Origin of the sequence: Streptomyces sp. CS113 (assembly GCF_002188365.1) — a bacterium.
In the GTDB taxonomy this organism is placed as follows: Bacteria; Actinomycetota; Actinomycetes; order Streptomycetales; family Streptomycetaceae; genus Streptomyces; species Streptomyces tendae.
Genome location: NZ_KZ195574.1, coordinates 3,368,257 through 3,483,599, shown reverse-complemented (window position 1 = coordinate 3,483,599; position 115,343 = coordinate 3,368,257). Strand labels below are relative to the sequence as shown.

The following is a 115,343-nucleotide window of genomic DNA, read 5'->3' as shown; positions in this document are numbered from 1 at the left end:
GAAGTGCAGGTGCGGGCCGGTGGAGTTGCCCGAGTCGCCGGAGTACGCGATCGCGTCGCCGGCCTTCACGGTGGTGCCGGAGGGAACCTGGTAGCTGGAGAGGTGGCAGTACCACGTCTCCGTGCCGTCCTTCGCGGTCACGATCATCATGTTGCCGTACGCGCTGTTGAACTGCGTCCGCACGGTACCGTCGGTCGCCGCCATCACCGTCGTTCCCTGGAGCACGGGGAAGTCGATACCGGTGTGCGAGGACATCCAGTTGATGCCGGCCTGCCCGTAGTACGCGCTGAGGCCGTGCTGCTTCACCGGGAGCGCGAACTTGGGGCGCAGCCGCTCCTTGCGGGCCGCTTCCTGCGCCGCCCGCTTCTTCTCGGCGGCCTGCTCGGCCTTGAGGTCGATGCGCTCCTGCGTCCGGCTGGCCCGGTCGGCGAAGTCGTCCGCTCCGGCGGCCAGGCTGGTGAGCTGGGTGTCCAGCTTGTTGTTGGCGGCGGACGGCTTCACCGGCGCGGCCTTCGCGTTGCCGGGGTCCGGCGCGGATGCCGCGGTGTCCGCACCCTCGTCGCCGGTCAGGCTGCCGACGGACGCGGCCGCGATACCGGCGACGCTCATCACGCAGGCCGACGGCACGGCGATGGTCAGCAGCGCGGAGCGCTTGGCGGGCTGGCGGCGACGGGAACGCGCTCCGGCGCGCGAGCCGGTGCGGGCAGCCGGGACCCGGGCGGCCGGCGTGACCTCCTCCTGGTCGTCCAGCAGGGCGGTCACGGTGGGGAGTTCGCCGGTGGCGGCCAACTCGCCGTCGTACGGGCCGGGCTCGGTGCCGTGGTCGACGGGCGCGGCGTCGTCCGGTGCGGGGTGCTCGGCCGGGCGGGCCGAATCCTCGAGCGCGTCGGTGGCCGCGGGGCCCGCGTTCCACTGCGTGGCGTCGTAGGCGCCGGTGTCCACGGGGCCGCCCGCGAACGCGCCGGTGTGGAAGGTGCCAGTCGCGAAGGTGCTCGTCTCGTGGGCGCCGGTGTCGAAGGTCTGCGTGTCCCAGGTCCACTGCTGGGTCGCGTCGGCTGGAGCGCCGGACAGGTCCGGGTGGCTCCAGGCGCCGGTGTCCCACTGCCCGGTGGCCTCGGTGCCCGCGCCGTGCGGCGGTGCGGCCTCGTGCTGCTGGTACCCGGACGTCCACGTCGTCGTGTCGTAGGCGCCGGTGTCGTAGGCGGCGTGGTGCTGGGCCGCGTACGCGTCGTAGTGCAGGGCCTGCTCGCCGCCGGTGGACCACTGGGTGGCGTCGTACGAACCGGTCGCCTCGTGGGTGCCGGTGTAGTGGCCCGGCATGCTGCCGAAGAGGGGGTCCGCGTCGAAGGCCGAGGTGTCGGCGGTGCCGGTGGAAAAACCGGTGGTGGTGTAGTCGCCGAACGTGGTGAGGTCGCCGTACTGGGCCTCCCCCGTGCCGTACGACACGTACTGCGCCGAAGCGGCGTCGGAAGCCGGAGCCGGGGTGGTACTTGTCCCCGACGGGTGACGGTCGTTCACCAACTTCTCTTTCGCCTCGACAACAGGGGCTGCCAGAGCAGTGCGGCGACTGTACCCGGCGGTATACGGGCACGACAATCTTCGTCAGGTTTCGCGTGCGAAGGAAACGGGCAATCGGCCGTGATTTGGGGGACGGCGGGCACGAGTTTGGCTTTGTGTTCGAGAGTTGTTCGAGTCCGAACGGGTTGCTCCGGGCTCAGGCGACGGTCAACCCGCCGGAGTGTTTGCCCGTGTCTGTGCTCGTTTCCCCATCTGTCTCCGGTCCGGCCGTGTCGAGTGCCTGCCGTATCCCGGTGGCCACGGTGGGGTGCACGGGCAGCGCGAGATGGCCGATGCCGCTCACCCGTACGTTCTGCACGCTCAGGTCGGGGTGGTCCAGACAGGCCGTCTCCAGCGGGTCCATCACCCGGTCCAGGTCGCTCCAGAAGCTGACGAACCGCGTACGGCAGCCGGGCGCCGGGCGGGTCAGCTCCTCGATCACCGCCGACCCGGGGCGCATCTGGCGCACGATCGGGTGGGCGTTCGCCAGCGGTACCACCTTGGTACCGGCGTGCGGGGTGCCTAGCGTCACCAGGGTGCGGACGCGGAGGTCTCCGCCGAGACGCTGCACGTAGTAGCGCGCGATCAGCCCGCCGAGGCTGTGCCCGACGACGTCGACCCGCTCGCTGCCCGTCCGCTCGCAGATCTCCTCGACGTGCCGGCCGAGCAGCTCGGCCGCCGTGCGGATGTCGCAGGTCAGGGGGGAGTAGTTCAGCGACTCGATCTCGTGCCTGCCGTGCTGGGCCAGGCTGCGGCGCAGCAGCAGGAAGACCGAGCGGTTGTCGATGAAGCCGTGCAGCAGCACGACCGGCGGGCTCACCGGAGCCGGGAGCCGGGGGAGCGGCGGGGACGGCTGCGGATCCCGGTCCCGGGCGTCCCGGGCGTCCTGGTCGTCCCGGTCGTCCCGGTCGTTCGTCGGGCGCAGGGCCTGGACCGGGTGTCGCTCCTGGATGATCCCCGACGGGTAGAGGAGGAGGTGCCCGGCGAGGATCGCGGCCTCCAGGGCGCTTGCCTTCAGGAGGGTCAGCGAGAGACCGGTCAGTCGGCCCGGCAGGCCCGCCAGGTCCGGCAGTCCGGGGACCGAGGGGAGGCCGGAAAGTCCGGGGAGACCCGGAAGTCCGGGCAGGAGACGCTGGAAGAGCGGGAGAAGGGGCAGTGCTGCCGTGGTGACCTTCATGGGCCGTCCTCCTGTCGGCACGCGCAGGGACGCCTCTGTCCCCCGTGTGCCCTCGTGGAGCGCCGTGACACCAGGGATTGGTGCTGTGTGCGAGGTTTATGCCTACCCGTGTGTCGGCATGCCGTATCAGAGTCCTGTGGGCCGTATGCGGCCTGTGGTGTCGGTGAAACGGCGGTGGGGCTCGGCTCGCTGCCGACCCGTACTGCCCCGCTGCGGCTCTCCGTGCGCGTAGTGCCGCCGCGCCCTGGAGCGGTGCGCGGCGAACATGTCCCACCGTGTGATTTCCCCCTCTGTATCCACCGCGAAACTGCCGGTTGCGGGATGCTGGCGATAACGTTCGTTCACTTCCCCCGGACACTGTGGTGCGGGGTTCGCGCGCCGCGAGGACGTGGAGTGTGCGGTACTTGTCGTACGGATGGATGTAGTCGCTTCATGGAGGCAGTGATGGGTGTGGCAGCCGGTCCGATCCGCGTGGTGGTGGCCAAGCCGGGGCTCGACGGCCACGATCGCGGGGCCAAGGTGATCGCGCGGGCCCTGCGCGACGCCGGTATGGAGGTCATCTACACGGGGCTCCACCAGACGCCCGAGCAGATCGTCGACACCGCGATCCAGGAGGACGCCGACGCGATCGGGCTGTCCATCCTCTCCGGTGCGCACAACACGCTCTTCGCCGCCGTGATCGAGCTGCTCCGGGAGCGGGACGCCGCGGACATCCTGGTCTTCGGCGGCGGGATCATCCCCGAGGCGGACATCGCCCCGCTGAAGGAGAAGGGCGTCGCGGAGATCTTCACGCCAGGCGCGACCACGGCGTCCATCGTGGACTGGGTCCGGGCGAACGTGCGGGAGCCCGCGGGGGCCTAGGCGGGACCGTCCGTCCCGGCCCAGGGCAGGGACTGTCAGTCCGGTTCTGTCCGCCCGGTTCTGTCCGTCAGACCCGTCCGTGAGGCGCGTCCGTGAGGCCGGTTCGTCGGGCCTGGCCGCCGACCGGTTCGCCGGTACGAGGCCCGCGCGGGCGTCCGCCGGGCGCGCCTCGGACCGCCGTGAGCGCGGGCTGCGGGCAACGGGACGGTGTCTCACGGAGCGGTGCCTTGCGGTGCGGTGCCTCACGGAGCGGTGCCTTGCGGGGCGGTGCCGCACGAGCCCGCCCGGAGTTCCTCGGCCATCGCCGCCCGCAGACGCAACGTCGTGACGAGCCGCTGGAACGCCTCCGCCCAATACCCCCCGGCCCCCGGCGACGCGTCCTCCGGCTCGTCGGGTATCGCCAGCAGGCCGTCGAGGCGGCCCGCCTCCGAGGGATCGAGGCAGCGTTCGGCCAGACCCATGACGCCGCTGAAGCTCCACGGGTAGCTCCCGGCGTCCCGGGCGATGTTGAGCGCGTCGACCACCGCCCGGCCGAGCGGCGTGGCCCACGGCACGCCGCACATGCCGAGCAGCTGGAACGCCTCGGACAGCCCGTGCGTCGAGATGAACCCGGCGACCCACTCGGCGCGTTCGCCGGCGCCCAGTGTGCCGAGCAGCTTGGCCCGCTCGGCCAGGGACACCGCGCCCGGACCGCCCGCCTCGGGCGCCGTGGGCGCGCCCAGCAGCGCTCTCGCCCACACGCCGTCGCGCTGGCGCACCGCCGCGCGGCACCACGCGGCGTGCAGCTCGCCCTGCCAGCCGTCCGACACCGGCAGGGCGACGATCTCCTCGGCCGTACGGCCCCCGAGCCGGGCCGGCCAGGTGGCCAGCGGGGCGGCCTCCACCAACTGGCCGAACCACCACGACCTTTCCCCGCGCCCGGCGGGCGGCTTGGCCACCACGCCGTCCCGCTCCATGCTCGCGTCGCACTCGTGCGGTGCCTCGACGGCGATCCCCGGCGGGGTGCGGGTGCGGTCGAGCGACACGCATGTCGCGGCCCGCGCCGCCATCCGTGCGGCCAGCGCCGACTGCGGCAGCGCCGACAGCAACTCCGCCGCCGTGGCCCGTACGTTGCGGCTGCGATCGGCCAACGCCTGCTCCAGGAAAGGCTCGTCCGCCGCCTCCAGTCCCGTCCGCAGCGAGTCGAGGAACATCAGCCGGTCCTCGGCCCGTTCCGTCGCCCAGGTCGACGCCAGCAGCTCGCGTGCGCCGACGGCATCGCGGGCGCGCAGGGACGCCAGGAGAGCGACCCGTTCGGCGAACAGGCCCTCCGCCCAGAGCTTCCGCGCCCGCTCCGAGGCACCGGAGCCCGGCGGTGCGGCCCCGCCGCCGGGCGTCGCGCGCAGGGCGAACCGCCAGTCCGGGTTCAACCCGGCCAGCCACAGGGCCCGCGGCCCCGCGAACTTCAGCGCCGCCGGCCGCAGGTCCGTACGTCCCCGCGCCGCGTCCAGCAGCGCCGGAAGCGCTTGGGGCGGGGCCGCGAAACCGCGGGCGTTCGCCGTCGCCAGCCACTGGGGCAGCAACTCCATCAGATCGGGCGCGCTGCCCCTGCGGCCGCCGCCCGCCGTCCCGGGGCGGTCGGTGAGCAGCGTCGCGAGCCGACGGGCGGCCGCCTCCGGCAGCGCCGGGCGGGGGTCCTCGGGCGCGGGCTCGGGGCGACGGGCCGCGCGGGCCGGTCGCAGACCCGCGCGACGGCGTACGGTCTCCGCCGCGGCCGCGTCCAGCAACGCGGCCGCTGCCCCCGGCCCGCGCTCCCCGCCCGGCGGCGTACGCCGGTCCGTGCCCAGCAGCGCCGAGGTGACCAGCTCCTCCCAGACACCGGGTCCGCGAGCCGACGCGTGCGCGGAGGAGACCGCGGGCGGGCGGCCCGACGCGGGCCGGGCGGTGACCTCCGCCGCGGGATCCGGCCGTGCGCCGGTCCCCGCGCCCGCGACGGAGTCGGCTCCGGGCGGGGAGCCGGCGGTGTCCGCGTCGGTCGCGGGCTCGGTGCCGGCCCCGGGGCCGGTGCTCGCGCGGGGCTGGGCGGGGGCTGGGGTCGCGTCAGGCGTGGGGGAGCCGGTGGGGGCAACGGACGGCCACGGCACGGTGGTCGGTGTCGGTACGGACGGGTCCGTGGGAGCGGGCGTCCTGGTCATGTCGTTCCCCTCCGGTTCCAATCCCGTGGGACGGGTCAGCACAGCGGCACCGCCGTACCCGGTCCGGCCGGCCAGGCCGTCAGCGGCGCGAAGCCGCGGTGCCCGCACTCGCCGAAGACCGTGACGGGCGCACCGCCCGACAGCGCGACCAGCCGCCATAGCCCCGGTTGGCCGCCAGTCGTCCGGGAGAGCGGCAGCGCCGTGTCCCCGTCGGCGTCCGCCAACTGCCAGCCGTCGCCGTCCGGTACGGGGACGACGCGATCCAGGACCACCGGCACCGAGTCGAGCCACGGATCGTCACGGAGGGCCTCGCCGTACCGGACGGCCGCCCGCGACGTCGTCATCCCCCTCGGACGGGTCCGGGCCGGCTCGGGCGGCGCGAATCTCCGGCCGAGGGCCACTCGCTGCCGGCCCGCGTCCGGATACGCGGAGACCTCCGCCTCCAGGGCCAGCCCCACCGGCAGCGCCAGCTCCGGTGACCGGCCCGCGGCGCCGTAGGAGAGGAGCAGCACCGTGCGATCCGTCTGCGCGCCGTACAACCAGACGCGACGGGTCGTCAGCCGGGCGTCCGCGGTGTCGTACTGGGCGAGGACCAGCCAGTGGTCCCGCACCGGCGGGCCGTCCGCGGACGTGGTCAGACCCACGCGTGAACGGACCGTCGCCGCCAGGCCGTCCGGCAGCCGCTCGCGGTGCAGCCACCCCCGGTCCAGCAGATGAAGCAGGGCACACTCCTCCAGCAGCCGCACCGGCCAGCCGGGACCCGAGGAGGGGATGGCGCCCAACTCCCGCACCCGCGAGGCCAGACCGGGCGCCTGGGCGTCGACCATGCGGGCCGCCGTCTCCTCCCACGGCCCGCCTCCCGTCTGCTCGGCGCCGGCCAGACCGGCGCGCAGGAGGTCCGCGAGCCGCTGCTCCAGCTCCGTGGCGCCCGCGGTGATCCGCTCGGCCCGCCGCTCCGCCCGGCGCCGTGCCGCCTCCGGGTCGCCGGACGCGGGGGCGGACGGACCCGCGGTCCCCTCCACCGCGGGCTCGCGCCCGCCCTCGCCGCCCGGCTCTCGCAAAGCCCTCACACCGTCCCCCTCGTCGCCGACTCCCCACCCCGGCCCGCCCCGTGCCGAGCCATGCCATCGAAGGTAGATCCCCCCACTGACAATGACCTCAGCCACGACATTTCCGCAGGTCAGAGCGATTGTCAGTGGCGTGGTGCACCGTGGATGACAGTTCGGACCGGCCTAGCTGGAGGGGGAAGCAGCCATGCCCGCATTCGGAGAACAGACGTCGGCGGCCGACGTGTTGCGGCCGCACGCCGAGGACGCGTTCGCGGCCGAACTGGCCGCGCTGGCCGCACGGGACGACCACCCGCGCCCGGCCCGCTGGAAGCTGTCGCCGTGGGCCGTCGCCACCTACCTGCTCGGCGGCACCCTGTCCGACGGCACGGTGATCACCCCGAAGTACGTGGGCCCGCGCCGCATCGTCGAGGTCGCCGTCACCACGCTCGCCACCGACCGCGCCCTGCTCCTGCTCGGCGTGCCCGGCACCGCGAAGACCTGGGTGTCCGAGCACCTCGCCGCCGCCGTCAGCGGCGACTCGACCCTGCTCGTGCAGGGGACGGCAGGCACCCCCGAGGAAGCGATCCGCTACGGCTGGAACTACGCGCGGCTCCTCGCCCACGGCCCCAGCCGGGACGCCCTGGTGCCCAGCCCGGTCATGCGGGCGATGACGGAGGGCACGACCGTCCGCGTGGAGGAGCTGACCCGCATCCCGGCCGACGTGCAGGACACGCTGATCACGATCCTGTCGGAGAAGACCCTGCCGATACCGGAGCTGGGCCAGGAGGTGCAGGCGGTGCGCGGCTTCAACCTGATCGCCACCGCCAACGACCGCGACCGCGGGGTCAACGACCTGTCCAGCGCCCTGCGCCGCCGCTTCAACACGGTCGTGCTGCCGCTGCCGGCCAGCGCCGAGGCCGAGGTCGACATCGTCACGCGCCGCGTCGACCAGATCGGCCGCTCCCTCGACCTGCCGCCGGCGCCCGACGGCACCGACGAGATCCGACGCGTCGTCACCGTCTTCCGCGAGCTGCGGGACGGGCTGACGAGCGACGGCCGTACGAAGGTCAAGTCGCCCAGCGGCACGCTGTCCACGGCCGAGGCCATCTCGGTCGTCACCGGGGGCCTCGCGCTGTCCGCCCACTTCGGCGACGGGGTGCTGCGGCCCGGCGACGTCGCCGCGGGCGTCCTCGGCGCGGTGGTCCGCGACCCGGGTACCGACCGGGTCGTCTGGCAGGAGTACCTGGAGACCGTCGTGCGCGAGCGGGACGGCTGGCAGGACTTCTACCGGGCCTGCCGGGAGGTGACCGCGTGAACGGCACGGGGATGCGGACGAGTCGGGGACGGGCGGGCGCGGCGGTGGCCGGTACGGCGGTGACCGGCGCGGCGGTGGCCGGTGCGACGGGCGACGACGGGGACTCGAGCTGGACCCGCAGGCGAGGAGGACGGTGTGACGGGCACTGACCGGGCCGGGAGCGGCGGATCCGGCGGGCCGGGCGGCGGTGCCCGGGAGCCCGGTGGCCGGACGGTCCTGCTCGGCGTACGCCACCACGGGCCGGGGTCGGCCCGGGCGGTGCGGGCCGCGCTGGACGCGGTGCGGCCGGGGATCGTGCTGGTCGAAGGGCCGCCCGAGGCCGATGCCCTGATCCCGCTGGCCGCCGACGAGGACATGCGGCCGCCGGTCGCGCTCCTCGCCCACGCCGTGGACGAGCCCGGCCGGTCGGCGTTCTGGCCGCTGGCCGAGTTCTCTCCGGAGTGGGTGGCCCTCCGCTGGGCCCTGGAGCACGACGTCCCGGCCCGCTTCATCGACCTCCCGGCCACCCACACGCTGGCGTGGCGGGCTGCGGAGGACCAGGCGGAGGACCACGTGGACGGCCGGGCGGCCGGCCCTGACCCCGGAGACCGGCCGGGCACCGCGTCCCCCGACGTGCGCGGTGATCCGCTCGCCGCCCTCGCCGCGGCCGCCGGACACGACGACCCCGAGCGCTGGTGGGAGGACGTGATCGAGCACCGGGGCCCGGGAGAGGGGGATGTGCTCGCTCCGTTCAGGGCGGTGGAGGAGGCCATGACGGCGCTGCGCGAGACCGAGGGGGAGAGCCGGGGCGACGGCGAAGAGGGAGAAGGGGACGACGGCGACGAGGGAGAAGGGGAGGGTGGCGAGCGGGGTGCCGTGGACGCGCGGGACCTCGTGCGCGAGGCCCACATGCGGCTCCAGGTCCGGGCGGCGCGACGGGAGTTCGCCCAGGGGGTGGCCGTGGTCTGCGGGGCGTGGCACGTGCCCGCACTGCGGCGTCCGGCCACCGTCGCCGCCGACCGGGCCCTGCTGAAGGGGCTGCCCAGGGCGAAGGTGGAGATGACCTGGGTGCCCTGGACCCATCGCAGACTGTCCCGCGCGGGTGGCTACGGGGCGGGCATCGAGTCACCGGGCTGGTACGCGCATCTGTTCGCGGCGGCCGACCGGCCCGTCGAGCGGTGGCTGACCAAGGTGGCGGGACTGCTCCGGGACGAGGACAGGATCGTCTCCCCGGCACACGTCATCGAGGCGGCGCGGCTGGCCGAGACGCTCGCGGTGATCCGGGGACGCCCGCTGCCCGGGCTGGGCGAGACGACGGACGCCGTGCGGGCGGTGATGTGCGACGGCTCGGACGTGCCGCTGGCGCTGGTGCACGACCGTCTGGTGGTCGGCGACGTGCTGGGGGAGGTGCCGCCGGGGGCGCCCGCGGTGCCGTTGCAGCGGGACCTGACCCGTGTCCAGCGGCAGCTGCGGCTCAACCCCGAGCCGGCCGAACGGGAGCTGGAACTGGACCTGCGCAGGGAAACCGACGCCGGGCGCAGCAGACTGCTGCACCGGCTGCGGCTGCTCGGTGTCGGCTGGGGCGAGCCGGTCGCCTCACGCAGCACGGGCACCTTCCGGGAGACGTGGCGGCTGCGGTGGGAGCCGGAGTTGTCGGTGCGGGTCGCCGAGGCCGGGGTGTGGGGCACGACCGTGCGGTCCGCCGCGACCGCCAGGGCTGAGGCGGACGCCGTCACCGCACCTGACCTCGCCGGGCTCACCGCCCTCGCCGAACGCTGCCTGCTGGCCGAACTGCCGGACACGCTCGCGCCGGTGATGCGGATACTCGCCGACCGGGCCGCGCTCGACACGGACGTCGGCCACCTCGCCCAGGCGCTGCCCGCCCTCGTCCGCTCGTTGCGCTACGGCGATGTGCGCGGCACGGACACCGGCGCGCTGGCCGAGGTCGCCGCGGGGCTCGCCGAGCGCGTCTTCGTCGGCCTGCCCGCGGCCTGCGCCGCCCTGGACGCCGACGCGGCCGAGGAGATGCGCCGCCACGTGGACGCCGTGCACACGGCGGTGAGCCTGCTCGGCGACGCCCTCGCGCCGGGCCGCAGCGACCTGGGGTCCCGCTGGCGGGCCGTGCTGCGGGCCCTCTCCGCGCGGGACACCGTGCCGGGCTCCGTGCGCGGGCGTGCCGTACGGCTCCTGCTGGACGACGGCGAGCTGGCACCGGAGGAGGCGGCGCGGCTCATGGGCCTGGTGCTGTCCCCGGGGACGCCCCCGGCGGACGCGGCGGCCTGGATCGAGGGCTTCGTCGGCGCCGGCTCGGGCGGCGGCATGCTCCTGCTGCACGACGACCGGCTGCTGGCCCTGGTCGACTCCTGGCTGACCGGCGTACCGGCCGACGCGTTCACGGACGTACTGCCCCTGCTGCGCCGTACGTTCTCCGCCTTCGAGCCGGGCGTGCGCCGCAGCCTCGGCGAGCTGGTCGGACGCGGACCGGCGGCACGGGGGAGCGTGACCCGGGCCGGTTCCGGCATACCCGGCTTCGCGACCGGCCTCGACACCGAGCGGGCCGACGCGGTGCTGCCGGTCGTCCGGCTGCTGCTGGGCCGGGACCCGGCGCCGGACGACGACGACCTGGTGGGGGCGGACACATGACTGAACGTACGACCGGACACGCGACCGGACGTACGGCCGGACACGCGACCGAACGCAAGACTGGACACGCGACCGGGCACGCGACTGGACGCGTTAGCGGACTCGCGGCGGGAGACCTGGCCGGGCCCGTCACGGGACGGGAGTCGGCGACCGGGGCGGTGGTCGCCGACGCGGCAGCGGAGCGGTTGCGACGGTGGCGCCTCGTACTAGGCGGCGACCCGGCCGACGGCACCGGCCACGCGCTCGCCGGACGGGACGCCGCGATGGACGGGGCGCTCACCGCCCTCTATGGAAAGGGGGACGCCCCGCGGGCGAGCCGGGACCGTGCGGCGGGGCTCGGGGCGTCCGCACCGGCCGTGGCACGCTGGCTGGGGGACATCCGGACCTACTTCCCCTCCTCCGTCGTGCAGGTCATGCAGCGGGACGCGATCGACCGGCTCGGGATCGCCACCCTCCTGCTGGAGCCGGAGATGCTCGAGGCGGTGGAGCCCGACGTGCACCTCGTCGGCACCCTGCTCTCCCTGAACAAGGCGATGCCGGAAACGACGAAGGAGACGGCGCGGGCCGTCGTGCGCAAGGTCGTCGAGGACCTGGAGAAGCGACTCGCCACCCGCACCCGCGCCGCCCTGACCGGCGCGCTGGACCGCAGCGCCCGCACCGGCCGCCCCCGCCACCACGACATCGACTGGAACCGCACGATCGCGGCCAACCTCAAGCACTACCTGCCGGAGCACCGCACGGTCGTGCCGGAGCGGCTCGTCGGTTACGCGCGGGCGTCGCGTTCGGTGAAGAAGGAGGTCGTCCTCTGCGTCGACCAGTCGGGGTCGATGGCGGCGTCCGTCGTGTACGCGTCCGTGTTCGGCGCGGTGCTGGCGTCCATGCGCTCGCTGGAGACCCGGCTCGTCGTCTTCGACACGGCGGTCGCCGACCTCACCGACCAGCTCGACGACCCGGTCGACGTGCTCTTCGGCACCCGGCTCGGCGGCGGTACGGACATCAACCGCGCGCTGGCGTACTGCCAGTCGCGGATCACCCGGCCCGCGGAGACGGTGGTCGTGCTGATCAGCGACCTGTACGAGGGAGGCATCCGCGACGAGATGCTCAAGCGGGTCGCGGCGATGCAGACGGCCGGGGTGCGCTTCGTGACGCTGCTGGCCCTGTCCGACGAGGGGACGCCCGCCTACGACCGGGAACACGCGGCGGCCCTCGCGGCGCTCGGCGCACCGGCCTTCGCCTGCACGCCCGACCTCTTCCCGGAGGTGATGGCGGCGGCGATCGAGAGGAGACCCCTGCCGATTCCGGACGCCGGATGACGAGGTGTCGATCCGAGGCGCCCCGATTCCCGCGGGCAAAACGGATATGACGGGCCATCGGCATGACCGGGCTTGCGCAACCTCTGGATCCCCGTGCGAGTATCGCGCGGCGTGTCGATGCGTTGTTCGACGCGCGGCCCGTTCCGCCGCACGGGAGGAACCTTCCCCTCTTGATCTGGTCAGCAGCCCTGCCCGGTGCCGCTCTGCGCGTCCTGCGCACGGCGGCCGGGCGGCGTGCGCTGCACGTGGCGCTGCTGGTGGGCGGGTTGTGCGTACTCGGGCTGCTCTGCGGAGGGCGGGCCCATGCGGCGGACGAGGAGCCGGGGAACCTGAAGGACGCGGTCGGCCGGGTCCTCGACGTCTCCGCGCAGACACGGAGCCGCCCGTCGGCCGGGGGATCCGCCCGGGCCGCCGAAGCGGTGCCGGGGCCGGGCTCCGGCGCGTTGCTTCCGGACCTCCGTCCCGTCACCGAGAACCTCGTCCGGACCGTGGACGACCAGGTCGTACGACCGGCCGGTGACGCGGTGGCGACGGTGGTGACGGCGGCCGAGGGAGCAGCCGGGCTCCCGGGCCCGTCCGGCCCGACGGATCCGTCGGGCCCGGTCGACGTGCCGGACCTCATCGATGTGCCGGACCTCATCGACCTGTCGGGCCTGAGCGACGTGCCGGACCCGGGCGGTCGGAGCGAGTCTTCCGGTGGCGCACGGCCGGCCGTTCCGGATCCGCCGGCCGATCCCGCGCCGACGGTGACGGACACCTCCCGTTCCGCGGACCCGTCCGATGTCGCCGATGCCTCCGATGCCGCTAACACCCCGGTCGCCGGGGGAGCCGGAACGCCGGCAGGCGTCGTCGGGTACGGGCCGGAGTCCGGCGTCGGAGCGGCGCCGGACGCGCACCCTCGCACGCACCGGGCAGCCGGGTCCGAGCACACCGAGTACGCCCCCACCCACCCCGCGCCCCACGGCGACCCCGACGGCACGCTCGGCACCGCGTCCGGTGCCGACCAGGGCACGCCGCGCCACGGGGACACCCGCGCGGTGGCCCCGCAGTACCGGTTCACGTTCCGGCTCGTCCCCGGCGCCGCCGAGCGGTCCGACACGGCCGGGGTCCGCGAGCCGTACCGGGACATCCCGGTCTCCCCTGCCTAGAACGGGGCGGCGCCTCCGCCGCGTCCCTGTCGCGCACCCGCCCTTCCGTACGTCCGTTCCGGATGCCGCGTCCGCCGTCTCCGCCCCGTACCCCGTGTACGCCCTGCACCCCGAGTCCGCAGGTACCGCGCGGATCGCCCGAGACGACTCCTCACAGTCCGGGCGTCCCGTCCCAGCGCGCCGATCACCCGGCCCGAGGCCCGAGACCCGAGGCCCGAGGCCCCGCGGACGGCGTACCGGGCGCGGCGCACGGGACCGGGCGCGGGCACTGGCACCTCAGGGCACCTCAGGGCCCGTTTCCGCGGCAGGCGGGCAGGCGGACACAGACCCCGCGGGGCGGCAGGCCCCGGACGGCCGAAAGCCGTCGGCCTCCGTCCGGCCGAAACCCCGCGGTCCGGGCCGGACGATCCCCATTGGGGTGGGGATCGTCCGGCCCGCACCCCGGCGGACCCGCACCCGTGCGGCCGCCGGGGAGCCCACGGGCCTCACCGGGTCATACCCCAGCCCGGTGAGGCCCTTCACCGGGTCTCGGGACCCTCCGTGTCCGGCTCACACACGGCACCGCGTGCCAGTGAGTACGGCATCATGTGACAGGCATCACCGCTCAGGTGTGACCCACGATTTAGAGACCCTCCGCAAGCGGCGATAACCTGCGAGACGGACATGCCGCGCGCTCGGACACCGTGTGCGCCCCCCTTGTGACTCACAGCGGACGTCACGTTGCCCTTCGCGGCACGCCCACGCATCCAACGAACCGCGAGATCACTGATAGGGACGGAAGCGCGTGGACCTGTTCGAGTACCAGGCGAGGGACCTCTTCGCCAAGCACGATGTACCGGTGCTGGCCGGTGAAGTCATCGACACGCCTGAGGCGGCGCGCGAGATCACCGAGCGTCTGGGCGGCAAGTCCGTCGTCAAGGCCCAGGTGAAGGTCGGTGGCCGCGGCAAGGCCGGTGGCGTGAAGCTGGCCGCCTCGGCGGACGAGGCCGTCGCCCGCGCGACGGACATCCTCGGGATGGACATCAAGGGCCACACGGTCCACAAGGTGATGATCGCCGAGACCGCCCCCGAGATCGTCGAGGAGTACTACGTCTCCTTCCTCCTCGACCGTGCCAACCGCACCTTCCTCTCCATCGCCTCCGTCGAGGGCGGCATGGAGATCGAGGAGGTGGCGGCCACCCGTCCGGAGGCCGTCGCCAAGACCCCGATCGACGCGATCGACGGCGTGACGCCGGAGAAGGCGCGCGAGATCGTCGAGGCCGCGAAGTTCCCGGCCGAGGTCGCCGACCAGGTCGCCGACATCCTGGTCAAGCTGTGGGACACCTTCATCAAGGAGGACGCCCTCCTGGTCGAGGTCAACCCGCTGGCCAAGGTCGTCTCCGGGGACGTCATCGCCCTCGACGGCAAGGTGTCGCTGGACGACAACGCCGAGTTCCGTCACCCCGACTTCGAGGCCCTCCACGACAAGGCCGCGGCCAACCCGCTCGAGGCCGCCGCCAAGGAGAAGAACCTCAACTACGTCAAGCTCGACGGCGAGGTCGGCATCATCGGCAACGGCGCGGGTCTCGTCATGAGCACCCTGGACGTCGTCGCCTACGCCGGTGAGGCGCACGGCAACGTCAAGCCCGCCAACTTCCTGGACATCGGTGGCGGCGCCTCCGCCCAGGTCATGGCGAACGGCCTGGAGATCATCCTCGGCGACCCGGACGTCCGCTCCGTGTTCGTCAACGTCTTCGGCGGCATCACCGCCTGCGACGAGGTCGCCAACGGCATCGTCCAGGCGCTGAAGCTCCTGGAGGACCGCGGCGAGAAGGTCGAGAAGCCGCTCGTCGTCCGTCTCGACGGCAACAACGCCGAGCTGGGCCGCAAGATCCTCACCGACGCCAACCACCCGCTGGTCCAGCGCGTCGACACCATGGACGGCGCGGCCGACAAGGCCGCCGAGCTGGCTCACGCCGCCGCCAAGTAAGCACTCAGGACGAGGACACCAACACACCATGGCTATCTGGCTCAACAAGGACAGCAAGGTCATCGTCCAGGGCATGACCGGCGCCACCGGCATGAAGCACACCAAGCTCATGCTGGGTGACGGCACCGAGGTCGTGGGCGGCGTGAACCCGCGCAAGGCGGGCACCACCGTGGACTTCGACGGCACCGAGGTACCGGTCTTCGGCACCGTCAAGGAGGCCATCGAGAAGACCGGCGCCAACGTCTCCGTCATCTTCGTGCCGGAGAAGTTCACCAAGGACGCCGTCGTCGAGGCCATCGACGCCGAGATCCCGCTGGCCGTCGTCATCACCGAGGGCATCGCCGTGCACGACTCGGCCGCCTTCTGGTCGTACGCCGGCAAGAAGGGCAACAAGACCCGGATCATCGGCCCGAACTGCCCCGGCATCATCACCCCCGGCCAGTCCAACGTCGGCATCATCCCGGGCGACATCACCAAGCCGGGCCGCATCGGCCTGGTCTCGAAGTCCGGCACGCTGACGTACCAGATGATGTACGAGCTGCGCGACATCGGCTTCTCGACCGCCGTCGGCATCGGTGGCGACCCGATCATCGGCACCACGCACATCGACGCGCTCGCCGCGTTCGAGGCCGACCCCGAGACCGACCTGATCGTCATGATCGGCGAGATCGGCGGCGACGCCGAGGAGCGTGCGGCCGAGTACATCTCGAAGAACGTGACGAAGCCGGTCGTCGGCTACGTCGCGGGCTTCACCGCGCCCGAGGGCAAGACCATGGGCCACGCCGGCGCCATCGTCTCCGGTTCGTCCGGCACCGCCCAGGCGAAGAAGGAGGCCCTGGAGGCCGCCGGCGTCAAGGTCGGCAAGACGCCGACCGAGACGGCGAAGCTCGCCCGCGCCATCCTGGCCGGCTGACACCGCCTCGCGCGCAGGCCGAGCGCCTGTGCCGCACCGAGTGGCCCGCCCTCTGTCCACAGGGGTCGGGCCACTCGGCGTCTCCGTGCGCCCAGCCACGTCATTCGAGCCTCGGGCTCAGCCGCTCCGGCCCGTCCTGCAACTGGTCCCGCAGCTTCTGCCGCAGCTCCAGCTCCTCGTCCGACAGCGCGCCCGGGGCCACCCGCTGGGGCACGCCGCGCACCGCCTGGCCGGGGGAGACGGGCGGTTCGTAGTGCGTGGGCGCGGTGCGCACGGTCAGGGCCGTCGTCCCGATGAGGGCGACCGTGAACGCGATCGCGGCCCGGGTCCAGAACCGCGCCCGCCGTTCGCCGCCCCTGCGCACGGTCGGCGGTTCGGCCGCCCGTAGCCGCTCGTTCGACGCCAGCTCGGCCAGCCTCCGGTGCAGCACCTGCGGGTCGGCCAGTGCGGGCAGCCGTCCTGCGACGGCCTCGCGGGCACGCAGCAGCCGGTTCGCCGTCGCCGGGGTGCTCGCCTCCGTCTCCGCCGCCGTCTCGGGCAGGTCCAGGCCCACACCGTCGTACAGCACGAGCGTGCGGCGGTGCCGCGGGGGGAGCCTGAGCAGGGTGTTCAGCAGGGTACGGTCTCCGGGGTCGGCGGGCGGCGGCTCCGGATGCCGGTGGCGCGGGCGCAGTCGCTGCCAGGGCGAGAGCGCGTACTCGTACGCCGTCGCCCGCACCCAGCCCACCGGGTCCCGGTCGCGGGCCACCTCGGGCCAGCGCTCCCAGGCGGCCTGGAAGGCCCGCTCCACCGACTCGCGCGCCTGCTCGCGCCGGCCGGTCAGCAGGAAGGTCTGCCGTACGAGGGCGGGGGCGCTGAACGCGTAGAGCGCGTCGAAGGCCTGAGCGGGCGTCAGCGCGACGGGCTCGGGCTTCGGCTCCGGTTCCGGTTCCGGCTTCAGCTCCGGTTCTCGTAGCCCTTCCTGATCCTGTTTCTGCGCCTGTGCCTGCGCCTGCTTCTGCTCCCGTTCTTGATTCCGTTTCGCCTGTTCTTCCTGCTTTTCCTGCTCCTGCCGCGCCTGCCGTGCCGTCTCTTCCTCGGCCAGCGTCTTCAGCAGCTTCGCGTACGCCTCCCGCTTCCGGCCTCGCGGAGTCGTGCGGCCGCTCTCCCACGCACGGACCGTCCCGGGGGTGACGCCCACCCGGTCCGCGAGCTGAGTCTGTGTCAGAGCGGCGGTCTCACGCAGGCGTCGGCGGGCCTTGGGAGGGGGGAGCGGGGTCGCGGGGCTGCGTGTCACAAGGCACCCCTTCGTACGAAAAAGTACATAAGCATATATTGAGCGACACAACGGGGCTTCGCCCGTTACACCGGGAAAGCGCGTGTCGTTGGGAGCATGGCGGGCGTGATCCAGACGACCGCTCGACCCGCCCCGCTCTCCCTGTTGCGCGCTCGCTGGCGCGACCGGTCGCCCGGGCTGGCCGCCGGACTCCTCGGCGGAGTGGTCGCGGCGGTGCTGGGGCTCGCGGCGTGCGCCGCGCTCGTGACGCTGCTGTGGATCAGTTCGCCGTACCCCGACAGCGGGCCCGGGGGCACCCTCCACGTCGCCGCCGCGCTGTGGGTGCTGGCCCACGGTGCGGAACTGGTGCGCGCCGACACGCTCTCCGGCACCCCCGCTCCCGTCGGCGTCACCCCGTTGCTGTTCCTCCTGCTGCCGGTGTGGCTGCTGCACCGCGCCGCCCGGGACGCCACGGACCCCGGGGACGGTGTGGGCGTGGCCGTGGGGTCGGCTCCCAAGGCGGGGGCCGGGGGACGCCCCGCGTGGCTGGCGGGAGTCCCGGACGCCGGGCCGCCGCCCGTCTCCGCACGCGTGGCCTGGACCGGGGTCGTCCTCGGCTACCTCGCCGTCGCCGGGCCCGTCGTGCTGTACGCGCAGGGCGGCGCGCTGCGCCCCTCGGCGTGGTGGGCGGCGGTGTGTCTGCCGCTGGTCGCCATGGGAGCGGCGGGCGCCGGTGTGTGGACGGCGTTCGGCCGGCCGGGCGGGCCCGTGGGACGGGCCCTGCGGGTGCTGCCGCGGAAGCTGCGGGAGCTGATGGTGGAGCCGGACGCGCGCCTGGGCGCCGCGACGCGCGCCGCGGGCGCCGGTGCGGCGGTACTGGTCGGCGGCGGCGCGCTGCTCCTCGCGGTGTCGCTCGTATGGCACTCGGCCGCCGCGGGGGAGGCGTTCCTGCGGCTGACGGAGGGGTGGTCGGGGAGGTTCGCCGTCCTGCTGCTCTGTCTGGCGCTGGTGCCGAACGCGGCGGTGTGGGCGGCGGTGTACGCCCTCGGTCCCGGTTTCGTCCTGGGGGCCGGGCATGTCGTGGCGCCGACCGCCTCCGCACCCGCCGCGCTGCTGCCGCCGTTCCCGCTGCTGGCGGCGGTGCCGGACGCGGGGCCCGGTACGCCGCTGCACTGGGCGGCCGGGGCGGTGCCGCTGGTGGCGGGGGTGGTGGTGGGGTGGTTCACGGCGCGGGCGGCCTGTGCGGATGTGCCGGACGGGCCGGACGTGCTGGCCGCACCGGACGTGCCGGACGTGCCGGGGGCCGGCCCCGTCGCCGGGGGGTGGTCGTGGCGGCGGACCGCTGCCGCCGCCGTCGTGGCCGCCGTTCTGTGCGCGGTGCTCGTCGCCCTGCTGGCCGCGTTCGCCGGCGGGCCGCTGGGCAGCGCCGCGCTCGCCCGGTTCGGGCCGGTCTGGTGGCAGGCCGGGGCCGCGACGCTGGTGTGGATCGGGATGGTGGCGGTCCCGGTGGCCGTGACGGCGCGGGCGTGGCGGGGTCGGAGCGCTCCCGTGCGGGAGACGGTGGTGGAGGCGTCCGGGGCCGGGGAAGCGGCCGGGGACGAGGAGTCGGCCGACGGAGGTGGGCGTCGGCGGTGGTGGGCGCGGGTCCCGGTGCCGTCCCTGGGGCGGGGGCGGGAGGCGAAGGACGCCGGGGCCGGGGCCGGGGCGGGGGTGGATGTGGACGCGGACGCGGTGCCGTTCGGGTTGTACGACGGTGACGGTGGGGGCGCGTACGACCTGCTGCCGGCCGACGGGCCCGGGCAGTCGTCGCCTCGCGGTGGGGAGTGACGTCGGTGCCGACCGGGCCTTTTCGCCCCCGCCGCCCCTTCCCGTTCCCGTCCCTGGGGGCTGCCGCCCCCAGACCCCCGCTTCGGCCCTGGACGGGCCTCGTCCTCAAGCGCCGGACGGGCTGAGAGGCACGTCCGGCCGTTCCCGTCCCTGGGGGCTGGCGCCCCCAGACCCCCGCTTCGGCCCTGGACGGGCCTCGTCCTCAAGCGCCGGACGGGCTGAGAGGCGCGTCCGGTGGCGAGAGGGGAGCTCAGTCCTCCGTGCCCAGCAGGGGGCGCAGTTGCTCCGGCAGGTGGCGCTCGCAGGACTGTTCCGCCGCGTTGGTCAGGGCGTCCTCGCGGCAGGTGTAGTAGTCGCTGTAGATCAACTGGGCGCCGAAGGACGCGGCGACCAGGACGATGGCCAGGGACGACGTGACCAGGCCGCTGATCGCGGCGGTGCGTTGCGGGCGGCCCGTCTGCTGCTCGGGCGGGGCCGGTGTGTCCGGGTCGGAGGAGGCGGTGCGGGGCTTGGCGCGCAGCGCGCTGATGCCCCAGTACAGGGCCAGGGCGCCGAGCAGCAGGGCCACGTAAGGCCAGGTGAAGAGGGCGAAGAACAGGGCCCACATGCCGCTCAGCAGGGCGTAGCGGGCGCGCCGCTGGGCGGGGTCCGTCGGGTCCCAGCGGGGGCCGGGACCGCCGCTCGGGCTCTCGGGGCCACCGGAACCGCCGGGTCGCTCGCCGAAGCCGCCGGGGGACCGGCCGGGCTGCCGGTCGCTCCACCGGCCGCCCCACGGGGAACGGCCGCCCTCGCCCTGGGAGCCGGACGCGTCCTGGGAATCGCCGTCGCCCGACGGGTGCCGCGGCTGCCAGGGGCGGTCCGGCGTGCCCTCGGGGGGCGGTGCGAAGGGGTTGTCCTGGTCGGAGGAGCCGTCCTGCCCGCCGCCGCTCCTCCGGTCCGAGGGCGTGTCGGGCGGTGACGAGGGGCGCTCCCGCAGCAACACGGTGCTGCGCTCCCCTGGCTGCGCCGACTGCTGGGGGAGCGTGAGCAGTCGCAGGCTGCGGTCCGGCATCAACTGAGCGTCTTCCCCTTGGCGACGATGAACGGGCGGCTGGTGGAACGGGCGAGCTGGTGGAACGGGCGAACGAGTCGGTACGTCTGGTGAACGCCCGACACGCAGGCCGCGTTCCCGCACCGGCTCCACGCAGACGCTACCTTCCGGCCACGCCCCCGTCCCGAGGGGGCCGTCCGGTGTGCCGGTATCCTTGCTGACGGTCGGCCGCTTCGTAGACTTCCCCGTATCCCGGGTCGCGAAGCATTCGTACGACCGTACAAAGAGATCGCTTTCCCGAGAAAGGCCCCCACCGTGGCCGCCAAGCCCGTGGACCGGCGAGCCAAGCGCCTCGTCGTGCTGGTCTCCGGATCCGGCACCAACCTCCAGGCACTCCTCGACGAGATCGCCGCCGCCGGCGCCGGCGCCTACGGGGCCGAGATCGTGGCCGTCGGCGCCGACCGCGACGGCATCGAAGGGCTCGCCCGCGCCGAGCGTGCCGGGGTGGCGACCTTCGTACGGAAGGTCAAGGACTACGGGACCCGTGCGGAGTGGGACGCGGCGCTCGCCGAGGCCGTCGCGGCCCACGAGCCGGACCTCGTCGTCTCGGCCGGGTTCATGAAGATCGTGGGGAAGGAGTTCCTCGCGCGGTTCGGCGGGCGGTTCGTCAACACCCACCCCGCCCTCCTCCCCAGCTTCCCGGGGGCCCACGGTGTGCGGGACGCGCTCGCGTACGGCGCCAGGGTCACGGGCTGCACCGTCCACTTCGTCGACGACGGCGTCGACACCGGGCCGATCATCGCGCAGGGCGTGGTGGAGGTCCGGGACGAGGACTACGAAGACGAAGGTGCCGCTCTGCACGAGCGCATCAAGGAAGTCGAGCGAAGGCTGCTCGTCGATGTCGTGGGGCGGCTCGCCCGCAACGGCTATCGCATTGAGGGACGAAAGGTAGTTATCCAGTGACCGCCACCGCCGGAAGCAACAAGCGGGCCATCCGTCGCGCACTCGTCAGCGTCTACGACAAGACCGGGCTCGAGGAGCTCGCGCGCGGGCTGCACGAGGCCGGCGTCGAGCTGGTCTCCACCGGGTCCACCGCCGGGCGGATCGCCGCCGCCGGTGTCCCCGTCACCAAGGTCGAGGAGCTGACCGGCTTCCCCGAGTGCCTGGACGGCCGGGTCAAGACCCTGCACCCCAAGGTGCACGCCGGCATCCTCGCCGACCTGCGCCTGGAGAGCCACCGTCAGCAGCTCGACGAGCTGGGCGTGGCACCGTTCGACCTGGTCGTGGTCAACCTCTACCCGTTCCGCGAGACCGTCGCCTCGGGCGCCACGGCCGACGAGTGCGTCGAGCAGATCGACATCGGCGGCCCCTCCATGGTGCGCGCCGCCGCCAAGAACCACCCCTCCGTCGCGGTCGTCACCAGCCCGGCCCGGTACGCCGACGTGCTCTCCGCGGTCAAGGACGGCGGCTTCGACCTGGCCGCCCGCAAGCGCCTGGCCGCCGAGGCCTTCCAGCACACCGCCGCGTACGACGTGGCCGTCGCCTCCTGGTTCGCCGCCGAGTACGCCCCCGTCGACGAGTCCGGCTTCCCCGACTTCCTCGGCGCCACCTACGAGCGCGCCCACACCCTGCGCTACGGCGAGAACCCGCACCAGCCCGCCGCGCTCTACACCTCCCCCGAGGGCGGTGGCCTCGCCCAGGCCGAGCAGCTGCACGGCAAGGAGATGTCGTACAACAACTACACGGACACGGACGCCGCCCGCCGTGCCGCGTACGACCACGCCGAGCCCTGCGTCGCGATCATCAAGCACGCCAACCCGTGCGGCATCGCGGTCGGCGCGGACGTCGCCGAGGCGCACCGCAAGGCGCACGACTGCGACCCGGTCTCCGCGTACGGCGGGGTGATCGCGGTCAACCGCCCGGTCTCCAAGGAGATGGCCGAGCAGGTCGCCGAGATCTTCACCGAGGTCATCGTCGCGCCGGACTACGAGGACGGCGCCCTCGAAGCCCTCACCAAGAAGAAGAACATCCGTGTGCTGCGCGCCCCCGAGGCGCCCGCCGCCCCGGTCGAGGTCAAGCCGATCGACGGCGGCGCCCTCCTCCAGGTCACCGACCGCCTCCAGGCCGAGGGCGACGACCCGGCCACCTGGACCCTCGCGACCGGCGAGGCGCTGTCCGAGGCGGAGCTGGCCGAGCTGTCCTTCGCCTGGAAGGCGTGCCGGGCCGTCAAGTCCAACGCCATCCTCCTCGCCAAGGACGGCGCCTCGGTCGGCGTCGGCATGGGCCAGGTCAACCGGGTCGACTCCGCGAAGCTCGCGGTGGAGCGGGCCGGAGCCGAGCGCGCGCAGGGGGCGTACGCCGCCTCCGACGCGTTCTTCCCCTTCCCGGACGGCCTGGAGATCCTCACCGGGGCCGGCGTGAAGGCCGTGGTCCAGCCCGGCGGTTCGGTCCGCGACGAACTGGTCGTCGAGGCCGCGAAGAAGGCCGGCGTGACGATGTACTTCACCGGGACGAGGCACTTCTTCCACTGAGCGGTACACGCGGGGCCGCCCGCCGGTAGCACCCGCCACCGCTGCTGAGCCGCCCCGCTGCCACGCCCACCCCGCGGCCCGTCCTCCCTCAGGGAGAGGACGGGCCGCGGCGCTGCCCCGGGGCCGTCACCGGGACTCCTCGCTCTTGCGCAACGCCCGCCACGTCGCCGGGCCCACCATGCCGTCCGCGTCCAGGCCCGCCCGCTGCTGGAAGGTGACGACCGCGCCGTGGGTCTTCGGACCGAAGTCGCCGTCCACCTCGCCGACCTCCTCGATGCCGTGGAGGTGGCGGAGCAGGCACTGCAACTCCCTGACCTGGCTTCCGCCGTCTCCCCGCTTGATGGTGAAGTCCCAGGTGCCGCTGTGGCCCGCCATGTAGCCGGCGCCGTGCGCGGCGTCCTCGTACACCACGGGCTTCTCGCAGGTGGGAGGCGCCGCGGCGGCCGGGGCCGGCTCCCAGGGGGCGGTGTAGGCGAGGCTCACCGCGGCCGCGACCGCCGCCGTGACCGCCGCCGACAGGACGGGCCGCCGCCACCGGCGGGGGCGCAGCCTGGGCAGCCGTGCCGACCGGGAGGCCCCCGTCGCCTCCTCCACCCGGCGCAGCAGCACGGCGGTGTCGGTGGCGCGTTCCGCGTGGGTCGGGGCCAGGCAGTCCCGCAGGATGTCCCGCCAGGCGTCGGGCAGGGCGGGGGACAGGCGCAGTTCCTCACGGCCCCGGGCGTAGCGCATCGCGGCGTCGGAGCGTGTCTCCGAGGTGCCGCCGGGCAGCGGGAAGGCACCGGTGAGGACGACGTGCGCGAGGACGCCGAAGGCCCACACGTCGGCCGACGGGCGGATGCGGGTGCCGCGTTCGTCGACCTCGGGCCACAGCAGTTCGGGCGGGGTGTAGTCCGGGGTGGCGAAGGCGGGCGTGTAGGCGTGGGTGCCCTCCAGCTCGGCGGCCAGGTTGAAGTCGGCGAGGCGGGCCGAACCGTCCGCCATCAGCAGCACGTTGGCCGGTTTCAGGTCGCCGTGCACCCAGCCCGCGTGGTGCAGCTGGTGCAGGCCCTCGCAGATCTGGGCCAGCAGGGCCGGCCCGGACTCCGGGACCGGCGTCCGCGCCAGTACGGCGTCCAGGGATCCCTCGGCCCGCTCCAGAACCAGGACGGTCGCGCCGTCCAGTTCGGGACGGTCCGGATCGTCGACCGTCAGCGCGTCGTACATCCGGATGAGGCGGGGCGCGCGCAGCCGCCGCAGCACCTGCACCTCGCGTTCGGCCAGGTCGCGCAGGTGGTGCAGCTGGCGCGGCGTACGGGTGCCGGTGGGCAGGAACTTCAGTGCCGCCCGTCGCGGCGGTTCGCCGCCGTCGGAGGTGCCCGGCGCGCCGGACGCGTCGCGGACCGCCTCGTAGACGGTGGCGAACGCGCCGGAGGCGACCGGCTCGCCCACCTCCCACGGCCCGACCCGGTATCCCTTCGGCACCGGGACCGCGTACGGCCGCCCGGTCACCGCTTCGCCCCGCTCGGGACCGGCGCGAGCACCACGAGGTCGTCCTCGCGGACCAGGTCGAAGCGGAGGGCGAGGGAGGCCAGCGACTCCTTCTTGCCGTGGGTGCGCCGGCCCGCCTCGGCGGTCTCCGGGCCGGGTCTCAGCCGCAGTTTGACGGCGAGGTAGTCGATGTTCCAGTACACGGCGGAGCGGCTGACCTTGGGCCAGCTGGGCCGCAGCCGCTCCACGATCTCCTCGACCGCGGGCAGCGGCGCCCGGGGCTCTCCGCGCAGGCGGCGCTCGCACAGGGCGGCCAGCACCGCGAAGTACCGTTTGGTGCGGTCCAGCGCGAACGCCGGTACGGTGCCGGTCCCCTCCAGGCCCCGGCGCTCGACGCTGCGGAAGGCGTGCCGCGGTGCCCAGACGTCGAAGCTGAGCAGGTCCCCGGCGGCGGGCAGGGTCACGCGCGACAGCTCGAACGGCACGGGTGCCTCCACGCGGCCCGGCGCGACCTTGATGTGCTCGCCGGCCCCCTCCGGGTTCTCCACCACGTAGGTCTGGTCCTCGCTGAGGTTGCTCAGCAGCCAGAACGTCCGGTGTGCGGCGATCTCCCCGGCGACCCGTGGCACTCCCGCGTGCGCGATGGCGAGTCCGCCGCTGGATTCCGCCCGGCCGAACTCGATGCGGTCTCCGGTGCCGATCCTCAGTTGTTCGGCGACGCTGCCGCACGACGGCGGCACGACGATGACGCTGTACATGGAGTCGTCCCCCTCCCCCGATTCCCCTCGGGGTCAACTTTCCCCAGTCCAACAAGGGGCAGCGTACGGGGAGCGGGTGAGGGCCACCTAAGTATTCGGACCCCTCGGCGGGTCGGCGACGCCGGGACCGCGAAACGGACGCGGAACGGCGGCCGCCGGCCCCCTCCGCGCGGAGGAGACCGGCGGCCGCCGGACGGTTGCCCCGGGCTGTTGCCCCGGGCGGATGACCCGGACGGTTGACCCGGACGGGCGGATCAGCAGGGGCGCAGCGACCAGATCGGGTCCCAAGTCGCCGTGCCCGCGTCGTAGGCCTCCGACGTCCAGCGGACGCTGCCGTCCTTGTTGAAGAACTTGGCGACCGTGCCCGGGGTCTGGTTGTTGGTGAACGGTCCGTCGCCGGTCCAGTTGGTGAGGTTCCACGTCTGGCACTTGTAGAAGTCGAACTTCGTGTCCTTGACGATCATGCACAGGTGGCCGTAGTCGCAGGCCAGGTCCCGGGCGCCCAGGGTCTTCGGCGCGTCCGTCACGGTCAGGCCCCGGTACTCGACCGCGTCGGCGGTCACGCGCAGGGGCTTCGGGCTGCCGGCCAGCACCTGGTCGGCCTTCTGCTGGAGGCCGGTCACCCGGGTGCCGTCCGGGTCGTCGGCGGCCGTGGCCGCGACCGTGGAGCCGGCGGCGAGGGCCGCGGCCGCGACGAGGAGTGCTGCGGGCTTGATGAGGTTCATCGTTGTTCCCCCGTGAACGTCGGTGTGTCGTCCCGCCGAAGCGGTGTGCCCCCACCGTGCCCCCGGACGGCCGCGGGACGGAACCTCGCAATTCCCAGGGTCACTTCCCGTCGTGCGGCGGGTACGTCTGGAGGCGGTGAGCGACGCGGTGGCGCGGTCGCGGTACTCCGGGGCAGCCCGCCCGCGTCGCTCACCCCGCCCCCGCTACCAGGTGAGCCAGCCGATGGCCGAGTCGATCACCCCGCCGGTGAACTCGGACACCTTGGCGCCGACCTCGTCCGCGAAGCCGAACTTCTTGAACATCGCGCCCTTGCCCATGAAGATCCCGCCGACCAGGAACTGACCCAGCGAGGTCTTGAACTCGCTGCTGTCCCAGCCGTACCCGACCCCGTTGAGGACGGCGCTCGTGGCGGACAGGGCGAGTCCCGCCAGTCCGAGCCCCAGGCCGATGGCCTGACCGCCCGGGATGAGGGACGCCACCGTGCCCGCGGTGCCCAGGATGGTGGCCCAGTGGCTGGTCACGCTCGCCCAGTCCTTGGGGTCCTCGACGTCCTCGGGCCACAGGCCCCAGTCCACGTAGAAGGGCGTGTCCTGGTCGCCGCTCTGCGCGGGGTCCGTGCCGTTCTGCTCGTTCTCGGCCGCCTCCTGGGCCGCGCGCAGCGCCTCGGCCTCCAACTCGGCCTGCCGCAGCGCCGCCGCGGTCTCTTGGGCCTGGCTGGCGGCGTCGGCCGCGGCCTGCGCGTCCTGGCCCGCCTGACCGGCGGACGCCTGCGCCCGGGCGGCCGAACTCTGGGCGCCGGCCGCGTCGCTCACCGCCTGCTGGGCCGCGGCCGTCGCCCGCCGCATCGAATAGTTGGCGCTGCGGGCCGCGCCGCGGGCCACCGACGCGGCCTGCTTCGCGCTCGCGGCCGACTGGGCGGCGTCCGCGGCCGACTGGTCGGCGGCGTCCGCGTTCGCCAGCGCCTGCTCGGCGGAGTCCGCCGCGTCCTCGGCGTACCCCTTCGCCTTCGCCGCCCACTCGGTCGCCTCCTGCGCCGCCTTGCGGGCCTCGGCCGCGGCCTTGGAGGCCAGGGCGGCGTCCCGCAGCGCCTGCGCGGCGGTCTTCGCCGCGTGGGCGATCGCGGCCCGTACGGCGGCGACATGGGTGGCGTGGTCGTGGTCGAGGCGGGCGATGGCGAACCGGTCGTGGACGACGAAGTTCCGCCGCATCCGGGCGGGGCCCTCCAGCGCGACCCGGGCCGCCGACTCCAGGTAGGGGCCGGCCGAGCCGACGAGGCGGAGGATCGCGACCCGGTCGTCCTCCTTGACCGCCTGGGGCAGCTCGACGGTGAGGAACCGGTGCAGGGCCGTGGCACTCCCGTCGTCGAGCGCGGCCTGCGCCTTCGCGCGGACGGCGGCGCCGGGGTCGTCGTTCAGCACGCGCAGCACGGCGACGCGGTGCTCGGCCTGGGCCGCAACGACGGCCCCGGTGCTCAGGAAGTCGGCCGCGGCGTCCGGATCGTCGCTGGTCAGGGCGGTGTGTGCGGCGGTGGCGACGGCTGCCGCGGACACCTTGGCGACGGCGGCCACCGTCTCCCGGTCGTCCTGCCGCCGGGCCAGCGAACGGTCGGCGTCGACCCAGTTCAGGACGGACTCGTCCCCGCCCGCCAGCGCGTACTCCGCGGCCTCCCGGGTCCAGGTACCGGTCGAGCCCAGGAGCGCGACCGCCGCTCTGCGGCCCGACGCGAGGGCCGTCGCGACGTCCCCGTCGCGCAGCGCGGCCTCGGCGGCCGCGATCAGGTCCTTGGTCTCCGATGCCGTCTTGTCGGCCTGGGTGCGCTCCCTGTTGGCCCGCTCGGCCTCCTCGATCTCGGTCCGCGCGTGCAGCCGGGCCTCCGCGATGCCCAGCTCGGTGTCCTGGGCGATGAGCGCGGTCTCCGCCGCGCGGGCGGCCTGCTCCACCTCCTGCGCCTCCCGCACCGCGTTCGAGGCGGTCGTCGCCGCCTCCAGCGCCGCCGCGGCATGGGCCGTGGACCGCTTGGCGTACTCGATCGCCTTGCCCGCGTTCGCCGCCGCCTCCTCGGCCGCGTCCGCGGCGGCCTCGGCGTGGCCGGCGGCGCTGTTCGCGGCGTCGCGGGCCACCCGGGCGGCGGCCGCGGCGCGGTGGGCCAGCGTCTGGGCGGTGCTCGCGGCGCGGGTGGCCCGGGCGGCCGCCGCGTCCGCCTCGGCCGCCGCCTGCCGGGCCCTGGCGGCCTGGGACTGAGCGACGCCCGCGGAGTCGGCGGCGTCGGCGGCGGCATGGGCGGCCGCGGCGGCGTTGGTGGCCGCGCTCGCGGCGGCGTCTCCGGCGGCGGAGGCCTCCGCGGAGGCGACGGCGGCCTGGTCCGCGGCCGCGGCGGCGGTGCGCGCCCGCCCCGCGGCGGCCCGGGCGGTCTCGGCGGCCGCCCGGGTGGCACCGGCCTTGGAGGCGTCGGCCGAGGCGGCGATGGCGGCGTGGTAGGCGCGGGAGGCGGCGTTCCCGGCCGAGGCCGCCGCGGCGGCGGCGGCCTGCGCGGCCCGGGCGGCGCGGCCCGAGGCGTCCTGCGCCGTACGGGACGCGGCGATCGCGGTGTTGGCCGCGTTCGCGGCGCCGCGCGCCGCACTCGCCGCGGCGTTCGCGGCCTTCGCCGACCTGGCCACGTCCTCCTTGGCCGCTCGCGCCTCCTCGGCCGCCTTCAACGCGGCGGCCCTGGCCTTCGCCGCGGCCTCCTTCGCCTGCGCCGAGGCGGCGACGGCCTGGTCCGTGCGGAGCCGGGCCCGCCGCCCCTCGCGCTCGACGACGGCGACCAACTGGTCGATCGTCGCCGCCTCCTCGTCCCGGGCCCGGGCGATGTACTGGCCGGAGACCAGGAACCGGGTGATCGCCTCGGGCGAGCCGTCGTCCAGGGCCCGCCCGGCGTACTTCTTCACCTCCGGGGAGGCGGAGCCCAGCATCCCGAGGACGGCGACCCGGTCGTCCTCCTGCTGCGCGGTGTGCTGAGTTTCCGTCAGGAAGGTGCGCAGCGCCTTCCAGGTACCCGTCCCCAGCGCCTTGCCGGCCTCCCGCCGCACGGCGGCACCGCCGTGGTTCATGACGGTGAGGACCGACACCCGCAGGTCTTCCAGGACGGGCGTCTCGTAGCCGCCCCCCAGGAAGGCGGACACCGCGTCGTCCCCGGCGGCCAGCGCCGTGTCGGCGCCGGCCCGGGTGGCCCGGCCCGCGTGGGCGAGGCTGGAGATGACCGCGAGGCGGTTGTCCTCGGCCCGGGCGAGCGGCAGCCGGCCGGTGAGGAAGTCGGACACGGCGGCCGGGGTGCCGGCGGCCAGCGCGGCGGTCGCGGCCTCGCGCACCGCACGCCCGCCGATCTTGTACGCCCATACGGCCCGGCCCCGTTCGGTGTCGGGCAGGCCGTGGTAGGTGCCCTCCGGGTCGGCGGCCCGGGCGGGGGCGGCGGTGCTCAGGACGAGGGCGGCGGGCAGGGCGGGGGCGGCGGCGACTCCCGCGAGCGACGTCAGTAAGCGGCGTCTGCTCCACAGTGAAGGCGGCAAGGCGAAGGTCCTTCCGTGCGGATCCGGGCATGCGGTCTGGGCGTCGCACGCTAATCACCCGTACCGGGAGGAACATCCTGGAACTTTCGAGGGTGGTGCGGAGCGGGTTCGTTGATACGTCTTGAGCCGTCATGTCCGTCAACTCCCGTACGGAGGAGCTGTTGTGAGACGCTGGGTGCCTTTGGGCCTCGGTGCCGCGGTCACCGCCGCGGTCGCCGCCGCATCGATGCTGTTCACCCCCGCCCCGCAGGCCGCCGCCGACGACGTACCGCCGGTCGCCGTCGAGGACTTCGCCTACCCGGACGCCGACCGGATCCACGAGGACACCGGCATCCGGCTGATCAGCGGCGACGGCCACATCCTGCTCGCCGAATGCGGCCCCGCCGGCCTGATCGAGGTCTGGGCGCGCGGCAGGGACGACCGGTTCTGCCTGTCCGTGCGGGGCGCCTCCGGCCGGCTCGCCCTGGAGGTGCCGCAGGTCTACGGCATCAAGGGCAACGACTACCGGATCGTCGCCGACATGACCGTGGACGGCGCCGAGACCTCCTACGACATCACCCCGAACAGCTGGACCGCCGTCGGCGAGACCGCCGACCCCGAGGGCCGCGACCACACCCTCGTGGAACTGCACGCCGCCAAGTAGGCCACGACCGTTCCACGAGAGGGATTCCATGCTCACCGTCCCGCGCCGCCCCGGCCGCCCCGGCCGCCTCAGACTCGGCCTCTCCCTGCTCGCCGCCTGCGCCGTCCTGGCCGCGCCGGTCCCCGCCGCGCACGCCGTGGCCGGCGGCACCCCCACCCCCGACGGCACCCACTCCTTCGCCGCCCGCCTCGACATCGGCGACGGCAAGCGGTCCTGCTCCGCCGCCCTCGTCGCCGCCGAGTGGCTGGTCACCGCCGCCTCGTGCTTCGCCGCCGACCCGCAGTCCGGCACCGGCCCGGCGGCCGGCAAGCCCGCGCTGAAGACCGTCGCCACCATCGGCCGCACCGACCCGACCGGCACCGGCGGCCACGTCGCCGAGGTCACGCTGATCGTGCCGCGGGCCGGCCGCGACCTGGCCTTCGCCCGCCTCGCCACACCGGCGACCGGCATCACCCCGGTGAAACTCGCGGCCGGCGCCCCGGCCGCCGGCGACACGCTGACCGTCCTCGGCTACGGCCGCACCAGCACCGCATGGGTGCCCGACCGCCTCAACGAGGCCGACTTCACCCTGGACGCGGTCACCGCCGACACCCTGGCCATGACCGGCAAGACCGACGACGACGCCGTCTGCAAGGGCGACACCGGCGGGCCGGTCCTGCGCCGGGCCGACGACGGGACGTACGCGCTCGTCGCGGTCAACTCCCGGTCCTGGCAAGGGGGATGCCTCGGCAGCACGGAGACCCGCCGCGGCGCCGTCGCCGCCCGCGCCGACGGCTCACCGGGCGGCGCGACCCTCACCGCCGGGCAGACGCTGCGCTCCGGCGACTCACTGCTGTCGAACGCCGCCAAGGTCACCATGGGCACCGACGGCGACCTGACCGTGTCCTCCAACGCCGGAAAGACGCTCTGGTCCTCCGGGACCGCCGGGCACCCGGGTGCCACCGCAGCCCTGAGCAAGGCCGGGAACCTCTCGGTGAAGTCGCCCGACGGCGCCGTCCTGTGGGAGTCGAAGATTTCCGCCTCGGGCGGCCGGGTGCTGCTCCAGGACCGCGGCAACATGGTCGTGCGGACCGCCTCCGGCGAGAACGTCTGGTCCAGCAACACGGTCGTGCGGGGCGACCACGACGGCGACGGCCGCTCCGACGTCACCACCTGGTACGACTACTCCGACGGACGGGACGCCGCCTTCAGCTTCCCCACCGGAACGGACGGCTCGTTCAAGGCCCCCGTCCGCTCCTGGGAGGCCCCCGCCGGCAGTTGGACCGCGTCCAGGGCGAAGCTGCTGCGCGGCGACTACAACGGCGACGGCCTGTCCGACCTCGCCGCCGCCTACGACTACTCCGACGGCACCATGGGCATGTGGACCTGGCTCGCCGAGCGGGACGGCGGGTACGGCACACCCTTCCGCTCCTGGCGGTCCGTGGACGACAACTGGACCTACGCCCGGTCCACCCTCGTCAGCGGCGACTTCGACGGCGACGGCCGGGACGACATCGCCGCCTGGTACGACTACGCCGCCGGACACGACCGGCTCTTCACCTTCCGGTCCGACGAGACCGGCCACTTCACCGCGCCCACCGCTTCCCTGACCCTCGCGGAAGGCAAGTGGACGGCCGCCGCCGCCAAGCTGGTCACCGGTGACTACGACGGCAACGGCCGCGACGACATCGGCATCTTCTACAACTACGACAGCGGACTGGCCCGCACGTACACCTACCTCTCCACGCCGTCGGGCGGCTTCGCCTCCGGGGTCAAGGGCTGGGAGGGCGCGACCTGGGGCTCCCGCGCCCGGACCTCCGTCTACTCCGGCGACTTCGACGGGGACGGCCGCGACGACCTCGCGACCTGGTACGACTACAGCGACGGCACGGACGGAGCGCACACCTGGCTGTCCGACGACGAGGGCGTTCTCGGCACCCACAAGGAGTCCGGGCGGTTCGCGGCCGGCAAACTCACCCGCACCGCCATGAAGATCGCCGCCGGTGACTTCGACGGCGACGGCCGGGACGACCTGGGCTTCATGCACGGGTACGGCAACGGCACCGTGCGGATGTGGACCATCCCCGCCCTGAGGGACGGAACGTTCGGCGGGTACACCGGAGGCTGGGCGTCCACCGGGTCGTCCTGGGGCTTCTCCGCCGTCACGGTGGCGGAGCGGTACACCTGACGGCACGCCACCGGCGCAGAGCGGTACCTGGAACTTCCCAGGGTCACTCCGCGCCGGAAGGCGTGTACTCCTTGAGGTGGTGAGCGACGCGGTCGGCGTAGTCGCGGTACTTCGGGGGAACCCCGCCCGCGTCGTTCACCTTCCGGTACGACGTCCGGTACGCGACGGCGACCAGCACGCCGCGGTCGCCCCGCAGGCCGGCGTCGAGGCGGGGCGTGATCCAGCACAGGTAGCGGCCCATCGCCGGAATGGACTCGGCGGGCGGGAACGGCGGCTGGGGCACGGTCTCACCCGGTGTCCCGTCCTCGTTCATCCACCAGCGCAGCACGCTCGGCGTCCAGCGGGCGATGCCGTACTCGTCCTTGGCCGGGTCGGCGAGGTCCGGGTCGAAGTCGCTCTCCACCTTGAGCATGGCCGCGATCAGGGCCGGGCTGACCTCCTTGTGCCCGCAGTCGTGCGCCGTCTCCACGATCAGCAGGCGGTAGGCGGGCGGCACGTCCCGGTCGGTGCGCAGTTCGGCCGCGCCGTAGGAGGCGGCGGCCACGCTCGCGGTGCCGCCGGGGCGCGGGCCCGCGCCGGGGTCCGGGCCGTCGTCGGCCCAGCGGGCGACGCCGTATCCGAGTGCGGCGAGGGTGACGAGTGCCGCCGCCGCGGCGGCCGGAATCCCGCGCCGGGGGCGTGCGCCGGACCGGAGCGAGAACCGCGCCGGGCCGTCCGCGGCCCCCGACGCGCCGGTCACCCGGCGCAACAGGGCGTCGGTGCCGATCCGGTCGGCGTGCGTACGGGTCAGGCACGCCCGCACGATCTCCCGCCACGGCGCCGGGAGTTCGGGGGACAGGCGCAGCTCGTGGGTGCCGCGGGCGTAGGCGACGGCGGCGTCGCGCCGGGCCGCCGGGGTGCCGCCGGGCAGCGGGAAGCCACCCGCGAGCACCAGGTGGGCCAGGACGCCGAAGGCCCACACGTCGGCGGAGGGACGGATCCGGCGGCCCCGTTCGCCGATCTCGGACCACAGCAGCTCGGGCGGGGTGTAGTCCGGGGTGGCGAAGGCGGGCGTGTAGGCGTGGGTGCCCTCCAGCTCGGCGGCCATGTTGAAGTCGGCGAGGCGGGCCGAACCGTCCGCCATCAGCAGCACGTTGGCCGGTTTCAGGTCGCCGTGCACCCAGCCCGCCCGGTGCAGCTGGTGCAGGCCCTCGCAGACCTGCGCGAGCAGCGCGGGCCCGGCCTGCGGTCGGGGCGCGGCGGCGAGCAGGGCGGCCAGCGAGCCCTCGGCCCGCTCCAGGACGAGGACGGTGGCGCCGTCGAGCCGGGGGTGGGCGGGGTCGTCGACGGTGAGGGTCTCGTACATCCGGATCAGACGGGGCCGCCGCAGCCGGCGCAGCAGCTCCACCTCGCGCTCGACCAGGTCCCGCAGGTGGGACAACTGCCGCGGCGTGCCGGTGCCGGTGGGCAGGAACTTCAGCGCGACGGTCTCCGGCAGGCCCCCGCCGCCGCCCGCGCCCGGGGTGCCGTCCCTGCCGCCCGTGTGCCGTGCCGCGTACACGCTGCCGAAGGCGCCGGTCGCCAGCGGCTCGCGCACCTCCCAGGCGCCCACCCGGTACCCCCGGGGCACCGGGACGGCGTACGGCTCGCTCACCGCAGCGCCCGTCCGGACGGTGCCGCGAGGACCACCAGGTCGTCCTCGCGGACCAGGTCGAAGCGGAGCGCCAGCGAGACCAGCGACTCCTTCTTGCCGTTCAGCCGGGGACCCGGCTCGGCGGTCTCCGGGCCCGGCTTCAGCCGCAGCTTCACGGCGAGGTAGTCGATGTTCCACTGCACCGACGTGCGCGAGGCGGCCGGCCAGGACGGGCGGAGCCGCTCGACGACCTGGTCCATGGTCGGCAGCGGCGCGTGCGGCGCCCCGCGCAGCCTCGGCTCGCACAGCGCGGCCAGCACCGCGAAGTACCGCTTGGTGCGGTCCACGGAGAAGGCCGGCGCGGTCGGCTCGCCGTCGGTGCCGTCCTCGCCGCGCAGATAGTCGTGGCGCGGCGCCCACACCTCGACCGCCAGCAGGTCGCCGGCGGCGGGCAGCACGATCCGCGAGAACTCGAACGGCACCGGTGCGTCGAGGCGCCCCGGCGCCACCTTGATGTGCTCGCCCGCGCCCTCCGGGTTCTCCACGACGTAGGTCTGGTGGGCGCAGAGGTTGCTCAGGGTCCAGAAGGTGCCGTGCGCGGCGATCTCACCGGCTCTGCGGGACACCCCGTCGTGCCCGATCCGCAGCCCGCCCTCGGGCACCGACCGTCCGAAGACGAGCCGTTCGCCGGGCGCGAGCCGGTACTGGGTGCGGGTGGCTTCGTCCTCCGTGGTCGGCGGAGGTACCACGATGATGCTGTACAAGGTGCGTCTCCCCGTGCCTGACGGCTACCCACGCCAGACTAGGGCGACGCACCAGGGCCGTGCCCCCCTCGTACGGGTGAGACACGGCCCTGTGTGGTGATTGGCGCGAACTGTTCAGTCGCGGTACCCGGCGCCCGGTCGTCAGTAGCGGGGACGCTTGTACCAGGCCGAGCCGTTCGAGTTGCCGACGAACACGGCGACCAGGATGGCGAGCACCGTGTGGACCAGGCCCACGACGATGAACGGGTACAGGCCGAGGATCGCGGTGATGATGGCGAAGATCATGGTCGCTATGCGGATGCCGTTGCCGCCGCTGCCGACCTTGATCGCGAAGACGAGCGCGATCACGCCCCACACCAGTGCGAACGCCATCAGGCCCCACAGCATGCCGGACGAGTAGTCGGCCAGCTGCTGGAAGGCGGCGTCGTCCTTCAGCTGCTCGTCGTTCTTCGCGGCGTCCACGCTCGCGGCGCTGATGGCGAACAGGGCCACGCCGACGAGCTGGAGGCCGAAGATGACCCACAGCATGACGCGGGCCGCGCTGACAGTGCCGGGCATCGAGGTCGGGGCGGCCGGGTAGCCGTAGCCGCCGGGCGACACCGGGGGAGCCTGGGGGTAGCCGTAGCCGGGCTGGCCCTGGGGCTGCTGCTGCGGGTAGCCGTAGTTCGGCTGCTGGCCGCCCTGCGGCGGGCCGTAGGGGTTGTTCGGATCGCCGAAACTCATGGCGGGTCTTCCTCCGTCGCTGTCAAGTGCGGGGACGACGCGCGGCTCGACTCGGAGGAGATTCTTCTGGAGCGGTTCGTCCCCCCGGTACGGCCCCGCGGCACTGTGCAGCCCAATCGTTCTTGACCGAACTCTTACTTGTCCAGCCCGTTCGCAAGGCGTTGTGCAAGTGCAACAACGCTGATCATGAGCGGATAGGGCGGGACGTGTCCCACGACGTCCCGAAGGTGCCCGCGCGGTGACCCGCCCGCCGCCCCGCCCGCCGCCCCGCCCGCCGGCCCGCGCGGTGGCCGCCTGCCGACCGGAGCGGTGCCCGCATGCCGACCTGATTGGAACCGGGGGCCGGTCATCCGCGAGGATGGGGGCATGACCGCCCAGATTCTCGATGGCAAGGCCACCGCAGCCGCGATCAAGTCCGAACTGACCGCCCGCGTGGCGGCGCTGAAGGAGAGGGGTGTCACACCCGGCCTCGGCACCGTCCTGGTCGGCGACGATCCCGGCAGCCAGAAGTACGTCGCCGGCAAGCACCGCGACTGCGCCCAGGTCGGCATCGCCTCCATCCAGCGCGAGCTGCCCGCCACGGCCACGCAGGAGGAGATCGAGGCCGTCGTCCGCGAGCTGAACGAGGACCCGGCCTGCACCGGTTACATCGTCCAGCTGCCGCTGCCCCGGGGCATCGACGAGAACCGCATCCTCGAACTGATGGACCCGGACAAGGACGCGGACGGCCTGCACCCGATGAACCTGGGCCGCCTCGTCCTCAACGAGCCGGCGCCGCTGCCCTGCACCCCCAACGGCATCCTCACCCTCCTGCGCCGCTACGGCGTCGAGATCAAGGGCGCCGAGGTCGTGGTCGTCGGCCGCGGTGTCACCATCGGCCGCCCGATGCCGCTGCTGCTCACCCGGCGCAGCGAGAACGCCACGGTGACCCAGTGCCACACCGGCACCCGGGACCTGGCCGCCCACCTCAAGCGCGCGGACATCGTCATCGCCGCGGCCGGCTCCCCGCACCTGGTCCGCCCCGAGGACGTCAAGCCGGGCGCGGCCGTCCTCGACGTCGGCGTCTCCCGCAACGCCGAGGGCAAGATCATGGGCGACGTGCACCCCGGCGTGGCCGAGGTGGCCGCCTGGATCTCCCCGAACCCGGGCGGCGTCGGCCCCATGACCCGCGCCCAGCTGCTCGTCAACGTGGTGGAGGCGGCGGAGCGCAGTGCCGGCTGAGGACACCAACGCCGAGCGGCCGGGCGACGCGCGGGCCGCGGAGGACCCGGCCCCCCGGACCGCGGAGGACCCGGCCCCCCGGACCGCGCCCGCCTCACGGGTCTCCGACGACCCGGACGGCATCACCGTCCGCGATCCCGTCAGCGCCCCCGACGCCCAGGGGCGGCCGCGGCGCACCACGCGCCGGTTCCCGCTCTTCACCCGCGACACCGCCCGCCCCGAGGGCGGTGGCAGGGCCGCGGCCGGGGACGCCCCGGCGCCCGCCCGGCAGTGGCCGGTGCTCGCGGTGGTGCTGCTGGTCGGACTCGGCCTGCTGCTGACCTCGCTGGGCGTGTTCCGCTGGGGGCTGGTCCTCGTCGGCGCCGCGCTGCTGCTCGGCGCCGTGCTCCGCTGGACGATGCCCCGCGTCGGCATGCTCGCCGTGCGCTCGCGCTTCACGGACATCGCCACCTACGGCGTCTTCGGGCTCTCCATCGCCCTGCTGGCGCTGATGGCCCAGCCGAACCCGGTGCTCGAGATTCCGTTCCTCAAGGACACGCTGCACTTCACGGTCAGCTGACCCGGAACGAACGACGGCCCGTCCTCACCCCCGTGGAAGGACGGGCCGCCGTCGACACCAAGACTCCTGCACGGCGAACGCCCTGTTCAACGCCTGTCAGGGCGCTGTGGCACGGAAGTGACCGTTCCGCTACTCCGCTACGCGAGCCGTTCTCGGGGGTTCCGTTCCGGTTACGGGAACGCCGATGGGACACTGGACCACGGGTCGGTGGGCGTGCGACGGTGCACGTTCGCGGCCTCTGTGCTCCTGTGCGCCCCCACCCCGGGAACTGGGATCCTGACCGGGCGCATCCCTGTGGGTAGCCAGAACCGGGTACCGCGCGGGGGGACGCCGCGCGCGGGGACCAGCGGGGGAACGACCAGCACGTCACCGGGGGAAGAGGGGGAAGCAGTGCCTCGTTGGAAGGCCTTGCCGGATGAACTCGATCCGCAGATCAGGGAGTTCACCAGCCAGCTGCGTCGGCTCGTGGACCGCAGCGAGCTGAGTGTCGCGTCGGTGGCCGACGCCACGGGCTACAGCAAGACGTCCTGGGAGCGCTATCTGAACGGCCGGCTGCTGGCGCCGAAGGGCGCCATCGTGGCCCTGGCCGAGGTGACGCGGACCAACCCGATCCACCTGACCACCATGTGGGAGCTGGCCGAACGCGCCTGGAGCCGCTCGGAGATGCGCCACGACATGACCATGGAGGCCATCCGGATCTCGCAGGCCCGCGCCGCGCTCGGCGAACTGGGCACGCCCGCGGCCAAGTCGGGCGGCTCCGGGGCCAAGCCGGTCGGCGGCGGCAGGAACGGCAAGGGGAGCCGGACCGGCCGGCACGGCGGCGGTGCGACCGCGGGAATCGCCGGACCGGCGGGTGTGTCGCCCACGCTGCCGCCGACGGTCCCGGCCCAGCCGACGGCCGCCGACAGCCCCGACTCGGCGCTCGGCGCACCCCGGGACGGCGGCGCACCCCGGGACGGCGGCGGGCCCCGGGACGGCGGCGCACCCAGGGACGGCGGCGGGCCCGGCACCGCCTCCACGCCGTCCTCCGGCGGAGCGACCGACGGCAACTCGTGGGGCCTCGCCGGCTACCGGGGCCCCGCGCCGACCGGCGACCGCGCGTCCCGCTCCGGGCCCCGGACCGGCACCGGTGAGGCGGCGCGGCCGACCGCACCCGCCGCGCCGCACGGCCCCCACCCCGGCACCGGCCCTGCGGTCGCCTACGGCACTCCCGGCACTCCCGGCACGTACGGCACTTCCGCCGCGTACGGCGAGTCGGGCGCGTACGGCGAGTCGGGCGCGTACGGCGAGCCGCCGCGCGGCGAGTCCCCGCACGGCGGCCCCCCTTCGTCCGGCCGGCCCCCGCGCGGGGGCACCAAGCGGACGGCCACCCTCGTCGCCGGTGTCGTCGGCGTCCTCGTCGTGATCGCGGGCGCCTTCTTCCTCCTGAAAGACGGCGGGGACAAGAAGAACGAGGGCACCAAGCCCTCCCCGTCGCCCACCGTGAGCAGCAAGCCGAAGCTGCCGCCGGGCGTGAAGTGCGGCGGCGACGCCTGCACCGGCAAGGACCCCGAGGTCATGGGCTGCGGCGGCGACCTGGTGACCACCGGCGCGACCGCCGTCGTCGGCACGGCCGCCGTCGAGGTCCGCTACAGCAAGGTCTGCGGCGCCGCGTGGGCCCGTGTCACCCAGGCCGCGCAGGGCGACGAGGTCCGGGTGAACGCCGGCGGCGCGAACGAGCAGCGGGCGACCGTCGGGAACGCCGGCGCCACCGTCGCGTACACCATGATGGTCGCCGTGGACTCCGCGGCGGACGCCACCGCGTGCGCGGCGCTGGCCTCCGGGCAGCAGGGCTGCACCAAGTAGGCGCGGGCGCGCGGGGGAGCGGGCGGGGCCGACGAAGAAAAGTTCGCCCGCGGCAGGCATGCTCCGCGGCGTCACGGGCACGCGAGAAGTACCCCCACGGGAGTCCGGCAACGGTATCCCCGAACGGCGGTCGCCTTCGTCCCCCCTCTCCCGGACAGGCGGCCGCCTCCTTCTCGTGGCCGGTCGCACCCGCTTCCGTACCCCGCTCCCGCGCGCACGGGTGACCCGGCGGCGGCCCTGTGGGCCGGGCCACACCGACCCGGACGTGCCGGACACCACGGGCGCGATAGCCTGACGGCTGGATCGATCTCTTGATACCAAGAGATCGATCAAACGCCCGGGGCCGGGACGCCCCACCGCCAGCTGTCATACGGAGAACGCCATGACTCGCACTCCCGTGAACGTCACCGTCACCGGCGCGGCCGGCCAGATCGGTTACGCCCTGCTCTTCCGCATCGCCTCCGGCCAGCTGCTCGGCGCGGACGTGCCGGTCAAGCTGCGCCTCCTGGAGATCACTCCGGCGCTCAAGGCCGCCGAGGGCACCGCGATGGAGCTGGACGACTGCGCGTTCCCGCTCCTGGCGGGCATCGAGATCACCGACGACCCGAACGTCGCCTTCGACGGCGCCAACGTCGCCCTCCTCGTCGGCGCCCGCCCCCGCACCAAGGGCATGGAGCGCGGCGACCTCCTGGAGGCCAACGGCGGCATCTTCAAGCCGCAGGGCAAGGCCATCAACGACCACGCCGCGGACGACATCAAGGTCCTCGTCGTCGGCAACCCGGCCAACACCAACGCCCTGATCGCCCAGGCCGCCGCCCCGGACGTACCGGCCGAGCGCTTCACCGCGATGACCCGCCTGGACCACAACCGCGCGCTGACCCAGCTCGCGAAGAAGACGGGCTCGACGGTCGCCGACATCAAGCGCCTGACCATCTGGGGCAACCACTCCGCCACCCAGTACCCGGACATCTTCCACGCCACGATCGCCGGCAAGAATGCCGCCGAGACCGTGAACGACGAGAAGTGGCTGGCCGACGAGTTCATCCCGACCGTCGCCAAGCGCGGCGCGGCCATCATCGAGGCCCGCGGCGCCTCCTCGGCCGCCTCCGCCGCCAACGCCGCCATCGACCACGTGCACACCTGGGTCAACGGCACCGCCGAGGGCGACTGGACCTCCATGGGCATCCCGTCGGACGGCTCCTACGGCGTCCCGGAGGGCATCATCTCCTCCTTCCCGGTCACCACGAAGGACGGCTCGTACGAGATCGTCCAGGGCCTGGACATCAACGAGTTCTCCCGCGCCCGCATCGACGCCTCCGTCAAGGAGCTGTCGGAGGAGCGCGAGGCGGTCCGCGGTCTCGGCCTCATCTGAGCCCGCCCCCGACGCCCGCACGGGCCCCGTTCCGCTCCGGCGGGTACGGGGCCCGTGCCCGTTCCCGGGCTTCCGGCGGCCGCCGCGAGGTCAGGCTCCCGGCAGCCGCTTCTCGAACCAGTGCCCGGCGTAGACGTGGTCGGAGTACGCCGGGATCTCGGTGTAGCCGGCGCGTTCGTACATCGCCCGCGCCTCGGTGAGCGCGGGGTGCGTGTCGAGCCGTACGACGCCCAGGCCCCGGGCGGCGGCCTCGGCCTCCAGCGCGTCGAGCAGGCGCCGGGCCAGCCCGAGCCGCCGGGCGTCGGCGCGCACCCACACGTGCTTGATCTCGCCGACCCCGGGCTCCGTACGCCGCAGCGCACCGCAGCCCACCGGCCGCCCCTCCTCGTACGCGACGAGGAACGCCCCGGCGTCCCCCGACACCTCCCCGGGCCCCACCAGGTCGGCCGGGTCGAAGCCCTCGGGAAAGCGCGTGTCCAGGTCGGCGGCGTAGGCGTCCAGGCAGGCGCGGGCGTCCGCGGTGCGGGCGTCGACCGGCACCACCGTGACGGCGGCCAGCCGCAGCAGGCGCTGGGCGGTGGCGACGGCGTCGGTCAGCCGCCGGCGCTGGTCCGGGGCCAGCCCCCGGAGCAGCCCGGAGACCAGCACGTCGGCCCGGCGGTTCTGCTCCGCGACCTCGGCCCGCCCGGCGTCGGTCGGCTCGACCGTGCGCATCCGGCTGTCGTCCGGGTGCGTGCCCAGCCGGACCATGCCCTGCGCCGCCAGGGCCTTCACCATCCGGCTCAGGTATCCGGCGTCCAGTCCCAGGCGGCCGCGCAGTTCGCGCAGTGGCACCCCCGTGCGGCTCTCGGCGATCTCGAAGAGCAGCCGGGCCTCGCCCAGCGGCCGGTCCTGGCCGAGGTAGCGGTCGTCCAGGGCGCCGATGCGGCGCGTGAAGTAGCGGTTGAAGCGCCGCAACGCCGTGACGTCTTCCGGTACGGACTCCATACCCCGAGGATATTGCTTGACCTGGGTCAAAGAAACCCGGAGGAAACGGCAGACCCCTGCCCGCTTCCCTCCCTTTCCTCCCTTTTCTCAGTGATGCGCCGCACTTTCCACGGCCGAATCGGCATGCATGCCGGGCAGTGGGGCAGGGGCTCACGGTCCCCGAGAGTGACATGCGTGTGACGCAGGGGCGTTGACCAGGAACGGAAGGCACATCCCACCATGGCGAACAGATCGGAAACCCGGACTGAGCGGGCCCACCGGACCATCCACGCGGGCGGCGAGTGGCTCGCGGCCTCCTCCGGCGCCACCCGCGAGATCCTCGATCCCGCGGACGCCCTGCCGTTCGCCGTGGTCGCGGAGGGCGACGAGAAGGACACCGACCTCGCGGTGGCCGCCGCCCGGCGCGCCTTCGACACCGGCCAGTGGCCGCACACCCCGGTCGCCGAGCGCGCCGCCCTGCTGCGCCGGGTCGCCGACCTCCTCGTGCGCGACCGCGAGGAACTCGGCCTGCTGGAGAGCCGCGACGCGGGCAAGACCGTCGAGGAGGGGCGCGTCGACATCGACTGCGTCGCCGACGCCTTCCGCTACTTCGCGGACCTGGTCGCGGGCGAGGCCCCCGGCCGGGTCGTCGACGCGGGCTCGCCCGAGGTGCACAGCGTCGTCGTGCACGAGCCGGTCGGCGTCTGCGCGATGATCACGCCCTGGAACTACCCGCTCCTCCAGGCCAGTTGGAAGATCGCCCCGGCCCTCGCCGCCGGCAACACCTTCGTGATCAAGCCCAGCGAGATCACCCCGCTCACCACGATCGCCCTGATCGACCTGCTCGTCGAGGCCGGCCTCCCCACCGGCGTCGCGAACATCGTCACCGGCCCGGGGCACACCGTCGGCGCCCGGCTCGCCGAGCACCCCGACGTCGACCTGGTCTCCTTCACCGGTGGCCTGACCAGCGGTATCAAGGTCGCCCAGGCCGCCGCCGTCACCGTCAAGAAGGTCGCCCTCGAACTCGGCGGCAAGAACCCCAACGTGGTCTTCGCCGACGCGTGCGAGACCGAGGAGGGCTTCGACACCGCCGTCGACCAGGCCCTCAACGCCGCCTTCATCCACAGCGGCCAGGTCTGCTCCGCGGGCGGCCGGCTCATCGTCGAGGAGTCGGTGCGCGAACGCTTCGTCGCCGAACTCGCCCGCCGCGCCGGGCAGATCCGCCTCGGCCGCGGCACCGAGGACGGTGTCGAGTGCGGCCCGCTCGTCTCCGCGCAGCAGCGCGCCAAGACCGAGGACTACGTCGCCTCCGCCCTCGCCGAGGGCGCCGAACTGCGCTGCGGCGGCAAGCGTCCCGAGCCGTCGCCCCAGCGGCCCGAGTCCGGCTACTTCTACGAGCCGACCGTCCTCGACCACTGCCACCGCGAGATGCGGGTGGTACGGGAGGAGGTCTTCGGGCCGGTCCTCACCGTCGAGACCTTCCGTACCGAGGACGAGGCCGTAGCCCTCGCGAACGACACCGAGTACGGTCTGGCCGGTGCCGTCTGGACCGCCGACGCGGGACGGGCCCGCCGGGTCGCGGGCCGGCTGCGGCACGGCACCGTGTGGATCAACGACTTCCACCCCTACCTGCCGCAGGCGGAGTGGGGCGGCTTCGGCAAGAGCGGTGTGGGCCGCGAACTCGGCCCCGCGGGCCTGGCCGAGTACCGCGAGAGCAAGCACGTCTACCAGAACCTCGCGCCGAAGCCCGTCCGCTGGTTCGCCGGCTGACCCGCCCGCCCGTTCCCGTCCACTCCCGTCGCACCCCGTCCCCACCCCCCTCTGGAGTACGCCCATGTCCAAAACCACCCAGGTCTACGACTACGTCGTCATCGGCGGCGGCACGGCAGGCTCGGTGATCGCCTCCCGGCTCACCGAGAACCCGGACGTCACCGTCGCCGTCATCGAGGGCGGCCCCAGCGACGTCGGCCGCGACGACGTGCTGACCCTGCGCCGCTGGATGGGCCTGCTCGGCGGCGAACTGGACTACGACTACCCCACCACCGAGCAGCCGCGCGGCAATTCGCACATCCGGCACAGCCGCGCCCGCGTCCTCGGCGGCTGCTCCTCGCACAACACCCTCATCGCCTTCAAGCCGCTGCCGTCCGACTGGGACGAGTGGGAGGCGGCCGGTGCCAAGGGCTGGGGCGCGGTGCAGATGGAGGCGTACTTCGCCCGGCTGAAGAACAACATCGTCCCGGTCGACGAGAAGGACCGGAACGCCATCGCCCGCGACTTCGTCGACTCCGCGCAGCAGACGCTCGAGGTCCCCCGGATCGAGGGCTTCAACAAGAAGCCGTTCACCGAGGGCGTCGGCTTCTTCGACCTCGCCTACCACCCCGAGAACAACAAGCGCTCGTCGGCGTCGGTGGCGTACCTGCACCCCGTGATGGACGAGCGCGCCAACCTCACGCTGATGCTGGAGACCTGGGCGTACCGGCTCGAACTCGACGGCACCCGCGCCGAGGGCGTCCACGTCCGCACCAAGGACGGCGAGGAGATCCTGGTCAAGGCCCGCAACGAGGTCGTCCTGTCCGCCGGCGCCGTCGACTCCCCGCGGCTGCTGCTGCACTCCGGCATCGGCCCTCGCGAGGACCTCGAAGCCCTCGGCATACCCGTGGCGCACGACCTGCCCGGCGTCGGCGAGAACCTGCTCGACCACCCCGAGTCGGTGATCGTGTGGGAGACCAACGGCCCCATCCCGGACAACTCCGCGATGGACTCCGACGCCGGTCTGTTCGTGCGCCGCGACCCCGAACACGCGGGCCCCGACCTGATGTTCCACTTCTACCAGATCCCGTTCACGGACAATCCGGAGCGCCTCGGCTACGAACGCCCCGAGTTCGGCGTCTCCATGACCCCGAACATCCCCAAGCCGAAGTCCCGCGGCCGCCTCTACCTCACCAGCGCCGACCCGTCCGTGAAGCCCGCCCTGGACTTCCGCTACTTCACCGACGAGGACGACTACGACGGCCGCACCCTCGTCGACGGCATCCGCATCGCCCGCGAGATCGCCCAGTCCCAGCCGCTGGCCGGCTGGCTCAAGCGCGAGGTCTGCCCCGGCCCGGACGTCACCGGCGACGAGGAGCTGAGCGAGTACGCCCGCAAGGTGGCTCACACCGTCTACCACCCGGCCGGTACCTGCCGCATGGGCGCCGCCGGCGACGAACAGGCCGTCGTCGACCCCGAGCTGCGCGTCCGCGGCCTGACGGGCCTGCGCATCGCCGACGCCTCCGTCTTCCCGACCATGCTCGCCGTCAACCCGATGATCGGCGTCCTCATGGTCGGCGAGCGCGCCGTCGAGCTGATCGGCGGTGACGCCCGATGAGCACGACCTCCAACACCACCGCCGCCGCCACCGACACCGTGGCCGAGCGGCCCCCGGTCTTCTCCGTCGACGGCCTGTGGAAGGTCTTTGGACCCAAAGCCGCCCGCGTCCCCGCCGACCCGGACCTCGCCGCCCTGAGCCCGGCCGAGCTGCGCACCCGCACCGGCTGCACCGCCGCCGTCGCGGACGTCTCCTTCGACGTGCGCAAGGGCGAGGTCTTCGTCGTCATGGGCCTGTCCGGCTCCGGCAAGTCCACCCTCGTACGCTGCCTGACCCGGCTCATCGAGCCGACGGCCGGTTCCATCGCCATCGACGGCGAGGACGTCCGCGCGATGGACAGGTCCCGGCTGCGCGCACTGCGGCGCCACCGTGCCGCCATGGTCTTCCAGCACTTCGGCCTGCTCCCGCACCGCACGGTCCTGGACAACGTCGCCTACGGCCTGGAGGTCCAGGGCATGGGCCGCGCCGAGCGCCGCGAGCGCGCCGGCGCGATCGTCGCCAAGGTCGGCCTGGAGGGCCTGGAGCAGCGCCGCCCCGGCCAGCTCTCCGGCGGCCAGCGCCAGCGCGTCGGCCTGGCCCGCGCCCTCGCCGTCGACCCCGAGGTGCTGCTCTTCGACGAGCCGTTCAGCGCGCTGGACCCGCTGATCCGGCGGGACATGCAGGAGGAGGTCGTCCGGCTGCACCGCGAGGAGGGCCGCACGATGGTCTTCATCACCCACGACCTCCAGGAGGCCCTCAAGCTCGGCGACCGCATCGCCCTGATGCGCGACGGCCGCGTGGTGCAGCTCGGCACCCCGGAGGAGATCGTCGGCTCGCCCGCCGACGACTACGTCCGCGAGTTCGTCCGCGACGTCCCGCGCGAACAGGTCCTCACCGTCCGCACGGCGATGCGCCCCGCGACCTCCGCCGACGAGGCGGGCACGGGCCCGGCGATCCGCCCCGAGGCCACGGTCTCGGAGGCCATCGAGGCGGTGGCACGAGCGGGCACCCCGGCCCGCGTCATGGACGAGGGCCGCTGCCTGGGCATGGTCGACGCGACCGACCTCCTGTCGGTGGTGGCAGGCACGGCAGACGAGCCCGCCTCCGCTGCGGGCAGTCGTGCCGCCGGGGCGGCACGGGCGGGCGATGGGGGTCCCCCCGCGCGAGCGAAGCCGAGCGTGGGGGAGGCAACCGGCGAGCGCCGTGAGCCGACCGACCCACGCCCAGCCGCGACCGAGGAGCCGGTCTGATGGCAACGATCACCGCGGCGCCCCGAAAGGCCACCCCGCCGGGCATCCTCACCCACAGAGCCGTCCGCAAGCTCCTCGCCCTGGCCGCACTGGCCGCCGTCCTCGTCCCCCTGGCCGTCACCCAGTGGGGCGGCAGCACCTGGCCCGCCCCCCTCACCGTCGACGTCTCCGAACCGCTCGGCAAGGCCAGCGACTGGATCATCGACAACCGCGACAGCCACCCCCTGTTCCTCTACTTCTTCGGCCACGTCAGCAACGTCGTCGTCATCGCCGTACGCGCCGTGTACCTCGCCCTCCTCGCCGTCGGCTGGGCCGGGGTCACCGCGATCGGCGCCCTGGTCGCCTGGCGGGTGGCCGGAGTGAGGCTCGCCGCGGGCACCGCCGCCGCGTTCCTGGCCTGCGGCCTGCTCGGCATGTGGGTGCCGACGATGCAGACGCTCGCCCTGATGGTCGTCGCCGTCCTCGCGTCGGTCGTCGTCGGCGCCCTGCTGGGCCTCGCCGCGGGCCTCTCCGACCGGCTGGACCGCGTGCTGCGCCCGGTGCTCGACACCATGCAGGTGCTGCCCGCCTTCGCCTACCTCCTGCCCGTCGTCCTGGTCTTCGGCATCGGCGTCCCCGCCGCCGTCCTGGCCACCGTCGTCTACGCCGCCCCGCCCATGGCCCGGCTCACCTCGCTGGGCCTGCGCGGCGCGGACAAGGAGGTGCTGGAGGCCGTCGAGTCCCTCGGCACCACCGCCCGCCAGCGGCTGCTGACCGCCCGCATCCCGCTGGCCCGCAAGGAACTCCTCCTCGGCGTCAACCAGACGATCATGATGGCGCTGTCCATGGCCGTCATCGCCTCCGTCATCGGCGCCGGCGGCCTCGGCGACCGCGTCTACCAGGCGCTCGCCTCCGTCGACGTCGGCGCGGCCCTCGCGGCCGGCATCCCGATCGTGCTGCTCGCCGTCGTCCTGGACCGCGTCACCGGCGCGGCGGGGGAGCGGCTCGGCGAGGCCGGGAAATCCCCGGTGACCTGGCTGTACGCGCTCGTCGTCGCCGCGGCCGTCGCGCTCGCCGGACGCCTCGCCGGCCTCCTCGACTGGCCCGACGGGTGGGAGGTGGACATCGCCGAGCCCGTCAACCGGGCCGTCGACTGGATGACCGCCCACCTCTACTCCGGGGTTCCCGTCGTCGGCGGCACCGCCGACTGGGCCGCGCACTTCACCAGCTGGGTCCTCAACCCCCTGCGCGACGGCCTCCAGTGGCTGCCCTGGTGGTCCGTACTGCTGATCGTCGCCGTCCTGGCCTGGCTGATCGGCACCTGGCGCACCGCGCTCACCGCCGTCCTCGCGATGGCCGCGATCGGCGTGCTCGGCGTGTGGAACCCGTCCCTGGACACGCTCTCGCAGGTGCTCGCCGCCGTCGCCGTGACCCTGGTCCTCGGCATCGCCACCGGCATCGCCGCCGCCCGCAGCGACCGCTTCGAACGCCTGCTGCGGCCCGTCCTCGACGTCTTCCAGACGATGCCGCAGTTCGTGTACCTGATCCCGGTCGTCGCCCTGTTCGGCGTCGGCCGCGCGCCCGCCGTGGCCGCGGCGGTCGTCTACGCCCTCCCCGCCGTCGTCCGCATCACCACCCAGGGGCTGCGCCAGGTCGACCCGGCCGCCCTGGAGTCGGCCCGCTCGCTCGGCGCCACCAGCGGCCAGCAACTGCGCCAGGTCCAGCTCCCGCTGGCCCGCCCGGCCCTGCTGCTCGCCGTCAACCAGGGCGTCGTCCTGGTCCTCGCCGTCGTCATCATCGGCGGCCTGGTCGGCGGTGGCGCGCTCGGCTACCAGGTCGTCTTCGGCCTCGCCCAGGGCGACCTGGCGACCGGCCTGGTGGCGGGCGCCGCGATCGTCTGCCTCGGCCTGATGCTCGACCGCGTCACCCAGCCCACCGAACGCCGTACGACGAGGAAGGGGGCCTGAGATGTCCCGCAAGCGGATCACGGCGGCCGCCGCCGTGCTGGTGCTGGCCACCGGCTGCGGCGCCGCCGACATGACCAAGCAGGCGTCCCCGTTCGCCAACGCCCAGGGCGCCAAGACCGTCACCCTGTCCGTGCAGTCCTGGGTCGGCGCCCAGGCCAACGTGGCCGTCGCCCAGTACCTGCTGGAACACGAACTCGGCTACCGCGTCGACACCGTCCAGGTCGACGAGGTCCCCGCCTGGGACGCGCTCAGCCAGGGCCGCGTCGACGCCATCCTGGAGGACTGGGGCCACCCCGAGCAGGAACAGCGCTACGTCCAGGACAAGAAGACCATCGCCGCGGGCGGCGACCTCGGCGTCACCGGCCACATCGGCTGGTTCGTCCCGACGTACTTCGCGAAGAAGCACCCGGACGTCACGGACTGGAAGAACCTGAACAAGTACGCCGAGCTGCTGCGCACCGCGGAGAGCGGCGGCAAGGGCCAGCTCCTGGACGGCTCCCCGTCCTACGTCACCAACGACAAGGCCCTGGTGAAGAACCTGGACCTCGACTACCAGGTCGTCTTCGCCGGTTCCGAGGCGGCCCAGATCACCCAGATGCAGCAGTTCGCCAAGGAGAAGAAGCCCTTCCTGAGCTACTGGTACACCCCCCAGTGGCTGATGGAGAAGGTCCCGATGACCGAGGTGAAGCTGCCACCGTACGAGGAGGGCTGCGACGCCGACCCGGCGAAGGTCGACTGCGCCTACCCCGTCACGCCGCTGCAGAAGTACCTCAACGCCGACTTCGCGAAGGACGGCGGCAAGGCGGCCGAGTTCCTCAAGAGGTTCGAGTGGACCACGGAGGACCAGAACCAGGTGTCCCTGATGATCGCCGAGCGGAAGATGCGGCCCGAGGAGGCCGCGAAGAAGTGGGTGGACAGCCACGAGTCCGTCTGGAAGACGTGGCTGCCCTGACCCTCATCGCCCCTGCCGGGCCGCGAGCCGGTCGGCGTGCTCCCGCACCGCCTGCTCGGCCTGCCGCTGGAGCCCCGGCCCGAAGGTGATCCGGGTGGCCCCGAGTCCGCCGAGTCCGGCGGGCGAGGGGCCCTCACCGGGACGCGCGAGCACGTTCACCGGCCCCTGGATCCCGGCCCGCAGCAACGGCAGTACAGCGACGGGCGCGGCGATGGGATACACGCAGTCGGCGCCCGCGGCGACGTACGCGGCGGCCCGCTCGAGCGCCGCCCCCGGATCCTCCACGCCCCGGACGAACGTGTCGATCCGGGCGTTCAGGAACAGCCGGTCGCCGGCCTCCTCCCGCACCCCGGCCAGCCACTCGGCGTGCTCCGCCGGGTCCTTGAGCCCCTCGCGGGTGGAGTCCTCCAGGTTGCAGCCGACGGCACCCGCCTCCAGGAGCCGCTCCACCAGCTCCTTCGGCGCCAGTCCGTAGCCGTCCTCGACGTCCGCCGACACGGGGACGTCCACGGCGCGCACGATCCGCGCCACGGCCGCGAACATCTCGTCGGCCGGGGTCCGCCCGTCCTCGTATCCGAGCGAGGCCGCGACCCCGGCGCTCGGTGTCGCCAGCGCCGGGAACCCGGCCGCCGCGAACGCCCGGGCGCTCGCGGCGTCCCAGGGACCCGGCAGGACCAGGGGGTCGTCCGGGGCCCGGCCGTGGTGCAGGGCGCGGAAGGCGACGGCGTGACTCACGGTGTGTAACCCCCCGGTGCGACCCTGCGGCTGACCATCAGCCGGTTCCAGCCGTTGATGGCGGTGATCAGCCCGATCAGATGGGCCAGTTCGCCGTCGTCGAAGTGCTCGGCGGCCCCCTCGTACACCTCGTCCGGAACGAAGCCCTCGGTCAGGACGGTCATCGCCTCGGTCAGCGCGAGCGCGGCCCGCTCCCGCCCGTCGTACAGGTCCTCCGCCTCCTCCCAGGCGGCGAGCAGACCGAGCCGCTCCTCGCCCTCCCCGTTCTTGCGGGCCAGGGTGAGGTGCATGTCCAGGCAGAACGCGCAGTGGTTGAGCTGCGAGGCCCGGATCATCACCAGCTCGGCGAGCACGGGGTCGCCGAGCCCCCGCTTGGCCGCCGCGCTCAGCGCGGACAGGGCCTGCGCGACCCCCCGGTCCAGGAGCTGGGTGCGTGCTGCGCTCACGCGTGCTGTCCGGGCGTGTAGTGGCCCGGCGTCAACCGGCAGGTCACGCCGAACCGGTTCCAGGCGTTGATCGTCGTGATCGCGGCGATCAGCTGCGCCAGCTCCGGCTCGTCGAAGTGCTTGGCGGCCTTCTCGTACACCTCGTCCGGCACGAAGCCGTCCGTCAGCACGGTGACCGCCTCGGTCAGCTCGATCGCCGCCAGCTCCTTCTCCGTGTAGAAGTGCCGCGACTCCTCCCAGGCGGCCAGCTGCACGATCCGCGCCACGCTCTCACCGGCGGCGAGGGCGTCCTTGGTGTGCATGTCGAGGCAGAAGGCGCAGTGGTTGATCTGCGAGGCGCGGATCTTCACCAGTTCGTACAGCGTCGGGTCGAGCCCCCGCTTGGCGGCGGTCTCCAGGCGGATCATCGCCTTGTAGACCTCGGGCGCGTGCTGGGACCAGTTCAGCCGGACGGGCACCTCGGCGGCGTTGCCCTGGGACTTCGTGTCATCGGTGTGTGTCGTCATACCTCGACCCTAGGAAGGAAGCAGCCCAGCGGTATGGTCCATTCCCATGGCGAGATCATGGGCCACTCTCGGCGTCGACCTGCACCTGGAACCCACCGGTCCCGGCCTGCGCCGCGGCCTGACCGACGCCCTGCGCGAGGCCGTCCGCACCGGCCGCCTGGGCGCCGGCACCCGGCTGCCCTCGTCCCGCGTCCTCGCCGCCGACCTCGGCATCGCCCGCAACACCGTCGCCGACGCCTACGCCGACCTCGTCGCCGAGGGCTGGCTCACCGCGCGCCAGGGCTCGGGCACCCGCGTCGCGGAACGCGTCGCCGCCCCGCCGCGGCGCGCCTCGGCCCGCCGCCCCGGCGGTCACGCCCGGCCCACCTACGACCTGCGCCCCGGCACCCCCGACCTCGCCTCCTTCCCGCGCGCCGCGTGGCTCCGGGCCGCCCGCCGCGCCGTCACCGCCGCTCCCCACGACGCCCTCGGCTACGGCGACGGACGCGGCCGGCCCGAGCTGCGCGCCGCGCTGGCCGGCTACCTCGCCCGGGCCCGGGGCGTGCGCGCCGACCCCGAGACGCTGCTGGTGTGCGGCGGCGTCGCGCACGGCCTCGTACTGCTGGCCGGTGTGCTGCGGGCACGCGGTGTGCACACCGTGGCCGTCGAGTCGTACGGCCTCCACGTCCACCGCGACCTGCTCGCCCAAGCCGGCCTGCGGACCGTGCCGCTGCCCGTCGACGACCGGGGCGCGGACCCCGGGGCGCTCACGGACGCGGGCGCCGTGCTCCTCACCCCCGCCCACCAGTTCCCGACCGGCGTCCCCCTGCACCCCGACCGCAGAGCGGCGGTGGTGGCCTGGGCGCACCGCACCGGCGGCCTGATCCTGGAGGACGACTACGACGGCGAGTTCCGCTACGACCGCCAGTCCGTCGGCGCCCTCCAGGGACTCGACCCCGACCACGTCGTCTACCTGGGCACCGCCAGCAAGTCCCTGGCCCCCGGACTGCGCCTGGGCTGGATGGCGCTGCCGCCGTCGCTCGTCGGGGCCGCCCTGGACGACCTGGCGAGCCGTACCCCGGGCGTCCTCGACCAGCTGACCCTCGCGCAGTTCCTCGACTCCGGCGACTACGACCGGCACGTGCGGTCCGCCCGCCTGCGCTACCGGCGCCGCCGCGACGCCCTGGTCGCCGCCCTCGCCGAGCGCGCCCCCGCGGTCCGCGTCACCGGCATCGCCGCCGGACTGCACGCCGTCCTCCCGCTGCCGTCCGGCACCGAACGGCAGGTCATGCGGGCCGCCGCCTGGCACGGACTCGCCGTCCACGGCCTGGCGATGTTCCGGCACCCGGACGCGTCCCTCCCCCCGCTGGACGCCCTCGTCGTCGGCTACGGCACCCCGCCGGACCACGCCTGGGCGGGGGCCCTGGACGCGCTGTGCCGGGCACTGCCGTAAGGCCCGCGCCCGGCTCCGACGGCAACCGCGCCGTCCTGGGCGCCCGGGTGGTGGAACACGAGTCGGCGGCCCCGGCGATCAGGGAGCCGACCGACCCGGTGACGGACGAACACACCCGCTTCCTGCCCCGCGTACAGAGGGCCGTTGCCGGCGCGGGACGCCTTTTCCCACCGCCCCGCCTTCTCGGTCGGTGGACGTCGGCGCCTCGTGCCCGACGCGCCCGGTAGGCTGATCGCGGGCCGTGACTGGCGCGCTGGGATGGGATGGACCATCGGGGAGCGGTCCCGGAGCAGACAGTGCCGTGCGCCTGGGCCGAACCGTGAACCGTGTACGCCGCGAGCCACGCCATCCGGAGGCCGACATGTCCGACCAGCAGCCCCTCTCCACCGAGTCCACCGCCTACCGTGCCGCCCTCGACGTCATTCGTGCCGTCGAGCCCCGCGTAGCCGACGCCATCGGCCAGGAGGTCGCCGACCAGCGCGAGATGCTCAAGCTGATCGCCTCGGAGAACTACGCCTCCCCGGCCACGCTCCTGGCGATGGGCAACTGGTTCAGCGACAAGTACGCCGAGGGCACCGTCGGCCGCCGCTTCTATGCCGGCTGCCGCAACGTCGACACCGTCGAGTCGCTGGCCGCCGAGCACGCCCGCGAGCTGTTCGGCGCCCGCCACGCCTACGTCCAGCCGCACTCCGGCATCGACGCCAACCTGGTCGCCTTCTGGGCCGTCCTCGGCGCCCGCGTCGAGGTGCCCTTCCTGGAGAAGACCGGCGCCCGCCAGGTCAACGACCTCACCGACGCCGACTGGGCCGAGCTGCGGCAGGCCTTCGGCAACCAGCGGATGCTCGGCATGTCCCTGGACGCCGGCGGCCACCTCACCCACGGCTTCCGCCCGAACATCAGCGGCAAGATGTTCGACCAGCGCTCCTACGGCACCGACCCTTCCACCGGCCTCATCGACTACGAGGCCCTGCGCGCCTCCGCCCGCGAGTTCAAGCCGCTGATCATCGTCGCGGGCTACTCCGCGTACCCCCGGCTGGTGAACTTCCGGATCATGCGCGAGATCGCCGACGAGGTCGGCGCGACCCTCATGGTCGACATGGCCCACTTCGCGGGCCTCGTCGCGGGCAAGGTGCTCACCGGCGACTTCGACCCGGTCCCGCACGCCCAGATCGTCACGACCACCACGCACAAGTCGCTGCGCGGCCCGCGCGGCGGCATGGTCCTGTGCGACGACTCCCTCAAGGACCAGGTCGACCGCGGCTGCCCGATGGTCCTCGGCGGTCCGCTCCCGCACGTCATGGCCGCCAAGGCCGTCGCCCTCGCCGAGGCCCGGCAGCCCGCCTTCCAGGACTACGCCCGGCGCATCGTCGACAACGCCCGCGCGCTCGCCGAGGGCCTGACCAAGCGCGGCGCCACCCTGGTCACCGGCGGCACGGACAACCACCTGAATCTGATCGACGTGGCGTCCTCCTACGGCCTCACCGGCCGCCAGGCCGAGGCAGCGCTCCTCGACTCCGGCATCGTCACCAACCGCAACGCCATCCCCGCCGACCCGAACGGCGCCTGGTACACCTCCGGCATCCGCATCGGCACCCCGGCGCTGACCACGCGCGGCCTCGGCACCGCGGAGATGGACGAGGTCGCGGGCCTGATCGACCGCGTCCTGACCACGACGGAGCCCGGCACCACCAAGTCCGGCGCCCCCTCCAAGGCCTCCCACGTCCTCGACGCGAAGGTCGCCGACGAGATCGCGCACCGCGCGACCGACCTGGTGGCCGGCTTCCCGCTGTACCCGGAGATCGACCTCGGCTGACCCGCCGCCCGGAGCGCGAGCTACAGGTCGATCAGCTCCTGACGCGGCTCCCCGCGCGGCGGTCCGGTCCGGTACCGGTCCGCCGCGCGGCGTACCAGCAGCGTCCCCGCGACGCCCGCCCCGAGCCCGGCGACGGCCCACCACACCCCGGCCGGCCCGCCGTCCTCCTGCGTGTCCCCGGCAGCGTCCCGCGCGAAGAAGCCTTCGTCGGCCAGCCACGCGTAGGTGTCCCCGGGCACCCGGTGCCAGCGGATGTCGTCGTCCGCCACGTCCGGTGCCGGATCGGTGCGCACCCAGGGCGTGCCGTCCTCGGCCAGGAACAGCTGGTCCTGCCGCAGCATCGCCACGTCCCCGCCCGGCGCCCGCTCGGTCTGCGGCCAGCCCCCGACGCCGGTCTGTCCCCACAGCACCGTGAACCGCACCGGCGGACGGCGGTCCCGCGTCCAGTCCTCCGGCACCGGCTCCGTCCCCGAGTACGACGGGTCGAGCAGGCTCCGCAGCCGGTGGTCGAAGTCCCGCTCACCCGCGTGCCAGGACGCGGTCCGCCCGGTCCCGGTCCACACGATCACGGCCACGTCCGGCTCCACCAGGGGCGCCGTACCGTCCGCCACCGCGGTCCCCGGCACCCCCGCCCACAGCACCGAGACCAGCGCCGCCCCCGCTCTCGCCCACCACCGCACGCCGCACCCCCTCCGTCCCCGCCGGTGCTCCCCGCCCTTGTTACACCGCCGGGCCCGGAACGGAGCCCTCCTGTGCCGAACCAGTGCCCGACCGCCCCGCGAAGCCTGAGAGAATGGTGGACATGGCCAACGATCGTCTCCGCGTGCTCTCCGGGATCCAGCCCACCGCAGGCTCGTTCCACCTCGGCAACTACCTGGGCGCCGTCCGCCAGTGGGTGGCCCTCCAGGAGTCCCACGACGCGTTCTACATGGTCGTCGACCTGCACGCGATCACGGTCCCGCAGGACCCGAAGGAGCTGCGCGCCAACACCCGGCTCGCCGTCGCCCAGCTGCTGGCCGCCGGACTCGACCCGGACCGCTGCACGCTTTTCGTCCAGAGCCACGTCCCCGAGCACGCCCAGCTCGCCTGGGTCATGAACTGCCTCACCGGCTTCGGCGAGGCGAGCCGCATGACCCAGTTCAAGGACAAGTCCGCCAAGCAGGGTGCCGACCGCGCCTCCGTCGGCCTGTTCACCTACCCGGTCCTCCAGGTCGCCGACATCCTGCTCTACCAGGCCGACGAGGTCCCCGTCGGCGAGGACCAGCGCCAGCACATCGAGCTCACCCGCGACCTGGCCGAGCGCTTCAACGGCCGCTTCGGCGAGGCCTTCACCGTTCCCTCCGCCTACATCCTCAAGGAGACGGCGAAGATCTACGACCTCCAGGACCCGACCGCCAAGATGAGCAAGTCGGCGGCCGCCCCGAAGGGCCTGATCAACCTCCTCGACGAACCGAAGGCCACCGCGAAGAAGGTGAAGAGCGCGGTCACGGACACCGACACCGTGATCCGCTTCGACCGCGAGCACAAGCCCGGCATCAGCAACCTGCTGTCGATCTACTCCACCCTCACCGGCGCCGAGATCGCCGAGCTGGAGCAGAAGTACGAGGGCAAGGGGTACGGCGCGCTCAAGACGGACCTCGCCGACGTCGTCGTGGAGTTCGTCACCCCCTTCCGGGAGCGGACCCAGCAGTACCTGGACGACCCGGAGACGCTCGACGCGATCCTCGCCAAGGGCGCGGAGAAGGCCAGGAGCGTCGCCGCGGAGACCCTCGCCCGGGCGTACGACAGGGTGGGCTTCCTGCCCGCCAAGCACTGAACCGCGACGCCGCCCGGGGCGCCCCCGCACGCGGTGCCCCCGGCAGCGTCCGTGCGCCCCGGTACGCCGCCGTAGCGCTGCACATCACTCCGGTTGCGCCTGCCCACGGCACGGCGGTGGCCGTACAGTCGATATCCGGGTGTCCGACCGAAGGGCACACAACGACAGGAGACGAAGTGGGGACCGTAACGATCGGCGTGTCGATCGCGGTCCCGGAGCCTCACGGCAGCAAGCTCCAGCAGCTGCGCGCGGGCTTCGGCGACGCCGCTGCTCACGGCATCCCCACGCACGTCACCCTGCTGCCGCCGACCGAGGTCGACGGCGCCGCGCTGCCCGCGGTCGAGGCGCACCTGGCGGAGGTGGCGGCGCGCGGCCGGCCCTTCCCGATGCGGCTGTCCGGCACCGGGACCTTCCGCCCGCTCTCGCCCGTCGTCTTCGTCCAGGTGGTCGAGGGCGCGGCGGCCTGCTCCTGGCTCCAGAAGCGGGTGCGCGACGCGTCCGGCCCGGTCCCGCGCGAATTGCAGTTCCCGTACCACCCGCACGTCACCGTGGCGCACGGCATCGAGGAGGCGGCGATGGACCGCGCCTACGAGGAGCTGTCCGACTACGAGGCCCAGTGGCCCTGCACCGGCTTCGCGCTGTACGAGCAGGGCCCGGACGCGGTCTGGCGCAAGCTGCGCGAGTTCCCCTTCGGCAGTGCCACGGTGCCCCCGCAGGCCGGCCGCGTGGAGAGCGGCACCCTGCCCACCCGGTAGCCGCGCCTCACACCGGCAGCCGCCGGAACACGGTCCGCGGCAGGTGCCGCAGGGCCGACATCACCACCCGCAGCGCGCCCGGCACCCACACCGTCTCCGAGCGCCGCCGCAGCCCCAGCTCGATCGCCGTGGCGACCGCCTCGGGCGTCGTGGCGAGCGGCGCCTCCTCCATCCCCTCGGTCATCCGCGACCGCACGAACCCGGGCCGTACGACCATGACGTGCACGCCCGTGCCGTGCAGCGCGTCGCCCAGGCCCTGCGCGAAGGCGTCCAGGCCCGCCTTGCTGGAGCCGTAGATGAAGTTGGCGCGGCGGGCCCGCTCCCCGGCCACGGAGGAGAGCACCACCAGCGAGCCGTGCCCCTGCGCCTGGAGGGCGCGGGCGGCGACCAGCCCGGCCGAGACCGCGCCGGTGTAGTTGGTCTGCGCGACCCGTACGGCGTTCAGCGGCTCGCGCTCGTCGTGCGCCTGGTCGCCCAGGATGCCGAAGGCCAGCAGCACCAGGTCGATGTCGCCCTCGGCGAACACCTTGCCGAGCGCCGCCTCGTGGGACTCGGGGTCCAGCGCGTCGAAGGCGGCCGTGCGCACCTCGGCGCCGAGGCCGCGCAATTCCTCGGCGGCCGCCTCCAGGGCGGGCGAGGGGCGCCCGGCCAGCCACACCGTACGGGTGCGGCGGGCCACCAGACGGCGCACGGTGGCGAGCGCGATCTCGGAGGTGCCGCCGAGGACGAGGAGGGACTGGGGAAGGCCGAAGGCGTCCTTCACGGCTGCTCCAGACAGGTCGGGGGTGGCGGGGGAGTCACAGGGCGAGGCGGCGGGCCAGGTCGGACACGAACACCCCGCGCGGGTCCAGCTCCGCGCGCAGGGCGCGGAAGTCGTCCAGGCGGGGGTACATCGCGGCGAGCAGTTCCGGGCGCAGCCGGGAGTCCTTGGCGAGGTAGACCCGGCCGCCCGCGTGGGCGACCTCCTCGTCCAGCTCGTCCAGGAACGCGCCGAGCCCCGGCAGGCCCGCCGGGATGTCCAGGGCGAGGGTCCAGCCCGGGACGGGGAAGGACAGCCAGCCCGGGTCGGCCTCGCCGAAGCGCTTGAGGACGGCCATGAAGGAGGGGCAGCGGCGGGCGGAGATGCGCCGCACGATCGAGCGCAGCGCCTCCTCCCGGCCGTGCCCGACGACGAACTGGTACTGCACGAAACCGCCGCGGCCGTAGACCCGGTTCCAGTGCGGGACGCCGTCCAGCGGGTGGAAGAAGGTGGAGATCCGCTGGAGCCGGCCCCGGCTGCACCGGGGGGCCTTGCGGTACCAGACCTCGTTGAACAGGCCGACCGTCGTCCGGCCGAGCAGCCCGTCCGGCACCAGGTCGGGTGCGGCCGGCAGCCGGGAGGTGCGGAAGGCCAGCGGCGCGCGCCGGGCGCGGGAGCGGGCGGGCAGCGCGTCCAGCGGGGCGTGGTCGCCGCGGGTGAGCACCGCGCGGCCGGTGGCCCGGCCGCGCGCGAGGAGGTCGATCCAGGCGACCGAGTAGCGGTAGCGGTGGTCGGTGGCGGTCAGCCGGTCCATCAGGTCGTCCAGGTCGGCGGCGCGTTCGGTGTCGACCGACATCAGCGCCGTCTCGACCGGCTGGAGCCGCAGCGTCGCGGTCAGGATCACCCCGGTCAGCCCCATGCCGCCCGCCGTCGCGTCGAACAGCGGCGTGCCCGGGGTGACGGTGCGGACCCGGCCGTCGGCGGTGAGCAGCTCCAGGGAGAGCACGTGCCGCGCGAAGGACCCCGACACGTGGTGGTTCTTGCCGTGGATGTCGGCGCCGATCGCCCCGCCGACCGTCACGTAGCGGGTGCCGGGCGTCACCGGCACGAACCAGCCGAGCGGCAGCAGGACCTCCATCAGCCGGTGCAGGGAGACACCCGCGTCGCACAGCACGGTGCCGCCGGCCGCGTCGACGGCGTGCACGCGGTCCAGGGCCGTCATGTCGAGCACGGCTCCCCCCGCGTTCTGCGCCGCGTCCCCGTACGCCCGCCCGAGTCCCCGCGCGACGGCGCCGCGGACCCCGCAGTCCCGGACGGCGACGGCCGCCTCCTCGTACGTCCGCGGACGGACGACCAGCGCTCCGGTGGGCGCCGTACGGCCCCAGCCGGTGACGGTGCCCCAGTCGGCGTCGGGAACGGTGTCGGCAGACATGGCGGTGACCGTATCGCCCCGTCCGTCCCCGACTGGAGGATTGGTTCCAGGACATCCGGAGCATCCCTGAAACGGGTGATTAATGGTATGTCGCTCCGGCGTGCCCGTCCTCGCGTGCCGCGGGCGTGGACAGTGAGTCCACATGGACGACCTCGACGACATGGACCACCGGATCGTCAGCGCGCTCAGGGCCTGCGGAACCGACCCGCGCGTGGCCGCCGCCGCACGCGCCCTGTCCTGGGCCGGGGAGCACGGAGCGCTGTGGCTCGCGGCGGGACTCACCGCGGCCGCCGTGGACGCCCCCCGGCGCACGGCCTGGCTGCGCGGCACCGCCCTCACCGCGGGCGCCCACGTCGCCAGCATGGGCGTGAAGCGGGTCGTGCGCCGCCCCCGCCCCGCGCACGTCGTCCCCCTGGTGCGCACCGCCGGCCGGCACTCCTTCCCCAGCTCCCACGCCACCTCGGCCGCCGCGGCCGCCGTCGTCTTCGGCGCGCTCGGGGTACGGGCCGCCTGGCCGCTCGCCGCCGCCGTGTGCGCCTCCCGCCTGGTCGTCGGCGTCCACTACCCCTCGGACGTCGCGGCGGGCGCCGCCCTGGGCGCGCTGACGGCCCGGCTCGGCGCCGACTGGATGCGCGGAGGCACTCGTGACTGACACGGCCGTCACCGACACCGCCGTCCTGCGTCAACGGGCCCCCGGACAGCAGCGCGAGCCCGACCCGCCGCGCCGCGCGAGACGGGTCCCGGCCGGGCTGCTGCGCACCGCGCGCCCCCGCCAGTGGATCAAGAACGTCCTGGTCGTCGCCGCCCCGGCGGCCGCCGGTGAACTGTTCTCGCTGCCCGCGCTGAGCCGGCTCGCCCTGGTCTTCGTCCTGTTCACCGCCTGCGCCGCCGCCGTCTACCTGGTCAACGACGCCCGGGACGCCGAGGCCGACCGCGCCCACCCCGTCAAACGGCACCGCCCGGTCGCCGCCGGAGACGTCCCGGTGCCGCTCGCCTACGCCGTCGGAGGCGTCCTGGGCGTCCTCGCGCCCGTCCTCGCCGCCTGGCTGTGCCCCCCGCCCGTCGCGGCCCTGCTGACCGCCTACCTCGCCATGCAACTGGCGTACTGCGTCAGCCTCAAGCACGTCCTGGTCGTCGACCTCGCCGTCGTCACCACCGGCTTCCTGATGCGCGCGATGATCGGCGGACTCGCGCTCGGCATCCCCTTGTCGCGCTGGTTCCTCATCACGACCGGCTTCGGCGCCCTGTTCATGGTCGCCGCCAAGCGGTACTCCGAGGCCGTGCAGATGGACGGGAAACAGGGCGCCACGCGCGCGCTGCTCACCGAGTACACCACCGGCTACCTGCGTTTCGTCTGGCAGCTCGCCGCCGGGGTCGCCGTCCTCGGCTACTGCCTGTGGGCCATGGAGGAGGGCGGCGTCCCGCACACCAGCGTGCTGCCCTGGCGCCAGCTCTCCATGATCGCCTTCGTCCTCGCCGTGCTGCGCTACGCCGTCTTCGCCGACCGCGGCACCGCGGGCGAACCCGAGGACGTCGTCCTGCGCGACCGCGCCCTCGCCCTGATCGGCGTGGTCTGGCTCGCGATGTACGGCCTGGCGGTGGCCAATTGGTAGCCGACCGGCGCGAACTGCTGGGCTTCGCCTGTGCCGGGCTGCTCGCCTACGCCGTCGACCTCGGCCTCTTCACCTGCCTGCGCGGCCCGGCCGGCCTCGGCCCGCTCACCGCCAAGACGCTCTCCTTCGTCGCCGCGTGCTCGGTCGCCTACGCGGGCAACGCGCTGGGCACCTACCGCCACCTCGGCCGCCCCCGGGGCCTGCGCCCCTGCGCGGTGTTCTTCGCCGTGAACGCCGCCGGCGCCGCCGTACAACTGCTCTGCCTGGCCGTCAGCCACTACGGGCTCGGCCTCACCTCGCAGCGCGCCGACACGGTCTCCGGCGCCGGGGTCGGCATGCTCCTGGGCACGATCCTGCGCTTCTGGGGCACAAGAACACTGGTCTTCCGGTCCACGGCCGGATCCGGAGACCGGTCCGGATCATGGAACGGGACGAACGGGGGCAGGGTCGGATCATGGACTGGCTGAAGAAGCTCCCCGTCGTGGGACCGTGGATCGCCCGCCTGATGACCACCCACGCGTGGCGCTCCTACGAGCGGCTCGACCGGGTGAAGTGGTCGAGGCTGGCCGCCGCCATGACCTTCACCAGCTTCGTGGCGCTCTTCCCGCTGCTGAGCCTCGCCGCCGCCGTCGCCGCCGCCACGCTCACCACGAAGCAGCAGGACAAACTCCAGGACAAGCTCGCCGAGCAGATCCCCGGCATCTCCGACCAGCTGAACATCCAGGGCCTCGTCGACAACGCCGGCACCGTCGGTGTCATCGCCGCGCTCCTGCTGCTGTTCACCGGCATGGGCTGGGTCGAGGCCACCCGGGGCTGTCTGCGCGCCGTGTGGGAGCTGCCCGACGAGGAGGAGAACCCGGTCCTGCACCGGGCCAAGGACGCGGGCGTCCTCGTCGGCCTCGGCGGCGCGCTGCTGATCACCGTCGGCATCTCCACCGTCGCCTCGGCGCTGGTCGGCTGGATCATCCGCACGGTCGGTCTCGCCGAGGGTGGGGTCGGCGGCGTCCTGCTCTACGTCGCCGCCTTCGCCGTGGCCGTGCTCGCCGACTTCCTGCTGCTGCTGTACGTGCTGACCCTGCTGCCCGGCGTCCAGCCCGAGCGCCGCCGCCTGGTGGTCGCCGCGCTGATCGGCGCGGTCGGCTTCGAACTGCTGAAGCTGCTGCTCAGCGGCTACATCCAGGGCGTCGCGGCGAAGAGCATGTACGGCGCCTTCGGCGTCCCCGTCGCCCTGCTGCTGTGGATCAACTTCACCGCGAAGCTGGTGCTGTTCTGCGCCGCCTGGACCGCGACGGGCAGCAAGGCGCAGGAGCTGGGGGAGGAGGGCGCCGGAAACGACGGCGGCACGGGCGGCCCGGACGTCAGGGACGGGTCCGGCGGCGGACCAGGTCCGGCAGCGGCCACTTCCGGTTGACCAGGAACACTCCGCCCGCGAGCAGCACCAGCACCCCCGCGGTGATGCCGGCCGCGATCCCCACGCCACCGGATCCGTCCGCGGCCGCGGCGCCCGCCACCGGCTTCGTGCCTCCCGCGCCCTTCCCGGTGCCGCCGGCCTCACCGGAGGCCCCGGCCGAGGGGCTCGCCTCGGTGGCGCTCCTCGGCCCCACCAGCTCCCCGACCGGCCGCACCTTGCCGGCCGCCTTGAAGCCCCAGTCGAAGAGGCGGGCGGTCTCCTTGTAGACCTCGTTGTGCTCGTCCTTCGCCGGGTTCATCACGGTGACGAGCAGCACCCGGCCGCCGCGCTCGGCGACGCCCGTGAAGGTGGCGCCCGCGTTGGTGGTGTTGCCGTTCTTCACGCCCGCGATGCCGGGGTACACGTCGACGTCGGAGTCACCGGCCAGGAGCCGGTTGGTGTTCTGGATCTCGAAGGACTCGCGGGACGTCTTGCCCTTCTTGTTCTTCGTGGTCTCGCCCGGGAACTCGGCCCGGACCGTCGAGGCGTACTCGCGGAAGTCCTTCTTCTGAAGCCCCGAACGGGCGAACAGCGTCAGGTCGTACGCGGACGACACCTGCCCCGGCATGTCGTAGCCGTCGGGGCTGACCGCGGTGGTGTCGAGGGCCTGGAGCTCCTCGGCGTGCGCGTTCATGTCCTCGACGGTCTGCTCGACGCCGTCGTTCATCGCGGACAGCACGTGCACCGCGTCGTTGCCGGACCGCAGGAAGACCCCCAGCCACAGGTCGTGGACGCTGTAGGTCTCGCCCTCCTTGATGCCGACCATGCTGGATCCGGAGCCGATGCCCGCGAGGTCGGAGGGCTCGACCTTGTGCTTCGTCGTCTTCGGCCACTTCGGCAGCAGCGTGTCCGCGAACAGCATCTTCAGGGTGCTCGCCGGGGCCAGCCGCCAGTGCGCGTTGTGCGCGGCCAGCACGTCGCCCGACTCGGCGTCCGCGACGATCCACGACCGGGCCGTGAGGTCCTTCGGCAGCACGGGCGCCCCGCCCGCCAGCTCCACCTGCGTCCCCGGCTTGCCGAGCCGCGCGCCGCCCACGATCGACATCGCCTCCGGCGGAGTGGCCGACGGACTCGTCGACGGGCTCGGAGCGGCGAGCGCGGCGGGGGAGAGGAGGGCGAGCGCGGTCAGGGCGGCGGAGGTGACCGTCAGGGATCGCCTGAGGGCCTTCTTGGGAGCGGACACGAGCGGAAACGTACCGTCCGCGAGCGGCGCCTTCCCACCCCGGGCACGGATCCGGACAGCGTGCGACGATACTGAACCCATGAAGCTCAGCCGCCCCGTCTCCTGGTTCCTGCTCGCTTTCGGGGTGTGGAGCTGGATCATCTGGATCACTTTCGTCAAAAACCTGGTCAAGGACGGCAGCGGGCTCGCCTTCGAGGACGGCGACCCCACGGCGTACTTCTGGGTGCACCTGCTGCTCGCGATCGTCTCCTTCGTATTGGGGACGGTCGTCGGGGTCATCGGGTTGCGCGGGGTGCGCGCACTGCGCCGAACGTCATAGGCGACGAGGACGTCACGGACGCCCCGGGCGTCCCAATCGAGGGGATACGACGGCATGGTGGTCGTCTTCGTGCTGGTCGCGTTGATGATGGTGGGCGTCCTGGTGACGGCCAACTGGTACGTGTGGCGGCGCCTGTTCCGCGACACGACCCGCGCTCCCGGACCCGTGCGCCGGATCGGCGCGGCGGTGATCGCCGGGGGCTGGCTGCTGGCCGTCGGCGCGCTGGTCGCCGAGCGCGCGGGCGCGCCGTTCTGGCTCCAGCGGGTCCTGGCCTGGCCGGGCTTCCTGTGGCTGGCCCTGTCGATCTACCTGCTGCTCGCCGTACTCGCCGGTGAGGTCGTCCGGCCGCTGCTGCGGCGGCTCCTGGAACGCCGGGCGGCCGCCCGGCGGACGGCGGGGGCGCAGCCCTCGGTCGCCCCGGCCCCGGACACCTCGCGCATACCGGCCGGTACCGCCCCGCCGAAGGCGCCTGAGACGCCTGATGCATCTGAAGCGCCCGAGGCGCCGGGGACCGGAGCCCCGGCCCAGGGCGGCCCCCTCGCCGTCCCCTCCCGCCGCCTCTTCGTCTCCCGCGTCGTCGCCGGTGCCGCCGCCGCGGCGGCCGTCGGGACGGTCGGGTACGGCACGTACGGCGTGCTGAACGGACCGAGCGTGAAGCGGGTCACCGTGCCGCTGGCCAGGCTCCCGCGCGCGGCGCACGGGTTCCGCATCGCCGTGGTCAGCGACATCCACCTCGGCCCGGTGCTCGGCCGGGGCTTCGCGCAGAAGGTCGTCGACACGATCAACTCCACGCAGCCCGACCTGATCGCCGTGGTCGGCGACCTGGTCGACGGCAGTGTGAAGGACCTCGGTCCGGCCGCAGCCCCGCTGGCCCAGCTCAAGGCGCGGCACGGCGCGTTCTTCGTCACCGGCAACCACGAGTACTTCTCCGGCGCCGAGCAGTGGGTCGCCGAGGTGCGGCGGCTCGGGCTGCTCCCGCTGGAGAACGCCCGCACCGAGCTGCCCCACTTCGACCTGGCCGGCGTCAACGACGTGGCGGGCGAGGACGAGGGCCAGGGCCCGGACTACGCCAAGGCCCTCGGCGACCGGGACCGCTCCCGCGCCTGCGTGCTCCTCGCCCACCAGCCGGTGCAGATCCACGACGCCGTCGACCACGGCGTCGACCTCCAGCTGTCCGGTCACACCCACGGCGGCCAGCTCTGGCCGGGCAACCTCATCGCGGGCGCCGCCAACCCGACGCTGGCGGGCCTGGAGCGCTACGGCGACACCCAGCTGTACGTCAGCCGCGGCGCGGGCGCCTGGGGGCCTCCCACGCGCGTGGGGGCGCCCTCGGACATCACGGTGATCCAGCTGGCGTCCCGTCAGGCCTGAGGACCGGAATCCCGCGTCGGCTTCTTCGCGGGGTCCGGCATCATCCGCGTCATCCCCGGCAGGAAGTCCGTGAACAGCTCGTGCACCTCGCGCACCAGCGGACGCAGGACCCGGAAGCGGGCCAGCACGACGCCCCGCGCGGTGAGCCGGGCGCCGCGCTCGGCGAGGCGGTAGCTGCGCTCACGGCCCTCGGTGCGGTCGAAGATCCAGTACAGGACGAGGCCCATCTGGGAGAGCCACATCAGCTCCGGCAGGATGTCCCGCAGGTCCTCGGGCACCTTGGTCTTGGCCCCGGCGAGCACCGCGCGGTGGATGCCGATGGCCTCCACGCGCGCGTGTTCCGACTCCGGGGAGAAGGGGCTGAGCGGGCTGTCCGGGTCGGCGGCGTTCTTGAAGAACTGCACCGCGAACTCGTGGTACGGCGTGGCGATGTCCAGCCAGACCTTCAGCACGCCCGCCAGCCGGGCCTCCAGATCGGTCTCCCTGGCCAGCACCTCGCGGACCGCCGCCCGGTGCTCGGCGGCGATCCGGTCGTAGAAGCCCTGGATCAGGTGTTCCTTGCCGGCGAAGTAGTAGTACGCGTTGCCGACGGAGACCCCGGCCTCCTGGGCGATGGCCCGCATCGTGGTCCGGTCGTAACCGCGTTCCTGGAACAGCCGCATGGCCGTCTCCAGGATCAGCGCGCGGGTCTGCTCGGACTTGCTGAGGTGGGCGCCGTCGTCGGGGCCGTCGTGGGTCGCAGGCACGGGTCCAGAGCCTATCCAGTGGCGCAGGCGCCGTCGGCACAGCCCGGCCCGGCGTAGATCCACCCGAGGCCCGGCTCGTACACCCAGCCGTCGGCTCGCCGGTACCCGTTGCCGCCCCACTGCCGCTGCCCGGCGCGCCACTTGGCGGCGGCCAGGACGGCCCCGCGGGCCAGCAGGGCGCCCTTGGGCGTGCTGAGCCGGTGGGCGAGCCTGCGGTACCGGCGCAGCGCCCACAGGACGACCACCCAGGCGGCGGCGCCCCGGTAGACCTGCCCGGCGTCGCCCACGGCGGTGACCTCGTCCAGGGTGGCCCCGTGGTCGAGGCCGGGGAAGCGCCTGCGCGCCTCGTCCGAGGCGGCCGGGACCAGTTCCAGCGGCACCAGCCGGGGCTGGCGCAGCAGCCAGTCCCGTACATGCGTGCACAGGGCGCACTCGGCGTCGTAGAGGACGGTGAGCCGGCGCACGGGGGCGCCGGCCGTCGTCCCGGGAGCGGGAGCCATCGGCTCAGGCCCCGGCCGTCGGGGCCACCCAGCCCTGCGGCGGGACCGGGGGCACCTGCTCGCGCTCCATCAGCCCGCGCCGCCGGATCTTGTTGAGCACGTACACGTTGCCCAGGTGCATCACGCCGAGCACCAGCAGCACCACGCCGAGCTTGGTCGACAGCGCCTCGAAGATGCCCCGGGCGTTGGTGATGGTCTCGTCGTCGCTCAGGTAGAGGGCGACGAAGCCGAGGTTGACGAGGTAGAAGCCGACCACCAGGAGGTGGTTGACGGCGTCCGCGAGCTTCTCGTTGCCGTGCAGGACGTCGGAGAGGAAGACCCGTCCGTTGCGGCTGAGCGTGCGGGCCACCCAGACGGTCAGACCGATGCTGACGGCCAGGTAGATGACGTAGGCGATGACGGTGCGGTCCATGCCCCACCCCTTCTTGAACGCGTTCAAAACGCTGACAGGACTGACTGTAGACCTGTTTTTGAACACGTTCAAGCGAGAGTTCCGCTCAGGGACTCTCAGGGGCGGCGGCCCAGCTCCGGGCGCTTGGAGTAGTCCGTGAGGCCGATGACGTTGCCCCACGGGTCGGCGAACTCGACCGTCCAGCCGGTGGCCACGGGGAACGGCTCGTCGAGCGGCGGCACCCCCGCCTCGCGCAGCTCCCGGGCGGCCGCGCGGGCGTCGGTGACCTCCAGCCACACCCGCGCGGAGGGCCACATCGGCGGCTGCCGCCCGAACTCCTCCTCCGCCCGCAGCAGCAGCCCCGGCGTCTCGACGCCCACCTTCAGCAGCGCGATCCCGGCCTCGTCGAGCCGGTAGGCGACCGGGAAACCGGCCCGCTCGTAGAACCCGACGGCCTCGGCGAGGTCCCCGACGGGCAGCAGTACGTTGTCGAACCCGAGCAGTTCGTACGACTCGTCATCTGACATGGCGTCAGGCTAGGACGCTCATCGCCCGGATCGGCTGATTGTCAGCCCTCGCCGGGCGCGCTCTTCGTCCGTCCGGCGGCAAGGATCCCGCCGACGTCCAGCGTGACCTCGGCCCCGAGCGAGTCGGGCAGGGTGACGGTCTCGCCGGGGGAGTGGACGCGGTGGGTGGAGTAGTCGGCGCCGGTCGGGTCGGTGAGGACATGGAGGCGGTTGTGCCTGCGGTTGACGATCAGGTAGATCGGCACCTTGGCCTCGGCGTAGGCGGCGACCTTGGTCTCGAGGTCGTACTTCCAGTTCTCAGAGGTCACTTCCAGGACCAGCCTGAAACTGGAAGGGGCGTAGGTATTGTTCCGGACGTGGTGCTGCTCGATGTCGGCGTCCACGACGGACAGATCCGGAACGGCGTAGTCCTCGGCTTCGAGGGGGAGCCACAGACCGACGCCTTGCAGGACGTTGACGATGTCGTCGTGCAGTCCGGCCTTCGCGAGCTTGATCGTGAGTGTGGTCAAGGTGCAGCCGTGGTGAGCGTCCCGCAAGGGGCTGATGAGAAGCTGGCCACGAATGATCTCGACGCGATAACCCGGATGGCGTTCCATGATTTCGTCGGCGATCGCGGTGAGCACCATCAACCCCTCCTGACACATGGACTTCGGTCCATCGTGCCGTGGGGGCCCGCACCGCAGCCCCTTGAGAGGGCGCTCTCACTCCATCGTGTGAGGGCCCCGTCTCCACAGGAAACGGGGCCCTCACAGCCGTGAACCGGCGTAACCGACGGAGTCAGAAGCGGCGCGTGATCAGCGCTCGCTTCACCTCCGCGATGGCCTTGGTGACCTCGATGCCGCGCGGGCAGGCGTCCGTGCAGTTGAAGGTCGTACGGCAGCGCCACACGCCGTCGCGGTCGTTCAGGATCTCCAGCCGCTGCTCGCCGGCCTCGTCGCGCGAGTCGAAGATGAAGCGGTGGGCGTTGACGATCGCGGCCGGGCCGAAGTACTGGCCGTCGTTCCAGAACACCGGGCACGAGGACGTGCAGGCGGCGCACAGGATGCACTTGGTCGTGTCGTCGAAGCGCTCGCGGTCCTCGGCGGACTGGAGGCGCTCACGCGTCGGCTCGTTGGTGTCCTTCGTGATCAGGAAGGGCATCACGTCCCGGTACGCCTGGAAGAACGGCTCCATGTCGACGACCAGGTCCTTGAGGACCGTCAGGCCCTTGATGGCCTCGACCGTGATCGGCTTCTCGGGGCTGAGGTCCTTGATCAGCGTCTTGCAGGCCAGGCGGTTCTTGCCGTTGATCCGCATGGCGTCCGACCCGCAGATGCCGTGCGCGCAGGAGCGGCGGAAGGTCAGGCTTCCGTCCAGCTCCCACTTGATCTTGTGCAGCGCGTCGAGGACGCGCTCCTTCGGGTCGATCTCCAGCTGGAAGTCTTCCCAGGTGGCCTCGGCCGCGACCTCCGGGTTGAACCGCCGGACGCGGAAGGTGACCGTGATGTAGGGGGAGTCGGCGAAGCCCGGCTCGGGGGCCTGGTCGCTCTTCTCCATGACAGGGGTAGCCATCAGTACTTACGCTCCATCGGCTGGTAGCGGGTCTGGACGACCGGCTTGTAGTCGAGCCGGATGGACTCGGCGCCGTCGTCGCCCACCTCGCGGTACGCCATGGTGTGGCGCATGAAGTTGACGTCGTCGCGGTTGGGGAAGTCCTCGCGGTAGTGACCGCCGCGGGACTCCTTGCGGGCGAGCGCGGACACGGCCATCACCTCGGCCAGGTCGAGCAGGTTGCCCAGCTCGACGGCCTCCAGCAGGTCGGTGTTGAAGCGCCGGCCCTTGTCCTGGATCGACACGTTCTTGTAGCGGGCGCGCAGTTCGGCGATCTTCTCGACGGCCGTCTTGATCGTCTGCTCGGTGCGGAACACCATGACGTTGGCGTCCATGCACTCCTGGAGCTCGCGGCGGATCGTCGCCACCCGCTCGGTGCCGGTGGACGAGCGCAGCCGCTCGATCTGCTCGACGACCTGGGACTCCGGGGCCTCGGGCAGCTCGACGAAGTCCGCCTTCTGCGCGTACTCCGCGGCAGCGATGCCCGCGCGGCGGCCGAAGACGTTGATGTCGAGCAGCGAGTTGGTGCCCAGGCGGTTGGCGCCGTGCACCGACACGCAGGCGACCTCGCCGGCCGCGTACAGGCCCGGCACGACGGTGGTGTTGTCCGCGAGGACCTCACCCTCGACGTTGGTCGGGATGCCGCCCATGGCGTAGTGCGCGGTCGGCTGGATCGGGATCGGGTCCGTGTAGGGCTCGATGCCGAGGTAGGTCCGCGCGAACTCCGTGATGTCGGGCAGCTTGGCGTCCAGCTGCTCCGGCGGGAGGTGGGTGAGGTCCAGGTAGACGTGGTCGCCCTCGGGACCGCAGCCGCGGCCCTCGCGGATCTCCGTGTAGATGGAGCGCGAGACGACGTCACGGGACGCGAGGTCCTTCATGACCGGCGCGTACTTCTCCATGAAGCGCTCGCCGTCCTTGTTGCGCAGGATGCCGCCCTCACCGCGGGCGCCCTCCGTCAGCAGGATGCCCATGCGCCAGATGCCGGTCGGGTGGAACTGGAAGAACTCCATGTCCTCCAGCGGCAGCCCGCGCCGGTACACGGCCGCCTGGCCGTCACCGGTGAGCGTGTGCGCGTTGGAGGTCACCTTGAAGAACTTGCCGGTGCCGCCGGAGGCGTAGATCACGGACTTCGCCTGGAAGACGTGGATCTCGCCGGTCGCCAGCTCGTAGGCCACCACACCGGCGGACTTCTTGACGCCGTCGACCTCGGTGATCAGCTGGTCCAGGACGTAGAACTCGTTGAAGAACTCCACGCCCTCCTTGACACAGTTCTGATAGAGCGTCTGGAGGATCATGTGACCGGTGCGGTCGGCCGCGTAGCAGGAGCGGCGGACCGGGGCCTCGCCGTGGTTGCGGCTGTGACCGCCGAAGCGGCGCTGGTCGATCGTGCCGTCGGGCGTCCGGTTGAACGGCAGGCCCATCTTCTCCAGGTCGAGGACCGAGTCGATGGCCTCCTTCGCCAGGATCTCGGCGGCGTCCTGGTCGACCAGGTAGTCACCGCCCTTGACCGTGTCGAAGGTGTGCCACTCCCAGTTGTCCTCCTCCACGTTGGCCAGCGCGGCGGCCATGCCGCCCTGCGCGGCGCCCGTGTGGGAGCGGGTCGGGTAGAGCTTCGTCAGCACGGCGGTGCGGCTGCGCTTGGTCGACTCGATGGCCGCGCGCATGCCGGCGCCACCGGCGCCGACGATGACGGTGTCGTACTTGTGTACCTTCATGATTTTCGCAGCCCCGTGCCTAGCGGATGTTCGGGTCGAAGGTGAAGATCACCAGCGTGCCCAGCAGGATGGTGAACACCGTGGCGGTGTAGAGCAGGCCCTTGAGCCACAGGCGGGTGTTGGGGCGCTCCGCGTAGTCGTTGATGACCGTGCGCAGGCCGTTCGCGCCGTGCAGCATCGCGAGCCAGAGCATCAGGAGGTCCCAGACCTGCCAGAACGGCGAGGCCCAGCGGCCCGCCACGAAGGCGAAGCCGATCTTGGAGACGCCGCCGTCGAGCACCAGCTGGATCAGCAGGTGGCCGAGGACCAGAACGACCAGCACCACGCCGGACAGGCGCATGAACAGCCAGGCGGCCATCTCGAAGTTGCCCCGGGTGGACTTCGGGGTCTTCTTCGTACGGGCGCGGGGCGCCTCGATGAGCGGCGCCGGGTTGTCGACCGTGTAGAGGGAGGCGCCCTCGACGGGGCCGATCCCGGAAGCGGGGGATTCAGTCGTGGACATTGGCGTCAGCTCCCGAACAGTTCACGAGCGGCGTGGCCGAGGACGGGGTAGATCGCCCCGAGCATCAGCACGACCCACAGGGCGACGACGGTCCAGAGCATCTGCTTCTGGTAGCGGGCGCCCTTGACCCAGAAGTCGACGGCGATGACACGCAGGCCGTTGAGCGCGTGGAAGAGGATGGCCGCGACGAGGCCGTACTCCAGCAGCGCGACGATCGGCGTCTTGTACGTGGCCACGACGGTGTCGTAGGCCTCGGGGGACACCCGCACGAGAGCGGTGTCCAGCACGTGAACGAACAGGAAGAAGAAGATGAGGACGCCGGTGACTCGATGAGCCACCCAGGACCACATTCCTTCCCGGCCGCGGTACAGCGTTCCAGCCGGCACGGAAATTTCCTCCGGGAGCGGGGATTGGGGCCGCGCCGGCTTTCCTTGTCGGTCGGGCCCGGCCGGGTACGGTCCACCGGCCCCCAGCATGGTAGCGACGGTTGCCTGCGGCGCTTACGGGGGGCCTGCCGTTGTGATCAAACTTGCACTCAAAGGAGCAGTGGGGCTGAGCGGGGGCGGCTACGGGGGTGGGGGTTTGGTGGGGTTTGCCGGGTGCGGGTCGTCGGTGGCTGGTCGCGCAGTTCCCCGCGCCCCTGAGAAGGCGTTGCTCAGCCGTGTCTTTGCCAGGCGCCGGAGTTCCTCCGCCGTCACCAGACGTTCCTCGTCCGGATCGTTTGCCAAACGTGACCGGATGGCGGTCAGTACGTGGTCCAGGGCCTCGTCGGGGGGCAGGTCCGCCGGGCAGATGACGAACACGTGTCCGAAGCGGGACTCGTAGGCCGCGTGGGCCGCGTTCAGGGCGGTGTGGGCGGCCGCGTAGGTGCCCTCGGGGAGTGCGGGCAGCGTCTCCGCGGCCAGGGCCTCGGTCAGGTCGTCCGGGGAGAGGTCGTAGGCCGCCTCGTCCGCAGCCGCCAGGAGGGCGGGGAGGTCCGGGTAGGGACGGTGGGCGATGAGGCGGTGGGCCCAGGCGTGGCTGTGCAGGCAGACGAGGAGGGTCTGGGCGGCATCTTCGGCGGGGGCCGCGTTGAAGCGCTCCAGCGGGATGGCTGTTGCCGGTGTGGCGCGTGTTTGCACCGGTACCGGTATGGCCACTCGGCGGTGGAGGTCTGGGAGACGGTGCGCAGGCAGCGTGGGTCCTCGTGGGCTTCACGTGTGTGTCGGCAGGGGATTGTGCGAAAGATGTGGCGTCACGTTATCGAGTGACGGCAACGCGTGTCCGTCCGATGCCCGAATTTCACCCGAACGGGAGAGTTTCAGAACATGTGGTGGACGCATGACGGCAACGGCGGCCTTAGGTTGGCGCTGTGAGCCAGCACAGAGGCCGGATACCGGCGCACAAGGTGAGACAGCGGGCCGTGATCGCCGGCGCGGTGATCGCCGCGCTCGGCGTGGGAGTCGGCCTCTGGGCCACCGACGGCGACGACGGTGACGGCGGCGGCCCACAGGGCTCGGCGACCCGGTCGTCCACCGGTGAGGCGGCCGCCCCCAGCCCCAGCAGGTCCTACCCGCTGTCCAAGGCGCCGCGCACCATACCCGCCGTGCGCGAGCACACCGCGGCCCGCGGCCCCGGCTGGCAGCCCGAGAAGGGGAACCGCGTCGTCGTCGCCGACTCCGGACTCGCCGACGAGGGCAAGCAGATCGCCGGCGACCTGGGCATGACGTACGCCGGGGAGAAGGACGACGAGCGCGCCGGGGACCTGCTGCTCGACGTCAAGGCCGACAAGGGCGCGAACCCGGAGTCGTACACCATGACCGTGCGGGACGGCCGGGTCACCGTCACCGGGCCCGCCGAGGCCGGGGTCTACTACGGCACCCGCACCCTGAAGCAGGCGGTGGACGGCGGCGGCACCGCGCCGGAGGGCGTGGTGAAGGACGAGCCGGCCAAACCGAAGCGCGGCTTCTCGCTCGACATCGCCCGCAAGCACTACAGCGCCGACTGGATCAAGGACCGGATACGCGAGCTGGGCGACCTGAAGTTCAACGAGCTGGGCCTGCACTTCTCCGACGACCAGGCCTTCCGCATCGAGTCCGACTCGCACCCCGAGATCGTCTCGGACGAGCACCTGACCAAGGCCGAGACGAAGGAGATCATCGATCTCGCCGCCTCGCGCCACATCACCGTCGTCCCCGAGATCGACTCGCCGGGCCACCTCGGCGCCGTGATCGCCGCGCACCCCGACCTCCAGCTGCGCAACGCGCAGGGCACGGCCACCCGCGGCGCCATCGACATCTCCAAGCCGGAGGCCGCGAAGATCGTCGACGACCTGCTGAACGAGTACGCCGACCTCTTCCCCGGCTCCCAGTTCCACCTCGGCGCCGACGAGTACCAGGCACTCGTGGTGCCGGACCCGGAGGCGTCCTACCCGACGCTGGCCGCCGCGGCCCGCAAGGCCTACGGCTCCGGCGGCAACGTCGCCGACCTCACCACCGGCTGGCTCAACGGCCGCGCCAAGACGGTCATGGCGCACGACCGCACCCCGCGCGCGTGGAACGACGGCTTCTTCAAGGACACCTCCGTCGAGCCGCTCGAGGACATCAAGGTCGCCTACTGGACCGGCAAGGAGATCGGCGCCCGCCCGCCGACGGAGTACCTGAGCGAGGGCCGCCAGGTCCTCAACTACAACGACGAGTTCCTCTACTACGTGCTCGGGCAGCCGCAGACCTTCGTCTACCCGACGGGGCAGCGCATCTACGAGCAGTGGACCCCGCGCGTCCTGCGCGGCACCACCGCCGTCGACGCCAAGTACGACGACCAGATACTCGGCGGCAGCTTCGCCGTCTGGGGCGACTTCCCGAACGCCCAGACCCAGGCCCAGGTCGCCGAGGGCATCCGGCTGCCGCTGGCCGCGACGGTCCAGAAGCTGTGGGACCCCGGCAAGCCCGAGCTGTCCTGGACGGACTTCAGGTCCCTGGCGAACCGGCTCGACTGAGTCCCGACGTCCCGGGCATGCCCGGGACGGCACGGCACGGCACGGCCCGGTCGCGGCAGGGCCCGGTCGCGGCGCGCCGATTGACCGATCCTGCTGCGAACTCCCGTACGGCTGTGGTGGTCTTTTGACCGAGCCGAACCGACACGCCGGGGGGAACCGGGACATGGGCTACTGGGGGTACTTCGTCGTCGGCCGCGCCGAGCGGCCGCTCGCGGAACTGGAGGCGCTGTCCGGCGCCGCGGACATGACCCTGCGCCAGTCCGCGCCGGACGGCTGGCAGGTGTGGGAGTTCGCGGGCGGCGACGGAGACGTCGGCAACATGAACGACCTGGCCGGGCAGACCGGCGCCCCGGCGCTGTTCGGCTACGTGATGGACAGCGACTGCGTGGTCGTGGAGGCGGCGGCGCCGGACAGCGGGGCGTGGACGACCTGCCTGGCCCGCACCGCCATGGCCGGCTACCTGGGCGCCGAGCGGGACGGGCTCACCCTGGAGGATTACTTCCTGGAGCCCCGGGACGCCGCCGAGCGCGCCGTCGCCTGGGCCGCCGAGGCGGGGCGGGTCGCGAGCGCGGGTGAACTGGCCGAGGTGCTGTCGGACGACCCGGCGGCGGCCGCGGACGGCGCTCCCGACGCGGAGCGTGGCGCGGAGGGCGACACGGACCTCGACACGGACCTCGACACGGACCTCGACACGGACCTCGACACGGGCCGCGTCACGGGTCGCGTCACGGACCTCGGCGTGGGCCACGGCGACGGCCCGGTGGCCGAAACCCTCTTCTTCCGGTTCCTCGACCGGCTGGGCGTCGTGCCGCTGTGACACTCCCGGGCCGTCGCACGCAGTAAGGGGCAGTGCGGGCTCCGTGGTGGTGAGCGGGGCGAAGCGGTGGGAACAGGGAGGCGCCCGATGAGCCTGGTGGAACTGATCGCGCGGGCCGACGCGCGCGGACTCGCCGCGAGCGGACTGGCTTGTTTGGATCGGTGCGTCCCGCTGCTGGACGGCGACGACGAGGCCCTCAGACCCCTGTGGGCGACCCTCGCCGACGGCACCGGCGACGCGGCCGGACGCGACTGGGCGCAGGGGCTGACGCAGGTGCGGGACAAGCTCGCCGGCCCCGACGCCGCCGGCGAGGACGAGGCCGTGGTCCTGGTCCGCCGCATGCTCGCGGCCGCGCCCGCCGAGTGCTCCGGACCGCGACTGCGGACCTGGGCCGACGGCTGTTCCGTCGCCTCGCTCCGCATCCACCGGCTGCTCGACCCGGGGGCGGACCCGGGCCCGGAGGGCGAGGTCCCGCGCGACGGCGACGCGCGGGGACTGCCCCCGCTCGTCGCCGCCGAACTGCGCCGCCAGGTCGGCGTCCTGGAACTGCTCGCCGGTCACGGCGCGGCCGGGCTGCGGCCCGCCCTGGAGGTCTCCACGGAGGGCCGCCGCGTGCTGCGCGCGGTGGTCTCCCGCCGGGCCCGGGGACGGGGCTGACCCGGGGCCGCCGGTACTGGGGCCGGTGTGCCCGTCGTGCGGGGAAGGCGCGGCGGCGGTGCGGTGGACGTGGGGGAGGTGGGGCGGTCCTGCGCCGGTTGCGGAACGACCGCCTCCCATGTGTGACGCGAGCCCGCCGCACGGCGCTATAGCCCATGTGACGACTGTGACCAGCGGATTGACGAGCGGATGGACGAGCGGGACGACGAGCCCGCAGCAGACCCGGCCGTCGGCCGCCGCCAAGCCGGTGCGGTGGGCGGCGGACGCGGTGGCCACGATGCGCGAGGGCGCGCGGCTGCGTCTGGACTACTCGGCGCAGAGCCTGTGGCGCGTGGACCGGGTGATCGACGCGATCCGGCGCGAGCGGGCGCCGTACGCCGCCGTGGAGACGGCACTGCGCGGACTCGGCGCGTACGCCGGGGAGGTGATCGTGCGTGAGTCCGGCGGCGAGTGGTGGGCCACCGGCGGCGACCACTGGGTCCGCACCCCGGACGGCCGCCTGTGGGACCCGGTCGACGAGGCCCGCCGCTGCTTCGCCGGGGACGGGTCGCTGCGCCTGCTGTGCCGGGACGCGACGGCGGCACCCTGACTCTCCCTCTTTCCCTGTGACACTTCTGTGCGCTCCGGCGCTGATGACCTTGGGGAGCGGGCTCACCCGAGCGCGCGCAGGACTCGGTACGGACGAGGACGGTTTTTGGGCCAGCGAGGGGAACCCCGGCGCGTACAGGCGTACGACGGGGAACTGGGCGCGGCCGTCGCGCGGGCCCAGCAAGGTGACGAGGCCGCCTTCGCGGTCGCCTACCGGCTCGTGCAGCCCGGACTGCTGGGCTACGTGCGCGGGCTGGTCGGGGACGACGCCGAGGACGTCGCGGCGGACGCCTGGCTGGAGATAGCCCGTGACCTGCGGCGCTTCAAGGGCGACGGGGCCGGCTTCCGGGGCTGGACGGCGACGATCGCCCGGCACCGGGCCCTGGACCACCTGCGCCGCCAGAAGGTACGGCCCCGGCCCACGGGGCTGGAGCAGGACATCCTGGACCTGCCCGGCCCGCACAGCACGCACGACCAGGCACTGGAGACGCTCTCCACCCGGGCCGCGCTCGCCCTGGTCTCGGGGCTGCCGCGCGATCAGGCCGAGGCCGTCCTGCTGCGGGTCGTCGTCGGCCTCGACGGGCCCTCCGCCGCGCGCGTGCTCGGCAAGCGGCCGGGCGCGGTGCGTACGGCGACGTACCGGGGGCTGAAGCGGCTGGCACGGCAGCTGGGGGCCGGCGGTGTGACGGATGACGCTCCCAGGACGCTGGGGGAGTCGACATGAGGGGCGCCGAGAACGGCGGCCCCGCGGACCGAGCGGGAGCGGAGGCGGGCATGGGCGCACGGCACGAGGCGGGTGACGGCCGCGACACCGGTCCCCGGCCCGCCCCCGGCGGCGTGCCCGGCACGGAGGCGCTGCTCGCCGCGGCGCTGCGGGCGGACGGCGCCGACGCCGAGGGCGAGCACCGTGCCCTGGCCGCGTTCCGGGCCGCCCGGGACGCGGAACCGGCCCGCGCCGCGCGCACCCGGCGGCGGGACGACTGGCGGCCGCGCGACGCGCGGCACCCGGGGCGCACGCTGAAGACCGCCCTCTCCGTCCTGCTGGCGAGCCTCACCCTGGGCGGGGTCGCCTACGCGGCCATGGGCGGGGGCGGCGGCTCCACGGCGTCCGACGACGGCCCGGACCGCACCCGCCCGCCCGCCGCCTCCGACAGCGCCCGTGTCCGGCCGGTCGCCACTCCGCCGGACGCCGTGCCGGGCCCCGGCACTCCGGACCCCGCGACCACCTCCCCGGGAGCCGCCGCGTCCTCGGGGGCATCGGCGCCTCCCCGTGGCTCCACGCCCCCGGACCACCCCGCCACCGGCCGGGACACCGAGGCCCAGTGCCGCGCCTACGAGCGGCTGACCGGCCGCGGCAAGGCGCTGGACGCCGCGGCCTGGCAGCGGCTGGTCGCGGCGGCGGGCGGTGCGGAGCGCGTCGAGGCGTACTGCACCGACCGGCTCGGCCTGCCCACCGGGCCGGGACCGTCGACCGGAGCCGGAAACGGCGCCGGCGGGAACGACACGGAGAACGGCGGTACGGGAGACACCGGCGCGGAAACGGGCGCCGACGGGATCGCCGGCGAAGGAGGCATCGGCCTGGAGTCCGGCGAGGGCGGCGTCCCGACACAGGTTCCGGACCTGGACCACCGGTAGGCCCCCCACCAGGCACGACCGCGGTGGCCAAGGCAACGGCCGGGGCCGCCACCCCCCACAGGAGAGGCCCCGGCCGTCGCGCGGCACGGGCCGCGCGGCGGCCCGTACTCCCTTCAGCGCCGAGACTGCGTTTTCTGTCACACCTCACCGCGTCACGGGTTAGTTGCATCTTGTACGGCAATGCGAGGGGGACATGGACGAGTGGCGGTTTCAAGACGTAACGTGCCATTCGCGCCGATGCGGCGGGGGCTCGCTCCCGCCACGGGCTTGCGGGAGACCACCGCAACCATCGATGAGAAACCACGACGGCGAGGACCACGTCCGCGAGAGCGGCGCCGGCTCAGGCGCAGAAAGGCTTCTCGGTGCTGGGGGACGACGCGGAGCTGACCGCCGCGGTGCGTGCGGCACAGGACGGGGACGAGGCCGCGTTCCGGACCGTGTACCGCGCCGTGCAGCCGCGGCTGCTGGGATACGTGCGCACGCTCGTCGGTGATCACGACGCCGAGGACGTGGCCTCCGAGGCATGGCTCCAGATAGCCCGTGACCTGGAACGGTTCGACGGCGACGCCGACCGCTTCCGCGGCTGGGCCGCCCGCATCGCCCGCAACCGCGCGCTGGACCACATCCGCATGCGCGGCCGCCGGCCGGCGATCGGCGGCGACGAGACGGAGCTGACGGGCCGACCCGCGGAGTCCGACACCGCGGGCGAGGCCATGGAGGCACTGGCCACCGGCAGCACCCTCTCCCTCATCGCCCGGCTCCCCCAGGACCAGGCCGAGGCGGTCGTCCTGCGCGTGGTGGTGGGCCTCGACGCCAAGAGCGCCGCCGAGACCCTGGGCAAACGGCCGGGCGCCGTCCGCACGGCGGCGCACCGCGGCCTGAAGCGCCTGGCCGAACTGCTCGGCGGCGATCCGGAATCCGGCGGCGGGCTCGACGCCCTGCCGCCGCAGCGAGAACCGCACGGCCGTGCGGTGACGTCCGCGAGTGTGACGCATACGCGTACGCGGACGCAGAAGGACATGTGATGGCCGACGAGCAGGACAAGTGGCTGGACCGCGAAACGGCGGAGCTCCTGCTGCGCGGAGAGCCGCTGGAGGGGCTGGAGAGCACCGACCCGGCGACCCGCGACCGGGCCGGACGACTCGTCGTGGCCCTCGGTGCGCTCTCCGCCCCACCGGTGCCGACCGGCGAGGAACTCCCGGGCGAGGCCGCCGCGTTGGCCGCCTTCCGCAAGGTGCGCGCCGAGCGGGCCGACGAGGCGGCACCGGCCGCGGGCGCCCTCGGTCACGGGGTCGTACCCCGGCCCCCCGAGGCCGGTCTGGTCCGCATCGGCACGCGCGGCGAGGGCGCCCGGCGTCCGCGCCGGAGCCGCCCCCTGCGCCTCGGGCTGGCCGCCGCGCTGACCGTCGGCATGATCGGCGGCGTGGCGGCCGCGGCCGGAACCGGAGTGCTGCCGACGCCGTTCGACCGCGGCGAAGCGGAACCCGCCGCCACCGTCTCGGCCGCGGCCTCCTCCGGGCGTCCCTCCGTCCCGCCGTCGCCGCTCGAGGGCGTGCAGGGCGGGGCGGCACCCGGCAGCACCCCGGGCGCCTCCGGCGGCGGCACCGCGCGGGACGGCGGCGAGACCCGGGGGCCCGACGCCGACGACCGGGACGCGGGCGGCCTGGACGGACGGCGGTCGAGCCTCGCCGCGTCCTGCCGCAAGGTGCGCGCCGGCAAGGAACTCGACACCGCCCACCGGCGCGCCCTGAAGGAGGCGGCCGGGGGAGCGGCGCGGGTCATGAAGTACTGCGGCAGCCTCCTCGCCGGAGCCGACGGCGGCGGCCGGGACGGCGGCGACCAGGGCGACGCGGCGGACAGGACCCGCGACGGCGAGCTGCGCGGGGCCACCGGCGACGGCGACGGCCGGGACGAGAAGAGCGGCAAGGGCGGCAAGGGCGGCAAGGGCAGCAAGAGCGGCAACGGCGACAAGAACGGCAACGGCGGCAAGGGCGAGGACGGCAAGGGCAACGGCGGGAAGAAGCACGGCCACGGAGGCCAGGGCGACGACGGCGAGGACGGCGGCAGCGGCGACGACGCCGACGACGAGGCCGGCATAGCCCCGCCCGCCCGCGATCCCCACCGCCCCGACCGCCCCGACCGCCCCGACCGTCCCCGCCGCCCCGGCCCGCACGCCCCCTCGGCCCACGAGTCCCGCCCGCCGCAGCGGCTCACCTACGCACCCCACGCCTATCCGACCCATGCGTCACCGTCCCCCGCGAATGCCGCCTGACCTGCGCTTTCGTGGACGGCGAGGCTTTTCTCGCCGGGAGGTGTGACACTTTCGGCCGCCGTGGCGCAGTAATGAGTGAGCCGACTGGTCATCGGCTTTCGCACCGAGCCGGGGTTCCCCCCGTACCTGCGGCTCGTGCACCTCGGCGCGGGCGGGACACGTTCCCCCGGTCCCGCCCGCGCCCCCTTCGCCGTACGGCGGTGTCACCGCCTCGGCCCCTCACCAGTACACGACGACCTTGTCGCCGTTCTTCACCTGTGCGTACAGATCCGCGATCGCCGCTTCGTCCCGCACGTTGACACAGCCGTGCGAGGCACCCGCGTATCCGTGCGCGGCGAAGTCGTAGGAGTAGTGCACGGCCTGGCCGCCGCTGAAGAACATGGCGTACGGCATGGCCGAGTCGTAGAGCGTCGAGACGTGGTGGCGGGACTTCCAGTAGACCTCGAAGACGCCCTCCCGGGTGGGGGTGTACTGCGAGCCGAAGCGCACGGACATCGTGGACACGGTCCGCCCGTCGACCATCCAGCGCAGCGTCCGGCTCGACTTGCTGACGCACAGCACCCGGCCCCTCGTGCAGCGCGGGTCCGGCGCGGCGGCGGGCTGGCCGCCCATCAGGTACAGCTCCCACTTGCCCGGCTCGTGCGACATCCCGAGCAGCCGCTGCCAGGTGACGGTGTCCGCGCGGCCGGTCCGCGGCAGCCCGCGCTTACCCTGGAAACCGCTGACGGCGCGCTCGGTCAGGTCGTCGTACGTGCCCGTCGGCCCGTCCACGAGCCACTCGACCTGGCGCAGCCTGGCCTGGAGCTCACGGACGTCGCGGCCGCTGTCGCCCCGTTCCCACAGCACCCTGGCGGCCTTCGTCCCGGCCGGGGGTGGCGCGGCCTTCGTGCCGGCCGGCGGCGCGGCCGGCGACCGCCGGTCCCGGGGCGACGGGCTCTTCGACGGCGCCCCGGTGGTGACCTCTATGCGCACCGGCGCGCGCCCCTTGCCGTCCGGCCCCGTGCCCTGCACGGTGCAGCCGCCCGCCACCAGCACGGCCCCGAGCGCGACGGCGCCCGCCCGTCCCGCGCTCCCCATGCCCGCCCCACGCATCACGGCCCCCCGTCGTCCCACGGTCCCGCACCGACGTCCTCTATGTGTTCCCCCGGATGACGCGCCGCGAACGGCACGGCATCGTTGTGACCGGGACCGCACCGAGGTTGTGAGGAAGGTCCCAGCGTGGGCCTCTCCACCGGGTGCACGCGCGCGGATACAGTCCGTCGAAGTGCCGGACTGTACCGGCGGGTAAATGACGGGTAGTCCGAGCGGTACGCACATGTGCTCAGCGGGAGGCATCACACCATGACGCGCGAGACCGAGTCCGGGCTGCCCATCGAACCGGTCTACGGGCCCGACGCCCTGACGGACTGGGACGCGGCCGACAAGCTGGGCGAGCCCGGGAAGTACCCCTTCACCCGGGGCGTGTACCCGTCGATGTACACGGGCCGGCCGTGGACGATGCGCCAGTACGCCGGTTTCGGCACGGCGACGGAGTCCAACGCCCGCTACAAGCAGCTCATCGCCAACGGCACCATGGGCCTGTCGGTCGCCTTCGACCTGCCCACCCAGATGGGCCACGACTCCGACGCGCCGATCGCGAGCGGCGAGGTCGGCAAGGTCGGCGTCGCCATCGACTCCATCGACGACATGCGGGTGCTGTTCGGCGGGATCCCGCTGGACAAGGTCTCGACGTCGATGACGATCAACGCCCCGGCCGCGCTGCTGCTCCTGCTCTACCAACTCGTCGCCGAGGAGCAGGGCGTGAGCGCGGACAAGCTCACCGGCACGATTCAGAACGACGTGCTGAAGGAGTACATCGCGCGCGGGACGTACATCTTCCCGCCCAAGCCCTCGCTGCGCCTGATCGCCGACATCTTCAAGTACTGCCGGGCCGAGATCCCGAAGTGGAACACCATTTCGATCTCCGGTTACCACATGGCCGAGGCGGGCGCGTCTCCCGCGCAGGAGATCGCCTTCACCCTCGCGGACGGCATCGAGTACGTGCGCACCGCGGTCGCGGCCGGCATGGACGTGGACGACTTCGCGCCCCGCCTGTCCTTCTTCTTCGTGGCCCGTACGACGATCCTGGAGGAGGTCGCCAAGTTCCGCGCGGCCCGCCGGATCTGGGCGCGGGTGATGCGCGAGGAGTTCGGCGCGAAGAACCCCAAGTCGCTGATGCTGCGCTTCCACACCCAGACCGCGGGCGTGCAGCTGACCGCCCAGCAGCCCGAGGTGAACCTGGTCCGCGTCGCCGTGCAGGGCCTGGGCGCGGTCCTCGGCGGCACGCAGTCCCTGCACACCAACTCCTTCGACGAGGCCATCGCACTGCCCACCGACAAGTCGGCCCGGCTCGCCCTGCGCACCCAGCAGGTCCTCGCCTACGAGACGGACGTGACGGCGACCGTCGACCCCTTCGCCGGTTCCTACGTCGTGGAGCGGATGACCGACGACGTCGAGGCGGCGGCGCTCGAGCTGATGGGCAAGGTCGAGGACCTGGGCGGCGCGGTCAACGCGATCGAGCACGGCTTCCAGAAGGGCGAGATCGAGCGCTCCGCCTACCGCATCGCCCAGGAGACCGACTCCGGCGAGCGGGTCGTGGTCGGCGTCAACCGCTTCCAGCTCGACGCGGAGGAGCCCTACGAGCCGCTCCGCGTCGACCCGGCCATCGAGGCCCAGCAGGCGGAACGCCTGGCCGGGCTCCGCGCGGAGCGCGACCGGGCGGCGGTGGACTCGGCCCTGGCGGCGCTGAAGAAGGCCGCCGAGGGCGAGGACAACGTCCTGTACCCGATGAAGGACGCGTTGCGGGCCCGCGCGACGGTCGGCGAGGTGTGCAACGCGCTGCGGGAGGTCTGGGGGACGTACGTGCCCTCGGACGCCTTCTGAGGGCACGCGGGAACCGGTTCGGGCCTCAGGCGCTCAGCCCGAACCGGCCCAGGTAGGCGTCGAGCCCCGCCGGCGTGTCGCCGGCCCACCCGACGTAGCCGTCCGGCCGTACGAGGAACAGCCCCGTCCCGTACGCCCCGTGCGCGCCCCCGTGCACCACCGGCACCGCCGCGCCCACGCCGCCGCCGGGCGCGTCGACGCCCAGCGCCAGCAGCGTCCAGTGCGGTCCCCGGAAGGCGTCGAAGAGCCGTACGCCGGCCACCGTCCCGTCCGGCGCGCGGTCCCCGGCCCGCACCGCGTCCTCGCCGACGGCGTCCCGCGACTCCACCGTCAGCGACGAGTCCCGGTACCCGATCCCCAGCTGCCGGGTCGCCTTGCCGCGTTGCACCTCGCCGCGGTGGACGGCCGTCGACAGGTTGAGCATGTCCGCGGCGACCGGGCGCCGTTCCTCCTCGTAGCTGTCCAGGAGCGCGGCCGGGGCGGCCGCCTTCAGCACGGCGTCCAGCTTCCAGCCCAGGTTGTAGGCGTCCTGGATGCTGGTGTTGAGCCCCTGACCGCCCGCGGGGGAGTGCACGTGCGCGGCGTCGCCTGCGATGAACACCCGGCCCGCGCGGAAATGGTCGGCCAGCGCCGCCCGCGGCCGGAAGTCGGAGGCCCAGCGGACCTCGGTGACGTCCTCGGCGGCTATGTGCGAGCGCTCCGCGACGACCTTGCGGATGCCGTCGGGGGAGGTGTCGACCTCCGAGCCCGCCGGGAACCGCGCCATCACCTGGAAGTCCTCGGTGCCGGCCAGCGGGCAGACGGCAAGGAGGTCGTCGCCCCCGCGCGGCGGGAAGACGTGCCAGTTCTCCCGGTCCAGGCCGCTGATCCGCACGTCCGCCACCAGCGTCGGGTTCGGGTCGACGTCCTCGCCGGTCATGCCGATGCCCAGCGCCCGGCGCACCGCCGACCGGCCGCCGTCCGCCGCGACCAGGTAGCGGGCGCGCAGCGTACGGCCCGAGGCGAGGTGCGCGGTCACGCCCTGCGCGTCCTGCACGACACCGGTGACCTCGTGGTGGAAGGCGACCGTGCCGCCCAGTTCCGCCAGGCGCTCCGCCAGGACTTCCTGGGTGCGCCACTGCGGCACCATCCACGACCTGTTGTAGGGCGAGTCCTCGCTCGGCTCGGCCGGCTCGAACATGTGGTGCTCGCCGACCCGCTCGCCGTCCTTCCAGATCATGCCGATCGGGTAGGTGCCGCCCACCGCGTGGATCGCGTCGACGACGCCGAGGTCGTCGAAGACCTCCATCGTGCGGGGCTGGAAGCCCTTGCCCCGCGAACCCGGGAACAGCTTGCCCGCGCTCTCCAGGACCAGCGCGTCCACCCCGCGCCGGGCCAGGTCGATCCCGAGGGCCAGGCCGGTGGGGCCCGCGCCGACGATCAGAACCTCGGTTTCCCGTACATCCGCGACATTCATGACAAGTCTCCTTAACTTTGTTAAGTGCCGTCCGGGTTCGAGAATGGCCTTAACGTCGTTAAGCTGTCAAGTGTGAGTACGGAACGACGCGCCCCCCTCGACCGCCGACGGGTCGCGGACACGGCGCTGAAGCTGCTGAACGAGGTCGGTCTGGACGGCCTGACCCTGCGCGCCATCGCCAGGGAGCTGGACGTCAAGGCGCCCGCCCTCTACTGGCACTTCAAGGACAAGCAGGCCCTGCTCGACGAGATGGCCACCGAGATGTACCGGCGGATGGTCGCCGGGACCCCGCTCGACCCGGCCGACACCTGGCGGGAGCGGCTGCTCAAGGCCAACCGCGGGCTGCGCGCGGCCCTGCTCGCCTACCGCGACGGCGCCAAGGTGTTCAGCGGTTCACGCTTCACCGGCGCGGTGCACGCCGAGCAGATGGAGGGGACCCTGCGGCTGTTCACCGCCGCCGGGCTCACCCTCGCGCAGGCGGTGCGGGCGACCAACACGACGTATCTGTTCACCCTCGGCTTCGTCACCGAGGAGCAGGGCGTCGAGCCCCTGCCCGGCGAGCGCCGGGAGGGCTTCGACGTGGACGAACGCGCCCGCCTGCTGGCCGACTACCCGCTGACGGCCGCGGCGGGCGCGGAGATCTTCATGGACTACGACCGGCACTTCGAGGAGTCGCTGGCCCTGGTGATCGCGGGTGTCGCGGCGTCCTACGGCCTCGACTGAGCCGTCCCCGGCGTCCTGCCCGCCTTCGCCCGCCGCGCCGCCCGGTACCGGCGCACCGCCCGCGTGACGAGCGGCGGCAGCAGGTCCAGGGCGAGCCGCCGGGTGCGGTCCCGCGGGGTCGCCGGCCGGGCCGTCCGGGCGGGCCGCGCCGCCGGCCGGGCCTGCGGGGTCCGGCCGGGCACCGGGACGGCCTCCGTCCGGCCCGCCTCGGGGCCCGCCGCGGGGGCCGGCGCGGGCGCCGGGTGCCGCGAGGACGGCAGCGAGGGCGGCCGCAGCCGCTTGCCCCGGGCGCGGGTTCGCACCAGCCGGTGCCCGGCGGCCCGCTCCACGGTCACGGCGATGTCGTCGCGCCCGCCCAGCGCCGCCAGCAGCTCCTCCCGCACCGGCTCCGGATCGCCCCAGGTGCCGTACAGCTTCTGGCTGCTCAGGCAGACCGGGCGCAGCCCGCGGTTGAGCACCGCCTCCCAGGCCGCGACGGCGACGCCCGGGGTGTGCTCGCTGCGGAAGTCGTCCAGGACGACGATGCCGTCGGGCACCAGCAGCTCCTTGGCCGCGCCGATGTCGCCCTCGACGTGCTCGTACAGGTGCGAGGCGTCGATGTGGACGAAGCGGCAGGTGCCCGGCGCGACCTCGTCGACGACCGCGGAACTGGGCGCCTGGATGATCGTCGGCAGGGTGGGGTGGAAGGCGAGGTAGTTCCGTTCGAAGGCCTGGCGGGTGAGGGAGGAGTACGACTTCGCCGCCTCCGCCCGGTTGGCCGCGTCCGGCGGCTCGGCGCCGAACAGGTCGCAGACCGTGAGGGTCTCGCCGTCCCGCAGCCGGTGCCCGAGCAGGATCGCGCTCTTGCCCAGGTAGGCGCCCAGTTCCAGCAGGTCGCCGCGGGTGTCCAGCCGCTCCTGCCGCTCCAGGAACCAGGAGAAAAGCACCTGGTCGAGCGGCCAGAACCAGCCGGGGACGTCGTTCAGCTCACCGGGGTACTCGTGCGTGACTTGCGCAGTGGCCATGAGGCGAGGATGCCCCCTCGACGCCGGAAATGGAGTCGGCACACGCGATCCGACGGTCGGAAAATCGCACGTATCGCCCAATGGGTCCGGTGCGCCACCGTGCGCAGCCCGCCCGGGAGGCCTCCGCGAAACCCGCGGGGAGCCCCTCAGGAAGCCCGCAGAAAGGCGGAGTGGGCCGCCTTGCCGAGGTAGGTGAAGCGGGTGTCGTCCTTCAGGTGCTCGTCGAGCGCCTCCTCGATGCCCGGCCAGCTCGGGTCCCCGAAGTCGTCCAGGACGACGATCGCGCCGGGCGCGGCGATCTCCTCGGCCCACTGGAGGTCCTGGCGCACCCCCTTCGCCGAGTGGTCGCCGTCGATGACGATCACGCCGTAGGAGCGGTCGGAGACGGCCGCTCGGGTGTCGGGGTCCTCGGAGAACCCCTGCCGGACGCGGGCGGCCGCGCCGGCCGGACCGGCCAGGGCGAGGTTGGTGCGCACGGCGTGCTCGTCGACCGGCGTGCCCGTCGGGTCGGGACGCACGGTGGTGCCGGGCTGGAGCTGCACACCGGCGAACGGGTCCACGATGGTCAGCGCCGGGCTGCGGCCGTCGCGCTCCAGCATCCGCAGCAGACCGGTGGAGAACATGCCGTACAGCGTGCCTATCTCCAGGACCTCGTCGTTCGGCGGGCCGAGCAGCGGGATCGAGGCGAGCTTGCCGCAGATGTTCATGGTGCCGCCCGCGACCCGGCCCACGCCCAGCGACTCCAGCGCGATCAGCAGACGGTACGCGGTGGCCACGTTGCGCTCGGCCGCGATCCGGTCCCCGGCCAGCGCCGCGACCTCGCGGTGCAGCCGTTCCAGGGACCCCTTGGCCACCATCCGGGAGATGCCGCGCCCGGACGGTCCGACCAGCAGCTCGAAGGTGAGCTGCTGCTTCTCGGTGACCTCGGCGTCGGGCACCGGTGGCCGGCGGGACTCCGCGGCGCGGATCCGCCGCTCGATGCGCTGATCGATGAGATCGGCGACGGGACGCAACAGGCGCCGGCCGGCGGAACTGCGGATCAGGGTACGGCTGTTCATGGGTCAACGACCTCTATCCGTCACGGAAGTGAACGTGGGTGCGTGGAACGCCAGTGGGGTGGGTGAGGCCAGACTAGGGAGGTACCGCGCCCGGGACGCAGCCTCCGGACGGGACCAGGGGGCGAACTTCTGCGGAACGGCGGATGGCCGGACGATGGCGGCTCCCGGTGTTCACCGGGGGGTCACGCACATGTCGCCGATGTTCATCCGGCGCCGCTTTCCGGCGCTCGCGGGCCTCTCATAGCCTGCACCGACGCGCCGCGCGGCGCCGCGGTGCGAGCGCGCGCGACGCGGCATGCCGATCCCCCGGCCCGGCCCACGGCGCCGGGCCCGTGCGTCCAACCCGGGAGTGACCACCCATCGCCGCCGAGCCCCTGACCGCCACCGAGCCGGTCCGCCCCGCCACCCCCGCCGCCGCCCAGGAGCGGGCGGCACGCCCCCGCGGGGAACACCGGTACGACGTCGACCTCGTCCGGGTGCTGGCCTCGGTCGGGGTCATCGTCTGCCACGCCGCCGGCGAACTGATGAAGGCCGTCGACCGCGACCCCGCGCAGGGCGGGCCCGTCTACTGGACGGGGCTCACCGGGGACGCGCTGAGCCGCTGCGCGGTACCGCTGTTCTTCGCCATCGCCGGCTGGGTCGTCCTCAGCGGGGCCCCGCCCCGCGACGGCCGGCAGGTCCGCAAGCGGCTGACCCGCATCCTCGTGCCGCTCGCCGTGTGGACCGCCCTCTACCTGCTGTGGGACTGGGCGCGGGACGCCAACACCGAACCCACCGCGCAGCTCGCCCGGGACGCGGTGTTCGCCTCCGTGCGGCCCGCCTTCCACCTCTGGTACCTGTACGCCTACGTCCCGGTGATCCTGCTGCTGTCGGTGGCCGTCCTGGTCAGGAACGGCAAGCGGCCCTGGGGCGCGGGCGCCGCCCTGCTCGGCCTCGCGCTCGCCCCGACCCTCCTCGGCGACCTCGGGCGCCTCCTCGACGTGCGCGTGCCCCCGTTCGCCTGGCAGTTCGGCGTCTACCAGATCGCGTACGCCGTGGCCGGGGCCGTCCTGCTGTCGCTGCCGGGTTCCGCGGTCGCGGGCCGGCGCCGACGCCTGCTGTGGCTGGCCGGCGGGCTCTGCGCGTGGGCCGCGGTCGCCGTCTACGAGCACCGGGTGCACTTCCCGAGCCCGTACGCCTCCGTGGTGGTGGCGCTGCTGGCCGGCACCCTGCTCATGGCGCTCGACCGGATCAGGGTGCCCGAGCGGTTGCGGCCGCTGCTCGGCAGGCTCGCCGGGGCCTCCTTCGGCGCCTACCTGGTCCATCTGGTCTTCCTGGAGGCGCTCGCCCCGCGGCTGGTGTCGGCGGACGCGGGCTGGGCGGGCGCCGCGGGCGCTCTCGCCGGTCTGACGGCCGTCACGGTCGTGCTGTCGTTCGCCGCCGCCCTGGCGTGGACGCGGCTGCGGCTGGGCCGCTGGCTGGGCTGACCCGGCACGAGGACGCCGGAGCCCCCGCCGTCCGGGCGGGGGCTCCGGCCCACCTGCTACTTCCTCCTACTTCTTTCCGGCACCGCGCCGCACGGCCCGGCGCACCACCCGCCTGGCCCGCCGCACCTGGAGCTTCGCGCGCAGCTGCGGGCGGCTGCCGGGCAGGCCCAGCTCGGTCAGCCGCAGCTCGGGGAAGTAGTACCCGGGCACGGCGGAGAGGTGGCCGCGCAGCCAGTCCTCCGTCGGCGTGCGCAACTCCGCGTACGTCTTGGGCTGCATGCAGAAACCGATGGCCCGCACCAGCGGCGCCAGGGACTCGGGCGCCGCGCCGACGAGCGCCGGCTCCCGGCCGCCCTCCAGGTCGGGCACCAGGTGGTCGACGACGGCCAGGGGCACCCGGTTGCTGTTCGGGTAGGGCTTGAGCCGCTCCATCACCAGCGCCGTCCCGACCCGCGCGACGGGCACCCGGTAGTAGGCGGAGGCGGTCACCATCGCCGTCGAGAAGCAGCCGACGACGAGTTCCGGGGCGCAGTGGTCGTACAGGGTCTCGGCCAGCAGGGGCGCGTCCAGCACGGTGAGCCGTACGCCGGCGTCCGCGGCCGCCTTGCTCAGGGCCGCCGTGTAGCCGGCGGGCGCCGTCGGGTGGGGCTTGAAGACGACGGAGCGGTGCCCGGCCCGCGCGGCCCCGGTCAGCATCCGGACGTGGAGGTCCTCCTCCTCCTGCGCGGTGAGGATGTTGATCGCCGCCAGGTACTGGCCGAGCAGCACGGCCGTCGGCTTCTCCCGTACCACGGGCGCCAGTTCGGGGCCGTCGGCCGCTTCCCGGGAGATCTCGTCGAGCACCGCGCGGAACGACGCGTCGGGGACGACCTCGGGCTCCACGCCGAACTCCGAGAGCAGCATCGGCCGCAGGCCCGGGATCAGGTCGAGGTGGAGCAGGCGGCGGATGCGGCGCGCGAGGGTCAGCGGCAGCTTCTCGCGGGTCGGGCCGTAGCTCATCAGGCCGTCGGCGTACACGTGAAGGCTCGCCTCGGAGAAGATCGCGGCCAGCGCGCGGGCCGGGTTGACCTGGATCGACTCGACGGCCAGCTCGATCAGGTCCCGCTCGCCGATGCCCCAGGCGAGCCGGAAGGCCTTCTGCCACAGCGACACGTCGTTGCCGCGCGGGCCCCAGGCGCTGGGGTGGTGCGGGCGGATCGCCTCGTTCCACGACACCACGTCGTCGAACCGGCCGGTTATTCGCCCGTACCCGTGCATCTCGTCCAGGCGCAGGGCGGTCTCGGGTATCGCCGCGTTGTTGGACACCAGCAGGACGCGCCGGGCGCTGTCGCGCGGCCCGAACAGGCCGGCGTCGAGCGCCGCGGCGAGGGTGGCCGCGCCGTAGAGCGTGGAGACCTGGAAGATCTGGGTCTTGTGGGGCATGGATCAGGCAGCCTTCCGCCCGTCACGCAGGCGGCCGAGCAGCCTGCTGCGAGTCCTGTCGATGGTCCGGAGGGTCTCCTCCAACACGTGCTGGGGCATGCGGTGCAGCGCGTCCCGCGCCTCCCGGCGAAGCCGCTGGGCCGCCGAGGACTCGTACTCGTCCACCTTGCCGAGGTGGAAGGCGATCATGGCGCAGTACGTCCGTACCGCCTTGGGCAGGAAGCGTTCGGCCTCCCGGTCCTGCGCCAGGTCCTCCAGGAGCATGTCGTAGGCCGGGATGAAGTCCAGCTGCCGGGAGTCCTTGATCTGGGTGAGCGAGGTGGCGACGCCCCGCCGGTAGAACACCCCGTGCAGGCCCACCGACGCGTACGTGGCGGCCTTCAGGTGCAGGCGCCAGATCCACAGCCGGTCCTCGGCGGTGCGCAGTTCGGTGGCGAAGCGCATGCCGCCGTTGTCGAAGAGGTGCCGCCGGTAGATCCCCGCCCAGACGAAGGGGTAGTCGACCATCGTCTCCATGTGCGGCGGCGCGATGCCGTCGCGCGGGTCCATCACGATGTTGCGCGCGGGCGCCGGGGGCCGCCGGACCACCCGCTCGGTGCCGGTGGCCTGCACATGGTCGGTGCGGGCGAAGTCGCAGTCCAACTCCTCCACCCAGCGCACCAGTTCGGTGAGATAACCGGGCCCGTACCAGTCGTCGCCGTCGAGGAAGGTGACGAAGTCGCCCCGGGCCGCGTCGATACCGCTGTTGCGGGCCTGCGCTATGCCTCGGTTGGTCTCGTGCCGGATCACCCGGGTGTCGGTGCGCCCGTCCGTCCAGCGGTCGATCCACCACGGCGTGGAATCCGTGGAGCAGTCGTCGACGAGCAGGAATTCGAAGTCCGGGTCCGCGTTGTTGGCGAGACTTCTCAGAGTGCTCTCGGCGAAAGATTCCACATTGTGCATGGGAACGACGACGGACAGTTTCGGCACGCGTGCCTCTCACGTTCGAGGGTGGGAGAGATGAGGGGAGATTGGAACAGGCTAACCAGGCGCCCGGATCCGGCGGTGGCCGTGCGGGCTCGGAAAGGAGAACTCCGTTCGCAGCGGAAGTGAATTCTTGGTGTTTCAGGCCCGTTCCGGGGTTTTACCGAGACCGAACGTGTCCCGCAGCTCCGCGATGTTCGACCGCGTGGTCCGCCACAGGGCCTCCTGCGCGCCGTGCACGTCGGCCACGGCCGCCGCGTGGTCGTCGAGCAGCGCGGACGCCCGCTCCGCGAGCCGCGGGCCCAGCCTCCGGTCGTGCACCGACAGCCCCCACTCCGGGTGCCCGACGTCCGTCAGGAAGTAGGCGAGCTTCGGGTGGGACACCAGGCTCAGGATCGGCGTCCCGCAGCCGAACGGGATCATCCCGGCGTGCCCGCGCATCCCGATCACCAGCCGGGCCCGCCGGTACAGGTCGCGGATCGCGTCGTTCGGCATGTCGTAGAGCTGCTCGACGGGCAGGGCGATGCCGTGCTCGCGCCGCAGGTCGTGCACGAAGCGCTCGTCGGCCGGCATGTGCGCCGCGTACCGGACGTCCGCCCGGTCCCGCAGGGTGCGCAGCGCGGTGGCCAGTTGGGCCAGGAAGTGGCCGTAGTCGTGGCCGAAGCGCAGCCCCGCTCGGTCGTAGGCGCAGTTGATCAGGACGGTGTCCGACCGCTCGGCCGGATCCGTCCACCCCGGGACCAGGTGCCGGGCGACCGTGGTCGGGCAGGGCTGGTAGCGCACCCGGTCGCGCAGGGAGGCGGGCAGCAGCTCCCGGACCCGCTCGATCGAACCGTGGTTGCGCAGCCCGAAGAACGCCGACCGCTCGACCAGCACCCGCAGGCTCTCCGCGAACCGGCCCCGCCGGTAGCGCTGCCCGTCGAACAAGTTGTAGCCGACCGCGAACACCGCCAGCGGCGCGGTCACGCGGGCCAGCAGCGCGTCCGGCACGTTCCACTGCCAGTGGCTGTTGCCGTTGGGCGAGGTGTCCGGCAGGAAGAGCCCGCCGCCGCCGACGACCACCCCGCGCCGCGCGTTCAGCTCCTCCAGGGCCGCCTCGTCGACGAGCCGGTGCACCGGCTGCGGGTGCCAGCGGCCCGGGCCGGTGTCCGCGCCGAAGCACAGGCGCACCGCCTCCGGCAGTACCCGGTCCCCGGCGTTCTCCCGGCCCTCCGCGAACAGCGCCACGTGCGCGAGCTGTTCGGCGGCGGCGCCCTCGGGCCGGCGCGGCCCGGGCACGTCCGGACGGGTGCGGGTGTACCAGGCGTGGCAGCCCGCGTCGGTGGGGTCGGCGGCCAGGCCCTCGCGGGCGTAGGCGTGCGCGTCCGCCTCCCGCCCGCACAGGTGGGCCAGCCGGGCCAGCTGGGCGAAGGCGCGGGGGGCGAGGTCGGGGGAGGCGGCGGCCAGCAGCAGGTGGGCCTCCGCCTCGTCGTAGCGCGAGAGTGCCATCAGGCAGACGCCCAGCGTCTCGTGGCAGCGCGGCGCGTCCAGCCGGTCCGCGACGACCGGGGCGAGTACCTCCACGGCCTCGTCGTAGCGGCCCTGCCCCCGGTACACGTCGGCGACCGTGCGGGCCAGGTCCAGCGAGGGCCGCGCCCTGAGCAGCGGCGGCGCGAGGTGCGCCAGCAGGTCGGGGTGCTTGCCGCCGGGCAGGGCGCGGTAGGCGGCCCGGAACTCCTCGTCGCCCATCTCGAAACGGCGCCACGCCTCGGTGGCCGGACCGTACCCCGGCGCGTCGGCCGGCCCCGTGAAGCGCAGTACGGCGACCGGGGCGGGCACCGGCAGGTCGCCGTACAGCCGGCGGGCGAGGAAGTCGTAGCGCGCGTCCAGTGGCGTCACGTCGCCGTCGGCCACCGGGTCGGCGCCGCCCGGGTCGCCCAGCCGCTCGGCCAGGGCCTCGTCCAGGTCGGCGCACTGGACCACGAAGAGACCGTCCGGCAGCACCGCCCGCCGCTCCCCGTCCTCCCCGGGGGACAGCACCTGCGGCACGGCCGCCACGCCGAACCGCATCCGCAGCAGCTCGCCGAGGTCGCCCAGGACGACGGACGCGGTGCCGAGGGCGACGACGGTGTCGTACCCCGCCGGCCGCAGGACGGCGCCGCGGTCCCCGGCGCGGCGCGTGACGACCCGCGGGTGCAGCCGCCGCACCGCGTCGAACGAGGCCTCGGGCAGCCCGGGGTGGAACACCACCACGTCCTCGCACACTCGGGGGTTGCTCAGCACCAGACTCCGGACCAGCACGGCCAGACCGGCCAGGCCGCCCTCGTCGACGTACACGGCGAACGCGATCCGCCGCCGACCGGTGACGGCACTCCGGTCGTCGGCGGACGCGGCGGCGGACGCGGCGTGGGAGGCGGGGGCGGCGTGGGAGGCGGACGAGGCGAGGGCTCCCGCAGAGTCGGCCGAGCCCGAGACGGCCGAGGCGGAGAGGGCGCCCGCGGTGGCGGCGGCCGCGGCGGTGGCGGAGCCCGTGGAGGTCGGTGCCGCGAGGGAGCCCGCAGCGGTCGAGGAGGTCGAGGCGGCCGAGGAGTTGGGGGACGTCGAGGCGGAGAGGGCGCCCGCGGCGGTGGCGGGGCCCGTGGCGGTCGGTGCCGTGGGGGAGCCCACAGCGGCCGAGGCGGCTGAGGCGGCCGAGGAGTTGGGGGACGTCGAGGCGGAGAGGGTGCCCGCGGTGGTGGCGGCCGCAGCGGCGGCGGCGCCCGGGGCGGTCGGCGCCGTGGGGGAGCACGCAGCGGTCGAGGTGGTCGAGGCGTTGGGGGGCGTCGAGGCGGAGGGGTGGGTCATCGCAGGGCGGTCCTCATCTTGCTGTCGTCGACGTGCGTGGCGCGGCGTGCGACCCACTCGGCCTCCCGGGGCCGCAGCCGGCCGGCCGGGGTGAAGCCGACGAGATCGAGGCGGGGGCTCGCGTCCAGGAAGTCCAGGAGGCGGAGCACGGTGAAGGCCGTGGTCGGCGCCGCACCCCAGTCGCCCTCGCCCAGCAGCGCCGGGTCGCTCAGGGGGCGGCGCAGCGACGCGTCCGCGAGGTGGTCCTGCGCGCCGGGCACGATCCGCTCCCGGACGGCGCGGCGCCAGCCGGCCACCGGGTCGCCGAACACCAGCCGGACCCCGGCCCGCTGCGTCCACGCCGGTCCATCCCACGGGGTGTCGCCCCGCAGCGTGACGGCGTGCAGGTCGGTGCGCCCGCCGGTGCCCTCGGCCCGCAGGCGGAACGAGTCGCAGCGCACCACCAGGTCGTAGCCGTCGATCTCGGCGCACAGCGTGCTCCCGGACACGTCGCCGGCGTTCGCGACGACGCACACCGTCCGTCCCGCGACCAGCGCCCGCAGACCGCCGACGTCGACGGGGGTGGTGCCGCCCAGCAGCGGGTCGGGTACCCGGTCCCGCTCGCCCAGCCGCCGGTAGGAGCCGTACAGCGCGAGGAGGCGCCGCACCGCGGGGTCGGCCGGGCCGTGTGCGGCCACCACCGCCCGCACGTAGGCGTCGAAGCGCGGGGCCAGCACCGCGGTGGTCGCGGTGGGCTCCGCGAGCAGCTCGCGCAGTTCGGAACCCTCGGCGGGGAAGAGCGCGACGGCCGCCTCCAGGCAGGCCCGGCGGCGGTGCAGGGTGTCCGTCCGGCGGGCGACCTCGGGCGCCGGGCGGCCGTCGGACAGCAGCGCGGCATAGCGCTCGTAGCACTCCAGCGCCTCGGCGTCGCGGCCCAGCCCGTCCAGCGCCAGGCCACGCAGCCGCCATGCCCCCTTGGACCGCCGCCGGATCCCGGCCGCCGACTCGGCGAGCCCCAGCGCGAGTCCGAGGCCGTGCTCCCCGCCCGCCTCCAGCGCGCGCTCGCCGACCTGGAGCAGGGCGTCGAAGGGGTCCGCCGCCGGACCGTCGAGCGAGGCCGCGAAGGCGCCGATCGCCCGGGTCAGCCGGACCTGCGGGCCGGTGGCCCCGGCCGCCCCGGGCTCCTGTGCGGCGAGGTGCTCGCCGCACAGGCGCATGCTCCGGGCGTACGGGCCGGGCCAGGATGCCTCCCGCTGCCGTGCCTTGAACAATCCCGCCAGGGGCTTCGTCACGCGTTCCACCGTTCTCCGACCGGACGCCGAATGTGCCCCAGGGCGACGGTCCGCGGGTGGCTTGCGGGCGGACGGCGGGTGAACACTCACCCTCCGGTGGCCGTCCGGCCGGCCGTCACCGCCCGATCGAGCGCCGGATGGACCGCGCCCGGCGCACCACCCTGCGGGCCGTGGAGTTGTGCGGCAGGAATCCCAGCCGGGCCGGGATGCCGCCCGGCAGGCCCAGCGAGGTGAGCCTGCGCTTCTTGAAGTACCGCCAGGTGCGGGCGTCCAGGTGCGCGCGCAGATACGCCTCCGCCTCCGGCCGCAGCTCCGGCAGCACCTTGGGCTGCATGGCGAACCCGACGGTCCGCACCAGCGCGGCCAGCTCCTCGGCGTCCGCGTCCCGCAGTCCACCGGCGACCGCGGCCGGGTCCGACAGGTCCGGCAGGAGCGCGTCCACGAGCGTGGCGGGCACGCGGTTGCTGTTCTCGTACGGCGTCAGCCGGTCGAGCAGCCGCTCGGTGCCGACCCGGGCCACCGGCAGGCCGTACAGCGCGGACGCGGTGAGCAGGGCCGTGGAGAAGCAGCCGACGACCAGCGCCGGACGCATCCGCCGGAACAGCACCTCGGCCAGCACCGGTGTCTCCACCACGGTGAGGTCGACCCCCAGCCGCCCGGCCTCCTCCTCCAGCACCCGGGTGAAGCGGGCCGGGGCCGTGGGGTGCGTCTTGAACACCACGCGCGTGTGCCCGAGCCCGGCGACGCCGGTCAGCATCCGCACGTGCAGGTCCTCCTCCTCCTCGGCGGAGAGGATGCCCAGCGCCGACAGGTACTGGCCGAGCAGCACCGCGGGCCGCTCCACGTCCGGCAGCCCGGGGCCGGTGTCCGCCAACTCGGCCAGCACCTTGGTGAACGCCGGGGACGGCACCACCTCGGGCTCGACGCCGAACTCCGTCAGCAGCAGCGGCGCGAGCCCCGGCACCAGGTCCAGGTGGAGCAGCCGCTCCACCCGTGTGCCGACCAGCGGGGCCAGCTTGGTGCGGGTGGGCCCGTAGCTCATCAGACCGTCCGCGTAGACGGTCAGGGGCGCGTCGGTGAAGATCTGCGCCACGCCGATCGCCGGGGGCACGTGGACCGACTCCACGGCCAGCGCCACGTCGTCGTCGCCGAGCCCCCAGGCGAGCCGCAGGTGCCGCTCCCACAGCGGGACGTCCCCGGCCCGCGGCGACCAGTCGCCGGGGTGGAAGGGAGAGATCGCCTCGTTCCACGACACCACGTCGTCGAACCGGCCCCGCAGCCGCTCGAACCCCGGCGCGGCGTCCAGGGCCGGGGTCGTCTCGGGCGTCGCCGCGTTGTTGGCGACCAGCAGGATCCGCCGGTCGGCCGCGTCGAAGCAGCCGGAGTCCAGGGCCGCGGCCAGCGTGGCCGTGCCGTACAGCGTCGACGCCAGGAAGATCTGCGTGGTCATGCCGCCGCCTCCTCGGCCGGCCGGCCGGTGGCCGCCGCGCCCGCGCGACGGCGCAGCCGCCGCAACCGCGTGGCGCGCTCGGCGTCCATCGTGTCCAGCACCTCGTCGAGCGCGTCCTGCGGCATCCGCCGCAGCGCCGCCGCGCTCCGCTCCTTCAGTATCCGGGCCACACCGGGCTCGAACCGCTCGATGGAACCGAGGTGGTGGGAGATGATCGCGCAGTACGTCCGGACCGCCTTCGGCACCAGCCGCGCGGCGTCCGGGTCCCCGGCCGCCCCCGCGAGCACCTCGTCGAAGGCGCGGATGAAGTCGAGCTGGCGCACGTCACCGATCTGGGTGAGCGAGGACGCCACCCCGCGCCGGTAGAACACGCCGAGCAGCCCGGTCACCGCGAAGGACTCCGCCTCCCGGTGCAGCTTCCAGATCCACGGCCGGTCCTCGGCCGTGCGCAGCCCGTCGGTGAAGTGCAGCAGACCGCGCTCGGCCAGCCGGCGGTGGTAGACGCCCGCCCACGCGTAGGCGTAGTCGACGGAGGTGGTGCGGTGCGCGGGCAGGATCGCGTCGCGCGGGCGCAGGGCCCTGTTGCGGCGGCCGTGCGGGACCCGGTGCAGGGTGCGGTTGCGTCCCGTGCACTGCACGTGGTCGGTGCGCACGAAGTCGACGTCCAGCTTCTCGATGGCGGTCACCAGGTCGGCGCAGTGGCCCGGCGCCAGCCAGTCGTCGCCGTCCAGGAAGGCGAGGTACTCGCCGCGCGCCCGGTCGATGCCGGTGTTGCGGGCCGTCGCCAGGCCGCCGTTCTTCTCGTGTATGACCAGCACCGCCCCCGGCAGCTCCCGCTCCGCGCGCGCGAGGAGGTCCACGGTCCCGTCGGTGGAGCAGTCGTCGACGAGAATGAACTCGAAGTCGTCCCGCGCGTTGGCGCGCAGACTCCGCAGGGTGTCTGGGGCGTACTGCCGCACGTTGTAGAACGGCACGATGACGGAGAGCTTGGGCACGTCGGCGACGTTATGCGACGGTCCGGCATTCGGCTTTACCGGTTCCTTTATTCCCGGTGAACGCGGCGTGGCGAAGCGGTGAAGCGGATCCTTTTCCGGGGCCAGGGCGGGCCGATTCGCCATTCGGCGATGTGCTGTTCACCATTTGTTGGATTCCGGTTGGGCGGTTCCTAGAAATGGCTTCCTAGCGTCTACGACGTGCCAGCAAGTGCAACGAAGGCCCTGCGAGTCGCCGTCCTGGCGGACTCCGACACCCGGTGGAAATGGGGCGCGCTCACCGCGACCCGGGTCCGCCCCGGGGACACGGAGATCCACCTCGACGGCTACCTCCTGCGCGGCCGAGCCACCCCCACCGCCCGCCAGCTCCAGGAGGTCGGCGTCAGCGCGGACTCGCTCCGCGAGGTGACCGCCGTCGAGTTCCTGCGCGCCATGGAGGGGGCGCGGGGCGAGGACTCCTACGACGTCCTCGTGCTCGCCCTGGTCGGCGGCGGTGTCCAGGCGATGCTGCACGGGCTCGGCCGCGTCTGGCAGGACCGCGCCGAGCGGCCCGTGGTGGTCACCGGCTACGTCGGCGTCGTCTACGAGAAGCTCGCCGACGGCCTGCTGCTGCGCCACGGCGCCGACCTCGTGCTCGCCAACTCCCGCCAGGACGCGGACCGTTTCCGCGCGGTGTACGAGGGAGTCGGCGCCGACGCCGCCGCGGTGACCGAGGTCGCCCTGCCCTTCCTGGGCGGGGCCGGCTACGCCGGTGAGCCCGACGGCGACCGCCCCTACACGGTGGTCTTCGCCGCGCAGCCCTCGGTGCCGGACAACCGCAAGGACCGTACGTACCTCCTCGAACGGCTGATCCGCCACGCCCGCCTCCACCCCGAGCGGGAGGTCGTGCTCAAGCTGCGCTCCAAGCCCGGCGAACACACCACGCACATCGAGGAGCTGCCCTACCAGAAGCTGGTGCAGCGGGCCGACCCGCCGCCCAACTTCCGCCTGGTCTACGGCCACATGGGCGAGGTCCTGGACCGCACCGACCTGCTGGTCACCATCAGCTCCACGGCGGCCCTGGAGTCCCTGCACCGCCGCATCCCCACGGTCGTCCTGAGCGACCTCGGGGTGCGCGAGGCGCTCGGCAACCACCACTTCGTGGGCTCCGGCTGCCTCGCCTCCTGGGACCAGCTCGACGCGGGCCACCGCCCGGCCCCCGACCCCGAGTGGGTCGCCCGGCAGGGCGTGGCGGCGGACGGCGGCTACGACACCGCCTTCGACGAGGCCCGCGCGCGCATCGCCGCCCTGCTGGCCCGGCCCGGGGGGCTGCCGCCGCTGGCCCCGTACTACACACCGGTCACCGCCCCCGGATACCTCCCCGGCATCCTCGCCCGCCACCACCTCGCCCCCGACGGCACCCCGCTGCCCGGCGCCCCGGCCGCCGACCGGGCGCCCGGCCCGGTCCGCCAGGTCGTGCGCCGCGCGGCCCGCGGCGCCTACCGGCACGGCGTCCAGCGGGTCGCCCCGGTGATCCGGCGGATGGGGGAGCTGTGACCGGCCCGAACCGTCTCCAAGGAGTACAGCCCATGACCAACCCGGAAGCGGGCCAGGGCGCTTCGGTGCGCCGGGTGCTCGCCGTGATCCCCGCGCGCGGCGGCTCCAAGGGAGTGCCCGCGAAGAACCTCGCCCCCGTCGGCGGCGTCCCCCTGGTGGTCCGCGCGGTGCGCGAGTGCCTGGGCGCCCGCCTCGTGACGGACGTCGTCGTCTCCACCGACGACCACGCCATCGCCGCGGCGGCCCGGGAGGCGGGTGCCGAGGTCGTCCTGCGGCCCGCGGCCATCGCCGGGGACACGGCCACCTCCGAGGCCGCCGTGCTGCACGCCATGGACACCCACGAGGCCCTGCACGGCGCCGCCGTCGACGTGGTCCTGCTCGTCCAGTGCACCAGCCCCTTCCTGGTCCGCGAGGACGTCGACGGGGTGGCCGGCGCGGTCGTCGAGGACGGCGCGGACACCGCCGTCACCGTCGCCCCGTTCCACGGCTTCGTCTGGCGCGACGGTGCCGACGAGACGGGCGGGGCCGACGGCGGCCACGGCGTCAACCACGACAAGTCGTACCGCCCCCGCCGCCAGGACCGCCCCCAGGACCTGCTGGAGACCGGCGCCGCCTACGCCATGGCCGCCCCCGGCTTCCGCAAGCACCAGCACCGCTTCTTCGGCCGCACCGAACTGGTCCGCACCGACCCGGCCCGCGTCCTGGAGATCGACGACCCGCACGACCTGGCCCGCGCCCGCGCCCTGGCACCGCACTTCGACGCGGCCCGGCCCGGCGCCCTGCCGACCGCGCAGGACATCGACGCGGTCGTCCTCGACTTCGACGGCACCCAGACCGACGACCGGGTGCTGATCGACTCCGACGGACGGGAGTTCGTCTCCGTGCACCGCGGCGACGGACTCGGCATCGCCGCCCTGCGCCGCAGCGGCCTGACGATGCTGATCCTGTCCACGGAGGTGAACCCGGTCGTCGCCGCCCGCGCGCGCAAGCTCAAGCTGCCCGTGCTGCACGGCATCGACCGCAAGGACCTCGCCCTCAAGCAGTGGTGCGAGGAACAGGGCATCGCGCCCGAACGCGTGCTCTACGTCGGCAACGACGTCAACGACCTCCCGTGCTTCGCCCTCGTCGGCTGGCCCGTGGCGGTCGCCAGCGCCCACGACGCCGTACGCGGCGCGGCCCGCGCGGTCACCACCGTCCCCGGCGGCGAAGGCGCCGTACGGGAGATCGCGACCTGGCTCCTGGGTCCGTCCCTGGACGCCCTCGACCCCGCTGTCGAAACCACCCCCACGCTCACCCAGTCCACGTAAGGAACCCCCTGCCATGAGCACCAACTCCCGCATCCGCACCTTCGGCACCCGCGAGGCCGGTCCCGGCCGCCCCGTCTACGTCACCGGCGAGATCGGCATCAACCACAACGGCGAGCTGGAGAACGCGTTCAAGCTGATCGACGCCGCCGCCGAGGCCGGCTGCGACGCCGTCAAGTTCCAGAAGCGCACCCCGGAGATCTGCACCCCGCGCGACCAGTGGGACATCGAGCGCGACACCCCCTGGGGCCGGATGACGTACATCGACTACCGCCACCGCGTGGAGTTCGGCGAGGACGAGTACCGGCAGATCGACGAGTACTGCAAGACCAAGAACATCGACTGGTTCGCCTCCCCGTGGGACACCGAGGCCGTCGCCTTCCTGGAGAAGTTCGACGTCCCCGCCCACAAGGTCGCCTCCGCCTCCCTGACCGACGACGAGCTGCTGCGCGCCCTGCGCGCCACGGGCAAGACGGTCATCCTCTCCACCGGCATGTCCACCCCGAAGCAGATCCGCCACGCGGTCGAGGTCCTCGGCAGCGACAACATCCTCATGTGCCACGCCACGTCGACGTACCCGGCGCAGGCCGAGGAGCTGAACCTCCGCGTCATCAACACCCTCCAGCAGGAGTACCCGAACGTCCCGATCGGCTACTCCGGCCACGAGACCGGCCTCCAGACCACGCTGGCCGCCGTCGCCCTCGGCGCCACCTTCGTCGAGCGCCACATCACCCTCGACCGCGCCATGTGGGGCTCCGACCAGGCCGCCTCCGTCGAGCCGCAGGGCCTGACCCGCCTGGTGCGCGACATCCGCACCATCGAGGCCTCCCTCGGCGACGGCGTCAAGAAGGTCTACGACTCGGAGCTCGGCCCGATGAAGAAGCTGCGCCGCGTCACCGGCGTCGTCGCCGAGGCGGAGATCGCCGCCGCCGCGGGCGAGCCCGTCACCGTCTGATCCCCGGCCACCGAGTCACTCACCACGGGACGGTCCCCCACCGATGAGCCCCCGCGCCGGGAACGCCGGCCCCCGCACTCTCGCCTTCGTCGAGAGCCCGGTACAACTGCTGAACGTGCTGGAGTGGGCGCACACCCGCGCCCCCGGCGCGGAGCTCACCCTCGTGGTCCTCTCGCCCGTCGACCCGATGACCCGCGGCCAGCTGCGCCGCATGGCGGAACTGGCCCGCAAGGAGGGCCACGAGATCCGCTGGGAGGAGGCGCGCGGCGGCGCCACCGCCCCCTTCCGTACGGTCGGCGGCCTGACCACCGCGCTGCGCCAGGCGGACCGGGTCGTCATGGGCGACCCGTTCTCCCGCTACGTGCAGCTGCTCCTCACCATCACCCGCGCCCACGACCTGGTCGTGGTGGACGACGGCACCGCCACGATGGAGTTCGTCACCCAGCTGGCCCACGGCGAACGCCTGGTGCGCTGGCACCGCAAGGGCAGCCGCCCCGGCCCGCGCGACCTGCTCTTCGCGCCGGTCTCCCGGTCCGCCCGCCACCGCCTCACCCCGACCCCCGACCGGCAGGTCTCGGTCTTCTCCTCCATGCCCATCGAGGAGGTGCCCGACGGCGTCGCCGTCGCCGCGAACGACTTCTCCTGGACCAGGGACCGCTTCGGGCCGCCCCGCATCACCAAGGGCGCCGACATGGTCGGCACCTCCCTGGTGGAGACCGGTGTCGTCGACGCCGACCGCTATGTGGACGCGGTACGCGCCCTGGCGAAGACCCACGGGGCGGCCCGCTACTTCGCCCACCGCCGCGAGAGCGCCGAGAAGCTGCACCGGCTGGCCGTGGAGACGGGCCTCCAGATCGTCCGCCCCGACCTGCCCCTGGAGCTGATCGCCCGCCGGGGGCCGATCGGCCGCACCGTCCTCAGCTTCCCCTCCACCGTCGTCCACACCCTCCCGCTGGCCCTGGCCGGCACCGAGGTCCGCGTCGCCGTCTGCGACATCGACCCCGCCTGGCTCACCGAGTCGGCCTCACCGCGGGCCCGCGGATTCCTGAGCGGCGTCACCGGCTCGGCCCGGGACGTGCACCGGCTGTCGGCGGTGGCAAGCACGGGGTAGCCGGGCGCCGGGCGGACGCGGCGCGAAGGTGGCGCGGCGGTGGCCGGCAGGCTCGGCATACGGACGGTTCCGGCGTGGCTCCGCCGTGGCGTGGTATGCGTGAGGGGAGCAAGTAAACAGGAAGGACGGAGCGCCGGGTGCCGAGGCCGGAAACGGGTGAGCGTACCCACCCCCGTTGAGAGCCATGCGCCGAGCGGCCAACTTTCTTCCCCTAACGGGCTGAAATTTTGTTGATCGAGGGGCAGTTGACTACCCCGGCGTCCTACCCTTCAGAGGGTGAACGTGTTGATGTCCCCAGAGTCCGAGGCCGACACTCCCGGTGAAGCCGCGCTGCCCGGCACCTTGCCGGACGCGCTGCGCGCGGAGCTCGTGGCCTTCCGTCGCGACCTCCACATGCACCCCGAGCTGGGCAACCAGGAGTTCCGCACCACCGCCGCGATCAAGGAACGGCTGGAGCGGGCCGGTCTCAAGCCGCGCGTACTGCCCATCGGCACCGGGCTCGTCTGCGACATCGGCACCGAGTCGGGCCAGTGGTCCGGCGGACCCCGCATGCTCGCCCTGCGGGCCGACATCGACGCCCTGCCCATCCCGGACACCAAGACCGAGTGCGCCTACCGCTCCCAGGTGCCCGACCGCGCCCACGCCTGCGGACACGACGTGCACACCACCGTCGTCCTCGGCACCGGGCTCGTGCTGGCCGCCCTGCACGAGCAGGGCCTGCTGCCCCGGCCCGTGCGGCTGGTCTTCCAGCCCGCCGAGGAGGTGCTGCCCGGCGGTGCCGCCGACGCCATCGAGGGCGGTGCGCTCGACGGGGTGCGCCGGATCCTGGCCGTGCACTGCGACCCCCGGGTGGACGCCGGGAGGATCGGCCTCAGGGTCGGCCCGATCACCTCCGCCTGCGACCGGCTGGAGATCGCGCTGAACGGCCCCGGCGGCCACACCGCCCGCCCGCACCTCACCACCGACCTCGTCACCGCCGCCGCCCGGGTGGTCACCGACGTTCCCCCGCTGGTTGCCCGGCGCGTGGACAGCCGCAGCGGGCTCGCCCTGACCTGGGGGCGGATCGAGTCCGGGCACGCCCCGAACGTCATCCCGCAGCACGCCGAACTGGCCGGGACCGTGCGCTGCCTCGACCTCGACGCCTGGCGGCAGGCGCCGGACCTGGTGATGGGCGCCATCGACGAGATCGCCGACCTGTACCGGGCCAAGTCCGAGATCACCTACGTCCGCGGCGTCCCCCCGGTCGTCAACGAGGTCACCAGCACCGAGCTGCTCCAGGCCGCCATGGTCGCCCGGCGCGGCACCGACGCCGTCGAGTCCACCGAGCAGAGCCTGGGCGGCGAGGACTTCTCCTGGTACCTGGAGCACGTGCCCGGCGCCATGGCCCGCCTCGGCGTCCGCCCGCCCGGCGAGCGCACGGTCCGCGACCTCCACCAGGGCGACTTCGACGTGGACGAGCACGCCATCACGGTCGGCGTGGAGATGTTCACCGCGGCCGCCCTCATCGACGCCGTGCAGTAGGCGGTGCGGCGGGCGGTGCGGTGGCCGGTGCGGTGGCCGGTGCGGTGGTAAGTCCCCCTTCGAACCGGTCGTTAACAGGGCGGTAACCGGCCAGCGGCACGAATGGATAACGGCGCCGCGCAACCCCGTTCCCAGGAGTTTCTACGCGCGTTACTGTGCGCCGAACCGAGCGCCCGCTGCGGGGCTTTGGAGAATGGGGAACTTCAGATGCGTCGGATATCGAGACTGACCCGCGTCGCGGTGGGGGTCGCGTCGCTCGCGCTCGCGGCCACGGCCTGCGGCGGCACCAGCGGCGAGAGCGGCGACGACGGCGGTGACGACAAGGGCCTCGCCATCGCGTACGACATCGGCGGCAAGGGCGACCAGTCCTTCAACGACGCCGCGTACGCCGGTCTGGAGCGGGCGAAGAAGGAGTTCGGCTACAAGACCGCCGACATCGAGCCCACCGACGGCGAGACGGACGCCGACAAGGAACAGCGCCTGACCTCCCTGGCCAAGCAGGGCTACAACCCGGTCATTGGCGTCGGCTTCGCCTACGGCCCGGCGATGAAGGCCGTCGCCGCCAAGTACCCGGACACCACCTTCGGCATCGTCGACTCCGTGGTCGAGGGCAAGAACGTGGCGTCCCTCGTCTTCGCCGAGAACGAGGCCTCCTACCTGGCCGGCGTCGTCGCGGCCAAGGCCACCAAGTCCAAGACCGTCGGCTTCGTGGGCGGTGTGGACGTCCCGCTGATCCACAAGTTCCAGGCGGGCTACGAGCAGGGCGTCAAGGACACCGACCCGAAGATCAAGGTCGTCTCGCAGTACCTGACGCAGACCGCGGAGGAGGGCGGCTTCTCCAGCCCCGACAAGGGCAAGGCCGCCGCCGAGGGCCAGATCGAGAAGAAGGCCGACGTCGTGTACGCGGCGGCCGGTCTCTCCGGCCAGGGTGTGATCGAGGCCGCCGCGAAGGCGAAGATCTGGGCGATCGGCGTCGACTCGGACCAGTACCAGCAGGAGGCCCTCGCGGCCTACAAGGACTCCATCCTGACCTCCGCCCTCAAGGACATCAACGGCGCGGTCTTCGCCCTGGCCAAGTCCGTCGAGGACGGGAAGCCGCTGACCGGCACCCACACCTTCGACCTGAAGTCCGACGGCGTGGGCCTGTCCGACAGCAACCCGAAGTTCGCCGAGGTCCAGGGCGCCCAGGAGGCCGTGGAGAAGGCCAAGGCCGGCATCGTGGACGGTTCGATCAAGGTCGCGACGGAGTAGTCGGAGCAGCCGTGACCCCGCGGCACGCGAGCCGATGGACCTGACGAAGCGGACGGGCGCCCCCGGGTGCCCGTCCGCTTCCGCGTCCCCCGACCGGCAACGCCCCGGCGTCACCCTGCGCCACCTGCCGTTTGCGTCCGGCAAGCCCCGTACCCCCATTCGCGTCGCCTTGCTCACGGGCGGATAACAAGGTGGACAGAAGGGGTTTTCAGGCAGGTCTACGCGCGTTAATCTGCGGCGAAGCCAGCGCCGCAGCCGAACCGTCCCCGGCGCTTGTACGACAGGAGCACCAGACATGCGCCGGATTTCCCGGATCACGGTCGCAGGCGCAGCGACCGCCTCCCTGGCCCTCGCCCTCGCCGCCTGCGGTGGTACCTCGACCGACTCCGGTTCGGAGTCCAAGGGGGACAAGGGTCTCGCCATCGCCTACGACGTCGGCGGCAAGGGCGACCAGTCCTTCAACGACGCCGCGTACGCCGGTCTGGAGCAGGCCAAGAAGGAGTTCGGCTACGAGACGGCCGACGTCGAGCCCACCGACGGCGAGACCGACGCCGACAAGGAGCAGCGGCTGTCCTCGCTGGCGAAGCAGGGCTACAACCCGGTCGTCGGCATCGGCTACGCCTACGCCTCCGCCATGAAGAACGTCGCGGAGAAGTACCCGGACACCACCTTCGGCATCGTCGACGACGCCACGATCGAGGCGAAGAACGTCGCGGACCTGGTCTTCAACGAGCAGGAGGCGTCCTACCTCGCCGGTGTCGCCGCCGCCAAGAGCACCAAGACCAACACGGTCGGCTTCGTGGGCGGTGTGGACGTCCCGCTGATCCACAAGTTCCAGGCCGGCTACGAGCAGGGCGTCAAGGACACCGACCCGAAGATCAAGGTCATCTCGCAGTACCTCACGCAGACCGCGGAGGAGGGCGGCTTCTCCAGCCCCGACAAGGGCAAGACCGCCGCCGAGGGCCAGATCGAGAAGAAGGCCGACGTCGTCTACGCGGCGGCCGGTCTCTCCGGTCAGGGCGTGATCGAGGCCGCCGCCGCCAACAAGGTCTGGGCGATCGGCGTCGACTCCGACCAGTACAAGCAGGAAGCCCTCGCGAAGTACAAGGACTCCATCCTGACGTCGGCCACCAAGGACGTCGCCAAGGCGGTCTACAGCCTTGCGAAGTCGGTCGAGGACGGCAAGCCGGAGACCGGTATCGTTCGGGGCGATCTGAAGTCCGGCGAGGTCGGTCTCTCGGACTCCAACCCGAAGTTCGCGGACGACGCCGAGCTCCAGGCAGCCATCAAGACGGCCAAGGAGAAGATCATCAGCGGCGAGATCAAGGTCAAGAGCAGCTGAACGGCTGAGTAGCACCAGCAACACCTCGAACAGCGTGTAACCGCGCCGGCCCAGCCGCACGGCGGGGTACGGGGAGAGCGCCCTCGAAGTCGCCCTCCCCGTACCCCGTCGCGTCGATGTGTCGCCGCCGCTTTCAGATGCCGTAGGGGCGCTACGCGCGTAGACGGCCCCCGTCCCCAGGAGAGTGCGCCATCAACGCGTCCAGCAGCCCTCCGGCGAAAGCGGCGGTCAACGAACCGGTGACCGCCGTCGAACTCGCCGGGATCACCAAGCGTTTCCCCGGAGTCGTGGCCAACCACGACATCCACCTCACCGTCCGCAAGGGCACCGTCCACGCCCTCGTCGGCGAGAACGGCGCCGGCAAGTCGACCCTGATGAAGATCCTCTACGGCATGCAGAAGCCGGACGAGGGCACCATCGCGGTCGGCGGCGAGAAGGTGACCTTCTCCTCGCCCGCCGACGCCATCGTGCGCGGCATCGGCATGGTCCACCAGCACTTCATGCTCGCCGACAACCTCACGGTCCTGGAGAACGTGGTCCTCGGCAGCGAGAAGCTGTACGGCATCGGCTCCAAGGCCCGCCGGAAGATCAAGGAGATCTCCGAGCGGTACGGCCTGGGCGTGCGCCCCGACGTCCTCGTCGAGGAGCTGGGCGTCGCCGCCCGCCAGCGCGTGGAGATCCTCAAGGTCCTCTACCGCGGCGCCCGCACGCTGATCCTCGACGAGCCCACGGCCGTCCTGGTGCCGCAGGAGGTGGACGCCCTCTTCGACAACCTGCGCGAGCTGAAGGCCGAGGGCCTGTCCGTCATCTTCATCTCCCACAAGCTGGGCGAGGTCCTCTCGGTCGCCGACGAGATCACCGTCATCCGCCGCGGCACCACGGTCGGCACGGCCGTCCCCGCCGAGACCACGCCCCGCCAGCTCGCCGAGCTGATGGTCGGCAGCGAGCTGCCCACCCCGGAGACCGCGGAGTCCACGGTCACCGACCGCGCGGTCCTCACCGTCGACGCGCTGCGCCTGGCGGCGCCCGGCGGCAAGGCCCTGCTGGACGACATCTCCTTCACCATCCACGCCGGTGAGGTGCTGGGCATCGCCGGCGTCGAGGGCAACGGCCAGACCGAGCTGGTCGACGCGCTCATCGGCCTGCGCCACGCCGACTCCGGCTCGATCCGCTTCCTCGACCAGGACATCACCGCGCTGCCCACCCGCAAGCGCCGCGAGCAGGGCGTCGGCTACATCCCCGAGGACCGCCACCGCCACGGGCTGCTCCTGGAGGCCCCGCTCTGGGAGAACCGCATCCTCGGCCACGTCACCGAGAAGCCCAACAGCAAGGGCGTCTGGCTGGACCTCAAGAACGCCCAGCAGGACACCCGCCGCATCGTCGAGACGTACGACGTCCGCACCCCCGGCATCGACGTCACCGCGGCCTCGCTGTCCGGCGGCAACCAGCAGAAGCTGATCGTCGGCCGCGAGATGAGCCACAAGCCGCGCTTCCTGATCGCCGCCCACCCCACCCGCGGTGTGGACGTCGGCGCGCAGGCCGCGATCTGGGACCACATCCGCGAGGCCCGCCGCGAGGGCCTGGCCGTGCTGCTGATCTCCGCCGACCTGGACGAGCTGATCGGCCTGTCCGACACCCTCCGGGTGATCTACGACGGCAAGCTGGTCGCGGACGCCGACCCGGCCGGCATCACCCCCGAGGCGCTCGGTTCGGCGATGACCGGCGCCGCCTCCGGACACCTCGAACACGAAGAGAACCCCGAGACCCCGGCCGACGGCGGCCCGGGTGCGGAAGACGAGGCCCGCTGATGAAGAAGTTCGACAAGGAGCGCGTGCTCCTCGCGGTGGCCGGACCGGTCATCGCGCTCGCCGTGGCCTTCGTGCTCAGTGCGATCGTCCTGATCGCCTCGGGCAAGAACCCGGTCGAACCGTTCGCCCTCATGTTCGAGCAGGCCGGTTTCTCCGACATCCAGGTCCTGATCGTCAACCAGGCGTCGATGTACTACATCGCGGCCCTCGCGGTGGCCATCGGCTTCCGGATGAACCTGTTCAACATCGGCGTCGACGGCCAGTACCAGCTCGCCGCCATGATGGCCGCGATCGTCGGCGCCCACGCCAACCTGCCGGCCGGCCTCCAGATCCCGCTGCTGCTCCTGACCGCCGTGCTCACCGGCGCCTTCTGGTCCGGCATCGCCGGTGTCCTGAAGATCACCCGGGGCGTCAGCGAGGTCGTCGCGACGATCATGCTCAACTCCATCGCCACCGCCGTCATCGGCTACCTGTGGCTGCCCGACGTCTTCGGCGTCAAGATCGGCAACAACAACACCACCGGCGAGATGCACGAGTCCGGCTGGATCCCCGGCATCGACATGGGCGCGGCCGGCGAGATCTACGGCCTGGTGATCCTCGCCGTCCTCCTCGGCATCGGCTACTGGCTGGTCCTCAACCGCACCCGCTTCGGCTTCGACCTGCGCGCCTCCGGCGCCTCCGAGTCCGCCGCCGCGGCCAGCGGTGTCGACCCCAAGCGCATGGTGCTCACCGCGATGCTCATCTCGGGCGGCCTCGCCGGTCTCGCGGGCCTGCCCATCCTGATGGGCGACACGCACACCTACAGCCTCAACTTCCCCACCGGCATCGGCTTCCTCGGCATCGGCATCGCCCTGCTCGGCCGCAACAGCCCGGTCGGCATCGCCTTCGCCGCCCTGCTGTGGGCCTGGCTCGACAAGGCCAGCCCCGAGCTGGACTTCCACGGGTACGACAAGGAGATCGCGGTCATCATGCAGGGCCTGATCGTCCTCTCCGTCGTCGTCTCCTACGAGGCCGTCCGCGAGTGGGGTCTGCGCCGCCAGCAGCGCCGGGTCGGCGCGGAGCTGGCCGCCGGACACGTCCTCGGCGCCACCGACAACCCGAAGAAGGAGGTGGCCGGCCGATGACCGCTCCGACCACAGCGACCGACGTCAACCAGCCGTCGCTGGAGCACGCACCACCGACCGGCCGCCGCATGTCGTGGCCCGTGCTGCTCCTGGTCATCGCCGGAGCCCTGGCGCTGACCTCGATCGTCCGCCTGATCACCGGCGCCAACGGCATCACCAACGTCAGCCAGATGTCCACCGCGCTCCAGCTCGCCGTGCCGATCGGCCTCGCCGGTCTCGGCGGCCTGTGGGCCGAGCGGGCGGGCGTCGTCAACATCGGCCTCGAGGGCATGATGATCCTCGGCACCTGGTTCGGTGCCTGGGCCGGCTTCCAGTGGGGCCCGTGGACCGGCGTCCTCGTCGGCATCATCGGCGGCTGCCTCGGCGGCCTGCTGCACGCCATCGTGACGATCACCTTCAACGTCAACCACATCGTCTCCGGTGTGGCCATCAACATCCTCGCCCTCGGCGCCACCCGCTACCTGGCCCCGCTCGCCTTCGAGGGCCACCAGGGCGGCTCGGCCAAGCAGTCCCCGCCGGTCGACTCCCTCGGCCACTTCTCGATCCCGGGCCTGTCCGGCTGGCTGGACAGCCTCAACGACCAGCACTGGTTCTTCCTCTCGGACATCGCGGGCCTGCTGGGCGGCCTGGTCACCGACGTCTCCTGGCTCACCCTGATCGCGGTCGCCCTGATCCCCGCCACCTGGTGGATCCTGTGGCGCACCCCGTTCGGCCTGCGGCTGCGCTCCTGCGGCGAGAACCCGATCGCCGCCGAGTCCCTCGGCGTCAACGTCTACAAGTACAAGTACCTGGCCGTGATCATCTCCGGCGGCCTGGCCGGCCTCGGCGGCGTCTTCCTGTCCATCGTGGCCAACCCCTTCTACCTGGAGGGCCAGACCAGCGGCCGCGGTTACATCGGCCTCGCGGCGATGATCTTCGGTAACTGGATGCCGGGCGGCCTCGCCATCGGCGCCGGGCTCTTCGGCTACACCGACAGCCTCAACCTGCGCGGCGGCTCGGCCAACGTGCACGCCCTGCTGCTGCTCGGCGCGCTGCTGCTGGTCGCCGGCGCCATCTGGCTGGTGATCCGCAAGAAGTACGTCAAGGCCGCGATCACCTTCGTCGTCGGCGCCCTGGTCTTCGCCTGGTACGCCGGCACCAACGAGGTCCCCAACCAGGTCGTCTCCGCCACGCCGTACGTCGTCACCCTCGTCGTCCTCGCCCTGTCCGCGCAACGGCTGCGGATGCCCAAGGCGGACGGCATGCAGTACCGGAAGGGACAGGGCAAATGACGGACGTCGACTGGGGCGCGCTGCGCACGGCTGCCCGGGAGGCGATGGCCCGGGCCTACGCCCCCTACTCCGGGTACGCCGTGGGCGCCGCCGCCCTGGTCGACGACGGCCGCACCGTCACCGGCTGCAACGTGGAGAACGCCAGCTACGGCATCGGCCTGTGCGCCGAGTGCGGGCTGGTCTCCCAGCTCCAGGTGACCGGCGGGGGCCGGCTGACGCACTTCGTCTGCGTCGACGGCGCGGGCGCGGTACTCGTCCCCTGCGGCCGCTGCCGGCAGCTCCTGTACGAGTTCGGCGGCCCGGAGCTGCTCCTGGAGACCCCGGAGGGCGTCCTCCCGCTGTCCCGGATGCTCCCGCAGGCCTTCGGCCCCGACCACCTCACCAAGTAGTAACTCGCGTTAGGAAAGCCAGACATGGCCATGGATGTCATCTCCGTCATCCGCACCAAGCGGGACCGCGGCGAGCTGAGCGGCGAGCAGATCGACTGGGTCATCGACGCCTACACGCGCGGCGCGGTGGCCGACGAGCAGATGTCCTCGCTCGCGATGGCGATCCTGCTCAACGGCATGAACCGCGGCGAGATCGCCCGCTGGACGGCCGCGATGATCGCCTCGGGCGAGCGCATGGACTTCTCGGCCCTGTCCCGCCCGACCGCCGACAAGCACTCCACGGGCGGCGTCGGCGACAAGATCACCCTGCCGCTCGCGCCCCTGGTGGCGGCGTGCGGCGCGGCCGTCCCGCAGCTCTCCGGCCGCGGCCTCGGCCACACCGGCGGCACGCTCGACAAGCTGGAGTCGATCCCGGGCTGGCGCGCCCTGCTCTCCAACGAGGAGATGCTGGACGTCCTGGACACCACCGGCGCGGTGATCTGCGCGGCGGGCGACGGTCTCGCGCCCGCCGACAAGAAGCTGTACGCGCTGCGCGACGTCACCGGCACGGTCGAGGCGATCCCGCTGATCGCCTCCTCGATCATGTCGAAGAAGATCGCGGAGGGCACCGGCTCGCTCGTCCTCGACGTGAAGGTGGGCTCCGGCGCCTTCATGAAGACCATCGAGGACGCCCGCGAACTGGCGTCCACCATGGTCGGCCTCGGCACCGACCACGGCGTGAAGACGGTCGCGCTCCTCACGGACATGGCCACCCCGCTCGGCCTGACCGCGGGCAACGCCCTGGAGGTCCGCGAGTCGGTCGAGGTGCTGGCGGGCGGCGGCCCGGCGGACGTGGTCGAGCTGACGCTGGCCCTGGCCCGCGAGATGCTCGACGCGGCGGGCCTGAAGGACGCCGACCCGGCGAAGGCCCTGGCCGACGGCTCCGCGATGGACGTCTGGCGCCGCATGATCGCGGCCCAGGGCGGCGACCCGGACGCGGCCCTGCCCACGTCGAAGGAACAGCACGTGATCAAGGCGGGCGCCTCCGGCGTCCTGACCCGCCTCGACGCCTACGACGTCGGCGTCGCCGCCTGGCGCCTGGGCGCGGGCCGCGCCCGCAAGGAGGACCCGGTGCAGGCCGCCGCGGGCGTCGAACTCCACGCCAAGCCCGGCGACACGGTCACCGCGGGCCAGCCCCTCCTCACCCTGCACACGGACACCCCGGACCGCTTCGAGTACGCGCTCGCGGCGGTGGAGGGCGCGTACGACGTCGCTCCGGCGGGCACGGCCTTCACCGCCTCGCCGGTGGTGCGGGAACGCATCGCCTGACCTGCGCCCGCGGCCGGAGGCCGCTGATGTCACAGCCCATTCGGGTGAACGGGACCGGTGGACCAGTACCGGTCCCGTTCGGCCTGGGCATCGACACCGGCCCCTTCCCCACGGGCTGAGGCTCGTCACCCCAGCACCGCCGCCACCCCCACCAGCACCGGCACGGACACCACCGTCGAGACCAGGATCGCGTCGCGGGCCAGGCGCTCGCCGACGCCGTAGGTGGACGCGTACGTGTACAGGTTCTGCGCGGCCGGCAGTGCCGACGTCACCACCACGTCGAGGAGTTGGGGGCCCCGCAGGCCGAAGACCCCCGACGCCAGCGCCCAGGCCACCGCGGGCTGGCCCACCGCCTTCAGCGCGACCGCGAGCAGCACCGGCCGGCGTTCCACGCCTCGCAGCGGCATCGTGGAGCCGCACAGGCCGATGCCGAAGGCCAGCAGCACCGCCGGGACGGACATGTTGCCGATCAGCGTCACCGGGTCCATGACCGCGTCCGGCACGTGGAGGCCGCTCGCGGCGACCGCGACCCCGGCGAGCGAACCCAGCGCGATCGGATTGCGCAGCGGCGTCAGCAGCCGCCGCCAGAGCGTGCCCTCGCCGCCCCCGCGCGACAGGTCCAGGATCGTCACCGCCACCGGCGTCACCAGCACCAGCTGGAACAGCAGCACCGGCGCCACCAGTGAGGCGTCGCCCAGGACGTACACGGCGATCGGGATGCCGAGATTGCCGGAGTTGACGTAGCCGGAGCACAGCGCGCCGATCGTCGTGCGGCCCACGCCCCAGCCGCGTACGACGCCGACCGCGACGAACGCTCCGGCCACGGCCAGCGTGGACAGGGCCGTGACCAGCAGCCGGGCGGAGAAGACCACCGACAGGTCGGCCGTCGCCAGCGTGGTGAACAGCAGGGCGGGGGAGGCCACGTGGAAGGCGAGCTTGGTCAGCACCTCGCGGCCCTGCGGGCCGAGATGTCCGCGCAGGCCGAGCAGATAGCCGACCCCGATCACCACCGCGATGACCGCGAACCCGGTCAGCACCCCCTGCACGGCGCCCCCTCTCGCACGGAGCGGCGGGTGCCGGGCGGCGCGGCGGAGCGGGGACCGGGTATGTGGGGCATACAGCGAACCCTCTGCCGGAGGGCACGCGCAGGTCAATGTGATCCCCGACGGCCCCGGCACCGATGAGTTCCGCCGGCCAGCCCGGTCTACCGCACGTGGACGCCGTGACACCCGCCGTACTCGTGCTGCCGGGGCCCGTCTCCCGAGGGGAGACGCCCCGGTTCTGCGACGAGGTGCGCGCGCTGCTGGAAGCCACCCGGGCCGGGGTGGTCGTCTGCGACGTCGGCGGTCTCGGACCGCCCGGCCTCGCCGTCGTCGACCTGCTGGCCCGGCTGGAACTCACCGCCCGGCGGGCCGGGGGCCGGATCAGACTGCGCGACCCCGACCCGGCCCTACATGCCCTACTGGACCTCGTCGGCCTCCGCTTCGAGACGGAGCGGCAGGTCGAACAGCGGGAACCACCGCTTGGTGTCGAGGAAGCAGTGGAACCCGGTGATGCGGCCGTCTGAGATCTCCAGCACCTGGACCGCCCACGGCGAGAAGCCGCCCGCCTCCGGGTCCGGCTTGTAGTGCGCGAAGGCCGGCAGCCCGTTGGCCTGGACCGGCAGCAGCCGGGACCCGGCGCACGCGGCGCCGAGCGTCGTCATGAAGCCCGTGATGTCCGCCGGGCCGGCCAGCCACAGGTCGAACGGCGGCATCGTCATCACCGCGTCCTCGTGCAGGAGCGCCGTCAGCGCCGTCATGTCGTACCCCTCGAAGGCCGCGACATAGCGCTCCAGCAGCTTCTGCTGCTCCTCGTCCAGCGGGTCCGACACCGCCGCGTCGGCCCCCCGGTCCGCCCGCTCGGCGAGCGTCGCGCGGGCGCGCTGCAAGGCGCTGTTCACCGAGGCGACCGACGTGCCGAGCAGCTCGGCGACCTCGCTCGCCCGCCACGCCAGCACCTCGCGCAGGATCAGCACCGCCCGCTGCTTGGGCGGCAGCTGCTGGAGGGCCGCCATGAAGGCCAGCCGCACGGACTCCTTGGCCACCGCGGCCTCGGCCGGGTCGGCGGTCTGCGGCAGCACACGGGCGTCGGGCATCGGCTCCAGCCAGGTGTGGTCCGGGCGGGGGGACAGGGCCGCCTGCGCGAGGGGGGTGGACTCGGTCAGGTCCATCGGACGCGCCCGCTTGTTGCCCGCGGTCAGCATGTCCAGGCAGACGTTGGTCGCGATCCGGTACAGCCACGAACGCAGGCTGGAGCGGCCCTCGAACTTGTCGTAGCTCCGCCAGGCGCGGACCAGCGTGTCCTGCACCGCGTCCTCGGCCTCGAAGGAGGAACCGAGCATCCGGTAGCAGTACCCCGTCAGCTCGGGCCGGTGCTTCTCCAGTGCGGAGTCCAGCTCCGTCGTCACGGTGCCGTTGGTCATCGTCCACCCACCCCTGTGGCGTCCCGTCGTGCGCGTCTTCGCGCCTCGCACTTCGGAAGCTACCGCAGGGGACTGACAATGGCCTGTGCAGTCAATGAAAGCGCAGGTCGGAGAGGGGCGGAAAGCTCAGTGGGACAGGCCCGGCGTCCGCACCGGGGCGTCGCCGGCCGCGCGGCGGGCCGCGAGTGATCCGGAGACCGTGATCACCACGACGCCCAGCACCGCCAGCACCCCCACCCCGACCGTCCCGGCCCAGCCGCCGGAGTGGAAGGCCACCGCGCCGACCGTGCTGCCCGCGCTGGAGCCCACGTAGTAGGCGGACTGGTAGAGCGCCGAGGCCTGGGCGCGGCCGTGCCGGGCGGTCTTGCCGACCGCCGAGGAGGCCACCGCGTGCCCGGCGAAGAAGCCCGCCGTGATCAGCACCAGGCCGAGCAGGACCAGCGGCAGGGACGGCGCCAGGGACAGCAGCAGGCCCGCCGCCGTCGTCCCCGCGCCCAGGTAGAGCGCCCCGCGACGGCCGAGGCGGCCCACCAGACGCCCCGCCGTCGAGGCCGAGACCGTACCGACCAGGTAGACCAGGAAGATCGAGCCGATCAGACCCTGGGGCAGGGAGAACGGCGCCTGCGCCAGGCGGTAGCCGATCACCGTGTAGACGCCGCCGAACACCGTCATGAACAGCGCGCCGATCGCGTACAGGCGGCGCAGCAGCGGGTTGGACAGGTGGTCGCGCACGGTGCGGACCAGCACGCGCGGGCGCAGCGAGCCCGGGGTGAAGTGCTCGGGCGCCGGCAGCAGCAGCCGGAAGGCCACCGCGCACGCCACCGCGACCAGGCCGATCACGCCGACGGCGACCCGCCAGCCCCACTCCTGGGCGACCCAGCCGGTGATGATCCGGCCGCTCATCCCGCCCACGCTGTTGCCCGCCACGAACAGGCCGATCGCGGTGACCAGCGCCCGCGGCCGGACCTCCTCCGCGAGGTACGCCGTCGCCGAGGCGGGCAGCCCGGCCAGGGCCGCGCCCTGCACCGCCCGCAGCGCGACCAGCGCCGGCAGCGACGGCGCGAAGGGCACCAGCAGCCCGACGGTGACCGCGACCGCCAGCGACGCCGTCATGACCGTCCGCCGTCCGAACCGCTCCGACAGCGCGCTCATCGGCAGCACGAACACCGCCAGGCCACCGGTCGCGGCGGCCACCGTCCAGCTGGCGTCGCTCGCCGTGACGCCGAGGTCGCCCGAGATCAGCGGCAGCAGGGCCTGGGTGGAGTACAGGAGCGCGAAG

99 protein-coding genes and 1 riboswitch (2 of these 100 only partly in view) are annotated in these 115,343 nt (G+C 73.4%); of the genes, 55 read left to right on the top strand and 44 right to left on the bottom strand.

Annotated features, from left to right (window positions below; translation table 11 throughout):
- Window positions 1–1,518 carry the 5' portion of a peptidoglycan DD-metalloendopeptidase family protein gene (locus tag B9W62_RS15070; RefSeq protein WP_087807678.1) on the bottom strand. Its footprint begins 75 nt before the window's first position, so only the first 1,518 of its 1,593 coding nucleotides appear in the window; the start codon lies at window positions 1,516–1,518; the stop codon falls past the left edge of the window.
- Between the two features lie 196 nt (window positions 1,519–1,714).
- Entirely contained in the window at window positions 1,715–2,734 is a 1,020-nt protein-coding gene (locus B9W62_RS15065; protein WP_087807677.1) for an esterase/lipase family protein, read from the bottom strand.
- A 444-nt stretch (window positions 2,735–3,178) separates the two neighbouring features.
- Between B9W62_RS15065 and B9W62_RS15060 the strand changes: the two genes are divergently transcribed.
- Window positions 3,179–3,595, top strand: a complete 417-nt coding sequence (locus tag B9W62_RS15060; RefSeq protein WP_003974171.1) for a coenzyme B12-dependent isobutyryl CoA mutase small subunit — start codon at window positions 3,179–3,181, stop codon at window positions 3,593–3,595.
- Window positions 3,596–3,837: 242 nt separating this feature from the next.
- Here B9W62_RS15060 and B9W62_RS15055 read toward each other — a convergent pair whose 3' ends face one another.
- Window positions 3,838–5,769, bottom strand: coding sequence for a DUF5691 domain-containing protein (locus B9W62_RS15055; RefSeq protein WP_087807676.1), 1,932 nt, complete (start codon window positions 5,767–5,769; stop codon window positions 3,838–3,840).
- Window positions 5,770–5,804: 35 nt separating this feature from the next.
- Window positions 5,805–6,839, bottom strand: a complete 1,035-nt coding sequence (locus B9W62_RS15050; RefSeq protein WP_256976364.1) for a hypothetical protein — start codon at window positions 6,837–6,839, stop codon at window positions 5,805–5,807.
- Between the two features lie 184 nt (window positions 6,840–7,023).
- Here B9W62_RS15050 and B9W62_RS15045 point away from each other — a divergent pair, with 184 nt between their 5' ends.
- From B9W62_RS15045 to sucD, 6 genes are all read left to right on the top strand, one after another.
- Window positions 7,024–8,133, top strand: a complete 1,110-nt coding sequence (locus B9W62_RS15045) for an ATP-binding protein (protein WP_087807674.1) — start codon at window positions 7,024–7,026, stop codon at window positions 8,131–8,133.
- Between the two features lie 135 nt (window positions 8,134–8,268).
- On the top strand, window positions 8,269–10,755 hold the full coding sequence (locus B9W62_RS15040; RefSeq protein ID WP_087807673.1) for a DUF5682 family protein: 2,487 nt from the start codon (window positions 8,269–8,271) through the stop codon (window positions 10,753–10,755).
- 158 nt (window positions 10,756–10,913) lie between these two features.
- Window positions 10,914–12,068, top strand: coding sequence for a VWA domain-containing protein (locus tag B9W62_RS15035; RefSeq protein ID WP_087807672.1), 1,155 nt, complete (start codon window positions 10,914–10,916; stop codon window positions 12,066–12,068).
- A 170-nt stretch (window positions 12,069–12,238) separates the two neighbouring features.
- Window positions 12,239–13,216: a hypothetical protein gene (locus tag B9W62_RS15030; RefSeq protein ID WP_087807671.1), complete on the top strand. Its 978-nt coding sequence runs from the start codon at window positions 12,239–12,241 to the stop codon at window positions 13,214–13,216.
- Between the two features lie 784 nt (window positions 13,217–14,000).
- Window positions 14,001–15,185, top strand: a complete 1,185-nt coding sequence (gene sucC / locus B9W62_RS15020; protein WP_087807670.1) for an ADP-forming succinate--CoA ligase subunit beta — start codon at window positions 14,001–14,003, stop codon at window positions 15,183–15,185.
- A gap of 28 nt (window positions 15,186–15,213) precedes the next feature.
- Entirely contained in the window at window positions 15,214–16,098 is an 885-nt protein-coding gene (gene sucD / locus B9W62_RS15015) for a succinate--CoA ligase subunit alpha (RefSeq protein ID WP_030145560.1), read from the top strand.
- A gap of 100 nt (window positions 16,099–16,198) precedes the next feature.
- Here sucD and B9W62_RS15010 read toward each other — a convergent pair whose 3' ends face one another.
- Window positions 16,199–17,374, bottom strand: a complete 1,176-nt coding sequence (locus tag B9W62_RS15010) for a helix-turn-helix domain-containing protein (RefSeq protein WP_179235495.1) — start codon at window positions 17,372–17,374, stop codon at window positions 16,199–16,201.
- Window positions 17,375–17,470: 96 nt separating this feature from the next.
- Here B9W62_RS15010 and B9W62_RS15005 point away from each other — a divergent pair, with 96 nt between their 5' ends.
- Window positions 17,471–19,180 (top strand): cell division protein PerM, encoded by a 1,710-nt coding sequence (locus tag B9W62_RS15005; RefSeq protein ID WP_087807669.1) that lies wholly within the window; start codon window positions 17,471–17,473, stop codon window positions 19,178–19,180.
- 250 nt (window positions 19,181–19,430) lie between these two features.
- Here the strand turns inward: B9W62_RS15005 and B9W62_RS15000 are convergent, their stop codons facing one another.
- Window positions 19,431–20,231: a hypothetical protein gene (locus B9W62_RS15000; RefSeq protein WP_087807668.1), complete on the bottom strand. Its 801-nt coding sequence runs from the start codon at window positions 20,229–20,231 to the stop codon at window positions 19,431–19,433.
- 294 nt (window positions 20,232–20,525) lie between these two features.
- Between B9W62_RS15000 and purN the strand changes: the two genes are divergently transcribed.
- Both purN and purH read left to right on the top strand, forming a co-directional pair.
- Window positions 20,526–21,173, top strand: coding sequence for a phosphoribosylglycinamide formyltransferase (gene purN, locus B9W62_RS14995; RefSeq protein ID WP_087807667.1), 648 nt, complete (start codon window positions 20,526–20,528; stop codon window positions 21,171–21,173).
- The gene (gene purH / locus B9W62_RS14990) at window positions 21,170–22,741 is read left to right on the top strand and encodes a bifunctional phosphoribosylaminoimidazolecarboxamide formyltransferase/IMP cyclohydrolase (protein WP_087807666.1); all 1,572 of its coding nucleotides are present in this window, start codon (window positions 21,170–21,172) and stop codon (window positions 22,739–22,741) included. The genes purN and purH overlap by 4 nt, the downstream gene beginning before the upstream one ends.
- A gap of 126 nt (window positions 22,742–22,867) precedes the next feature.
- Here the strand turns inward: purH and B9W62_RS14985 are convergent, their stop codons facing one another.
- The 4 genes from B9W62_RS14985 to B9W62_RS14970 form a co-directional block, all read right to left on the bottom strand.
- Entirely contained in the window at window positions 22,868–24,229 is a 1,362-nt protein-coding gene (locus B9W62_RS14985) for a protein kinase domain-containing protein (RefSeq protein WP_087807665.1), read from the bottom strand.
- Window positions 24,226–24,966, bottom strand: coding sequence for a hypothetical protein (locus B9W62_RS14980; protein WP_087807664.1), 741 nt, complete (start codon window positions 24,964–24,966; stop codon window positions 24,226–24,228). Before B9W62_RS14980 ends, B9W62_RS14985 begins: the two co-directional genes overlap by 4 nt.
- 254 nt (window positions 24,967–25,220) lie before the next feature.
- Window positions 25,221–25,691: a hypothetical protein gene (locus tag B9W62_RS14975; protein ID WP_087807663.1), complete on the bottom strand. Its 471-nt coding sequence runs from the start codon at window positions 25,689–25,691 to the stop codon at window positions 25,221–25,223.
- Window positions 25,692–25,895: 204 nt separating this feature from the next.
- Window positions 25,896–29,237: an ALF repeat-containing protein gene (locus B9W62_RS14970; RefSeq protein ID WP_087807662.1), complete on the bottom strand. Its 3,342-nt coding sequence runs from the start codon at window positions 29,235–29,237 to the stop codon at window positions 25,896–25,898.
- Between the two features lie 163 nt (window positions 29,238–29,400).
- Here B9W62_RS14970 and B9W62_RS14965 point away from each other — a divergent pair, with 163 nt between their 5' ends.
- Window positions 29,401–29,880 carry a hypothetical protein gene (locus B9W62_RS14965; protein WP_229891901.1) on the top strand — a complete coding sequence of 160 codons (480 nt, stop codon included), beginning with the start codon at window positions 29,401–29,403 and terminating at the stop codon, window positions 29,878–29,880.
- Window positions 29,881–29,908: 28 nt separating this feature from the next.
- Complete coding sequence (locus B9W62_RS14960; RefSeq protein ID WP_087807661.1) at window positions 29,909–32,047, top strand: FG-GAP-like repeat-containing protein; 2,139 nt, start codon at window positions 29,909–29,911, stop codon at window positions 32,045–32,047.
- Between the two features lie 43 nt (window positions 32,048–32,090).
- On the opposite strand, the gene B9W62_RS14955 is transcribed toward B9W62_RS14960, so the two are convergent.
- From B9W62_RS14955 to B9W62_RS14945, 3 genes are all read right to left on the bottom strand, one after another.
- Window positions 32,091–33,680 (bottom strand): serine/threonine protein kinase, encoded by a 1,590-nt coding sequence (locus B9W62_RS14955; protein ID WP_087807660.1) that lies wholly within the window; start codon window positions 33,678–33,680, stop codon window positions 32,091–32,093.
- On the bottom strand, window positions 33,677–34,423 hold the full coding sequence (locus B9W62_RS14950) for an FHA domain-containing protein (RefSeq protein WP_179235494.1): 747 nt from the start codon (window positions 34,421–34,423) through the stop codon (window positions 33,677–33,679). Before B9W62_RS14950 ends, B9W62_RS14955 begins: the two co-directional genes overlap by 4 nt.
- A gap of 141 nt (window positions 34,424–34,564) precedes the next feature.
- On the bottom strand, window positions 34,565–35,146 hold the full coding sequence (locus B9W62_RS14945; protein WP_087807659.1) for a hypothetical protein: 582 nt from the start codon (window positions 35,144–35,146) through the stop codon (window positions 34,565–34,567).
- Window positions 35,147–35,512: 366 nt separating this feature from the next.
- On the opposite strand from B9W62_RS14945, the gene B9W62_RS14935 reads away from it, so the two are divergent.
- The 4 genes from B9W62_RS14935 to B9W62_RS14920 all read left to right on the top strand — a co-directional run bounded on the left by B9W62_RS14935 (window position 35,513) and on the right by B9W62_RS14920 (window position 40,143).
- Entirely contained in the window at window positions 35,513–36,367 is an 855-nt protein-coding gene (locus B9W62_RS14935; RefSeq protein WP_003974148.1) for a bifunctional methylenetetrahydrofolate dehydrogenase/methenyltetrahydrofolate cyclohydrolase, read from the top strand.
- A complete protein-coding gene (locus B9W62_RS14930) occupies window positions 36,357–36,926 on the top strand; it encodes a DUF3017 domain-containing protein (protein ID WP_087807658.1) in 570 nt (189 codons plus the stop codon). The genes B9W62_RS14935 and B9W62_RS14930 overlap by 11 nt, the downstream gene beginning before the upstream one ends.
- Window positions 36,927–37,334: 408 nt before the next feature.
- Window positions 37,335–38,771, top strand: coding sequence for a helix-turn-helix domain-containing protein (locus B9W62_RS14925; RefSeq protein ID WP_256976359.1), 1,437 nt, complete (start codon window positions 37,335–37,337; stop codon window positions 38,769–38,771).
- A 382-nt stretch (window positions 38,772–39,153) separates the two neighbouring features.
- Window positions 39,154–40,143 (top strand): malate dehydrogenase, encoded by a 990-nt coding sequence (locus tag B9W62_RS14920; RefSeq protein WP_087807656.1) that lies wholly within the window; start codon window positions 39,154–39,156, stop codon window positions 40,141–40,143.
- 90 nt (window positions 40,144–40,233) lie between these two features.
- On the opposite strand, the gene B9W62_RS14915 is transcribed toward B9W62_RS14920, so the two are convergent.
- Window positions 40,234–41,130: a GNAT family N-acetyltransferase gene (locus B9W62_RS14915; protein WP_087807655.1), complete on the bottom strand. Its 897-nt coding sequence runs from the start codon at window positions 41,128–41,130 to the stop codon at window positions 40,234–40,236.
- A 219-nt stretch (window positions 41,131–41,349) separates the two neighbouring features.
- Between B9W62_RS14915 and B9W62_RS14910 the strand changes: the two genes are divergently transcribed.
- From B9W62_RS14910 to B9W62_RS14890, 5 genes are all read left to right on the top strand, one after another.
- Window positions 41,350–42,879, top strand: coding sequence for an aldehyde dehydrogenase family protein (locus tag B9W62_RS14910; RefSeq protein ID WP_087807654.1), 1,530 nt, complete (start codon window positions 41,350–41,352; stop codon window positions 42,877–42,879).
- A 64-nt stretch (window positions 42,880–42,943) separates the two neighbouring features.
- Window positions 42,944–44,476 (top strand): GMC family oxidoreductase, encoded by a 1,533-nt coding sequence (locus tag B9W62_RS14905; RefSeq protein ID WP_087807653.1) that lies wholly within the window; start codon window positions 42,944–42,946, stop codon window positions 44,474–44,476.
- Entirely contained in the window at window positions 44,473–45,705 is a 1,233-nt protein-coding gene (locus B9W62_RS14900; RefSeq protein WP_087807652.1) for a quaternary amine ABC transporter ATP-binding protein, read from the top strand. Before B9W62_RS14905 ends, B9W62_RS14900 begins: the two co-directional genes overlap by 4 nt.
- Window positions 45,705–47,651 (top strand): ABC transporter permease, encoded by a 1,947-nt coding sequence (locus tag B9W62_RS14895; protein WP_087807651.1) that lies wholly within the window; start codon window positions 45,705–45,707, stop codon window positions 47,649–47,651. The genes B9W62_RS14900 and B9W62_RS14895 overlap by 1 nt, the downstream gene beginning before the upstream one ends.
- 1 nt (window position 47,652) lies before the next feature.
- On the top strand, window positions 47,653–48,603 hold the full coding sequence (locus B9W62_RS14890) for an ABC transporter substrate-binding protein (protein ID WP_087807650.1): 951 nt from the start codon (window positions 47,653–47,655) through the stop codon (window positions 48,601–48,603).
- A gap of 3 nt (window positions 48,604–48,606) precedes the next feature.
- On the opposite strand, the gene B9W62_RS14885 is transcribed toward B9W62_RS14890, so the two are convergent.
- The 3 genes from B9W62_RS14885 to B9W62_RS14875 are packed head-to-tail and all read right to left on the bottom strand — an operon-like array spanning window position 48,607 to window position 50,290.
- The gene (locus B9W62_RS14885) at window positions 48,607–49,338 is read right to left on the bottom strand and encodes an isocitrate lyase/PEP mutase family protein (RefSeq protein WP_087807649.1); all 732 of its coding nucleotides are present in this window, start codon (window positions 49,336–49,338) and stop codon (window positions 48,607–48,609) included.
- On the bottom strand, window positions 49,335–49,784 hold the full coding sequence (locus B9W62_RS14880; RefSeq protein ID WP_087807648.1) for a carboxymuconolactone decarboxylase family protein: 450 nt from the start codon (window positions 49,782–49,784) through the stop codon (window positions 49,335–49,337). Before B9W62_RS14880 ends, B9W62_RS14885 begins: the two co-directional genes overlap by 4 nt.
- Window positions 49,781–50,290: a carboxymuconolactone decarboxylase family protein gene (locus B9W62_RS14875; RefSeq protein WP_087807647.1), complete on the bottom strand. Its 510-nt coding sequence runs from the start codon at window positions 50,288–50,290 to the stop codon at window positions 49,781–49,783. Before B9W62_RS14875 ends, B9W62_RS14880 begins: the two co-directional genes overlap by 4 nt.
- Before the next feature lie 46 nt (window positions 50,291–50,336).
- On the opposite strand from B9W62_RS14875, the gene B9W62_RS14870 reads away from it, so the two are divergent.
- Both B9W62_RS14870 and B9W62_RS14865 read left to right on the top strand, forming a co-directional pair.
- Window positions 50,337–51,722, top strand: coding sequence for a MocR-like pyridoxine biosynthesis transcription factor PdxR (locus B9W62_RS14870; protein WP_087807646.1), 1,386 nt, complete (start codon window positions 50,337–50,339; stop codon window positions 51,720–51,722).
- A 231-nt stretch (window positions 51,723–51,953) separates the two neighbouring features.
- A riboswitch (ZMP/ZTP riboswitch) is annotated at window positions 51,954–52,042 on the top strand.
- Between the two features lie 41 nt (window positions 52,043–52,083).
- Window positions 52,084–53,535, top strand: a complete 1,452-nt coding sequence (locus tag B9W62_RS14865; RefSeq protein WP_087807645.1) for a glycine hydroxymethyltransferase — start codon at window positions 52,084–52,086, stop codon at window positions 53,533–53,535.
- 20 nt (window positions 53,536–53,555) lie between these two features.
- Here the strand turns inward: B9W62_RS14865 and B9W62_RS14860 are convergent, their stop codons facing one another.
- A complete protein-coding gene (locus B9W62_RS14860; protein WP_087807644.1) occupies window positions 53,556–54,215 on the bottom strand; it encodes a hypothetical protein in 660 nt (219 codons plus the stop codon).
- A gap of 122 nt (window positions 54,216–54,337) precedes the next feature.
- Here B9W62_RS14860 and trpS point away from each other — a divergent pair, with 122 nt between their 5' ends.
- Window positions 54,338–55,351 carry a tryptophan--tRNA ligase gene (trpS, locus tag B9W62_RS14855; protein ID WP_087811914.1) on the top strand — a complete coding sequence of 338 codons (1,014 nt, stop codon included), beginning with the start codon at window positions 54,338–54,340 and terminating at the stop codon, window positions 55,349–55,351.
- Window positions 55,352–55,527: 176 nt separating this feature from the next.
- Window positions 55,528–56,106 carry a 2'-5' RNA ligase family protein gene (locus B9W62_RS14850; protein WP_087807643.1) on the top strand — a complete coding sequence of 193 codons (579 nt, stop codon included), beginning with the start codon at window positions 55,528–55,530 and terminating at the stop codon, window positions 56,104–56,106.
- A gap of 7 nt (window positions 56,107–56,113) precedes the next feature.
- Here B9W62_RS14850 and B9W62_RS14845 read toward each other — a convergent pair whose 3' ends face one another.
- Both B9W62_RS14845 and B9W62_RS14840 read right to left on the bottom strand, forming a co-directional pair.
- A complete protein-coding gene (locus tag B9W62_RS14845; RefSeq protein WP_087807642.1) occupies window positions 56,114–56,869 on the bottom strand; it encodes a decaprenylphospho-beta-D-erythro-pentofuranosid-2-ulose 2-reductase in 756 nt (251 codons plus the stop codon).
- Window positions 56,870–56,903: 34 nt separating this feature from the next.
- A complete protein-coding gene (locus B9W62_RS14840) occupies window positions 56,904–58,277 on the bottom strand; it encodes a decaprenylphosphoryl-beta-D-ribose oxidase (RefSeq protein WP_087807641.1) in 1,374 nt (457 codons plus the stop codon).
- A gap of 142 nt (window positions 58,278–58,419) precedes the next feature.
- Here B9W62_RS14840 and B9W62_RS14835 point away from each other — a divergent pair, with 142 nt between their 5' ends.
- From B9W62_RS14835 to B9W62_RS14820, 4 genes are read left to right on the top strand one after another with little or no spacing between them, the layout of a single operon-like run.
- On the top strand, window positions 58,420–58,929 hold the full coding sequence (locus B9W62_RS14835; protein WP_087807640.1) for a phosphatase PAP2 family protein: 510 nt from the start codon (window positions 58,420–58,422) through the stop codon (window positions 58,927–58,929).
- The gene (locus tag B9W62_RS14830) at window positions 58,922–59,890 is read left to right on the top strand and encodes a decaprenyl-phosphate phosphoribosyltransferase (protein ID WP_087807639.1); all 969 of its coding nucleotides are present in this window, start codon (window positions 58,922–58,924) and stop codon (window positions 59,888–59,890) included. Before B9W62_RS14835 ends, B9W62_RS14830 begins: the two co-directional genes overlap by 8 nt.
- Window positions 59,884–60,357 carry a GtrA family protein gene (locus tag B9W62_RS14825; RefSeq protein WP_087807638.1) on the top strand — a complete coding sequence of 158 codons (474 nt, stop codon included), beginning with the start codon at window positions 59,884–59,886 and terminating at the stop codon, window positions 60,355–60,357. Before B9W62_RS14830 ends, B9W62_RS14825 begins: the two co-directional genes overlap by 7 nt.
- Entirely contained in the window at window positions 60,345–61,301 is a 957-nt protein-coding gene (locus B9W62_RS14820) for a YihY/virulence factor BrkB family protein (protein ID WP_256976358.1), read from the top strand. The genes B9W62_RS14825 and B9W62_RS14820 overlap by 13 nt, the downstream gene beginning before the upstream one ends.
- Here B9W62_RS14820 and B9W62_RS40490 read toward each other — a convergent pair.
- Window positions 61,249–62,523: a D-alanyl-D-alanine carboxypeptidase family protein gene (locus tag B9W62_RS40490; RefSeq protein WP_362095268.1), complete on the bottom strand. Its 1,275-nt coding sequence runs from the start codon at window positions 62,521–62,523 to the stop codon at window positions 61,249–61,251. The two genes, B9W62_RS14820 and B9W62_RS40490, sit on opposite strands and share 53 nt — an antisense overlap.
- A gap of 79 nt (window positions 62,524–62,602) precedes the next feature.
- Between B9W62_RS40490 and B9W62_RS40485 the strand changes: the two genes are divergently transcribed.
- Window positions 62,603–62,842: an SCO4848 family membrane protein gene (locus tag B9W62_RS40485; protein ID WP_003974124.1), complete on the top strand. Its 240-nt coding sequence runs from the start codon at window positions 62,603–62,605 to the stop codon at window positions 62,840–62,842.
- 54 nt (window positions 62,843–62,896) lie between these two features.
- Window positions 62,897–64,213 carry a metallophosphoesterase gene (locus B9W62_RS14805; protein ID WP_087807635.1) on the top strand — a complete coding sequence of 439 codons (1,317 nt, stop codon included), beginning with the start codon at window positions 62,897–62,899 and terminating at the stop codon, window positions 64,211–64,213.
- On the opposite strand, the gene B9W62_RS14800 is transcribed toward B9W62_RS14805, so the two are convergent.
- From B9W62_RS14800 to B9W62_RS14755, 10 genes are all read right to left on the bottom strand, one after another.
- Window positions 64,204–64,959 carry a TetR/AcrR family transcriptional regulator gene (locus B9W62_RS14800; protein WP_087807634.1) on the bottom strand — a complete coding sequence of 252 codons (756 nt, stop codon included), beginning with the start codon at window positions 64,957–64,959 and terminating at the stop codon, window positions 64,204–64,206. The two genes, B9W62_RS14805 and B9W62_RS14800, sit on opposite strands and share 10 nt — an antisense overlap.
- An 11-nt stretch (window positions 64,960–64,970) precedes the next feature.
- Window positions 64,971–65,459 (bottom strand): thiol-disulfide oxidoreductase DCC family protein, encoded by a 489-nt coding sequence (locus B9W62_RS14795; protein ID WP_087807633.1) that lies wholly within the window; start codon window positions 65,457–65,459, stop codon window positions 64,971–64,973.
- A gap of 4 nt (window positions 65,460–65,463) precedes the next feature.
- Window positions 65,464–65,871, bottom strand: coding sequence for a hypothetical protein (locus B9W62_RS14790; RefSeq protein ID WP_003974119.1), 408 nt, complete (start codon window positions 65,869–65,871; stop codon window positions 65,464–65,466).
- A gap of 95 nt (window positions 65,872–65,966) precedes the next feature.
- On the bottom strand, window positions 65,967–66,377 hold the full coding sequence (locus tag B9W62_RS14785) for a VOC family protein (protein WP_003974118.1): 411 nt from the start codon (window positions 66,375–66,377) through the stop codon (window positions 65,967–65,969).
- Between the two features lie 41 nt (window positions 66,378–66,418).
- Complete coding sequence (locus tag B9W62_RS14780) at window positions 66,419–67,003, bottom strand: Uma2 family endonuclease (protein ID WP_142200254.1); 585 nt, start codon at window positions 67,001–67,003, stop codon at window positions 66,419–66,421.
- 151 nt (window positions 67,004–67,154) lie between these two features.
- Window positions 67,155–67,928: a succinate dehydrogenase iron-sulfur subunit gene (locus B9W62_RS14775; RefSeq protein WP_087807631.1), complete on the bottom strand. Its 774-nt coding sequence runs from the start codon at window positions 67,926–67,928 to the stop codon at window positions 67,155–67,157.
- Window positions 67,928–69,682, bottom strand: coding sequence for a succinate dehydrogenase flavoprotein subunit (gene sdhA / locus B9W62_RS14770; protein ID WP_087807630.1), 1,755 nt, complete (start codon window positions 69,680–69,682; stop codon window positions 67,928–67,930). Before sdhA ends, B9W62_RS14775 begins: the two co-directional genes overlap by 1 nt.
- 19 nt (window positions 69,683–69,701) lie before the next feature.
- The gene (locus B9W62_RS14765; protein ID WP_030145603.1) at window positions 69,702–70,184 is read right to left on the bottom strand and encodes a succinate dehydrogenase hydrophobic membrane anchor subunit; all 483 of its coding nucleotides are present in this window, start codon (window positions 70,182–70,184) and stop codon (window positions 69,702–69,704) included.
- 5 nt (window positions 70,185–70,189) lie between these two features.
- Window positions 70,190–70,570 carry a succinate dehydrogenase, cytochrome b556 subunit gene (gene sdhC, locus B9W62_RS14760; RefSeq protein WP_003974113.1) on the bottom strand — a complete coding sequence of 127 codons (381 nt, stop codon included), beginning with the start codon at window positions 70,568–70,570 and terminating at the stop codon, window positions 70,190–70,192.
- Between the two features lie 180 nt (window positions 70,571–70,750).
- Complete coding sequence (locus tag B9W62_RS14755; RefSeq protein ID WP_087807629.1) at window positions 70,751–71,305, bottom strand: 2-oxo-4-hydroxy-4-carboxy-5-ureidoimidazoline decarboxylase; 555 nt, start codon at window positions 71,303–71,305, stop codon at window positions 70,751–70,753.
- A 230-nt stretch (window positions 71,306–71,535) separates the two neighbouring features.
- Between B9W62_RS14755 and B9W62_RS14750 the strand changes: the two genes are divergently transcribed.
- The 8 genes from B9W62_RS14750 (at window position 71,536) to B9W62_RS14715 (ending at window position 79,130) form a co-directional block, all read left to right on the top strand.
- Window positions 71,536–73,161, top strand: coding sequence for a beta-N-acetylhexosaminidase (locus B9W62_RS14750; protein WP_256976353.1), 1,626 nt, complete (start codon window positions 71,536–71,538; stop codon window positions 73,159–73,161).
- A 163-nt stretch (window positions 73,162–73,324) separates the two neighbouring features.
- On the top strand, window positions 73,325–73,978 hold the full coding sequence (locus B9W62_RS14745; RefSeq protein ID WP_087807627.1) for a hypothetical protein: 654 nt from the start codon (window positions 73,325–73,327) through the stop codon (window positions 73,976–73,978).
- An 87-nt stretch (window positions 73,979–74,065) separates the two neighbouring features.
- On the top strand, window positions 74,066–74,635 hold the full coding sequence (locus tag B9W62_RS14740) for a hypothetical protein (RefSeq protein WP_087807626.1): 570 nt from the start codon (window positions 74,066–74,068) through the stop codon (window positions 74,633–74,635).
- A gap of 166 nt (window positions 74,636–74,801) precedes the next feature.
- Window positions 74,802–75,224 (top strand): hypothetical protein, encoded by a 423-nt coding sequence (locus B9W62_RS14735; RefSeq protein WP_087807625.1) that lies wholly within the window; start codon window positions 74,802–74,804, stop codon window positions 75,222–75,224.
- A 105-nt stretch (window positions 75,225–75,329) separates the two neighbouring features.
- Window positions 75,330–75,947, top strand: coding sequence for an RNA polymerase sigma factor (locus B9W62_RS14730; protein ID WP_087807624.1), 618 nt, complete (start codon window positions 75,330–75,332; stop codon window positions 75,945–75,947).
- A complete protein-coding gene (locus tag B9W62_RS14725; protein WP_087807623.1) occupies window positions 75,944–76,858 on the top strand; it encodes a hypothetical protein in 915 nt (304 codons plus the stop codon). Before B9W62_RS14730 ends, B9W62_RS14725 begins: the two co-directional genes overlap by 4 nt.
- A 362-nt stretch (window positions 76,859–77,220) precedes the next feature.
- Window positions 77,221–77,883: an RNA polymerase sigma factor gene (locus tag B9W62_RS14720; RefSeq protein WP_087807622.1), complete on the top strand. Its 663-nt coding sequence runs from the start codon at window positions 77,221–77,223 to the stop codon at window positions 77,881–77,883.
- On the top strand, window positions 77,883–79,130 hold the full coding sequence (locus tag B9W62_RS14715; RefSeq protein ID WP_087807621.1) for a hypothetical protein: 1,248 nt from the start codon (window positions 77,883–77,885) through the stop codon (window positions 79,128–79,130). The genes B9W62_RS14720 and B9W62_RS14715 overlap by 1 nt, the downstream gene beginning before the upstream one ends.
- Window positions 79,131–79,349: 219 nt before the next feature.
- On the opposite strand, the gene B9W62_RS14710 is transcribed toward B9W62_RS14715, so the two are convergent.
- Complete coding sequence (locus tag B9W62_RS14710) at window positions 79,350–80,207, bottom strand: L,D-transpeptidase family protein (RefSeq protein ID WP_373433687.1); 858 nt, start codon at window positions 80,205–80,207, stop codon at window positions 79,350–79,352.
- Between the two features lie 264 nt (window positions 80,208–80,471).
- On the opposite strand from B9W62_RS14710, the gene B9W62_RS14705 reads away from it, so the two are divergent.
- Window positions 80,472–82,052: an acyl-CoA mutase large subunit family protein gene (locus B9W62_RS14705; protein WP_087807620.1), complete on the top strand. Its 1,581-nt coding sequence runs from the start codon at window positions 80,472–80,474 to the stop codon at window positions 82,050–82,052.
- Window positions 82,053–82,077: 25 nt separating this feature from the next.
- Here the strand turns inward: B9W62_RS14705 and B9W62_RS14700 are convergent, their stop codons facing one another.
- Complete coding sequence (locus B9W62_RS14700) at window positions 82,078–83,508, bottom strand: FAD-dependent oxidoreductase (RefSeq protein ID WP_087807619.1); 1,431 nt, start codon at window positions 83,506–83,508, stop codon at window positions 82,078–82,080.
- 72 nt (window positions 83,509–83,580) lie between these two features.
- On the opposite strand from B9W62_RS14700, the gene B9W62_RS14695 reads away from it, so the two are divergent.
- On the top strand, window positions 83,581–84,231 hold the full coding sequence (locus B9W62_RS14695; protein WP_087807618.1) for a TetR/AcrR family transcriptional regulator: 651 nt from the start codon (window positions 83,581–83,583) through the stop codon (window positions 84,229–84,231).
- Here the strand turns inward: B9W62_RS14695 and B9W62_RS14690 are convergent.
- Window positions 84,216–85,235, bottom strand: a complete 1,020-nt coding sequence (locus B9W62_RS14690; RefSeq protein ID WP_087807617.1) for a class I SAM-dependent methyltransferase — start codon at window positions 85,233–85,235, stop codon at window positions 84,216–84,218. The genes B9W62_RS14695 and B9W62_RS14690 overlap by 16 nt on opposite strands.
- A 146-nt stretch (window positions 85,236–85,381) precedes the next feature.
- A complete protein-coding gene (locus B9W62_RS14685) occupies window positions 85,382–86,293 on the bottom strand; it encodes a class I SAM-dependent methyltransferase (RefSeq protein ID WP_087807616.1) in 912 nt (303 codons plus the stop codon).
- Window positions 86,294–86,772: 479 nt separating this feature from the next.
- Here B9W62_RS14685 and B9W62_RS14680 point away from each other — a divergent pair, with 479 nt between their 5' ends.
- Window positions 86,773–87,759: an acyltransferase gene (locus tag B9W62_RS14680; protein ID WP_373433737.1), complete on the top strand. Its 987-nt coding sequence runs from the start codon at window positions 86,773–86,775 to the stop codon at window positions 87,757–87,759.
- Between the two features lie 66 nt (window positions 87,760–87,825).
- Here the strand turns inward: B9W62_RS14680 and B9W62_RS14675 are convergent, their stop codons facing one another.
- From B9W62_RS14675 to B9W62_RS14645, 6 genes are all read right to left on the bottom strand, one after another.
- Window positions 87,826–89,181, bottom strand: coding sequence for a polysialyltransferase family glycosyltransferase (locus tag B9W62_RS14675; RefSeq protein WP_087807614.1), 1,356 nt, complete (start codon window positions 89,179–89,181; stop codon window positions 87,826–87,828).
- Between the two features lie 3 nt (window positions 89,182–89,184).
- Entirely contained in the window at window positions 89,185–90,150 is a 966-nt protein-coding gene (locus B9W62_RS14670; RefSeq protein WP_087807613.1) for a glycosyltransferase family 2 protein, read from the bottom strand.
- Window positions 90,151–90,285: 135 nt separating this feature from the next.
- A complete protein-coding gene (locus tag B9W62_RS14665) occupies window positions 90,286–92,967 on the bottom strand; it encodes a polysaccharide pyruvyl transferase family protein (RefSeq protein WP_256976352.1) in 2,682 nt (893 codons plus the stop codon).
- The gene (locus B9W62_RS14655; protein WP_087807612.1) at window positions 92,964–94,238 is read right to left on the bottom strand and encodes a tetratricopeptide repeat protein; all 1,275 of its coding nucleotides are present in this window, start codon (window positions 94,236–94,238) and stop codon (window positions 92,964–92,966) included. The genes B9W62_RS14665 and B9W62_RS14655 overlap by 4 nt, the downstream gene beginning before the upstream one ends.
- A gap of 115 nt (window positions 94,239–94,353) precedes the next feature.
- Window positions 94,354–95,688 (bottom strand): polysialyltransferase family glycosyltransferase, encoded by a 1,335-nt coding sequence (locus B9W62_RS14650; protein ID WP_087807611.1) that lies wholly within the window; start codon window positions 95,686–95,688, stop codon window positions 94,354–94,356.
- A complete protein-coding gene (locus B9W62_RS14645) occupies window positions 95,685–96,683 on the bottom strand; it encodes a glycosyltransferase family 2 protein (RefSeq protein ID WP_087807610.1) in 999 nt (332 codons plus the stop codon). Before B9W62_RS14645 ends, B9W62_RS14650 begins: the two co-directional genes overlap by 4 nt.
- Window positions 96,684–96,881: 198 nt before the next feature.
- Here B9W62_RS14645 and B9W62_RS14640 point away from each other — a divergent pair, with 198 nt between their 5' ends.
- The 12 genes from B9W62_RS14640 to B9W62_RS14585 all read left to right on the top strand — a co-directional run bounded on the left by B9W62_RS14640 (window position 96,882) and on the right by B9W62_RS14585 (window position 111,600).
- Window positions 96,882–98,216: a DUF6716 putative glycosyltransferase gene (locus B9W62_RS14640; protein ID WP_087807609.1), complete on the top strand. Its 1,335-nt coding sequence runs from the start codon at window positions 96,882–96,884 to the stop codon at window positions 98,214–98,216.
- Window positions 98,217–98,248: 32 nt separating this feature from the next.
- Entirely contained in the window at window positions 98,249–99,523 is a 1,275-nt protein-coding gene (locus B9W62_RS14635; protein WP_087807608.1) for an N-acylneuraminate cytidylyltransferase, read from the top strand.
- Between the two features lie 13 nt (window positions 99,524–99,536).
- The gene (locus tag B9W62_RS14630; RefSeq protein WP_087807607.1) at window positions 99,537–100,475 is read left to right on the top strand and encodes an N-acetylneuraminate synthase family protein; all 939 of its coding nucleotides are present in this window, start codon (window positions 99,537–99,539) and stop codon (window positions 100,473–100,475) included.
- 43 nt (window positions 100,476–100,518) lie between these two features.
- Window positions 100,519–101,586 carry a hypothetical protein gene (locus tag B9W62_RS14625; protein WP_087807606.1) on the top strand — a complete coding sequence of 356 codons (1,068 nt, stop codon included), beginning with the start codon at window positions 100,519–100,521 and terminating at the stop codon, window positions 101,584–101,586.
- 288 nt (window positions 101,587–101,874) lie between these two features.
- On the top strand, window positions 101,875–103,107 hold the full coding sequence (locus B9W62_RS14620) for a M20 family metallopeptidase (RefSeq protein WP_087807605.1): 1,233 nt from the start codon (window positions 101,875–101,877) through the stop codon (window positions 103,105–103,107).
- A gap of 207 nt (window positions 103,108–103,314) precedes the next feature.
- Window positions 103,315–104,358 carry a BMP family lipoprotein gene (locus B9W62_RS14615; RefSeq protein ID WP_087807604.1) on the top strand — a complete coding sequence of 348 codons (1,044 nt, stop codon included), beginning with the start codon at window positions 103,315–103,317 and terminating at the stop codon, window positions 104,356–104,358.
- 295 nt (window positions 104,359–104,653) lie between these two features.
- Complete coding sequence (locus tag B9W62_RS14610) at window positions 104,654–105,700, top strand: BMP family lipoprotein (RefSeq protein ID WP_087807603.1); 1,047 nt, start codon at window positions 104,654–104,656, stop codon at window positions 105,698–105,700.
- Window positions 105,701–105,939: 239 nt separating this feature from the next.
- Window positions 105,940–107,508: an ABC transporter ATP-binding protein gene (locus B9W62_RS14605; protein WP_087807602.1), complete on the top strand. Its 1,569-nt coding sequence runs from the start codon at window positions 105,940–105,942 to the stop codon at window positions 107,506–107,508.
- On the top strand, window positions 107,508–108,632 hold the full coding sequence (locus tag B9W62_RS14600) for an ABC transporter permease (RefSeq protein ID WP_087807601.1): 1,125 nt from the start codon (window positions 107,508–107,510) through the stop codon (window positions 108,630–108,632). The genes B9W62_RS14605 and B9W62_RS14600 overlap by 1 nt, the downstream gene beginning before the upstream one ends.
- Window positions 108,629–109,903, top strand: coding sequence for an ABC transporter permease (locus B9W62_RS14595; RefSeq protein ID WP_087807600.1), 1,275 nt, complete (start codon window positions 108,629–108,631; stop codon window positions 109,901–109,903). Before B9W62_RS14600 ends, B9W62_RS14595 begins: the two co-directional genes overlap by 4 nt.
- Window positions 109,900–110,292 carry a cytidine deaminase gene (locus tag B9W62_RS14590; RefSeq protein ID WP_087807599.1) on the top strand — a complete coding sequence of 131 codons (393 nt, stop codon included), beginning with the start codon at window positions 109,900–109,902 and terminating at the stop codon, window positions 110,290–110,292. The genes B9W62_RS14595 and B9W62_RS14590 overlap by 4 nt, the downstream gene beginning before the upstream one ends.
- Window positions 110,293–110,322: 30 nt before the next feature.
- On the top strand, window positions 110,323–111,600 hold the full coding sequence (locus B9W62_RS14585) for a thymidine phosphorylase (protein WP_179236007.1): 1,278 nt from the start codon (window positions 110,323–110,325) through the stop codon (window positions 111,598–111,600).
- Window positions 111,601–111,725: 125 nt separating this feature from the next.
- Here B9W62_RS14585 and B9W62_RS14580 read toward each other — a convergent pair whose 3' ends face one another.
- Window positions 111,726–112,646, bottom strand: coding sequence for an AEC family transporter (locus B9W62_RS14580; RefSeq protein WP_087807597.1), 921 nt, complete (start codon window positions 112,644–112,646; stop codon window positions 111,726–111,728).
- 134 nt (window positions 112,647–112,780) lie between these two features.
- Here B9W62_RS14580 and B9W62_RS14575 point away from each other — a divergent pair, with 134 nt between their 5' ends.
- Window positions 112,781–113,167, top strand: a complete 387-nt coding sequence (locus tag B9W62_RS14575) for an STAS domain-containing protein (protein WP_087807596.1) — start codon at window positions 112,781–112,783, stop codon at window positions 113,165–113,167.
- On the opposite strand, the gene B9W62_RS14570 is transcribed toward B9W62_RS14575, so the two are convergent.
- Window positions 113,060–114,064, bottom strand: a complete 1,005-nt coding sequence (locus tag B9W62_RS14570; RefSeq protein ID WP_087807595.1) for a sigma-70 family RNA polymerase sigma factor — start codon at window positions 114,062–114,064, stop codon at window positions 113,060–113,062. The two genes, B9W62_RS14575 and B9W62_RS14570, sit on opposite strands and share 108 nt — an antisense overlap.
- Window positions 114,065–114,190: 126 nt before the next feature.
- Window positions 114,191–115,343, bottom strand: partial view of an MFS transporter gene (locus B9W62_RS14565; RefSeq protein WP_087807594.1) — the 3' portion only. 164 nt of this gene lie beyond the right edge of the window; only the last 1,153 of its 1,317 coding nucleotides appear in the window; the start codon falls outside the window, past its right edge; its stop codon occupies window positions 114,191–114,193.

Bases quoted from the DNA above. Each gene is read 5' to 3' on its own strand.
- B9W62_RS15065 (WP_087807677.1), bottom strand. From the start codon at position 2,734: ATGAAGGTCACCACGGCAGCACTGCCCCTTCTCCCGCTCTTCCAGCGT.
- B9W62_RS15060 (WP_003974171.1), top strand. From the start codon at position 3,179: ATGGGTGTGGCAGCCGGTCCGATCCGCGTGGTGGTGGCCAAGCCGGGG.
- B9W62_RS15055 (WP_087807676.1), bottom strand. From the start codon at position 5,769: ATGACCAGGACGCCCGCTCCCACGGACCCGTCCGTACCGACACCGACC.
- B9W62_RS15045 (WP_087807674.1), top strand. From the start codon at position 7,024: ATGCCCGCATTCGGAGAACAGACGTCGGCGGCCGACGTGTTGCGGCCG.
- sucD (WP_030145560.1), top strand. From the start codon at position 15,214: ATGGCTATCTGGCTCAACAAGGACAGCAAGGTCATCGTCCAGGGCATG.
- B9W62_RS15005 (WP_087807669.1), top strand. From the start codon at position 17,471: ATGGCGGGCGTGATCCAGACGACCGCTCGACCCGCCCCGCTCTCCCTG.
- B9W62_RS15000 (WP_087807668.1), bottom strand. From the start codon at position 20,231: ATGCCGGACCGCAGCCTGCGACTGCTCACGCTCCCCCAGCAGTCGGCG.
- B9W62_RS14980 (WP_087807664.1), bottom strand. From the start codon at position 24,966: ATGTACAGCGTCATCGTCGTGCCGCCGTCGTGCGGCAGCGTCGCCGAA.
- B9W62_RS14975 (WP_087807663.1), bottom strand. From the start codon at position 25,691: ATGAACCTCATCAAGCCCGCAGCACTCCTCGTCGCGGCCGCGGCCCTC.
- B9W62_RS14960 (WP_087807661.1), top strand. From the start codon at position 29,909: ATGCTCACCGTCCCGCGCCGCCCCGGCCGCCCCGGCCGCCTCAGACTC.
- B9W62_RS14945 (WP_087807659.1), bottom strand. From the start codon at position 35,146: ATGAGTTTCGGCGATCCGAACAACCCCTACGGCCCGCCGCAGGGCGGC.
- B9W62_RS14935 (WP_003974148.1), top strand. From the start codon at position 35,513: ATGACCGCCCAGATTCTCGATGGCAAGGCCACCGCAGCCGCGATCAAG.
- B9W62_RS14920 (WP_087807656.1), top strand. From the start codon at position 39,154: ATGACTCGCACTCCCGTGAACGTCACCGTCACCGGCGCGGCCGGCCAG.
- B9W62_RS14915 (WP_087807655.1), bottom strand. From the start codon at position 41,130: ATGGAGTCCGTACCGGAAGACGTCACGGCGTTGCGGCGCTTCAACCGC.
- B9W62_RS14910 (WP_087807654.1), top strand. From the start codon at position 41,350: ATGGCGAACAGATCGGAAACCCGGACTGAGCGGGCCCACCGGACCATC.
- B9W62_RS14905 (WP_087807653.1), top strand. From the start codon at position 42,944: ATGTCCAAAACCACCCAGGTCTACGACTACGTCGTCATCGGCGGCGGC.
- B9W62_RS14900 (WP_087807652.1), top strand. From the start codon at position 44,473: ATGAGCACGACCTCCAACACCACCGCCGCCGCCACCGACACCGTGGCC.
- B9W62_RS14895 (WP_087807651.1), top strand. From the start codon at position 45,705: ATGGCAACGATCACCGCGGCGCCCCGAAAGGCCACCCCGCCGGGCATC.
- B9W62_RS14890 (WP_087807650.1), top strand. From the start codon at position 47,653: ATGTCCCGCAAGCGGATCACGGCGGCCGCCGCCGTGCTGGTGCTGGCC.
- B9W62_RS14875 (WP_087807647.1), bottom strand. From the start codon at position 50,290: ATGACGACACACACCGATGACACGAAGTCCCAGGGCAACGCCGCCGAG.
- B9W62_RS14870 (WP_087807646.1), top strand. From the start codon at position 50,337: ATGGCGAGATCATGGGCCACTCTCGGCGTCGACCTGCACCTGGAACCC.
- B9W62_RS14865 (WP_087807645.1), top strand. From the start codon at position 52,084: ATGTCCGACCAGCAGCCCCTCTCCACCGAGTCCACCGCCTACCGTGCC.
- trpS (WP_087811914.1), top strand. From the start codon at position 54,338: ATGGCCAACGATCGTCTCCGCGTGCTCTCCGGGATCCAGCCCACCGCA.
- B9W62_RS14840 (WP_087807641.1), bottom strand. From the start codon at position 58,277: ATGTCTGCCGACACCGTTCCCGACGCCGACTGGGGCACCGTCACCGGC.
- B9W62_RS14835 (WP_087807640.1), top strand. From the start codon at position 58,420: ATGGACGACCTCGACGACATGGACCACCGGATCGTCAGCGCGCTCAGG.
- B9W62_RS14820 (WP_256976358.1), top strand. From the start codon at position 60,345: ATGGACTGGCTGAAGAAGCTCCCCGTCGTGGGACCGTGGATCGCCCGC.
- B9W62_RS40485 (WP_003974124.1), top strand. From the start codon at position 62,603: ATGAAGCTCAGCCGCCCCGTCTCCTGGTTCCTGCTCGCTTTCGGGGTG.
- B9W62_RS14805 (WP_087807635.1), top strand. From the start codon at position 62,897: ATGGTGGTCGTCTTCGTGCTGGTCGCGTTGATGATGGTGGGCGTCCTG.
- B9W62_RS14795 (WP_087807633.1), bottom strand. From the start codon at position 65,459: ATGGCTCCCGCTCCCGGGACGACGGCCGGCGCCCCCGTGCGCCGGCTC.
- B9W62_RS14790 (WP_003974119.1), bottom strand. From the start codon at position 65,871: ATGGACCGCACCGTCATCGCCTACGTCATCTACCTGGCCGTCAGCATC.
- B9W62_RS14785 (WP_003974118.1), bottom strand. From the start codon at position 66,377: ATGTCAGATGACGAGTCGTACGAACTGCTCGGGTTCGACAACGTACTG.
- B9W62_RS14780 (WP_142200254.1), bottom strand. From the start codon at position 67,003: ATGGTGCTCACCGCGATCGCCGACGAAATCATGGAACGCCATCCGGGT.
- B9W62_RS14775 (WP_087807631.1), bottom strand. From the start codon at position 67,928: ATGGCTACCCCTGTCATGGAGAAGAGCGACCAGGCCCCCGAGCCGGGC.
- sdhA (WP_087807630.1), bottom strand. From the start codon at position 69,682: ATGAAGGTACACAAGTACGACACCGTCATCGTCGGCGCCGGTGGCGCC.
- B9W62_RS14765 (WP_030145603.1), bottom strand. From the start codon at position 70,184: ATGTCCACGACTGAATCCCCCGCTTCCGGGATCGGCCCCGTCGAGGGC.
- B9W62_RS14745 (WP_087807627.1), top strand. From the start codon at position 73,325: ATGGGCTACTGGGGGTACTTCGTCGTCGGCCGCGCCGAGCGGCCGCTC.
- B9W62_RS14740 (WP_087807626.1), top strand. From the start codon at position 74,066: ATGAGCCTGGTGGAACTGATCGCGCGGGCCGACGCGCGCGGACTCGCC.
- B9W62_RS14725 (WP_087807623.1), top strand. From the start codon at position 75,944: ATGAGGGGCGCCGAGAACGGCGGCCCCGCGGACCGAGCGGGAGCGGAG.
- B9W62_RS14715 (WP_087807621.1), top strand. From the start codon at position 77,883: ATGGCCGACGAGCAGGACAAGTGGCTGGACCGCGAAACGGCGGAGCTC.
- B9W62_RS14710 (WP_373433687.1), bottom strand. From the start codon at position 80,207: ATGGGGAGCGCGGGACGGGCGGGCGCCGTCGCGCTCGGGGCCGTGCTG.
- B9W62_RS14705 (WP_087807620.1), top strand. From the start codon at position 80,472: ATGACGCGCGAGACCGAGTCCGGGCTGCCCATCGAACCGGTCTACGGG.
- B9W62_RS14700 (WP_087807619.1), bottom strand. From the start codon at position 83,508: ATGAATGTCGCGGATGTACGGGAAACCGAGGTTCTGATCGTCGGCGCG.
- B9W62_RS14690 (WP_087807617.1), bottom strand. From the start codon at position 85,235: ATGGCCACTGCGCAAGTCACGCACGAGTACCCCGGTGAGCTGAACGAC.
- B9W62_RS14685 (WP_087807616.1), bottom strand. From the start codon at position 86,293: ATGAACAGCCGTACCCTGATCCGCAGTTCCGCCGGCCGGCGCCTGTTG.
- B9W62_RS14675 (WP_087807614.1), bottom strand. From the start codon at position 89,181: ATGCCCCACAAGACCCAGATCTTCCAGGTCTCCACGCTCTACGGCGCG.
- B9W62_RS14665 (WP_256976352.1), bottom strand. From the start codon at position 92,967: ATGACCCACCCCTCCGCCTCGACGCCCCCCAACGCCTCGACCACCTCG.
- B9W62_RS14650 (WP_087807611.1), bottom strand. From the start codon at position 95,688: ATGACCACGCAGATCTTCCTGGCGTCGACGCTGTACGGCACGGCCACG.
- B9W62_RS14635 (WP_087807608.1), top strand. From the start codon at position 98,249: ATGACCAACCCGGAAGCGGGCCAGGGCGCTTCGGTGCGCCGGGTGCTC.
- B9W62_RS14630 (WP_087807607.1), top strand. From the start codon at position 99,537: ATGAGCACCAACTCCCGCATCCGCACCTTCGGCACCCGCGAGGCCGGT.
- B9W62_RS14625 (WP_087807606.1), top strand. From the start codon at position 100,519: ATGAGCCCCCGCGCCGGGAACGCCGGCCCCCGCACTCTCGCCTTCGTC.
- B9W62_RS14620 (WP_087807605.1), top strand. From the start codon at position 101,875: ATGTCCCCAGAGTCCGAGGCCGACACTCCCGGTGAAGCCGCGCTGCCC.
- B9W62_RS14615 (WP_087807604.1), top strand. From the start codon at position 103,315: ATGCGTCGGATATCGAGACTGACCCGCGTCGCGGTGGGGGTCGCGTCG.
- B9W62_RS14610 (WP_087807603.1), top strand. From the start codon at position 104,654: ATGCGCCGGATTTCCCGGATCACGGTCGCAGGCGCAGCGACCGCCTCC.
- B9W62_RS14600 (WP_087807601.1), top strand. From the start codon at position 107,508: ATGAAGAAGTTCGACAAGGAGCGCGTGCTCCTCGCGGTGGCCGGACCG.
- B9W62_RS14595 (WP_087807600.1), top strand. From the start codon at position 108,629: ATGACCGCTCCGACCACAGCGACCGACGTCAACCAGCCGTCGCTGGAG.
- B9W62_RS14590 (WP_087807599.1), top strand. From the start codon at position 109,900: ATGACGGACGTCGACTGGGGCGCGCTGCGCACGGCTGCCCGGGAGGCG.
- B9W62_RS14585 (WP_179236007.1), top strand. From the start codon at position 110,323: ATGGATGTCATCTCCGTCATCCGCACCAAGCGGGACCGCGGCGAGCTG.
- B9W62_RS14575 (WP_087807596.1), top strand. From the start codon at position 112,781: ATGAGTTCCGCCGGCCAGCCCGGTCTACCGCACGTGGACGCCGTGACA.
- B9W62_RS14570 (WP_087807595.1), bottom strand. From the start codon at position 114,064: ATGACCAACGGCACCGTGACGACGGAGCTGGACTCCGCACTGGAGAAG.